Annotated in this window: 100 protein-coding genes, 1 tRNA gene and 1 pseudogene (2 of these 102 running past the window's edge); 50 read left to right on the forward strand and 52 right to left on the reverse strand. The window is 64.0% G+C overall.

The features are described 5' to 3' along the window. The 4 genes from ACPPVR_RS37920 to ACPPVR_RS37935 all read right to left on the reverse strand — a co-directional run. Positions 1-276: the start of a protein-L-isoaspartate O-methyltransferase family protein gene (locus ACPPVR_RS37920; RefSeq protein ID WP_426611589.1), read on the reverse strand. 609 nt of this gene lie to the left of the window's left edge; the window shows 276 of its 885 coding nt (coding positions 1-276); its start codon is at positions 274-276; its stop codon lies beyond the left edge, outside the window. Between the two features lie 82 nt (positions 277-358). Then, positions 359-1,504 (reverse strand): GNAT family N-acetyltransferase, encoded by a 1,146-nt coding sequence (locus ACPPVR_RS37925; protein ID WP_426611590.1) that lies wholly within the window; start codon positions 1,502-1,504, stop codon positions 359-361. A gap of 156 nt (positions 1,505-1,660) precedes the next feature. Continuing rightward, positions 1,661-3,013 carry an O-antigen ligase family protein gene (locus ACPPVR_RS37930; protein WP_426611591.1) on the reverse strand — a complete coding sequence of 451 codons (1,353 nt, stop codon included), beginning with the start codon at positions 3,011-3,013 and terminating at the stop codon, positions 1,661-1,663. 39 nt (positions 3,014-3,052) lie between these two features. Then, complete coding sequence (locus ACPPVR_RS37935; protein ID WP_426611592.1) at positions 3,053-4,120, reverse strand: glycosyltransferase; 1,068 nt, start codon at positions 4,118-4,120, stop codon at positions 3,053-3,055. Between the two features lie 253 nt (positions 4,121-4,373). Here ACPPVR_RS37935 and ACPPVR_RS37940 point away from each other — a divergent pair, with 253 nt between their 5' ends. Next, complete coding sequence (locus ACPPVR_RS37940) at positions 4,374-5,327, forward strand: glycosyltransferase (RefSeq protein ID WP_426616267.1); 954 nt, start codon at positions 4,374-4,376, stop codon at positions 5,325-5,327. Between the two features lie 18 nt (positions 5,328-5,345). On the opposite strand, the gene ACPPVR_RS37945 is transcribed toward ACPPVR_RS37940, so the two are convergent. Beyond that, a complete protein-coding gene (locus ACPPVR_RS37945; protein ID WP_426611593.1) occupies positions 5,346-6,374 on the reverse strand; it encodes a glycosyltransferase family 2 protein in 1,029 nt (342 codons plus the stop codon). A gap of 425 nt (positions 6,375-6,799) precedes the next feature. On the opposite strand from ACPPVR_RS37945, the gene ACPPVR_RS37950 reads away from it, so the two are divergent. The 5 genes from ACPPVR_RS37950 (at position 6,800) to ACPPVR_RS37970 (ending at position 12,572) form a co-directional block, all read left to right on the forward strand. Continuing rightward, entirely contained in the window at positions 6,800-7,591 is a 792-nt protein-coding gene (locus ACPPVR_RS37950; RefSeq protein WP_426611594.1) for a class I SAM-dependent methyltransferase, read from the forward strand. 312 nt (positions 7,592-7,903) lie between these two features. Next, on the forward strand, positions 7,904-10,198 hold the full coding sequence (locus ACPPVR_RS37955; RefSeq protein ID WP_426611595.1) for a GumC family protein: 2,295 nt from the start codon (positions 7,904-7,906) through the stop codon (positions 10,196-10,198). Further along, on the forward strand, positions 10,191-10,997 hold the full coding sequence (locus ACPPVR_RS37960; protein ID WP_426611596.1) for a WecB/TagA/CpsF family glycosyltransferase: 807 nt from the start codon (positions 10,191-10,193) through the stop codon (positions 10,995-10,997). Before ACPPVR_RS37955 ends, ACPPVR_RS37960 begins: the two co-directional genes overlap by 8 nt. Before the next feature lie 17 nt (positions 10,998-11,014). Next, positions 11,015-12,007, forward strand: coding sequence for a UDP-glucose 4-epimerase GalE (galE, locus tag ACPPVR_RS37965; protein WP_426611597.1), 993 nt, complete (start codon positions 11,015-11,017; stop codon positions 12,005-12,007). Between the two features lie 223 nt (positions 12,008-12,230). Continuing rightward, positions 12,231-12,572, forward strand: a complete 342-nt coding sequence (locus tag ACPPVR_RS37970) for a hypothetical protein (protein WP_426611598.1) — start codon at positions 12,231-12,233, stop codon at positions 12,570-12,572. Here ACPPVR_RS37970 and ACPPVR_RS37975 read toward each other — a convergent pair. Continuing rightward, on the reverse strand, positions 12,546-16,661 hold the full coding sequence (locus ACPPVR_RS37975) for a bifunctional diguanylate cyclase/phosphodiesterase (RefSeq protein WP_426611599.1): 4,116 nt from the start codon (positions 16,659-16,661) through the stop codon (positions 12,546-12,548). The two genes, ACPPVR_RS37970 and ACPPVR_RS37975, sit on opposite strands and share 27 nt — an antisense overlap. 305 nt (positions 16,662-16,966) lie before the next feature. Here ACPPVR_RS37975 and ACPPVR_RS37980 point away from each other — a divergent pair, with 305 nt between their 5' ends. From ACPPVR_RS37980 to ACPPVR_RS37990, 3 genes are read left to right on the forward strand one after another with little or no spacing between them, the layout of a single operon-like run. Beyond that, positions 16,967-18,019 (forward strand): Ldh family oxidoreductase, encoded by a 1,053-nt coding sequence (locus ACPPVR_RS37980; protein WP_426611600.1) that lies wholly within the window; start codon positions 16,967-16,969, stop codon positions 18,017-18,019. 21 nt (positions 18,020-18,040) lie between these two features. Beyond that, positions 18,041-19,408 (forward strand): LLM class flavin-dependent oxidoreductase, encoded by a 1,368-nt coding sequence (locus ACPPVR_RS37985; RefSeq protein ID WP_426611601.1) that lies wholly within the window; start codon positions 18,041-18,043, stop codon positions 19,406-19,408. Positions 19,409-19,423: 15 nt separating this feature from the next. Continuing rightward, the gene (locus tag ACPPVR_RS37990; protein WP_426611602.1) at positions 19,424-20,209 is read left to right on the forward strand and encodes a fumarylacetoacetate hydrolase family protein; all 786 of its coding nucleotides are present in this window, start codon (positions 19,424-19,426) and stop codon (positions 20,207-20,209) included. 44 nt (positions 20,210-20,253) lie between these two features. On the opposite strand, the gene ACPPVR_RS37995 is transcribed toward ACPPVR_RS37990, so the two are convergent. Further along, a complete protein-coding gene (locus tag ACPPVR_RS37995) occupies positions 20,254-20,709 on the reverse strand; it encodes an Lrp/AsnC family transcriptional regulator (RefSeq protein ID WP_426611603.1) in 456 nt (151 codons plus the stop codon). 152 nt (positions 20,710-20,861) lie between these two features. On the opposite strand from ACPPVR_RS37995, the gene ACPPVR_RS38000 reads away from it, so the two are divergent. Then, positions 20,862-24,323 (forward strand): indolepyruvate ferredoxin oxidoreductase family protein, encoded by a 3,462-nt coding sequence (locus ACPPVR_RS38000; protein ID WP_426611604.1) that lies wholly within the window; start codon positions 20,862-20,864, stop codon positions 24,321-24,323. A 73-nt stretch (positions 24,324-24,396) separates the two neighbouring features. Continuing rightward, the gene (iaaH, locus tag ACPPVR_RS38005; RefSeq protein ID WP_426611605.1) at positions 24,397-25,821 is read left to right on the forward strand and encodes an indoleacetamide hydrolase; all 1,425 of its coding nucleotides are present in this window, start codon (positions 24,397-24,399) and stop codon (positions 25,819-25,821) included. Here the strand turns inward: iaaH and ACPPVR_RS38010 are convergent. Further along, the gene (locus tag ACPPVR_RS38010) at positions 25,816-26,727 is read right to left on the reverse strand and encodes a LysR family transcriptional regulator (RefSeq protein WP_426611606.1); all 912 of its coding nucleotides are present in this window, start codon (positions 26,725-26,727) and stop codon (positions 25,816-25,818) included. The two genes, iaaH and ACPPVR_RS38010, sit on opposite strands and share 6 nt — an antisense overlap. A 138-nt stretch (positions 26,728-26,865) precedes the next feature. Between ACPPVR_RS38010 and ACPPVR_RS38015 the strand changes: the two genes are divergently transcribed. The 3 genes from ACPPVR_RS38015 to ACPPVR_RS38025 all read left to right on the forward strand — a co-directional run bounded on the left by ACPPVR_RS38015 (position 26,866) and on the right by ACPPVR_RS38025 (position 30,251). Next, a complete protein-coding gene (locus ACPPVR_RS38015) occupies positions 26,866-28,017 on the forward strand; it encodes an HlyD family secretion protein (protein ID WP_426611607.1) in 1,152 nt (383 codons plus the stop codon). Positions 28,018-28,135: 118 nt separating this feature from the next. After that, the gene (locus tag ACPPVR_RS38020; protein ID WP_426611608.1) at positions 28,136-29,749 is read left to right on the forward strand and encodes an MDR family MFS transporter; all 1,614 of its coding nucleotides are present in this window, start codon (positions 28,136-28,138) and stop codon (positions 29,747-29,749) included. Positions 29,750-29,789: 40 nt separating this feature from the next. After that, on the forward strand, positions 29,790-30,251 hold the full coding sequence (locus ACPPVR_RS38025; RefSeq protein WP_426611609.1) for a carboxymuconolactone decarboxylase family protein: 462 nt from the start codon (positions 29,790-29,792) through the stop codon (positions 30,249-30,251). 132 nt (positions 30,252-30,383) lie between these two features. Here the strand turns inward: ACPPVR_RS38025 and ACPPVR_RS38030 are convergent, their stop codons facing one another. The 6 genes from ACPPVR_RS38030 to ACPPVR_RS38055 form a co-directional block, all read right to left on the reverse strand. Next, the gene (locus tag ACPPVR_RS38030) at positions 30,384-31,244 is read right to left on the reverse strand and encodes a D-amino-acid transaminase (protein WP_426611610.1); all 861 of its coding nucleotides are present in this window, start codon (positions 31,242-31,244) and stop codon (positions 30,384-30,386) included. 124 nt (positions 31,245-31,368) lie between these two features. Next, on the reverse strand, positions 31,369-32,100 hold the full coding sequence (locus ACPPVR_RS38035) for an amino acid ABC transporter ATP-binding protein (protein ID WP_426611611.1): 732 nt from the start codon (positions 32,098-32,100) through the stop codon (positions 31,369-31,371). Between the two features lie 12 nt (positions 32,101-32,112). Continuing rightward, on the reverse strand, positions 32,113-32,805 hold the full coding sequence (locus ACPPVR_RS38040; RefSeq protein WP_426611612.1) for an amino acid ABC transporter permease: 693 nt from the start codon (positions 32,803-32,805) through the stop codon (positions 32,113-32,115). A 4-nt stretch (positions 32,806-32,809) separates the two neighbouring features. After that, positions 32,810-33,541, reverse strand: coding sequence for an amino acid ABC transporter permease (locus ACPPVR_RS38045; protein WP_426611613.1), 732 nt, complete (start codon positions 33,539-33,541; stop codon positions 32,810-32,812). 258 nt (positions 33,542-33,799) lie between these two features. Beyond that, positions 33,800-34,711: an amino acid ABC transporter substrate-binding protein gene (locus ACPPVR_RS38050; protein ID WP_426611614.1), complete on the reverse strand. Its 912-nt coding sequence runs from the start codon at positions 34,709-34,711 to the stop codon at positions 33,800-33,802. An 84-nt stretch (positions 34,712-34,795) separates the two neighbouring features. Next, positions 34,796-36,181 carry a M20 family metallopeptidase gene (locus ACPPVR_RS38055; RefSeq protein WP_426611615.1) on the reverse strand — a complete coding sequence of 462 codons (1,386 nt, stop codon included), beginning with the start codon at positions 36,179-36,181 and terminating at the stop codon, positions 34,796-34,798. A 253-nt stretch (positions 36,182-36,434) separates the two neighbouring features. On the opposite strand from ACPPVR_RS38055, the gene ACPPVR_RS38060 reads away from it, so the two are divergent. Next, entirely contained in the window at positions 36,435-37,808 is a 1,374-nt protein-coding gene (locus tag ACPPVR_RS38060) for an LLM class flavin-dependent oxidoreductase (protein WP_426611616.1), read from the forward strand. A gap of 128 nt (positions 37,809-37,936) precedes the next feature. On the opposite strand, the gene ACPPVR_RS38065 is transcribed toward ACPPVR_RS38060, so the two are convergent. Next, complete coding sequence (locus ACPPVR_RS38065; RefSeq protein ID WP_426611617.1) at positions 37,937-39,598, reverse strand: thiamine pyrophosphate-binding protein; 1,662 nt, start codon at positions 39,596-39,598, stop codon at positions 37,937-37,939. A 248-nt stretch (positions 39,599-39,846) separates the two neighbouring features. Between ACPPVR_RS38065 and ACPPVR_RS38070 the strand changes: the two genes are divergently transcribed. Further along, positions 39,847-40,182: a TfoX/Sxy family protein gene (locus ACPPVR_RS38070; protein ID WP_426616268.1), complete on the forward strand. Its 336-nt coding sequence runs from the start codon at positions 39,847-39,849 to the stop codon at positions 40,180-40,182. Here ACPPVR_RS38070 and ACPPVR_RS38075 read toward each other — a convergent pair. The 3 genes from ACPPVR_RS38075 to ACPPVR_RS38085 form a co-directional block, all read right to left on the reverse strand. Further along, positions 40,136-40,642 carry a GFA family protein gene (locus tag ACPPVR_RS38075; protein ID WP_426611618.1) on the reverse strand — a complete coding sequence of 169 codons (507 nt, stop codon included), beginning with the start codon at positions 40,640-40,642 and terminating at the stop codon, positions 40,136-40,138. The two genes, ACPPVR_RS38070 and ACPPVR_RS38075, sit on opposite strands and share 47 nt — an antisense overlap. 93 nt (positions 40,643-40,735) lie before the next feature. Then, positions 40,736-41,863 carry an alkene reductase gene (locus ACPPVR_RS38080; RefSeq protein WP_426611619.1) on the reverse strand — a complete coding sequence of 376 codons (1,128 nt, stop codon included), beginning with the start codon at positions 41,861-41,863 and terminating at the stop codon, positions 40,736-40,738. Positions 41,864-41,982: 119 nt separating this feature from the next. Then, positions 41,983-43,479 carry an aldehyde dehydrogenase family protein gene (locus ACPPVR_RS38085; protein WP_426611620.1) on the reverse strand — a complete coding sequence of 499 codons (1,497 nt, stop codon included), beginning with the start codon at positions 43,477-43,479 and terminating at the stop codon, positions 41,983-41,985. Positions 43,480-43,666: 187 nt separating this feature from the next. Between ACPPVR_RS38085 and ACPPVR_RS38090 the strand changes: the two genes are divergently transcribed. Then, the gene (locus tag ACPPVR_RS38090) at positions 43,667-44,512 is read left to right on the forward strand and encodes an SDR family NAD(P)-dependent oxidoreductase (RefSeq protein WP_426611621.1); all 846 of its coding nucleotides are present in this window, start codon (positions 43,667-43,669) and stop codon (positions 44,510-44,512) included. Positions 44,513-44,519: 7 nt separating this feature from the next. Here ACPPVR_RS38090 and ACPPVR_RS38095 read toward each other — a convergent pair whose 3' ends face one another. The 5 genes from ACPPVR_RS38095 to ACPPVR_RS38115 all read right to left on the reverse strand — a co-directional run bounded on the left by ACPPVR_RS38095 (position 44,520) and on the right by ACPPVR_RS38115 (position 49,196). Continuing rightward, positions 44,520-46,169 carry a S53 family peptidase gene (locus ACPPVR_RS38095; protein WP_426611622.1) on the reverse strand — a complete coding sequence of 550 codons (1,650 nt, stop codon included), beginning with the start codon at positions 46,167-46,169 and terminating at the stop codon, positions 44,520-44,522. A 126-nt stretch (positions 46,170-46,295) separates the two neighbouring features. Further along, on the reverse strand, positions 46,296-46,502 hold the full coding sequence (locus ACPPVR_RS38100) for a hypothetical protein (protein ID WP_426611623.1): 207 nt from the start codon (positions 46,500-46,502) through the stop codon (positions 46,296-46,298). Positions 46,503-46,575: 73 nt separating this feature from the next. Further along, positions 46,576-46,989 (reverse strand): Rieske (2Fe-2S) protein, encoded by a 414-nt coding sequence (locus ACPPVR_RS38105; protein ID WP_426611624.1) that lies wholly within the window; start codon positions 46,987-46,989, stop codon positions 46,576-46,578. A gap of 17 nt (positions 46,990-47,006) precedes the next feature. After that, positions 47,007-48,119 carry an amidohydrolase family protein gene (locus ACPPVR_RS38110; protein WP_426611625.1) on the reverse strand — a complete coding sequence of 371 codons (1,113 nt, stop codon included), beginning with the start codon at positions 48,117-48,119 and terminating at the stop codon, positions 47,007-47,009. 15 nt (positions 48,120-48,134) lie between these two features. Further along, positions 48,135-49,196, reverse strand: coding sequence for an amidohydrolase family protein (locus tag ACPPVR_RS38115; protein ID WP_426611626.1), 1,062 nt, complete (start codon positions 49,194-49,196; stop codon positions 48,135-48,137). 255 nt (positions 49,197-49,451) lie between these two features. Here ACPPVR_RS38115 and hydA point away from each other — a divergent pair, with 255 nt between their 5' ends. Then, entirely contained in the window at positions 49,452-50,906 is a 1,455-nt protein-coding gene (hydA, locus tag ACPPVR_RS38120; protein ID WP_426611627.1) for a dihydropyrimidinase, read from the forward strand. Between the two features lie 8 nt (positions 50,907-50,914). Here the strand turns inward: hydA and ACPPVR_RS38125 are convergent, their stop codons facing one another. Continuing rightward, entirely contained in the window at positions 50,915-51,664 is a 750-nt protein-coding gene (locus ACPPVR_RS38125; protein WP_426611628.1) for an SDR family NAD(P)-dependent oxidoreductase, read from the reverse strand. Positions 51,665-51,770: 106 nt separating this feature from the next. Next, on the reverse strand, positions 51,771-52,448 hold the full coding sequence (locus ACPPVR_RS38130; RefSeq protein WP_426611629.1) for a peroxiredoxin-like family protein: 678 nt from the start codon (positions 52,446-52,448) through the stop codon (positions 51,771-51,773). A 97-nt stretch (positions 52,449-52,545) separates the two neighbouring features. Here ACPPVR_RS38130 and ACPPVR_RS38135 point away from each other — a divergent pair, with 97 nt between their 5' ends. From ACPPVR_RS38135 to ACPPVR_RS38145, 3 genes and pseudogenes are all read left to right on the forward strand, one after another. Continuing rightward, the gene (locus ACPPVR_RS38135) at positions 52,546-53,451 is read left to right on the forward strand and encodes a LysR family transcriptional regulator (RefSeq protein WP_426611630.1); all 906 of its coding nucleotides are present in this window, start codon (positions 52,546-52,548) and stop codon (positions 53,449-53,451) included. A gap of 63 nt (positions 53,452-53,514) precedes the next feature. Further along, entirely contained in the window at positions 53,515-55,137 is a 1,623-nt protein-coding gene (locus tag ACPPVR_RS38140; protein WP_426611631.1) for an ABC transporter substrate-binding protein, read from the forward strand. 85 nt (positions 55,138-55,222) lie between these two features. Next, a pseudogene (locus ACPPVR_RS38145) lies at positions 55,223-55,536 on the forward strand (sensor histidine kinase); the annotation flags it as partial. Here ACPPVR_RS38145 and ACPPVR_RS38150 read toward each other — a convergent pair. After that, a complete protein-coding gene (locus ACPPVR_RS38150) occupies positions 55,533-55,679 on the reverse strand; it encodes a hypothetical protein (RefSeq protein ID WP_426611632.1) in 147 nt (48 codons plus the stop codon). The pseudogene ACPPVR_RS38145 and the gene ACPPVR_RS38150 sit on opposite strands and share 4 nt — an antisense overlap. 491 nt (positions 55,680-56,170) lie before the next feature. Between ACPPVR_RS38150 and ACPPVR_RS38155 the strand changes: the two genes are divergently transcribed. The 6 genes from ACPPVR_RS38155 to ACPPVR_RS38180 all read left to right on the forward strand — a co-directional run bounded on the left by ACPPVR_RS38155 (position 56,171) and on the right by ACPPVR_RS38180 (position 63,931). Then, positions 56,171-57,820, forward strand: a complete 1,650-nt coding sequence (locus ACPPVR_RS38155; protein ID WP_426611633.1) for a S53 family peptidase — start codon at positions 56,171-56,173, stop codon at positions 57,818-57,820. 220 nt (positions 57,821-58,040) lie between these two features. Continuing rightward, the gene (locus ACPPVR_RS38160; RefSeq protein ID WP_426611634.1) at positions 58,041-59,618 is read left to right on the forward strand and encodes a flavin monoamine oxidase family protein; all 1,578 of its coding nucleotides are present in this window, start codon (positions 58,041-58,043) and stop codon (positions 59,616-59,618) included. A gap of 54 nt (positions 59,619-59,672) precedes the next feature. Continuing rightward, positions 59,673-60,161, forward strand: a complete 489-nt coding sequence (locus ACPPVR_RS38165) for a hypothetical protein (RefSeq protein WP_426616269.1) — start codon at positions 59,673-59,675, stop codon at positions 60,159-60,161. 136 nt (positions 60,162-60,297) lie between these two features. After that, positions 60,298-61,227 (forward strand): alpha/beta hydrolase, encoded by a 930-nt coding sequence (locus tag ACPPVR_RS38170; protein ID WP_426616270.1) that lies wholly within the window; start codon positions 60,298-60,300, stop codon positions 61,225-61,227. A gap of 285 nt (positions 61,228-61,512) precedes the next feature. Further along, the gene (locus ACPPVR_RS38175) at positions 61,513-62,736 is read left to right on the forward strand and encodes an ABC transporter substrate-binding protein (RefSeq protein WP_426611635.1); all 1,224 of its coding nucleotides are present in this window, start codon (positions 61,513-61,515) and stop codon (positions 62,734-62,736) included. A gap of 103 nt (positions 62,737-62,839) precedes the next feature. Then, positions 62,840-63,931, forward strand: a complete 1,092-nt coding sequence (locus ACPPVR_RS38180) for an enolase C-terminal domain-like protein (RefSeq protein ID WP_426611636.1) — start codon at positions 62,840-62,842, stop codon at positions 63,929-63,931. A gap of 6 nt (positions 63,932-63,937) precedes the next feature. On the opposite strand, the gene ACPPVR_RS38185 is transcribed toward ACPPVR_RS38180, so the two are convergent. Next, the gene (locus ACPPVR_RS38185; protein ID WP_426611637.1) at positions 63,938-64,366 is read right to left on the reverse strand and encodes a tautomerase family protein; all 429 of its coding nucleotides are present in this window, start codon (positions 64,364-64,366) and stop codon (positions 63,938-63,940) included. Between the two features lie 78 nt (positions 64,367-64,444). Here ACPPVR_RS38185 and ACPPVR_RS38190 point away from each other — a divergent pair, with 78 nt between their 5' ends. Then, positions 64,445-65,020, forward strand: coding sequence for a TetR/AcrR family transcriptional regulator (locus ACPPVR_RS38190; protein ID WP_426611638.1), 576 nt, complete (start codon positions 64,445-64,447; stop codon positions 65,018-65,020). Here the strand turns inward: ACPPVR_RS38190 and ACPPVR_RS38195 are convergent. The 4 genes from ACPPVR_RS38195 to ACPPVR_RS38210 form a co-directional block, all read right to left on the reverse strand. After that, entirely contained in the window at positions 65,010-66,284 is a 1,275-nt protein-coding gene (locus ACPPVR_RS38195) for a lipase family protein (protein ID WP_426611639.1), read from the reverse strand. The genes ACPPVR_RS38190 and ACPPVR_RS38195 overlap by 11 nt on opposite strands. A gap of 178 nt (positions 66,285-66,462) precedes the next feature. After that, on the reverse strand, positions 66,463-66,708 hold the full coding sequence (locus ACPPVR_RS38200) for a hypothetical protein (protein ID WP_426611640.1): 246 nt from the start codon (positions 66,706-66,708) through the stop codon (positions 66,463-66,465). Then, positions 66,705-67,205: an L-2-amino-thiazoline-4-carboxylic acid hydrolase gene (locus ACPPVR_RS38205; protein ID WP_426611641.1), complete on the reverse strand. Its 501-nt coding sequence runs from the start codon at positions 67,203-67,205 to the stop codon at positions 66,705-66,707. The genes ACPPVR_RS38200 and ACPPVR_RS38205 overlap by 4 nt, the downstream gene beginning before the upstream one ends. A gap of 162 nt (positions 67,206-67,367) precedes the next feature. Beyond that, positions 67,368-67,925 (reverse strand): TetR/AcrR family transcriptional regulator, encoded by a 558-nt coding sequence (locus tag ACPPVR_RS38210; RefSeq protein ID WP_426611642.1) that lies wholly within the window; start codon positions 67,923-67,925, stop codon positions 67,368-67,370. A 117-nt stretch (positions 67,926-68,042) separates the two neighbouring features. On the opposite strand from ACPPVR_RS38210, the gene ACPPVR_RS38215 reads away from it, so the two are divergent. Then, positions 68,043-68,567 carry a DUF4440 domain-containing protein gene (locus ACPPVR_RS38215; protein WP_426611643.1) on the forward strand — a complete coding sequence of 175 codons (525 nt, stop codon included), beginning with the start codon at positions 68,043-68,045 and terminating at the stop codon, positions 68,565-68,567. A gap of 101 nt (positions 68,568-68,668) precedes the next feature. Here ACPPVR_RS38215 and ACPPVR_RS38220 read toward each other — a convergent pair. Further along, positions 68,669-68,743, reverse strand: a tRNA-Val gene (locus ACPPVR_RS38220). Between the two features lie 72 nt (positions 68,744-68,815). Continuing rightward, positions 68,816-69,175, reverse strand: coding sequence for a cell cycle two-component system response regulator CpdR (cpdR, locus tag ACPPVR_RS38225; protein WP_007597092.1), 360 nt, complete (start codon positions 69,173-69,175; stop codon positions 68,816-68,818). A gap of 372 nt (positions 69,176-69,547) precedes the next feature. Here cpdR and ACPPVR_RS38230 point away from each other — a divergent pair, with 372 nt between their 5' ends. The 4 genes from ACPPVR_RS38230 (at position 69,548) to ACPPVR_RS38245 (ending at position 73,753) form a co-directional block, all read left to right on the forward strand. Next, positions 69,548-70,438 carry an N-formylglutamate amidohydrolase gene (locus ACPPVR_RS38230; protein ID WP_426611644.1) on the forward strand — a complete coding sequence of 297 codons (891 nt, stop codon included), beginning with the start codon at positions 69,548-69,550 and terminating at the stop codon, positions 70,436-70,438. A gap of 551 nt (positions 70,439-70,989) precedes the next feature. Then, entirely contained in the window at positions 70,990-71,772 is a 783-nt protein-coding gene (hisN, locus tag ACPPVR_RS38235) for a histidinol-phosphatase (RefSeq protein WP_426611645.1), read from the forward strand. A gap of 75 nt (positions 71,773-71,847) precedes the next feature. Beyond that, entirely contained in the window at positions 71,848-72,813 is a 966-nt protein-coding gene (locus ACPPVR_RS38240) for a Bug family tripartite tricarboxylate transporter substrate binding protein (RefSeq protein WP_426611646.1), read from the forward strand. Between the two features lie 145 nt (positions 72,814-72,958). Continuing rightward, positions 72,959-73,753, forward strand: coding sequence for a dienelactone hydrolase family protein (locus ACPPVR_RS38245; RefSeq protein ID WP_426611647.1), 795 nt, complete (start codon positions 72,959-72,961; stop codon positions 73,751-73,753). Positions 73,754-73,829: 76 nt separating this feature from the next. Here ACPPVR_RS38245 and ACPPVR_RS38250 read toward each other — a convergent pair whose 3' ends face one another. Beyond that, a complete protein-coding gene (locus tag ACPPVR_RS38250) occupies positions 73,830-74,723 on the reverse strand; it encodes a LysR substrate-binding domain-containing protein (protein WP_426611648.1) in 894 nt (297 codons plus the stop codon). Between the two features lie 89 nt (positions 74,724-74,812). Here ACPPVR_RS38250 and ACPPVR_RS38255 point away from each other — a divergent pair, with 89 nt between their 5' ends. Then, entirely contained in the window at positions 74,813-75,565 is a 753-nt protein-coding gene (locus ACPPVR_RS38255; RefSeq protein WP_426611649.1) for a sulfite exporter TauE/SafE family protein, read from the forward strand. 45 nt (positions 75,566-75,610) lie between these two features. Here the strand turns inward: ACPPVR_RS38255 and ACPPVR_RS38260 are convergent, their stop codons facing one another. Further along, positions 75,611-76,747, reverse strand: coding sequence for a LuxR C-terminal-related transcriptional regulator (locus ACPPVR_RS38260; RefSeq protein ID WP_426611650.1), 1,137 nt, complete (start codon positions 76,745-76,747; stop codon positions 75,611-75,613). A gap of 293 nt (positions 76,748-77,040) precedes the next feature. On the opposite strand from ACPPVR_RS38260, the gene ACPPVR_RS38265 reads away from it, so the two are divergent. Further along, positions 77,041-77,283, forward strand: a complete 243-nt coding sequence (locus ACPPVR_RS38265; RefSeq protein WP_426611651.1) for a DUF1127 domain-containing protein — start codon at positions 77,041-77,043, stop codon at positions 77,281-77,283. A gap of 85 nt (positions 77,284-77,368) precedes the next feature. On the opposite strand, the gene ACPPVR_RS38270 is transcribed toward ACPPVR_RS38265, so the two are convergent. After that, on the reverse strand, positions 77,369-78,001 hold the full coding sequence (locus tag ACPPVR_RS38270) for a LysE family translocator (RefSeq protein WP_426611652.1): 633 nt from the start codon (positions 77,999-78,001) through the stop codon (positions 77,369-77,371). Between the two features lie 225 nt (positions 78,002-78,226). Between ACPPVR_RS38270 and ACPPVR_RS38275 the strand changes: the two genes are divergently transcribed. Together ACPPVR_RS38275 and ACPPVR_RS38280 are read left to right on the forward strand one after the other, a co-directional pair. Further along, positions 78,227-80,023, forward strand: coding sequence for an adenylate/guanylate cyclase domain-containing protein (locus tag ACPPVR_RS38275; RefSeq protein ID WP_426611653.1), 1,797 nt, complete (start codon positions 78,227-78,229; stop codon positions 80,021-80,023). Between the two features lie 185 nt (positions 80,024-80,208). Next, a complete protein-coding gene (locus tag ACPPVR_RS38280; protein WP_426611654.1) occupies positions 80,209-82,965 on the forward strand; it encodes a di-heme-cytochrome C peroxidase in 2,757 nt (918 codons plus the stop codon). Positions 82,966-83,109: 144 nt separating this feature from the next. Here the strand turns inward: ACPPVR_RS38280 and ACPPVR_RS38285 are convergent, their stop codons facing one another. Then, on the reverse strand, positions 83,110-84,057 hold the full coding sequence (locus ACPPVR_RS38285; protein WP_426611655.1) for an alpha/beta fold hydrolase: 948 nt from the start codon (positions 84,055-84,057) through the stop codon (positions 83,110-83,112). Positions 84,058-84,266: 209 nt separating this feature from the next. Between ACPPVR_RS38285 and ACPPVR_RS38290 the strand changes: the two genes are divergently transcribed. Further along, positions 84,267-84,728 (forward strand): Hsp20 family protein, encoded by a 462-nt coding sequence (locus tag ACPPVR_RS38290; RefSeq protein WP_426611656.1) that lies wholly within the window; start codon positions 84,267-84,269, stop codon positions 84,726-84,728. 224 nt (positions 84,729-84,952) lie between these two features. Then, complete coding sequence (locus tag ACPPVR_RS38295; protein ID WP_426611657.1) at positions 84,953-85,738, forward strand: alpha/beta fold hydrolase; 786 nt, start codon at positions 84,953-84,955, stop codon at positions 85,736-85,738. Positions 85,739-85,782: 44 nt separating this feature from the next. On the opposite strand, the gene ACPPVR_RS38300 is transcribed toward ACPPVR_RS38295, so the two are convergent. After that, positions 85,783-86,547, reverse strand: a complete 765-nt coding sequence (locus ACPPVR_RS38300) for a hypothetical protein (RefSeq protein WP_426611658.1) — start codon at positions 86,545-86,547, stop codon at positions 85,783-85,785. On the opposite strand from ACPPVR_RS38300, the gene ACPPVR_RS38305 reads away from it, so the two are divergent. The 3 genes from ACPPVR_RS38305 to ACPPVR_RS38315 all read left to right on the forward strand — a co-directional run bounded on the left by ACPPVR_RS38305 (position 86,546) and on the right by ACPPVR_RS38315 (position 93,376). Then, on the forward strand, positions 86,546-86,965 hold the full coding sequence (locus ACPPVR_RS38305; RefSeq protein ID WP_426611659.1) for a hypothetical protein: 420 nt from the start codon (positions 86,546-86,548) through the stop codon (positions 86,963-86,965). The two genes, ACPPVR_RS38300 and ACPPVR_RS38305, sit on opposite strands and share 2 nt — an antisense overlap. 81 nt (positions 86,966-87,046) lie before the next feature. Next, positions 87,047-91,780, forward strand: a complete 4,734-nt coding sequence (gene gltB, locus ACPPVR_RS38310) for a glutamate synthase large subunit (RefSeq protein WP_426611660.1) — start codon at positions 87,047-87,049, stop codon at positions 91,778-91,780. Between the two features lie 144 nt (positions 91,781-91,924). Then, positions 91,925-93,376, forward strand: coding sequence for a glutamate synthase subunit beta (locus tag ACPPVR_RS38315; RefSeq protein WP_426611661.1), 1,452 nt, complete (start codon positions 91,925-91,927; stop codon positions 93,374-93,376). A 138-nt stretch (positions 93,377-93,514) separates the two neighbouring features. Here the strand turns inward: ACPPVR_RS38315 and ACPPVR_RS38320 are convergent, their stop codons facing one another. Then, positions 93,515-95,257 (reverse strand): outer membrane beta-barrel protein, encoded by a 1,743-nt coding sequence (locus ACPPVR_RS38320; RefSeq protein ID WP_426611662.1) that lies wholly within the window; start codon positions 95,255-95,257, stop codon positions 93,515-93,517. Between the two features lie 191 nt (positions 95,258-95,448). Here ACPPVR_RS38320 and ACPPVR_RS38325 point away from each other — a divergent pair, with 191 nt between their 5' ends. Then, complete coding sequence (locus tag ACPPVR_RS38325) at positions 95,449-96,456, forward strand: KpsF/GutQ family sugar-phosphate isomerase (protein WP_426611663.1); 1,008 nt, start codon at positions 95,449-95,451, stop codon at positions 96,454-96,456. Between the two features lie 99 nt (positions 96,457-96,555). Here ACPPVR_RS38325 and ACPPVR_RS38330 read toward each other — a convergent pair whose 3' ends face one another. Then, positions 96,556-97,113 carry a carboxymuconolactone decarboxylase family protein gene (locus ACPPVR_RS38330; protein WP_426611664.1) on the reverse strand — a complete coding sequence of 186 codons (558 nt, stop codon included), beginning with the start codon at positions 97,111-97,113 and terminating at the stop codon, positions 96,556-96,558. A 72-nt stretch (positions 97,114-97,185) separates the two neighbouring features. Here ACPPVR_RS38330 and ACPPVR_RS38335 point away from each other — a divergent pair, with 72 nt between their 5' ends. Continuing rightward, positions 97,186-97,524, forward strand: coding sequence for a winged helix-turn-helix transcriptional regulator (locus ACPPVR_RS38335; RefSeq protein WP_426611665.1), 339 nt, complete (start codon positions 97,186-97,188; stop codon positions 97,522-97,524). A gap of 111 nt (positions 97,525-97,635) precedes the next feature. Here ACPPVR_RS38335 and ACPPVR_RS38340 read toward each other — a convergent pair whose 3' ends face one another. From ACPPVR_RS38340 to hemH, 4 genes are all read right to left on the reverse strand, one after another. Beyond that, positions 97,636-98,079: an NfeD family protein gene (locus ACPPVR_RS38340; protein WP_426611666.1), complete on the reverse strand. Its 444-nt coding sequence runs from the start codon at positions 98,077-98,079 to the stop codon at positions 97,636-97,638. 75 nt (positions 98,080-98,154) lie between these two features. Then, the gene (locus ACPPVR_RS38345) at positions 98,155-99,150 is read right to left on the reverse strand and encodes an SPFH domain-containing protein (RefSeq protein ID WP_426611667.1); all 996 of its coding nucleotides are present in this window, start codon (positions 99,148-99,150) and stop codon (positions 98,155-98,157) included. A 230-nt stretch (positions 99,151-99,380) separates the two neighbouring features. Continuing rightward, positions 99,381-100,346, reverse strand: coding sequence for an ABC transporter substrate-binding protein (locus ACPPVR_RS38350; protein WP_426611668.1), 966 nt, complete (start codon positions 100,344-100,346; stop codon positions 99,381-99,383). An 8-nt stretch (positions 100,347-100,354) separates the two neighbouring features. Continuing rightward, positions 100,355-101,392, reverse strand: coding sequence for a ferrochelatase (hemH, locus tag ACPPVR_RS38355; protein ID WP_426611669.1), 1,038 nt, complete (start codon positions 101,390-101,392; stop codon positions 100,355-100,357). Positions 101,393-101,472: 80 nt separating this feature from the next. Between hemH and ACPPVR_RS38360 the strand changes: the two genes are divergently transcribed. Next, a complete protein-coding gene (locus ACPPVR_RS38360) occupies positions 101,473-101,871 on the forward strand; it encodes an MAPEG family protein (protein WP_426611670.1) in 399 nt (132 codons plus the stop codon). 166 nt (positions 101,872-102,037) lie between these two features. Here ACPPVR_RS38360 and ACPPVR_RS38365 read toward each other — a convergent pair whose 3' ends face one another. The 3 genes from ACPPVR_RS38365 to ACPPVR_RS38375 are packed head-to-tail and all read right to left on the reverse strand — an operon-like array spanning position 102,038 to position 105,881. Further along, positions 102,038-103,165: a nickel/cobalt transporter gene (locus tag ACPPVR_RS38365; RefSeq protein WP_426611671.1), complete on the reverse strand. Its 1,128-nt coding sequence runs from the start codon at positions 103,163-103,165 to the stop codon at positions 102,038-102,040. Next, positions 103,162-103,794, reverse strand: a complete 633-nt coding sequence (locus ACPPVR_RS38370; protein WP_426611672.1) for a DUF1007 family protein — start codon at positions 103,792-103,794, stop codon at positions 103,162-103,164. The genes ACPPVR_RS38365 and ACPPVR_RS38370 overlap by 4 nt, the downstream gene beginning before the upstream one ends. 5 nt (positions 103,795-103,799) lie before the next feature. After that, positions 103,800-105,881, reverse strand: coding sequence for a M3 family metallopeptidase (locus tag ACPPVR_RS38375; protein WP_426611673.1), 2,082 nt, complete (start codon positions 105,879-105,881; stop codon positions 103,800-103,802). Between the two features lie 138 nt (positions 105,882-106,019). Here ACPPVR_RS38375 and ACPPVR_RS38380 point away from each other — a divergent pair, with 138 nt between their 5' ends. From ACPPVR_RS38380 to ACPPVR_RS38400, 5 genes are all read left to right on the forward strand, one after another. Next, a complete protein-coding gene (locus tag ACPPVR_RS38380) occupies positions 106,020-106,271 on the forward strand; it encodes a hypothetical protein (RefSeq protein WP_426611674.1) in 252 nt (83 codons plus the stop codon). 680 nt (positions 106,272-106,951) lie between these two features. Beyond that, a complete protein-coding gene (locus ACPPVR_RS38385) occupies positions 106,952-108,094 on the forward strand; it encodes a type III PLP-dependent enzyme (protein WP_426611675.1) in 1,143 nt (380 codons plus the stop codon). Positions 108,095-108,228: 134 nt separating this feature from the next. Next, the gene (locus tag ACPPVR_RS38390; protein WP_426611676.1) at positions 108,229-108,816 is read left to right on the forward strand and encodes a GNAT family N-acetyltransferase; all 588 of its coding nucleotides are present in this window, start codon (positions 108,229-108,231) and stop codon (positions 108,814-108,816) included. A 145-nt stretch (positions 108,817-108,961) separates the two neighbouring features. Beyond that, complete coding sequence (locus ACPPVR_RS38395; RefSeq protein WP_426611677.1) at positions 108,962-109,351, forward strand: RidA family protein; 390 nt, start codon at positions 108,962-108,964, stop codon at positions 109,349-109,351. 48 nt (positions 109,352-109,399) lie between these two features. Beyond that, positions 109,400-110,842 (forward strand): homospermidine synthase, encoded by a 1,443-nt coding sequence (locus ACPPVR_RS38400; protein WP_426611678.1) that lies wholly within the window; start codon positions 109,400-109,402, stop codon positions 110,840-110,842. 84 nt (positions 110,843-110,926) lie between these two features. Here the strand turns inward: ACPPVR_RS38400 and ACPPVR_RS38405 are convergent, their stop codons facing one another. The 5 genes from ACPPVR_RS38405 to ACPPVR_RS38425 form a co-directional block, all read right to left on the reverse strand. Continuing rightward, positions 110,927-111,667, reverse strand: coding sequence for an acetoacetate decarboxylase (locus ACPPVR_RS38405; protein ID WP_426611679.1), 741 nt, complete (start codon positions 111,665-111,667; stop codon positions 110,927-110,929). Positions 111,668-111,783: 116 nt separating this feature from the next. Continuing rightward, positions 111,784-112,116: a hypothetical protein gene (locus tag ACPPVR_RS38410; RefSeq protein ID WP_426616271.1), complete on the reverse strand. Its 333-nt coding sequence runs from the start codon at positions 112,114-112,116 to the stop codon at positions 111,784-111,786. Positions 112,117-112,211: 95 nt separating this feature from the next. Continuing rightward, positions 112,212-112,928, reverse strand: coding sequence for an MgtC/SapB family protein (locus ACPPVR_RS38415; RefSeq protein WP_426611680.1), 717 nt, complete (start codon positions 112,926-112,928; stop codon positions 112,212-112,214). Positions 112,929-112,955: 27 nt separating this feature from the next. After that, positions 112,956-113,975 carry a WD40 repeat domain-containing protein gene (locus ACPPVR_RS38420; RefSeq protein WP_426611681.1) on the reverse strand — a complete coding sequence of 340 codons (1,020 nt, stop codon included), beginning with the start codon at positions 113,973-113,975 and terminating at the stop codon, positions 112,956-112,958. After that, a protein-coding gene (locus ACPPVR_RS38425; protein ID WP_426611682.1) for a CobW family GTP-binding protein crosses the window boundary here: on the reverse strand, positions 113,975-114,082 show its end. It continues 936 nt past the right edge of the window; 108 of the gene's 1,044 nt are visible here — the last part of the coding sequence; the start codon falls outside the window, past its right edge; the stop codon is at positions 113,975-113,977. The genes ACPPVR_RS38420 and ACPPVR_RS38425 overlap by 1 nt, the downstream gene beginning before the upstream one ends.

The raw sequence follows: 114,082 nt of genomic DNA on the forward strand, positions 1-114,082 counted from the left end.
GCCGAGCCAATAAGCATGCGCGCCGGGCATGCCGATGTTGACGCCGCGCGAAGGGTCCAGCGCCAGAAGCGCATTTTGATAGAGGAAGGCCGGATCATCGTCGGGCGTCACGACATAGGGGTGGCCGCCGAACGAGATCGACCACGGCCCTGGTCCGGCGAAGGGCTCGCGCCTGACCGTGCGAAACGCCTGCTCGATACGGGGATCCGTGGTCCTGGCCGCGGCGCAGATCAACTGCGCATAGAACGCGCGAAATTTGTCCGAACGATCGTCCATGTCGCCTCCGGGCTGCCGAGGCAACGATAGCACAACGCTTGCGATATGCGAGTGACGGCTACAACCACGGGCGCAGCTCGCGTCAGCGTGCTGCTTTGCCCATCGCCCGCGACGCGAGGGCAGCGAGCTTTGGATGGCGGCGCAATCCCTGCGCAGCATGGTCGCGCAGCACATAGGGCAGCCCGCGCCAGGACAGCGCGACGCTGACATCGGTCAGCGGGACCGGCTCGGCCCCGAAACGGCGCTTGTAGTCGTGATTGCCGATGCTGAGATCGAAGCGGCGCACGCCCTGCGCATGCAGCGCCGCCAAGGTGCGCTCGGTCACGAGCAGCCCCGGCGAGCAGCCCGCCCAGCGCTTGCCGGCATGGCCTATGCGCAGCAGGAAATAGGTCGCGCCATAACGGACGCCGAGCGTGGTGGCGACGATGCCCTCGTCGCACACGAGCGCCGAGACGATGGCATAACCTTCCGCGACACCCTTCTCGGCCACGTCGCGATAGAAGCCGGCGTGGGCCTCGTCGTTGAGGACGAAGCGCGAGCCGAGCTTCTGCATGCGCTCCTGCTGCTGGACATCCATCACGTCGAGGAGCTCGTGCGCGCGAGCGACATCCGTGGCGATCTCGAACCGCGCGCCGGCATGGCGGCTGAACACGCGCCAGCAGCGCGGCATCTGCATGCGCTTGATCGACGCCTGGTAGTCCGCATAATCGTCGCCGGTCAGCACGAGGTTGCCGTTAAGCGAGCAGGATCCGAGACGGCCGAGCCCGACCAGCGGGTTCGGCTTGCCGCCGACATAGGCCGGCATCTTCTTCAGACGCAGCAGGTCGAATCGGTCCGGCAAGGCGCGCAAGCCATCGACCAGCGCCGCGCTGATCGCATGCGCACCGGTCGCATCGAACGTGGCGTCGCAGGCGAGGATCGGCGCGTTGTTGTCGGAGACCCCGAGATCGGCAAACTCGACGACGCGGATGCCGCGCCTGATGTGGCTGATCATCGGCACCATCGCGATGTCCTTGCCCGTCGCGGCATCGGAGATCACGGCAATCAGCGGCGCGACGCCGTGAAAGGCCTCGTACCAGGCACCAAGCCAGTAACCATGCTGGAACGCGGTGCGATGGCCTGCGTTCAGGCGCAATGCGGCCCGTCGCCAGTCACGCATGAAATCGACTGAGATTCCCGACGTGCTGGACACCCGACCATCTAGTTGCTCGAGGCTAAGAAACGCCATTCGCGGGGCATACAATTACTGAACGTTTCCAGATAGATTATGTTTTGTCGCAGACCACAAGTTACGTCACTGCTTATCGTTAAGCCGACACCGTCGGGGGCCGCGCGCAAGGGTCTCTCATGTCCCGATATGGAACGCGAAGGCTGCGACAAGCTGTCAGCGCTCGGGTTGCATTTGCGCGACGCATTGGAACCTGGCGAGGAAGTGCAGCCCCGCCACGGCCAGCGCGAACATGAACCAGATCGGGTTCTGCCGCTCGAGCAGGAAGGTTTCCGTCGTCCCGTAGTACAAGCCGAACAGCCATATGGTCAGGAATAGCTTGCCCAGCGCATTGCTGTGGCTGTGCGTCTGGATTGCCTGGAAATTGCGGAGTGGCGCAAGAACGAAGATCAAAATGACGAGCATCAGGCCCGGCAGGCCGATCGTGATGGCGAGGTCGAGGTAGCTGTTGTGGCTGTGCGCCGCGGTGACCGCCCATTCGGCGCCCTTGGCCGTCTGCCGCTCGGTGACGTCGTCCCAGAACGCCGCATAGCCGTGACCGATGATCGGCTTTTCCGCCACGGCCGAGAGCGCAAACTCCCAGATGTCGGAGCGGCCGGTGAAGGTGGGATCGACCGGCAGCAGCCGCGTGAGGGACGACAGTGCGGGACTTGCGACGCTGCCGACCGTCAGCAGGTTCATCACGATCAGCGGCACGAAGCAGATGATCCGCTTCAGCCACAGGCTCCGTGTGACGTAGACCAGCGAGGCCAGGGCATAAATGACGAGGCAAAGCACTGACGACGTCTTGCCGCCGGTAAAGATCAGGAAGATGCCGGCGAGCGCGGCGATCACGGGTCCCATCACGAAGGAGCCTACGGCACAGAGGTAAATGCCGAGATAGACCAGGATGGTCATGACGGGCGAGGCGACGTTCTTGTGCCCAAAGCTTCCGCGCCAGTCACCGGCGAGCTGCGGCTCGGTGATGTCGAGCGCGGTGTGGATCGAATATTGCGGGGCGAGGACAACGCCGAGATAGCACAGCACCAGCAGCACGAGCGCGGCAACGCCAAGGCACAAATTGAAGCTGCGCTGCGTCGGCGGCAGCAGCGGCAGCAGGACCGCAAGCGTGGTCGCGCTGACCGCGAGCACGAAGCGCTGGATCGAGACCTCGCGACTCTCGGACAGCACGACATTGATCAGCATCCAGCCGACGAGGCAGAGATGCAGCGGCGTCACCAGGCTTCTGAGCGAGCGCGCGTCGGTGGCGACGGTGAACAGCACCGCGACTGCGGCGAGCAATCCGAACGCAATATAGGTCGTCGCCAATCGTCCGCCGACCACGGTTGCGACATCAGGATTGCGCAGGTCCGGAAAGGGATCGAGCGTTATCAGGACCAGAAGGAGGGCTGCGACGGCGACGAGACAGCGCGCCACCTGTACGACATTCAGCCCGGCAAGCCCATCGCGCAGGGCGAGGCCGTACGATCGGGCCTCGACGTCAGTCGTGTCAGCGGCGCTGCGATCCATGCCTCTAGGCCGATAGGAGACGGTGGGGACGTCCCGGGTCTAACCCATCCCCGTTAACCATCCGTCAACCAGCATGCCGGAGCCGGCCGGCACCTTCTGCTGCCGTGCCACGCTGCGCGTGATCTCGTAATATTGTAGCGCGCGCTCTTCCAGCGTCAGATTGTCCAGAACGTAGCCGCGCGGATCGAATTTGCCCGCAGCGCATCCGGCCCAGAAATCCTCCCAGCGCGCCTCGAAGCCCGCATGGTCGACGAATTTGGTGCCGCAGCGGTCGTCCCAATAGGGCACCGAGGACACCGGCGCGAACTGGACGCGATGCGGATAATAATCGGGATCCCGCCAGGGACCGCCGGGATCCCAAGCGAACACCGGCACGCCGCAGGACAGCGCCTCCTGATAGGCAATGCCCTGGCTTTCGTTCTGGCACAGGAAGATCATCGCGCGCGAACGCGCCAGCGCGGCCTGATAGTCTTCCTCCTTGTAGCTGCCGTAGCGCAGCTCGATGAACGAGCGCCCCTCCTTGACGAGCCGCGCGCGGACCGGATCGACCAGCTCCGGCACGTAGCGCTCGCGATCCCAATGGACCTTGTCGTAGAGGAGGACGTCGACGGTCTTGTGTGACCGGCGCGCCGGCGCCCAGAGATCCGTATCGATGCCGGTCGGCCAGGCCTCGGTGTCGGGCCAGTACGGCCGGTACATGTCGGCGTACCACGGGCCCGGCACCACGACCTTCTTCACCGGAAGCCGCTTGAACAGGTCGGGATCGTCGAGCGGATGATTATGGGCGGCAACGCCCAGCAGGATCGGGTTCTTCCACGCGAACTTGTCGAGCAGGAAGGTGCGACCGATGATGCAGGCGACTTCTTCGGGATGCTGCGCGATGTAGCTGTAGTCGTTGACGCGATAGCGGATGCCGAGCCGGTCGAGCCCCGCGCAAAGGTTGAGGAACACGCGAAGCTGTCCGCTCATGCGTGGCTCGCCGAGCAGCATCTTGCGCGCCATACGCCGTAGATGCCGGTCGCCGGGGAACCAGCGATCGTCCTTGTCCTCGTAGAACAGATTGAGGACCATGGCGTCGGGATCGTAGTCGAACGTCTTTGCGGGCACCTGGTCCATCCGCGTCAATCAGGCCATAATCTCGCATGAGACCGGCCGTCGCCCCTCTTCAAACCTGCGACAGACTTAACGTCACGGACTTAACGCTAATCTACGAAACGAGACTTGCGCTGACCTTCGCAGCAACGATTTGACGGTTATGTGGGTATCATCCACGCCAGCCAGGACTACGACTGCGGCTTCGAGAAGCAGCCTGGTTAACAGATCATTAAAGACGAGCCATCGCTTGACCGTCGCCGACCCCATGCTTGAAGCACCGACCGCCGCGCTCGCGGCGACGGAGGCGCGCGCGACATCGCCAGCGGTTTCCGTCGTCATCCCCGCCAGGAATGCGGCGGCCTATATCGGTGAAACCATCGACAGCGCGCTGGCGCAGAATGGCGTCAGCGAAATCATCGTCGTGGACGATGGCTCGAGCGACGACACCGTTGCGATCGTCCACGCCATCCACGATCCGCGGCTACGCCTGATGATCAACGACGCCGGCGGCGTGTCGACCGCGCGAAACTTCGGCGCACGAAGTGCGCGTGGAGACTGGCTGATCTTCCTCGATGCCGACGACCGCCTGCGGCCGGGCGCAGTGACGACACTGCTGACCGCAGCCAAGGCTGCGCCCTGCGCGGCTCTGGTCTATGGCGACTACAACACGATCGACAGCGCGGGACGTCCGATCGGGCGCCGCGATCTCCTGAAGGGGCGCCGCAAACCATCCGGCGATGTGCTGGAGCGGCTTGCTCGCGGCAATTTCATCGTCAATGGCGGCATCATGCTGGTTCGCGCCGACGCGTTCCGGGCAGCCGGCGGCTTCGACGTCTCGCTCAAATATTGCGAGGACTGGCATTGCTGGTGCCGCCTCGCCGCGATCGGCGAGTTCGCGTTCGTGCCGGAACTCCTGCTCGACTATCGCCTGCACACGGCCAACACGATGAATGCGGCGGTACGAACGCCGCAGGATTTCTTCCCGGCGGTCGCGCGCGTGTTCAGCGATCCATTGATCCTGGCAAAGCTGCCCGCCGATACCGTGCTGCGGCTGCGGAAGGCGGCGGAAATCCATCTCGTGACCTATTCGGCCACGCAGGCGGTTCGCTTCGGCCGGTACCGCGACGCCCTCGCCTATCTCGGCATGGTCGGCCGGCGGTCGCTCAAAGCGATGCCGCGGTCCGCGATCAAGATCGCTCTGGCTTATTTTGGTATCTAGCCGCCCGACGCAAGCGCGTCAGGACACGATCTTCGAGGCTTCATAAGGCTTTGGCTCGAAGCCGAAAGCGGCGAGCGCAGAACCGATCGCGACCATCATGGGATGCATTGCCACGACGGCTTCCGACGATGTCAGCAAGCGAGCCGAGCGGACCAGCGACAGCGGTAACCGTCCGAGCATCTGCGCAAACACTCGCACCCGCGCCGCTGGGCTCTGCGCGGCCTTGGACTGCACGCGATAATTGATCGCACCGATGCGCAAGCCGCGTTTTGCGATCCAGCTGAAGCTGGTGCGGTTTTGCGGCACGGTCTCGGTGATGACGGCCTCCGCCGTCCAGTGGAATGTCATGCCCGCATCGCGACAGCGCACGAAGAAGTCGCAATCGCCGCCGCCGAGAAAATTGAAGCGCAGATCGAAGGCAGGCTTGCCCAGTCGCTCGAACGCCGTGCGCGTGATCAGGCAGTTACCGCAGCCATAGATCACCGGCACCGCGCCGGTGTAGTCGTAGGCCGGACAGAAGGCGGGGTGACGCGCAAGCCAGGGCTGGCTGTCGTCGTCGAACACCGGCAGCACCGGCCCGCCGACCACGTCGGCGCCCGTTGCCTCGCAGCTGCGAACCATCAGTTCGAGCCAGTCGGGCGACGCGATCTCGTCGTCGTCGATCATCAGGAAGCGGGTCGCGGCGGGAAACAGCGCCTGCGCCGTCTCGAACGCGGCATTGATCGCCTGGCAATTGCCCTGCCGCTTCTCGACCAGGCAGAGGCCCTGGAGCTTGCCGGCGGCCAGATACTCCGCAGCGACCGGCGCGCTCTGGCGCCCTGCCGCATCATTCTCGACCATCACCACCGCGAAGGAGCGCGGGGTACGCTGATTGACGAGTGAGTCCAGCGTCAGCCGCAGATGCTGCGGGCGGCGGAAACAGGGAATGCAGACGACGATGCCGACCGACAGGTCGATGACGCGCGAGCTCGCGGCGATCTCCCGGTTGGGATCGCGCACGGCATCAGAGATCCGGCTGGCGGACAGGTCTGTCGGGATCAACGTCATGGCGATCTAGATGCCTGAGATATGTTGAAAAAGGCCTTTCACCGAAAAAGGCCTTGCGCCGATTGCATGGATCGGCGCCGTGTCGCGACGGCCCAGCGCCGCGGGACAGATGCGTCCCGAAATGGGCGGCCGGCTTCGGCGGCAAAACCGCACCACGCCCCCGGTTTTCCGACGATGCAGACGTCCCATCATGCGCTTAACTGCTTTTGTGTGTTTTCCCGGCGAATTTCTTCACGTGTGATACTGCAATTTGCAGTCCAAAGCGCCGGCGGCGGTGGGATACGGACGATGCTGTAGTTAACGCATGGGCGCATTAACCCGACCGTAAGCACCGCGACCGGTGGCATCACACGGCATCAGATTTGCTCTTCGGACATGCGAGATTTTTCCTGTAAATTTGAGTCGAACAAGCGCGGTCAAAAAACATGAACAAGTCAGCCACCGTCGATTTCGCGACAGCCACCCAAACGCAAGCCCCGGCACAGACCCAGGCGGTGCTCGACCTGGTCGCCGGCGAAGCCCGCGACAGCCTGCTTGGCGTGCACGAGGTGCTTCGCCGCGAATTGCCGCAAGGCCCGCTTGCGATCTACGAGGCCGGCGGCGGCTCCTCCAGCTTCCTGCCCATGGACGTGCTCAGCCGCAGCCACGTCACCGTCGTCGACATCGACGAGGACCAGATCCGCAACAACACTTACGCGCAGGATGCGATCCTCGGCGACGTCCAGACCTATCGCTTCGGCCCGGACACCTTCGACGTCGTGATCTGCTACAACGTGATCGAGCACCTGCCCGACGTCGAGGCGGCGCTTCTGAACTTCCGCGACGCGCTCAAGCGCGGCGGGATGATCCTGATCGGCGCGCCCAATCCGCACTCGCTGTCCGGCGTCGTCACCAAATACTCGCCGCACTGGTTCCATGTCTGGTTCTACCGGAACATCCGCGGCATCAAGACCGCCGGCCTGCCCGGCGAGGCGCCGTTCGCGACCTTCTTCCATCCGCTGGTGACGCTGTCCAAGCTCGCGACGTTTGCAGACGACAACGGTCTCGAGATGATCTACCGCCGCGAGGTCGAGAGCCCGCGCTATCCCGAGATGCGCCAGCGCAAGCCGCTGTTCGCCGCTCTCGTCGATGCCGGCGCCGCGGTGATAAACGCCGTGCTTCCGCGCGGCACCGACGTCCGCCGCGGCGACTATCACGTCATCCTGCGGAAGCGCTAACGGCCATGCGCGCGCAGCCTTGGTCCGTGCAGGCTTGCCGCCAAGCTGCGAGGCCGGACGCGCGCGTGCCGGGCGGCATGCGCGGTAACGAAACGTTAATCCCTGAGGAACCGACGCATCGGAAGCGTCACAACGACGCGGCCAACCGCAGCGTGCACTTAAACGCTTTGTTTGCCATTTCGGTGAATAGTCCCTCAGTGAGTATGGTTAATTTTCCCTGTTGCGTTGATTGGGCGCCTATATCCCGGGTGCGTAGCGTAAAGCGAAGAGTAACCCCTCAGCCTACGGCCGTCGGAATGAAAGCTGGGGATCATGCTTGACTATAACCAGCCAATAGATCGGGCCAGAGATCCGACCAGGTCGGAGGCTCAGTCGCGGAGGTCCGAGGCCAGCTTCAACGTGCTGGAGTTCGTCAACCTGCTATGGCGGCGCAAGATTGCGATTGCCGCTGCGGCCCTGATCGGTGCGAGCCTTGCCGTCACCATCGGCAAGAGCCTGACGCCCCGCTACACCGCGACGGCCCAGCTCTATGTCGATCCGCGCGAGCTCCAACTCGTCGATCGCGAGCTCACCCCGCGCGCGCAAGACGTATCCGGCATGTCCATGGTGGTGGAGAGCCAGGCGCGCCTGATCACCTCCAACAGCGTGCTGCTGCGGGTGATCGAGCAGGCCAATCTCGACAAGGATCCCGAATTCGGTGGCGCCGGCGACGGCAGGAGCCTGATGACGTCGCTGCTGGGCCTGATCGGCCTTCAGCCCCGCGCGCCCTCTGCTGCGGACATCAAGGACGTGCAGCTCGCGGCGCTCGACGCGCTGAACCGGCACATCACGATCCGCAAGACCGAGAAGAGCTTCATCGTCGACATCGAGGTCTGGTCGACCGATCCGGCGAAAGCGGCGATGCTCGCCAACACGCTGACCAACGTCTACCTCACGGAGTCTCGCAACTCCCAAGCGCTGGCCGCGCGACGTGCCACCAGCGAATTGTCCGGCCGGCTGAAGGAGCTGCGCGAGCGGCTGCGCAACGCCGAGACCGCACTTGCCACCTACAAGGCCCAGAACAATTTCGTCGGCACCCAGGACGCGCTGATCAGCGACCAGCAGCTCTCGTCCAGCAACCAGCGGCTTTCCGCGGCCCGCGCTGCGACGATGGATGCGCAGGCGCGGCTCGACCAGATCGAGGCAAGCCGGCGTACGGCGGCGGATGCCGGTGCCAATGCCGAGGTTCTGCAATCACCGACGATTGCAAACCTGCGCGCGCAATATGCCGACGCCCGCAAGAAATATGCAGAGCAGACCGCCGAGCTTGGGCCGCGGCACCCGGCGCTGCGCCAGACCGAGAAGCAGGTCGAGGACATCAAGCGCGTCATCAGCGAGGAGGTCGACCGCTTCGCCCAGTCGGCCAAGAACGATTTGACGCGCGCCCGCGACTTTGAAGCCTCGCTCAACCGGGCGCTGGAGGCGCAGAAACGGCAAAGCGTCCAGCTCAGCCAAGCCGCCGTGCGCCTGCGCGAGCTCGAGCGCGAGGTCGATGCCAGCCGCGACGTCTACCAGTCGTTCTTCAAGCGTTCGCGCGAGACCGAGGAGCAGGAGACGCTCAACACCTCGGCGGCCCGCGTCATCGGCGAGGCCACGGTGCCGCAGCGGCGTTCGTTCCCGCCGGCGATGAGCCTGTTCGCCATGATCGGCTTCATCTTCGGTGGGCTTGCCGCCGCCTGCTGGTTTGTCGCAGCCGAGCATTTGTTCATTGGTGCGGCCGCTCCCGAGCCGAACCGTCGTGAGCGCACGCCTGCGCCGGAAGTTTCGAGGACTCAGCCGTTAGCCGCCGCACCTGCGCCGCCGCTTGCGCTGGTCGAAAAGCCGCTGATCGCCCGCCTCCAGGAGGCCGATGTCATCCGCACGCTCGGCGCCATTCTCGCCACCGGTGGTGGCGACGACCTCACCCGCGTCGGCTGGCCGACGCTGCGTCCCGGATTTCCGCTGACCACCCTGCTCAACGCCTTGCGCGATATGCGTTCGGCGGTGGCACGGCGCGCCGGCGGCAAGGCGATGCCGGTGATCGCCCTGGTCGGCGCCGGCGATACCGTCGGGCGCAGCGTGACCGCGCTGAATTTCGCGCTCGCGGCGGCGCGCGACGGCAGCCGCTTGCTGATGATCGACGCCGACCATCAGGCGCACACACTGTCGAACAAGGTCATCCGCCCCGGCAAGAACGCGCCGAGCAGGCTCGGCTGGCTCTCGATCGGCAACAACGCCGCGCTCGAGATCAAGACCGTCAACGGCATCTCAGTGCTTCCGGCCACCGAGAGCGATGCCGGCAAGGCTACGGACGCCATCCGCAAGGCAATCGCGCAAGCGCGCTCCGCCGGTGGCTATGATCTCGTCATCCTCGACGGCCCGGCGATGCCGTTCTCGGCCGCCGGCCGCAAACTGCTCGACAGTGCCGATGCGCTGGTGGCCGTGCTGCCGACCAGCCTCGACATCAACGACAGCATGGAAGACATCTTGACCGCGCTCGGCGGCACCGAGCGCAAGCTCGTCGGCGTCGTGCTCGATGAACTCACCCCCGCAGCCCAAACGCGCCAGCGAGGCAAACAATATGCTTGAGCGCCGCGTCAATCTGGAGGGGCGGGCCGCGACCGCCGAGGTGCCACGGATCACCGTCGGCGGCCTTCGCATGGCCGCGCTCGACCTGGAAGCAACCGCCGATTTTATGATCGAGGCGACCGATCCGCGCCATCGCATCGGCCGCCCGCTATACCTGACCTCAGCCAATGGCGAGGTGCTGGCGCGCTGCTCGACCGAGCCGCAGACCGAGCGGCTGTTTCGCGCCGCCGATTTGATCAATGCCGACGGCCAGCCGCTGGTGGCGGCCTCGAAACTGCAATCCTGGTTTCCGCTGCCGGAGCGCGTCGCGACCACGGACCTGTTCCACATCGTCGCGCGCAAGGCGGAAGCTGCCGGCCGCAGCTTCTACATGCTCGGTGCCAGCGAGGACGAGAACGCCACCGCGGTCAAGAAAGTCCAGAACCTGTATCCGAAGCTCAAGATCGTCGGATACAGCCATGGCTATCTCCGTGGCGACGCCCTGCGCGCCAAGGTCGAGGAGATCAACGCGCTTGCACCGGACTGCCTGTGGGTGGCGCTCGGCGTGCCCTCCGAGCAGGCCTTCGTCGAGGAATTCACCCCGCTCCTGACCAATGTCGGCGTCATCAAGACGTCTGGTGGCCTGTTCAACTTCTTGTCGGGCAGCAGGTCACGCGCGCCGCAATGGATGCAGAAGTTCGGGCTCGAATGGGCCTGGCGTACCTGGCTCGAGCCCCGCCGCCTGCTCTGGCGCTATTTGACCACCAACCCCCGCGCGATCTATCTTCTCTTCAGCCGTAACCGGCCCCTCAATCGCTGATCGGATATGAAGGCGACATGACCGACCGACCGACCGTTCTCGTCACAGGAGGCGCGGGCTATATTGGCTCGCATGCCTGCCGCGCCCTGGCTGCGGCCGGCTATCAGCCCGTCGTTTACGACAATCTCACGACGGGCCATCGCAGTTTCGTCGCTGGGGACCTTGTGACAGGCGATCTGCTCGACGGTGCGGCGCTGGCGCGCGCCTTCGCCGACCACAAGGTGACGGCGGTGATGCACTTCGCGGCAGCGAGCCTCGTCGGCGAGTCCATGACCGACCCGCAGAAATATTACATCAACAATGTGCAGGGCACGTTGTCGCTGTTGCAGGCGATGCGGAACGCGGGTTGCCACCACATCGTGTTTTCCTCGACCGGCGCCGTCTATGGCAACGCCGATTCCAAGGCGCTGCCGGAAGATTTTCCCTGCGCGCCGATCAACCCCTATGGCGCGTCGAAATGGATGATCGAGCGCATGCTCGCCGATTATCGTTCAGCCTACGGCTTCGGCGCGTTCTGCCTGCGCTATTTCAACGCCAGCGGCGCCGATCCGGCCGGCGGCATCGGCGAACTGCGTGACAACGAAACGCATCTCATTCCGCGCGCCATGATGGCGTTGCAGGGCCATGTCGACTTCGCCGTGTTCGGCGACGACTACGACACGCCCGACGGCACCGCGATCCGCGACTACATCCATGTCACCGACCTTGCCGCTGCGCACGTCGCTGCGCTGAAGCTGCTGGAGACGGGACATGCCGGCGGCAGCTTCAATCTCGGCACCGGCTCCGGCTTTTCGGTGCGCGAGATCCTGACCGCCATCAGGCAGGAGGCCGGGCGTGAGGTCCCGCACACCATCAAGCCGCGCCGCGCCGGCGATCCCACCTATCTCGTCGCCGACCCATCCGCCGCGAGAAAGGTGCTGAAATTCGTGCCGCGCCATTCCGACCTGCCGACGGTCATCCGCACCGCCTGGGCCTGGCACCAGAAGGCGCATCCGCTCAGGTCGCGTTAAGCGCTCATATTGCGCCTTGCCCGCCGGGGCCCCGAACGGCTAGAGTGTCGATCACAGACGGCGTCGGCAACTTTTTCGGCCGCCGCGTGTTGCTGTATAGCCGCCGACGGAGCGGCACGCGAGGCTCGGCCAATAGCGCGAGCCGTTCTTTATTCACAGCGAAGCAAGATCGACTCGGCGCATCGCCTGTTTTCAGGCGCGGCCCCAGAAAGCTCCGGAACGCATGCATCAGGCCGCAAGCCTGCAATTCGATCGCGTGATGGACGAGCTCGTCCTCTGGCACGCCGTGCCCGAGGACGAACGCTCACCAGCGCCAGCTTGGTGGTGGGGACCGGCGATGACGGTGCGCGAAGCACACGAGCCGATGCCACACGCATGGTGTTGTGAACTCGGCCTGGGCGACGGCTCGAGCTTTGCCGAAGGTGCGCAGGCCCTTTTCACGCTGTTCGCCGAGCAAACCTCGCTGCCTTGGCCGGACGACTTTCCACGCAAGGCGGAGATCAACGAAGACGACGGCCGCGAATTGCACCCGCAACCGTCAGACGACAGCGCGCTTCAGCCGTAGCGCCACGGCTTCGTTCACGGCCGGATCCGTCTCCGGCTGGAGCGGCGGTGCATCGGGCAGCACCATCGGCCGCAGCAGTTCGGCCATCTGCAGCGCCGGCACCGGCTTGGAGATCAGGAAGCCCTGCATCTCGTCGCAACCATGGGTGCGCAGGAATGCCTCCTGCTCGACGTTCTCGACGCCCTCGGCGACGACGGTCATACCGAGCGCCTTGCCCATGCTGATGATCGCCTGCGCGATCGCCTGATCTTCGGAATCCTGCGGCAGGTCGCGCACGAAGGAGCGGTCGATCTTGATGGTGTCGATCGGGAAATGCTTCATCAGCGACATCGACGAATAGCCGGTGCCGAAATCGTCGATGGCGAGACGAATGCCGCGGCTCTGGATCGCGTCGAGCACCTTCAGCGCGCGCCCGACATTGCGCATCATCATGCTCTCGGTGACTTCGAGCTGGAGCAGCACCGGCGACATGCCGCTTGCCGCCAGCGCCTCGTCGACGTCCTGCAACAGATGCTCGTCGACGAACTGCCGCGGCGACAGGTTGACCGCCATCGATACCGGCAGCAGACCGCGTCGCTGCCAGGCCATCGCCTGCGCGCAGGCCTCCCTCACCACCCAGCGACCGATCGGCACGATCAGGCCGGTTTCCTCTGCGAGCGGAATGAACTGCGCCGGCGAGATGCTGCCGAGCTCGGGATGGGTCCAGCGCAGGAGCGCTTCCACGCCGGTGATCTGGCCGGTCGCCATGTCCACCTTGGGCTGGTAGTTCAGAGTGAACTGGTCGCGCTCCAGCGCTCGGCGCAGCGCGCTCTCCAGCGACAGCCGCTCGATCGACTGCGTCTTCACTTCCTTGGAGAAGAAGCGATAGCCGTTCTTGCCGTCTTCCTTGGCGAGATACATCGCCATGTCGGCGTTCTTGGTCAGCGTTTGCGCGTCGGCGCCGTTAGCCGGATACATCGCAATACCGATCGAGGCCGTGGTGTGGCACTCGTGGCCGGCGAGCTCCATCGGCTTGCCGAGTACGGCCAGCAGTTCGGTCGAGATGCGCTGAACGTCATCGATCTCGCCGCACTGGTCGAGGATGACCACGAATTCGTCGCCGCCGAGGCGCGCGACAACGTCGCTCGCCCGTAGCGCATTGCGCAAGCGGTCGGCGACTTCGAGCAGCAGCAGATCGCCGGCTTCGTGGCCGAGCGAATCGTTGATGACCTTGAAGCGATCGAGGTCGATGAACAGCACCGCAAAGCGGTGGTCATGGCGCTGCGCCATGTCGATCGCCTCGCGCAACAGACTGTTGAAGGTCTCGCGGTTCGGCAGGTTGGTCAGGCTGTCGTGCGAGGCGAGATATTCGATCCGCTCGTCGGCTTTGTTTTTCTCGTCGGCGCGATCGAAATTCTCAATCGCGAACGAGACGTTGTCGGCGAGACGCTGCAACAGCTCGACGAACTCATCGGTAAAGGTATCCGGCTCGGTCGACATGTAGATCATCACGCCAACGGGCTTGTCATGCGTGATCAGTGGGAACGCCGCGCCGGAGCGCGCGCCTTCGCTCTGAAGGACCGAATGAAAGGCGCTCACGCGGCTGTCATTAACATAATCGTTGCTGATGCAGGGCTGCCGGGTGCGGAAGGCCGTGCCGCTCATGCCGCGGCCTTCGGGCCGATCAGCGTCGATCGAGAGACGCACATTCCTTGTGGTCTCGGCGGACGGCCCCGCCGCCGCGACGATCTCGAGCTGATCGCTACGTTCGCTGGCGAGCGCAATGGTTGTCGAGGTGAATTTGCCGCCAGTCGACGCGGCTTGGCACACGAGGTCGAACAATTCGGTGCGCGACTTGGCCCGTACGATCGCTTCATTGGTGGCGCTCAGCGCCGCGAACATGCGCGTCAGGCGCTCCTTCTGCGCCTCGGTGCGAGCCTTTTCCTCGGCTCGATCGAAATTGTCGAGCGCAAAGGACACGTTCTCGGCCAGGCGTCCCAGCAGTTGAATGAGATCGGGCGTGAACGTGCCTTCGTCCGGAGAGAGGAACAGAAGTACGCCGATCGCATCAGTGCCATTCCTCAGCAAGGGGAAGCAGCCACCGGACTTCGTGCCCTGGTCGCGCGCAATCTGATGCCAATGGGCGGTGCGAATGTCGGTCAGAATCTCGTTTGCGACGCAAGGCGCCCCGGTACGGAACGATGTGCCGGCGAGCCCTCGTCCTTGCGGCTCGTCCGCGGAGGTCGCAAATCGCCATTTCTCAACATGATGGCGGCATTCGCCTTTGGTGACGGCGATGTCGAGGTAACGTCCGCTCGATTCCACCATGGCAATGGTTGCGGATGTGAAGGTACCGCCGAGCACCGCCGCCTCGCAAACTGCCTCGAACAATTCGGCACGCGTCTTGACGCGCATGATCGCTTCGTTGGTCGCACTCAGCGCTTCGAGCATACCCCGGAAGCGATTGCGCTGCATTTCCGCTTTCGCCTTCTCGTCGGCGCGGTCGAAATTTTCAAGTCCGAAGGCCACGTTGGCCTGGAGCCGCTGGAGCAGCTCGACGAATTCGGGCGTGAACGTGTCGCGCTCGGCAGAGTTGAACAGGAATATGCCTTCGACCCGCTCGCCGTTGAACAGCGGCAGCGCCGCCGAAGATCCGATCCCGTTACGGCGGGCGTTGGCCTGCCAGGGCTTGATACGATCGTCGGACTGCACATCGTTGCTGATGCAAGGCTGGCGCGTACGGAAGGCGGTACCCGTGAGCCCGCGGCCTTCCGGCACCCGGTCGGAGCTCGAGAACTTGAAATTTCGCACCGTGTCCGCATTCGGTCCGTAGCAGGCGACGACGCGAAGCAGCTCGGCGTGGTGATCGACGAGCGCGATGTTGGCCGATGTGAATTTCGCACCCTTGGCCGTCGCCTCGCAGACCAGATCGAACAACTCGGCCCGCGAGTGCGCACGCAAGATCGCTTCGTTGGTCGCGCTGAGCGCGGCGTACATGCGCGCCAGACGCTCTTCCTCCACCGCGATCCGGGCCTTTTCGGTTTCGCGATCGAAATTGTCGATGGCGAAGCAAACGTTCTCGGCGATGCGCAGCATCAGCGCCACGATCTCTTCGTCTTTCGCCCAGGACTGGCTAAGGAAGGACAGGATGACCCCGATGCTCTCCCCATGCTTGATCAGGGGTGCGGCGATGCAAGCCGCAACGCCCGTATTGATATTTGCCTGCTCCCACGGTGTTCCCTTGGTGCGGCGCGCGAGATCGCGTTCGACATGGGGCTTCTGTGAACGAAAAACCTGGCCGGAAATGCCGCGGCCATAAGGATTTTCGGGATCGACGGAATAGTGCGTCCGGGCGACGATCTCCACGTTCTCGCCGGTGCCGGCAACAGGCTTCAGCCAGTGGGAGTCCTGTTCCTTGAGTAAAACGAAGGTCGCCAGCGACTTGCCGCCATGCACGGAGGCGTCGCACACCAGCTGATACAGCTCCTGTTCGGTCTTGGCGCGCAGAATGGCTTCATTGGTTGCGCTCAGCGCGCCGAACATACGGTTGAGCCGCCGCGTCGCCCGCTCGCCGGCCTGGCGCGCCGTTTCGCGCGCGAAATTGTCCAGGGCGTAGGAGATGTTCGCCGACATGCGTTCGAACAGCGACACCATCTGCGCGTCCAGCGAGCCGGCCTCACTGCGCGTCACGAACAGCACGCCGACGCTCTTGCCGTTGCAGAGCAGTGGCAGCGCGGCCGCCGCGCCGATATGCGCCTTGGCCGCGCCCTCGCGCCATGCCAGCGAACGCTGATCGCTCAAATAGTCATTGCTGATGCAGAGCTTCTGGCTGCGAAACGCCTCTCCGCCGACGCCCGTGCCTTCCGGCGTGCCTGCTTCCGTGGTGATCTCGATCGCGCTCAACCGCGCAACATCGTCGCCGCAACCCGCGGCAAAGCGCAGGCGCGAGCCGTTCGGCTCGACCAGGAACACGGCGACAGCCATGAAGTCCCCACTCGCAAACCCGGCGTCGCAGACCTTCTGGTACAGCTCGTCCGGCGATTTCGCGTAGAGGATCGCTTCGTTGATGGCGCTCAACGCCGCAAAGGTGCGCGCGAGGGTCGTCTGCACGATCTCAACTCCCGGGCATTTCTGCCTTTTTTTCCCGGATGCCGTTATGAACGGCGATCGCCTAAGTGGTCGTTATTGCGCGGTGGAAACCGCCGATCACAGTGAACGAGCTGCGAACGACAGACGAAAAACTGTCGGGAATCCCGCCGTGCGGGATGTTAGAGGCATGAACGTTCGACGAAAGGCGCGTTCTCTTTGCGAATATGCAGCCCTGTATTGGTTTACGGGAGATTGATATCACCGCGCGGCTTTGAGACGATGGCTCCCAACAACGCCCATCAAGGGCGATGACCTGAGGGAACGCCATGCCGATCGTCAAGGCCGACCGCCTCACGCGCGTCAGCGCCGCACTGCTCCGCGCCGCCGGAGCCTCCGAAGAAGAGGCCGATGCGGTTGCCGTCGGCTGCGTCAATGCCAATCTCGCCGGCCACGACTCCCACGGCGTGATCGCGGTTCCCACCTATATCGACCGTATCAAGGCCGGACACATCGTTCCCGGCGCCAAATGGACCATCGTCCAGGAATCGCCGACCACGACTGTGATCGACGGCCATTGGGGCTTCGGCTTCCATGTCAACGCCAAGGCGATGGCGCTGACGATCGAGAAGGCGAAGACGGCGAATGTCGCCGCCTGCACCGTGTTCCGGCAGAGCCATGTCGGCCGCCTCGCCGCCTATCCGCTGATGGCGATGCGCGAGGGCATGATCGGGATTGCGACGGCGGATTCCGGCCGCTCACCGAAACATGTGGCGCCGTTCGGCGGCAAGGAGGCACGGCTCGGCACCAATCCGCTCTCGATCGCGGTGCCGTCCGATCTCGAGGCGCCGTTCTATTTGGACATGGCGACCTCGGCGGTGGCAGCCGGCAAGATCCAGCTCGCGGTCGCCCGCGGCGAGGAGATCCCGACGGGATGGATCATCGATGCCGAGGGACGGCACACCACCGATCCCACCCAATACCGCAAGGGCGGCGCACTGCTGCCGCTCGGCGGCACCGAGGGCTACAAGGGCAGCGGCCTCGCCGCCATGGTCGAGGTGCTCTGCGGCCTGCTCACAGGGCTTGGCTTCGGCGTCGAGCCCACGGGGCGGCACAATGACGGCTGCTTCATGGCGGTGTTCAACGTCGCAGCGTTTCGACCGCTAAAGGACTTCAAGCGAGAGGTCACGGAATTTGCCGAATATTTGAAATCGACGCCGCTCTCCGAAGGCAGCAAGGGCGTCTATTATCCCGGAGAGATCGAGGGCTTGCGCGAGCGGCAGCGCCTGCGCGACGGCATCGAGATCGAGGATGCGACCTGGGACAAGCTGCGCGCGCTGGCGCGCGAATACAGGCTCGACACAGTCCTCGATCTAGGCTGACGGAATTTGGAGAACAGCAGCATGACGCGGCAAATGGCCCTGGTCGGCTTCCTTCAGGCCCAAAACTGCACCAATTTGCCGAGCTCCTGGCGACATCCGGACTCGCGTGAGGATTCGATGTCGGCGGATTATTATCAGGAGATCGCCAAGATCCTCGAAGCCGGCAAATTCCACATGGCCTTCTTCGACGATCGGCTGGCGATGCCGGATCGTTACGGCAACGACCACGCCCACACCGTCGAATACGGCATCCGCTGCGTGAAGATGGATCCGCTGATCGTGCTGACCACGATGGGCCTCGTCACCGACAAGCTTGGGCTGGGAGCGACTTGCTCGACCACCTATTACGAACCCTTCGACGTTGCGCGCCGCTTCGCGACGCTCGATTTGATGTCGGGCGGGCGCGCCGGCTGGAACGTTGTCACCTCGCTCAACGACGGCGAGGCGTTGAACATGGGCCGGGATTCACATCCCGAGCACGATTCCCGCTACGACCGCGCCGATGAATTCATGGAGGTCGTGCTCGGCCATTGGGACACCTGGGAGGACGGCGCGCTCATCATGGACAAGCAAAGCGGACGCTTTGCCGATCCGTCCAAGGTGAAACGGCTCGATCACAAGGGAGTGGCCTTCAAATCGCGCGGGCCGTTTACCGTGCCGCGCTCGGATCAGGGCCATCCCGTGATCATCCAGGCCGGCGCATCCGGCCGCGGCCAGCGCTTTGCGGGACGATGGGGCGAGGTGATCTTTACCGCCGCACGCAATCTTGCTGCGGCAAAGGACGGCTACGCGGCCGTACGCAACGAAGCCGCGAAGGCCGGCCGCGATCCCGACCAGATGCGCCTTTGCAACTTGATGACACCGGTCTGTGCAGCGACCAAGGCGGAAGCCGAAGACAAGATGGCGCTGATCAACAAGCTACCGCTTCAGATCGACGCGCTGTCGCTGCTCGCCGAAGCGCTCAACTACGACTTCGCGTCCAAGGATCTCGACGAGCCGCTGACAACGGACGAGTTGAAGAGCATGCAGGGTATTTTGGGCATCCGCGACGGCGTGCTGAAGAATTCAGGCAAGAGCAATCCGAGCGCACGCGATTTCGTCACCTTCTCCGGTCGCGGGCAGGTTCACGATGCCATCGTCGGCGGCCCCAAGGAGATCGCGGATACGCTGGAGGAGATGTTCGTCGAGCGCGGCTGCGACGGCTTTGTCATCGCGGCGACCTATGTGCCGGGCTCCTACGCCGACTTCGTGCAGCAGGTTGTGCCGGAATTGCAGCGCCGCGGCTTGTTCCAGAAGGATTATCGCGGCAAGACGCTGAGGGAAAATCTCGGGCTGAGACGGCCGGCGGCAGGCGCATGGAAGACACGGCCGCGTGACGCGGCAGAATAACAACGAGGACACACCATGCGCTGGCTGAAATTCACCGCCTCGGGCAAGACCTCCTGGGGCCTCGTCGAGGGCGAACAGGTGATCGCGGTCGATGGCGATCCTTTCGGTGAATGGCAACGCACCTCCCGTGCCTATCCGCTGGCACAGGTGAAGATCGAGCTGCCGCTGATCCCGCGTACCTTCTATTGCGTCGGCTTGAACTATCTGAAGCACCTGAAGGAAGCCGCCGACAAGCGCGGCGAGGTGCCGGCCGTCCCTGAAAGGCCCGAGATCGGCTATCGCGCCCAGAACGCGCTGATCGCGCATGACGAGGACGTCGTGATCCCGTCCTTTGCGACGGAGAAGATCCACTATGAGGGCGAGCTCGCCGTCGTCATCGGCAAGAAGGTGAAGGACCTGACCGAACAGAACGCCATGGATTGCGTGCTCGGCTACACCATCGGCAACGACGTCAGCGAACGCAGCTGGCAGAAGGCCGACCGCAGCCTGTGGCGCTCGAAGAACGCGGACACATTCAAGCCGATGGGCCCGTGGATCGAGACCGAGGCCGACCTTGCGAGGATGGAAACCGTCGTCAGGGTCAACGGCAAGGAAACCAACCGCTTCCACACCAACGACATGATCTTTGGCGTGGTGCCGTTCCTGGTCGAACTGACCAAGTATTTCACGCTATGGCCGGGCGACGTGATCTGGATGGGCACGGACGGCGCCTCGCCGGACATCACGCATGGCGACGTCGTGGAGATCGATATCACCGGCATCGGCACGCTGCGGAACAGGTTTGTGCGGGAGGGGCGGTAGTTCTTGATCCTCATCCTGAAGAGATGGGCCGGCGCGTGCTCCCCTCAAAACGGCAGCGCCACGCTGGTCTTGATTTCCTTCAGCACCACGTTGCTTCTCACATGCCGGATGCCGGGAATGCGGAACATGAACTCGTCCAAAAACCTGTTGTAAGCCGCCATGTCCTGCACGACGACGCGCAAATGATAGTCGGCATCACCCGTCGTCGCAAAGCACTCCAATACCTCGCGCCGCGTTGTCACCCGCGCCACAAACTCGTCGACGAATTTGGCGTCGTGCCGCTCCAGTGAGACGTGCAGGATGGCCGACATCGCAAAGCCCGCCTGCTCCCGCGCAATCAACGCCGCATAGCCGCGGATGACCCCGGTCTCCTCCAGCGCGCGCACCCGGCGCCAGCAGGCCGAGGTGGACATGCCGACCTCGTCCGCAAGCTGCTGGTTGGTGGCACGGCCGTCCTTCTGCAGATGAGCGAGAATCCGTGTGTCCTGGTCTTCAATCATGAACGCCTCTTAATTCGGGTAAATATACCAAAAATTCCACCTGGTTGCAAAATTCTACCGAAATGACACTCAGATCGGAATGAATAGGTAAGACCTACCAGCGCCCCGGGCTTACCCTTCGCCTATTCGGCAGAATGCCGCGCGAGGTCCGCATGGACGCCATTCCGTCACTCGACGCCTACGAGCTCTCCGATCGCTACGACCGCGAGGAGGGACGCGTCTTCCTCACCGGCACGCAGGCGATCGTCCGCATTGCGCTCGACCAGGCGCGGCGCGACCGCGCGCGCGGCCTCAACACCGCCGGCTTCATCTCCGGCTATCGCGGCTCGCCGCTGGGCGGCGTCGATCTCGAACTCTGGCGGATCAAGGAGCGCTTGAAGCGGGATCGCATCGAGTTCCTGCCGGCCGTCAACGAAGACCTTGCCGCGACCGCGGTTCTCGGCTCACAGCAGGTCGAGACCCAGGCCGACCGCGAGGTCGATGGCGTGTTCGGGCTCTGGTACGGCAAGGGCCCGGGCGTCGACCGTTCCGGCGACGCACTCAAGCACGGCAACGCCTATGGCTCCTCACCGCATGGCGGCGTGCTGGTGGTCGCCGGCGACGACCATGGCTGCGTCTCGTCCTCGATGCCGCACCAGTCCGACGTCGCCTTCATGAGCTGGTTCATGCCGACGCTGCATCCGGCCGATGTCGGCGAATATCTCGCATTCGGCGAATATGGCTACGCGCTCAGCCGCTTCACCGGCATGTGGGTCGGCTTCAAGGCGATCTCGGAGATCGTGGAATCGGGCGCATCCGTTACGTTGCGCCCGCCGCGCATTTTCCGCGCTCCTGAATTCACGCCGCCGTCGGGCGGGTTGCACTATCGCTGGCCCGACCTGCCTGGCCCGCAGATCGAGGAGCGGCTGGAGGCGAAGAAGCACGCGGTCTATGCCTTCGCAAAGGCCAATCCGATCGACCGCCACATCTACGACATTCCCAATGCCAGCTACGGCATCGTCACGACCGGCAAGGCGCATCTCGACTTGATGGAAGCGCTGCGGCTGATGGGCCTCGATGAAGCCGCCTGCCGCAGTATCGGCATCGACATCTACAAGGTCGGCATGGTCTGGCCGCTGGCGCTGCACGACGCCATGGACTTCGTGAAGGGCAAGCGCGAGATCCTCGTGGTCGAGGAGAAGCGCGGCATCATCGAGAGCCAGTTCAAGGAATACTTCTACGACTATCCGGGCAGCAAGCCCGAGCGCATGGTCGGCAAGCACGACGAAGCGGGCGCTCGGTTGATTTCCTGGACCGGCGAATTGTCGCCGCGTGCGCTGGCTGACGTGCTGGCGCGCCGGCTCGATCCGATGTTTCCGGGGCTCAATCTTGCCGCGCGAGCAGCGGCCCTGTTGCCGGAAGCCGAGCGGACCATCAACGTCGCGGGTGCGACGCGCACGCCCTATTTCTGTTCGGGATGCCCCCACAACACATCAACGAAAGTGCCGGTGGGTTCGAAGGCGCTGGCGGGCATCGGCTGCCATTTCATGGCGAGCTGGATGGACCGCGAGACCTCTTCGCTGATCCAGATGGGCGGCGAAGGCGTGAACTGGGTGGCCTCGTCACGCTTCACCGGCAACAAGCACATCTTCCAGAATCTCGGCGAAGGCACCTATTATCATTCCGGCTCGATGGCGATCCGGCAGGCGATCGCTGCCAAAGCCAACATCACCTACAAGATCCTGTTCAACGACGCTGTCGCGATGACCGGCGGTCAGCCTGTCGACGGCCCCCTCAGCGTGCACGCGATCGCGCACAGCGTCCGCGCCGAAGGCGTGGCGCGCATCGCGCTGGTCTCGGACGAACCTTCGCAATTCTCGCCGGCTGATCTCCCGAGCGGCGTTTCGATTCATGCGCGCGAGGAGATGGACGCCGTGCAGCGCGAGTTGCGCGACGTCTCCGGCGTCTCGGTCCTGATCTACCAGCAGACCTGCGCCACCGAGAAGCGGCGCCGGCGCAAGCGTGGCGAGATGGCTGACCCAAAGCGCTTTGCCTATATCAACGATCTCGTCTGCGAAGGCTGCGGCGATTGCTCGGTCGAATCCAACTGTCTCAGCGTCGAGCCGAAGGAGACGCCGTTCGGCCGCAAGCGCAAGATCAATCTGTCCGCCTGCAACAAGGACTTTTCCTGCCTCAACGGCTTTTGCCCGAGTTTTGTTACCGTCGAGGGCGCCACGCGCCGGAAGAAGACCGCGAGCGAGATCGATGCGGTTGGCCGCGCGGCTACGCTTCCTCTCCCCGCGCCCGCCATGCTCGATCGGCCCTACGATCTGCTGGTGACCGGTGTCGGTGGCGCCGGTGTGATCACGGTCGGCGCGTTGATCGGCATGGCTGCGCATCTCGAACGGCGTGGCGTCTCGGTGCTCGACTTCACCGGCTTTGCGCAGAAATTCGGGCCCGTGCTGAGCTATCTCCGCCTTGCCGCGTCCCCCGAGGCACTGCACCAGGTGCGCATCGACCAGGGCGCGGCCGATGCGCTGATCGGCTGTGATCTCGTCGTCAGCTCCTCGCCAAAGGCCTCCGGCACCTATCATCACGGCACGCGCGCCGCGATCAACACCGCGGAGATGCCGACCGGCGACGTCGTCCGTTTCCGCGACGCCGATCTTGCCTCGCTCGCCCGCCTGCGCGCGGTCCGGCAGGTCATCGGCAACGAGAATCTCGACACCATCAACGCGAACGCGCTCGCCGAACGGCTGCTCGGCGATTCCGTCTATGCCAATATCATCATGCTCGGCTTTGCCTGGCAGCGCGGGCTGGTTCCGGTCACGTTGCAATCGCTGTTGCGCGCCATCGAACTCAACGGCGTCGCGGTCGAACGCAACAAGCAGGCTTTTGCGTGGGGCCGGATCGCCGCCGCTGATCCGGACTTTCTGCCGAAAGCGGACGATGCGCCCAAGGCCGAAATGAAGGCCGAGACGCTCGAGCAGATGATTACCCGTCGTGCCGAATTCCTCACCGCCTATCAGGACACCACCTACGCGGCGCGCTATCGGTCGATCGTAGAGAGGGTTCGCAGCGCCGAATCCGCGCTTAACAGCGAGGCCTTGACCGATGCGGTCGCGCGCGCGCTGTTCAGGCTAATGGCCTACAAGGACGAATACGAGGTGGCGCGCCTGCACATGCAGAGCGGCTTCCTCGACGAGTTGAAACGCGAATTCGAGGACGGCTTCAGCGTCCAGTACCACCTCGCACCGCCTTTCCTGCCGTCCGAGCGCGACGCACGCGGCCGACCGCGCAAGCGCAATTTCGGCAAGTGGATCCAGATGCCGCTTGCCGTCCTGGCACGGTTCAAGGTGCTGCGCGGGACGCCGTTCGATCCGTTCGGCTACACGACCGAGCGGCGCGCCGAGCGAGAGCTGATCGGCTGGTATGAAGGCGTGATCGAGCAAGTGCTGGATCGATTCGACACGACGCATCTGCCCGATCTCGTCGCCATCGCGAAGGCGCCGATGGAGATCCGCGGCTACGGGCCGGTGAAGGACATCGCGATTGCGAAAGTGAAGCCCGAGGTCGAGCGGCTACTCTCGGATTTAGCGACATCGGTAACGCAAAAGATGCGCACCTACGGTTGACGCGACGCCGGCAAGGCTTCAGCCTCTCGGCCTGAGGGGCTCCCTGATGGCGCCCCTTCAATCGGGTGGCGTTATGGATTTAGATCAGTTGACCCTGAGCCAGGCTGCAGCGGATCTTCGCGCCGGAAAAGTCACGAGCGCGGCGCTCACCACGGAAGCGCTCGCCCGCGCCAAGTCCAACGCTGATCTCAACGCCTTCGTCACCCTCGATGAAGCCGGCGCTTTGAAGGCCGCGGCCGCATTCGATGCAAAGGGCGACAAAGACAAGCAGCTCGGCGGCGTTCCCATCGTGATCAAGGACAATATCGAAGTCGCGGGACTGCCCTGTAGTGCCGGCACGCCTGCGCTGAAGGACTACGTTCCGAAAGCCGATGCGCCGGTTGTTGCAAAGCTGCGCGCCGCAGGCGCGATCATCATCGGCAAGACCAGCATGCACGAACTCGCCTTCGGCATCTCCGGCTACAACACCGCATTCAAGACCGGCCCCGAATTCGGCGTGCGCAACGCCTATGACCGCGCCCTGATCGCCGGCGGCTCCTCCTCAGGAACGGGAGCCGCGATCGGCGCGCGGATCGTCGCGGGCGGGCTCGGCACCGACACCGGCGGATCGGTCCGGGTGCCCGCCGCACTGAACGGATGCTCCTCGCTACGTCCGACCCTCGGACGCTATCGGCAAGCGGGCATCGCGCCGATCTCGCACACCCGCGACACTGCGGGCCCGATGGCCGCGACCATGGCCGATGTCGCACTGCTGGATCGCGTCATCACGGGCGACGCCGTTGCGCCAGTCGATCTGAAGCAGGTGCGGATCGGCATCGCGAAGACGATGCTGACCAATCTCGATGCCGACACCGAGGTCGCTTTCCATGCCGCAGTTGCGCAGATGAAGGCTCAAGGCATCATTGTGGTCGAGATCGAGATGCAGCAGCTGGCCGAGCTCAACGGCCAGGTCAGCTTTCCCGTCGCGCTGTACGAGGCCTATGACGATCTGGTCGCGTATCTCAAGCCCACCGGCACTGGCCTCAGCATCGAGGTGCTGGCGAAGGACATCTCCAGTGCCGATGTGAAGGGCACCTATGATGGCTTGGTCATTCCGCGCAAATTGCCGGGCCCCGATAACTCGCTCTTCGACGCCAAGCCGATCTATGACGCCGCGATCAACACCGCGCGGCCGGCGCTTCAGGCGCTCTACAGCAACACGTTTGCCGGAAACAAGCTCGACGCCATCGCCTTCCCGACCACGCCGCGCGTCGCGATTGCTTCGACTCCGGATTCCAGCAGCCTCGAAAATTTCGGACTGTTCATCCAGAACACTGACCCCGGCAGCAATGCCGGTATTCCCGGCATCCAGATTCCGATTGCGCTCGGCGCCACCAGCAGATTGCCGATCGGCCTCGAACTGGACGGCCCGGCCGGAAGCGATCGCCGGCTGCTTGGGATCGGCATGGCGCTTGACGCCGTGTTCGGGCGGCTGCCGCCACCGCTCCGTCGATCATGAATACGGATTGATCAGCTTCTGCTGCTCGGCGCTGTGGGCCACGAGCATGTCGATGAAGGTTCTGACCTTCGCGGACAGATGATGACGATGCGGATAGATCGCGTTCATGGACATCTCGACCGGCCGATATTCCGGCAGCAGGCGCACTAGCCGGCCGGCTTCAAGGTCGTCCTGCACCAGGAACCCGGCCATCAGGCAGACCCCGGTACCCTCCAGCGCCATGTTCCGCAACGCTTCTCCGCTGTTGGTGACGAGCCTGCCGGAAATGCGCACTGATGCCGGTGCGCCCTTGCGATCGAGGAAGCGCCACTCATCGCCGAAGGGATAGCTCAGGTGGCGCCCGCAATTGTGCCCGGTGAGCTCGGCGAGTTGCTGCACCCGGCCGTGCCTTTCGAGATAGTCATGCGAGCAGCACAGCACGTGCCGCCAGGTGGCGAGGCGGCGGACGATCAGGCTCGAATCCGGTGGCGCAATCATGCGCAAAGCGATGTCGTATCCCTCCTCGATCAGATCGACATCGGCCTCGCCCATGCGCAGGTCGACCTTGACCTCAGGATATGTGGACAGGAATTTAGCCACGACAGAGGCGACCAGCGGCACCATGTGGGTGGCGGCGTGGATCCGTAGCGTGCCCCTCGGCGCCGACTGCAACTCGCCCGCGATGTCGTCGGCCTGTTCGAGGTCGGCGAGGATCTGCGTCGAGCGGTCGTAATAGGTCTGACCGATTTCGGTGAGGCTCACCTTTCGCGTCGTGCGGTTGAGCAGCCGGACGCCGAGCCGGTCCTCCAGCGCCTGGACATGATTGCTCACCATGGTCGTCGACATGTTGAGCCGGCGTGCGGCAGCGGAAAAACCGCCGTTGTCGACCACTTGGACGAAGGCCGTGAGGCTGGTGAAGCGATCCATGGGCGCCCCGGATTATGCAGTAATGGTGGACAATGATTTTACTTTTTGGCGGATTATCACAAGGGCCGGGACAGCGCATCTTCCGCGCGTCAACAGCGCGCCCCTTCGGACCGGGACGTCTGGAATCCGGAGGATGCCATGTCGAACGCCACTTATGTCACTGAAACAAATGCGAAAATCGGCCTCAAGCCATCCCGGCAGGCAATCAAGCGGGCGGCCGTTGCTTTGGCACTTGCCCTGGGCATCGCCGCCGCCAGCGACTTTGGCTATAATTATCTGACCACCGGCCGCTACCTGGAATCGACCGACGACGCCTACGTGAAGGCTGATTCCACGATCATCGCGCCGAAGGTTTCAGGCTACATCGCCCAGGTGCTGGTCGGCGACAACGAGAAGGTCAGGGCCGGCCAGATTCTGGCGAAGATCGACGACCGCGACTTCAAGGCGGCACTGAGCCAGGCCCGCGCTGATGTGGCAGCGGCCGAAGCCTCGGTGCGTAACCTCGATGCCCAGCTCGAGCTACAGCAGCCGATCATCGAGCAGAGCACGGCCGACGTGACGGCAGCAGACGCCAATCTGAAATTCGCCCAGGAAGAGCGCGCCCGCTACGACGACCTCATGAAGTCGGGCTCCGGCACGATCCAGCGCGCACAGCAGACCGATGCGGCGCTACGCGCCAGCGACGCACAATTGCAGCACGCCAAATCGGGCCTCGTGGCCGCACAGCGCAAGGTCGACGTGCTCACCACTCAGCGCGCCCAGGCCACAGCCCAGCTCGAACATGCCCGCGCGGTCGCGGATCAGGCCGAGCTGAACCTGTCCTATACCGAGATCACCGCGCCGGTCGACGGCACGGTCGGTGCCCGTAGCTTGCGCGTCGGACAGTTCGTGCAGGCCGGCACGCAATTGATGGCGGTGGTGCCGCTCGACGCGGTCTATGTGGTCGCGAATTTCAAGGAGACGCAGCTCACCAACGTGCGCGCCGGTCAGCCGGTCGAGCTGATCGTCGACAGCTTTCGCAAGCAGACGCTCCACGGCCATGTCGACAGCCTGTCGCCGGCGAGCGGGCTCGAATTCGCACTGCTGCCGCCGGACAACGCCACCGGCAATTTCACCAAGATCGTGCAGCGCGTCCCCGTCAAGATCGTCCTCGACGATTACAGCCTGACCGGCCTGCTGCGCCCCGGCATGTCGGCGGTGCCGACCGTCGACACCAAGGCCACCGTGCTCGCCGAGCGCGAGATCGCCAAGCGCGTCGCCGACAACGCGACGCGGCCGAACGGCGGCTGACGCCGAGAGGTTCCCGGCGGGATTATCAAGTCCTGCCGGATGATCCTTCCGAAACTCACACGATTATCGAAACCATCCGCCTAATGCATCCTGTCTCCGCAACCGAGACGAGGCTTCCATGACCACGCTCCAACCGGCCCTCAACGCCGCCGCTAGCATCCCCGCCCCGGCCGCGGCTCCCGCCGCTCCGACCGTTTCAGCCAAGACCTGGATCGCCGTGATCGGCGCCACGCTCGGCGCCTTCATGGCGGTGCTGAACATCCAGATCGTCAACGCCTCGCTCGCCGACATCCAGGGTGCAATCGGCGCCGGCATCGATGACGGCGGCTGGATCTCGACCTCGTATCTGATTGCCGAGATCGTGGTGATCCCGCTATCCGGCTGGCTCGCGCAGGTGTTCTCGATCCGGATTTATCTGCTCACCAACGCGATCCTGTTCCTGGTCCTGTCAGCGGCCTGCGCACTTGCGCAGGACCTGCCGCAGATGATCGTACTGCGCGCCGTGCAGGGCTTTACCGGCGGCGTGCTGATCCCGATGGCCTTCACGCTGATCATCACGCTGCTGCCGCGTGCAAAACAGCCGGTCGGCCTCGCGCTGTTCGCGCTGTCGGCGACGTTTGCGCCGGCGATCGGCCCGACCATCGGCGGCTATCTCACCGAGAATTTTGGCTGGCAGTACATCTTCTACGTCAACGTCGTGCCCGGCGCGATCATGGTCGGAATGCTCTGGTACGCGCTCGACGCCAAGCCGATGAAGCTGTCGCTGCTCGCGGAGGGTGACTGGGCCGGCATCATCACCATGGCGATCGGTCTCGCCGCGCTTCAGACCGTGCTGGAAGAAGGCAACAAGGACGACTGGTTCGGGTCGCCCTTCATCGTCAAGCTGTCCGTCATCGCGGCAGTCGCATTGGCCGCCTTCCTGATCATCGAGCTCACTGTGAAGAAGCCGCTACTGAACCTGCGCCTGCTGGTCCGCCGTAATTTCGGTTTCGGCATGCTCGCGAACTTCCTGCTCGGCGTCGCGTTGTACGGTTCGGTGTTCATCCTGCCGCAATATCTGTCGCGGATTCAGGGCTACAATTCCGAGCAGATCGGCATGGTGCTGGCATGGACAGGATTGCCGCAGCTCGTGCTGATCCCGCTGGTTCCGCGGCTGATGCAGCGCTTCGATGCACGGATCATCATCGGCACCGGTTTCGTCCTGTTCGCGGCCTCCAACTTCATGAACATCTATATGACGAACGACTATGGCTCGGACCAGTTGCTGTGGCCCAACATCGTCCGTGCGATCGGCCAAGCGCTAGTGCTGGCACCGCTGTCGGCGGTCGCAACCGCCGGCATCGAGCCGGAGAATGCGGGCTCGGCCTCCGGCCTGTTCAACATGATGCGCAATCTCGGCGGCGCCGTCGGCATCGCGCTGCTCCAGACCGTGCTGACCAAGCGCGAGCAGTATCACTCCAACGTGCTGACACAGTCCGTGTCGGTGTTCGAGCAGGCCACCCGCACGCGGCTGGAACAGCTCACGCAGTATTTCATCAACCACGGTGTCCTCGACCGTACTGATGCCGCGCATCGCGCCTATGTCGCGATCGGCCATGTCGTGCAGAAGCAGGCCTATATCCTCGCTTTCAGCGACACCTTCTATCTGCTCGGCATGGCGCTGATCGTCGCCTTGATCGCCGTCCTGTTCCTGAAGAAAGCCGGCCAAGCTTCGGCCGGCGGCGCCCACTGACCACGGCCCGAAGAATCAACCTAAGACTAGGAGAACGACCATGAAGCCTCGCATGAATTTCTATCAGGCCGCACCCGACACCATTAAAGCACTGACCGCGCTGGAGACGCATATCCAGTCGACGGGTCTCGAGAAATCGCTGATCGAACTCGTCAAGATCCGGGCCTCCGAGATCAACGGCTGCGCCTTCTGCATCAACATGCACACCGAGGACGCCCGCAAGCGCGGCGAGACCGAGCAGCGCATTTATCTGCTCAACGCCTGGCGCGAATCCCCGCTCTACACCGACCGCGAGCGCGCCGCGCTGGCCTGGACCGAGTCGGTGACGTTGATCTCCGAGACGCGCGCGCCCGATGATGTCTACGAAGCGGTCCGCGCGCAGTTCTCCCAGGAGGAGACGGTCAACCTGACCATGCTGATTGCGACCATCAATGCCTGGAACAGGCTCGCGATCGCGTTCCGCGCTGTGCATCCGGTGAAGGTGAAAGCGTCGGTGGCGTGAGGGGCGGTGTTTCGCTGTCATGCCTCCGCGAAAGCGGGCATCCAGTACGCCGCGGCATCTCGGTTCCATCACTGACGTCACGGAGTACCGGATCGCCCGGTCGAGCCGGGCGATGACGGCGGCGTGTGTGGTCTAAACCGCCGTCGCCTTGGCAAACTCCACGTAGATCTCGCGCAGCCGCGTCGCCATCGGGCCGGGCTTGCCGTCGCCGACCTTCTTGCCGTCGATGGCGACCACCGGCTGGACGAACAGCGAGGCCGAGGTGGCGAAAGCTTCCTTGGCGGCGAGCGCCTCGGCAACCGTGAAGGAGCGTTCCTCGACGCGGAGCTGGCGCTCTTCGGCGAGCGCGACCACGGCCTTGCGGGTGCAGCCCGGCAGGATCGCGTTGGAATTTTTCCGCGTCACGATGACGTCGTCCTTGGTCAGGATGAACGCGGACGACGAGCCGCCTTCGGTGACGTAGCCGTCTTCCAGCATCCAGGCCTCGCCGGCGCCGGCTTCCGCAGCAGCCTGCTTCGCCAGCACCTGCGCGAGCAGCGCCACGCTCTTGATGTCACGTCGCTCCCAACGGATGTCAGGCACCGTGATGACGTTGATGCCGGTCTTGGCCGAGGCCGCGCCGATGATGTCTTTCTCGGAGGTGAACATCACCAGGCTCGACTTGACGTCGCCCTTGGGGAAGGCGAAGTCGCGGCCCTTGTCGGCGCCGCGCGTGACCTGGAGATAGACCAGGCCGCTCTCGACCTTGTTGCGTGCGATCAGCTCCTTCTGGATCTCGGTGATGCGCTCGACCGTCTCCGGCAGTTTCAGCTTGATCTCGCCGACCGAACGCTCCAGCCGCGCCAGATGCGAGGCGTTGTCGACCAGCTTGCCGTCAAGCACGGCCGAGACCTCGTAGATGCCGTCGGCGAACAGGAAGCCGCGGTCGAGAACCGAGACCTTGGCATCCGAGAGCGGGACGAATGAGCCGTTGACGTAGGCGATCGAGTCCAATGCAGGTCTCCTGGCGGGAATAGGATTTGCCTGTCCGTATACGGGATTTAGTGAGCCCGATAAACCCCACTTCGCGTCATTCCGGGGCGCGACGCAGTCGCGAGCCCAGGGATGACGAGGGGAGTTAGTGCGACAAAATCTTCGACAAGAACTTCTGCGCGCGGTCGCTGCGGGGCTTGCCGAAGAAGTCGTCCTTCGGCGCATCCTCGACGATCTCGCCGCGGTCCATGAAGATCACGCGATTTGCGACCTTGCGGGCGAAGCCCATCTCATGGGTGACGACCATCATGGTCATGCCCTCATGGGCGAGGTCGACCATGACGTCGAGCACCTCGCTGACCATTTCCGGGTCAAGCGCCGAGGTCGGCTCGTCGAACAGCATGACAATCGGGTCCATGGCGAGCGCGCGCGCAATCGCCACACGCTGCTGCTGACCACCGGACAGCTGCGCGGGAAACTTCTGCGCCTGTTCCTTCAGGCCGACGCGATCCAGCAGCGCCATGCCCTTCGCCACGGCCTTGTCGGACGACCGTCCCAGCACCTTCTGCTGGGCGAGGCAGAGATTGTCGATGATCTTGAGATGCGGAAACAGCTCGAAGTGCTGGAACACCATGCCGACGCGCGAGCGCAGTTTCGGCAGATTGGTCTTGGGGTCGTTGACCTTGGTGCCGTCGACCGAGATATCGCCTTTCTGGAACGGCTCCAGCGCGTTTACGCATTTGATCAGCGTCGATTTTCCCGATCCCGAGGGACCGCAGACGACGACGACCTCGCCCTTGGTGACGCTGGTGGTGCAGTCGGTCAGCACCTGGAAAGTCGTGCTGTACCATTTGTCGACGTGGCTGATTTCAATCATGACCGGCTTGCTCTAGCGGATGATGGCGATGCGCGCCTGGAGACGGCGGACGCCAAAGGACGCGATACAGGAAATGGTGAAGTAGACGACGGCAGCGAACAGATACATTTCGACCAGGCGGCCGTCGCGCTGCGCGATCTTGCTGGCTGCGCCGAGGAAATCCGTGATCGAGAGCACGTAGACCAGCGAGGTGTCCTGGAACAGCACGATGGTTTGCGTGATCAGCACCGGCAGCATGTTGCGGAACGCCTGCGGCAGCACGACGTAGCGCATGGTCTGGGCGTAGGTCAGGCCGAGAGCGTTGGCCGCGGCCGGCTGACCGCGCGAGATCGACTGGATGCCGGCCCGCATGATCTCGGAGAAATATGCCGCCTCGAACATGATGAAGGTGATGAGCGAGGATGCGAACGCGCCGACGCTGATCGGGCGTGAGGCGCCGGTCAACCACTGCCCGATATAGGGCACCAGGAAGTAAAACCAGAAGATCACCAACACCAGCGGCAGCGAGCGCATGAAGTCGACATAGAGGCCGGCGATGCGCCCGAGGGTCTTGTAGCCGGACAGTCGCATCAGCGCGATCGCGGTACCGAAGATGAGGCCGCCGAGGGCCGCGAGCGCGGTCAGCGTCAGCGTGAACGTCATGCCCTCGGAGAACAGATAGGGTAGCGAGCGGCGGATGACGTCGAAATCGAGATTAGAGAACATTGCGCTATTTCCCCGTGATGTAGCCGGGGATCGCGACGTAGCGCTCGAGGAAGCGCATCGCGGTCACGACAACGGCGTTGACGAGGAGATAGAGCAGGGTCGCGGCAGTGAAGGCCTCGAACACCTGGAACGAGAATTCCTGCATCGAGCGCGCCTGTCCGGTCAGCTCGAGCAGGCCGATGGTGATGGCCACAGCTGTGTTCTTGATGGTGTTGAGAAACTCGGACGTCAGAGGCGGCAGGATGATACGAAACGCCATCGGCAGCAGCACATAGCGATAGCCCTGCACAGTTGTCAGGCCCAATGCGGTCGCCGCCATCTTCTGCCCGCGTGGCAGCGAGCCGATGCCGGCCTGCAATTGCACGGCGACGCGCGCCGACATGAAGAAGCCGATGCCGATCGCCGCCGTCCAGAACGGTGCGTTCGGCAGTTGCTTCAGCCAGGTGCCCGCCGACTTCGGCAGCAACTCCGGCAGCACAAAAAACCACAGGAACAGCTGCACCAGCAGCGGCATGTTGCGAAAGAACTCGACCCAGCAAAAGCCGAACCAAGAGGCGCCCCTGGACGGCAGCGTGCGCATGACGCCGACGAGCGAGCCGAAGATCAGAGCGATGATCCAGGCGAGCACACCCGTCTTGAGGGTCAGCACCAGTCCCGACAACAGCATGTCGAGATAGGTGCCGGTCCCCATCGGGTTCGGCTCGAAGAAAATTCCCCAGTTCCAGTGATAGTTCACGTGCCCCCCGCGCGAACGCGCCAATCACAGATGTCTTGAGATAGGTCTTGTTGAGATAGGTCTTGGGTGCCTATGCAAATGTCCGGCCACTCTCCTCCGGAATTCCCTCTCCCCGCTTGCGGGGAGAGGGTTAGGGTGAGGGGGACTCTCCGCGAGGGAGATGAAAGTCGGACTCGCGGAGAGTCCCCCTCACCCGGAATTCAAGCTCCGCTTGAATTCCGGCCTCTCCCCGCAAGCGGGGAGAGGCAAAGAGCATCCTTACTTATAGTCGTCCGGATTCGGCGAGTCCGAGGGCTTTGCGAACTCGTTCTTCAGTTCGGCCGAGATCGGGGTGTTGAGGTTGAGGCCCTTCGGCGGGATCTTGGCCGTGAACCACTTCTCGTAGATCTTCTGGCCCTCGCCGGAGGTGTAGAGCGCAGCGGTCGCCGCATCGACCACCTTCTTGAAGGGCGCGTCGTCCTTGCGCAGCATGATGCCGTATGGCTCGGGCTTGGAGAACGCATCCTTGGAGATGACGTAGTCATCCGGCGTCTTCGAGCCGGCAACCAGGCTCGCGAGCAGGATGTCGTCCATGACGAACGCCACCGCGCGGTCGGTCTCGACCATCAGGAAGGATTCGGCGTGGTCCTTAGCCGGAATGATGTTGGCGCCGAGGCTCTTCGCGACGTTAGCTTCCGTGAGCTGCTTGATGTTGGTGGTGCCGGCGGTGGAGACCACCGTCTTGCCCTTGAGATCGTCGATCGACTTGAGGCCGCTCGATTTCTTGAAGACATAGCGGCTGGCGGTCAGGAAGTGGGTATTGGTGAAAGCGACCTGCTTCTGGCGCTCGGCATTGTTAGTGGTCGAACCGCATTCGAGGTCGATCGTGCCGTTCGCCATCAGCGGGATGCGGGTCGCCGACGTCACCGGGTTGAGCTTGACCTCGAGCTTGTCGAGCTTGAGCTCCTTCTTCACGGCGTCGACGATCTTGTAGCAGATGTCCATCGCGAACCCGACGGGCTTCTGGTTGTCGTCGAGATAGGAGAACGGGATCGAGGAATCGCGGAAGCCGAGCGTGATCGCCCCGGTGTCCTTGATGTTCTTCAGCGTGCCAGTGAGCTCTTCGGCCCCAGCCTGGCTCACGGCGAAGGTCGCGACGAGCGCGAGGCCGATGTGACGGAAATGTTTCACTTTTTCTCCCCTTTCAGGATGATGCGGCCGGATGCAAGCACAAATCAGGCCGGAATAGAATGTGACTTTCGAATGGATCGCGTCTCAGGTTAATGGCCGCGGCAATTCGCCAAGATCCCAGAACAGGCCGGCCATCACCGTCAAGGCCTCTTCGGTCAATGGCAGCAGGATGTGCTCATTGGGCGCATGCTGGGAGCAGCCGGGATAGGAGTGCGGCACCCAGATCGTCGGCAGGCCCAACATCTCGGAAAACACGTCGTTGGGCAGCGAGCCGCCGAAGTTCGGCAAAACGGCCGGCGCCTTGCCGGTGGTCTCCTGCACCGAAGCCGCCGCCCATTTGATCCAGGGGCTGTCGAAATCGGTGCGCGAGGCGGCAAAGCTCTGTGCGGCCCGCACCTCGACCATCGGAAAACCCTTTGCGACCAGATGCGCCCGGACGGCGTCGATCAGGCCCTCGACCTTGGTGCCGACCACAAAACGCAGTTGCAGCACCGCATTGGCGTGGCCGGGAATGGCATTGGCCGGCTTCTCGATATTGCCTGATGACATCGCCAGGACTTCGAGCGTGTTCCAGGCATAGAGCCGTTCGGCCGCCGACAATCCGTCCTCACCCCAGTTGTCCGCGAGCGCCGGCTCGTCCTCGGTAGGCACCACCTGCACGTCGGCAAGATAGCTCTTGATCTGGTTGGTGAGCCGCGGCGGCTTCAGGGCGTCGAGCTGGAGGCGGCCGTGACCGTCGACCAGCGTTGAGATCGCATTGACCAGAATGGTCGCGGGATTGGCGAGCACGCCGCCCCAATTGCCGGAATGGTGGCCGCCATCGCGCAAATTCACATCGAGATGGATGCGGATGCCGCCACGGCAGCCGAGGAACAGCGTGGGACGGTCGGCCGACAGACGCGGCCCGTCGGAGGCCATGAACAAATCGGCCTTGAGCGCGTCGCGATTGAGATCGCAGACCTTGCCGAGATCGGGCGAGCCGATCTCCTCGCCCATCTCGACGATGAATTTGGCATTGAAGCCGAGCTTGCCGCCGCGGGCCTCACGTACCGCGCGAAGGGCGGCCATGTTGATGCTGTGCTGGCCCTTGTTGTCGGCAGTGCCGCGGCCGTAGAGGCGATTGCCTGATGCCGTCGCGCGCCAGGGATCGCGGCCGTCGCGCCATTCGCCTTCCATGCCGTCGACGACGTCGCCGTGGCCGTAGATCAGCACGGTCGGCGCAGATGCGCTCTCATGATGCTCGGCGAACAGGAACGGCGACTTGCCGCTCGGGGATTCGACCAGGCGGCTGGTAAAATCGAGCGCGGCGAATGCGGGCACCATCTCCTGTTCCAGATAGCCGCGCAGCTCGGCGCCGCGCGACGGATTCTGGCTTTCGGTCCGGTAGGCGACGCGACGGTCGAGCTCGGCGAGGAACACGCCGGATTTGAAATCGTCACGGGCGCGGGCGATGGCGTCGGCTCTGGTCATGGCTAGCTTTTTCAAGGTCTCGAGGCGGGCGAGCGTGGCGGGCTACACTGGCGCTCGAAAGTGGCGGGGACTTGGACAGTTCTTTAGATCGTTCTTGGGATTTCGTTCTTGCTCTCTTGAGATTAGCTTGCCAAGGGCTGGAGCCTGCCGATTTTGGCCTTGCCAAGGGCCGGTTATATGCAAGAACTTCGCCAAATTGGGGCGCACATCTATCATTCGAAGAGCGCTCAGTACAGGGCGCCGGGGGACCAGCATGGCCAAGCAGATCAGGCTCAACGCATTTGCGATGAATTGCGTCGCGCATCAATCACCGGGCCTGTGGACCCATCCGCGCGACCGCACCGCCGAATATAACCGCCTGCCCTACTGGATCGATCTCGCCAGGACGCTGGAACGCGGCCGCTTCGACGGTCTGTTCCTAGCCGACGTGCTTGGCGTCTACGACGTCTATGGCAACAGCCCTGACGCAGCCTTGCGCAATGCAGCACAGACGCCATCGAACGAGCCGCTGCTGCTGCTCTCCGCCATGGCCGCGGTGACCAAGAATCTGGGCTTCGGCGTCACCAGCAATTTGTCCTTCGAGCCGCCCTACCCGTTCGCACGGCGGATGTCGACGCTCGATCACCTCACCGAGGGGCGGATCGGCTGGAACGTCGTCACCGGGTATCTCGACAGCGCTGCGCGCGGCGCCGGCAAGGAGAAGCAGACCGGGCATGACGATCGCTACGACATCGCCGACGAATATATGGAGGTGGTCTACAAGCTCTGGGAAGGGAGCTGGGAGGACGGCGCGGTGGTCCGCGACCGCAAGCGCGGCATCTTCACCGATCCCACAAAAGTGCATCGCGTCAACCATGAGGGCGCGAACTACCGCATCAACAACACCATTCACCTGAGCGAGCCGTCGCCGCAGCGCACGCCCGTGCTATACCAGGCCGGCACCTCGCCGCGCGGCCGGCAGTTCGCGGCGAAGCATGCCGAATGCGTGTTCATGTCGGGACCATCGGCCAAGATCATTGCGCCGCGGGTCTCCGCGATCCGCCAGGAGGCCGCTGCAGTTGGACGCAACCCCGCCGAGATCCTCATGTTCAACATGATGACGATCATCCTCGGCAACACGGAAGCCGAAGCGGCGGCGAAATATGCCGATTATCGGTCACACATCAGTCCGGAAGGCGCCCTGGCGCTGATGTCGGGATGGACCGGCATCGACTTCTCCGGCTACGAGCTCGACCAGCAGGTCCGTCACGTCCAGAACGATGCCGGCCGCAGCGCGCTCGACAACGTTACCCGCGGCGACCCCGACCGCGTCTGGACCGTGCGCGACGTCATCGAGCATGTCGGCGTCGGCGGTGCGGGGCCGGTCGTGGTGGGCACGCCGGAGAGCGTCGCTGACAAGATCGAGGATTGGTTCGAGAAGACCGACGTCGACGGCCTCAACGTCGCGTTTGCGATCTCGCCCGGTGATTTCGAGGACATCGCCGACATGCTGGTGCCGGAACTCACGAAGCGCGGGCGCTACAAGCCGGAATACGCCAAGGGCACGCTGCGGGAGAAGTTGTTCGGCGCGGGTCGCGCAAGGCTCGATGCGCCGCATCCGGCGGCGGGGTATCGGGTGGGGAAGTAAGGGATAGAGTTCGCTCCCTCCTCGTTATTGCGAGCGAAGCGAAGCAGTCCAGAATCTTTCTGCTGCGGCAGTCTGGATTGCTTCGTCGCAAGTGCTCCTCGCAATGACGGCGGTGTAGGCGGCGCCCTCTACACCTTCCCGTCCACCATTACTTCGATCAGCTTCGTTCCTGGCCGGCTGAACGCCGACGACAGCGTCGCCTTCAGCTCGCGGGGATCGCTGACCTTGATCGCCTCGCAGCCCAGCGCCTTCGCGATCCCGGCGAAATCGACCGGCGGATCGACAAAATCCATGCCGACATAATTGTCGTCGCCATGAAACGCGAGCAGGCGCTGCTTGATGATGCGATAGCCGCCATTGTTGGCGATGACGACGTTGAGCGGCAGCTTGTGATGCGCGGCGGTCCACAGCGACTGGATCGAATACATCGCGCTGCCGTCGCCGGAGAAGCACACCACTGGCCGATCGGGATTGGCAATGCTGGCGCCGACGGAGGCCGGCAGGCCCCAGCCGATGCCGCCCGACGCGAGGCCATGATAGCCGAAGCGGTCGCGGTGCGCGCGGAGCGCCGTGATCTGGCGGCTGGAGGTGAGGCCTTCATCGACCAGGATCGCATGGTCGGGCATGGCCTCGACCATTTGCAGCACCAGCCAGTCCGGATCGATGGGGTTGCGATCCGCGGCTTTGCGGATCTGCTCGGCAAGCGCCACGCGCCGGGCGGTCCAGTTCTTCGGCGCGAGCTCGGCGAGACGTTGCTTCGCGCGGTGCGCCAATGCGGCACCGCCCATCTCCTTCAGCACCGGGATCAGCGCGCGTAGCGTCTCCTTCACATCCGCCTTCAGCGCGATCTCGGCGCCATAGTTCTTGGCGATCTCCCAATCGATCAGGCCGACCTGCACGATGCCGAGGCCATCCGGCAACGCGTCAACTTCGCTATAGACCGACATCCGCAGCGGATCGCCGCCAAGCGCGACCAGGAGATCGTACGGCGCGAGCGTATCGCGCGCGACCTTCTGCACTCGCGCCAGCGTGCCGACAAAGCTCGGGCTCTCCGAGAGAAAGTGCGAGCCGTAGGGCGTAGAGGACTGATAGGCGGCCGCGCCCAATAGCTCGGCAAGTTCGGCGGCTTCCTTCAGCGCGTCGCTCTTGACGACCTCGTCCATGGTGACGATCACCGGGCGCTCTGCCTTCAGCAGCCGCGTGGCAAATGCCTTCAACGCCTCGTCCGACGGCTTTGTGCGGGCATCGATGCGGGTGGAGCGGCCGAGATCGATGCCAGCCTCGCTGTTCAGGATATCGCCGGGCAGCGAGATGAACACCGGCCCGGTCGGCGGCGTCATCGCGACCTTGGCGGCGCGGCGCACGATGCGCGGCAGATCTTCGAGCCGCGTCACCTCGACCGCCCATTTCACCAGCGGCTCGGCCATCCGCACCAGCGGGCCGTATAGCACCGGCTCCATCAGGCCGTGGCCCTGCTCCTGCTGACCTGCGGTCAAAATCATCGGCGTGCCCGTAAACTGGGCGTTGTAGAGCGAGCCCATCGCGTTGCCGAGGCCGGGCGCAACATGGACGTTGCAGGCGACGAGTTTTCCAGAGGCGCGGCTGTAGCCATCGGCGATCGCGACCACCAGGCTCTCCTGCATCGCCATCACATAGGTGAGGTCGGGATGATCCTTCAGCGCATGCATGATCGGCAGCTCGGTGGTGCCGGGATTGCCGAACAGGTGCGTGATGCCCTCATCCTTGAGCAGCGCGAGAAAGGCGGAGCGGCCGGTGATCTTGTTCTTCATGTGTCCTCCAGGTCCCGCGGGCGTTGCCGCAAGGCGAGGCTCATGATGGCCGAAGTCGGAGCATGCGCGCAAGGAAGCGCCGTCATGGCAGACTTGCACCGGCGCGCGCAAGCTGGGAACATCCTCAGGCGTAAGCCTGCACGGGGGACGCGATCGCCTATGACGAGAACACCGCGGCGCGGGTGCGCAAATTACTGGCGGGTCAGCGATACGTCGCGGAAAAGAAGATGATGGGCGGCCTCTGCTTCATGGTGAACAACGCCATGTGCTGCTCCGTGAGCGGACGCGGTGGCATGCTGATCCGCGTCGGCCCAGATGCGCATGCACGCATGCTGCAAGAGCCGCACACGAGCCCGATGGAAATGCGTGGGCGCATCATGACCGGCTTTGTGCGCGTAGCGCCGGACGGCTATCAGATCGATACCGAGCTGAAAAAATGGGTCAAGCGCGGGCTCGACTTCGTGGCGGCGAATACCGCGGGACGCAAAGCGGCGCCGCGGAAGGCTGCTTCGGCGAAGACCAAGGTCGCCGCCAAGGCTAAAGCACCTCCTCACGGCCGAGCTCGAAAGGGTCTTCGCCGCTAGCGCGCTTCTTCTTTTTCGAGCGCTGCCAGACCACGCCCGGAAAGCCCTTCAGCGGCACCAGCGGCTCGCCGGTGTAGGCCCATTCCTGAAGCTCTTCGATGGCGATGTGATAGAGCGGCTGGCGGCCGGTGCGCTCGTTGAACAGCGCGCGGGGGATGTTGAGCATGTGCGGACCGCGCGGGCGCTCATAGGCGATCGGCGTGCCGCAATGGGCGCAGAAGCTGCGCGCGGTCTTAGTCGCCTTGTCCTCGTAACGGGTGAGCGCGGTTTTCCCCGCGGTGATGCGAAAGCGCTTCTTCCAGCTTCCGACATAGGTCGCGTAGGCCGCGCCGTGCGCACGGCGGCTGGCGGCCGAATGATCATGCCAGGCCCAGCGCGCCGGAATGTCGATCTCGAAGGTGACCTTGCCGCAGAGACATTGGCCGGTGGCGATACCTGCGGTAGCTGCGGCTTTGGCCATGGTGCCTCCCCATCGTCATTGCGAGCGCAGCGAATCAAGATCGTCATTCCGGGGGCGGCGAAGTCGCGAGCCCGGAATGACAGACGCGAACGCCTACGCCGTCGCCAGCTCGTCATACCCCGGATAATCCGTATACCCCTTCTCCTCGCCGCCATAGAATGTCGCGCGGTTATACGGCGTGATCGGATAGTCGCGCTCCAGGCGCCGCGGCAGATCCGGGTTGGAGATGAAGATGCGGCCGAAGGCGATGATGTCGGCATGTCCATCAGCGATCGCCGCATTCGCGGTCTCGCCGACAAAGCCGCCGGCGGTCATCAGCACACCGCTGTAGAGCGGACGGAATAGCACCATTGCTGACGGCACGTTCTGCCAGTTGACATCGGCGCGGCCGGCACCGCTGGAGCGCGGTTCGATGAAATGCAGGTACGCAAGACCGAGCTTGTCGAGCGCCTCCACCACGTGCGTATAGAGCGGCATCGGATCGGGCTCGCCGGAATCATTGGCGATGCCGTGCGGCGAGAGCCGCACCGCGACGCGGCCCGCGCCCCAGACCTCGATCGCGGCTTGCGTGACGTCCAGCAGCAGCCGCGCACGGTTCTCGATCGAACCGCCATATTGATCGGTGCGCTGGTTGCTGCGTGACTGCAAGAATTGCTCGAGCAGATAACCGTTGGCGCCGTGGATCTCGACACCATCGAAGCCGGCGGCGAGCGCGTTCTTCGCACCCTGCCGGAACGCCTCGACGATGCCCTTGACCTCCTCGGTCTCCAGCGCGCGCGGCGTCTCGTAGTCGCCGATCTTGCCGTCGGCGGTCATCGCCTTCATGCCTTCGGCCTTGATCGCAATCGCCGAGGCCGAAACCGGCAGCGCGCCGCCGTGGTACGAGGAATGCGAGACGCGGCCGACATGCCAGAGCTGGAGGAAGATGACGCCGCCCTTGGCATGCACGGCGTCGACCACCTTGCGCCAGCCGGCGATCTGCGCCTCCGAATAAATGCCGGGCGTAGCCGGGTTGCCGCGGCCGTGGGAGAGCACCGGCGAGGCCTCGGCGATGAGCAGGCCGCCCGGCGTCGCGCGCTGGCCGTAATATTCGGCGTTGAGGGGACGCGGCGCAAAGCTCTCGCGCTCGGCCCGCATCCGGGTGAGCGGCGCCATCGCGACGCGATGCGCGAGCCTGTACGGACCGACTTGCAACGGTTTGAACAACGCCTCGAATTTCATGCTGGCCCCAGATGGCTATGGAAGGATGCGGATCATATAGCGAGGGGCGGCCACCGGAAAAGGCGCCGCCCCCATAAAAGCAGATATTCCCTCTCGCGGAACGCGGGACAGAACAGGCCTTACGCCGTCTTGATCCAGACGGCCTTCACGTTGAGATACTCCTCGACATGCTGCTTGCCGGACTCGCGGCCGTAGCCGCTCATCTTGTAGCCTCCGAACGGAACGGCCGGGTCCATCGCCTGGTAGCAATTCACCCACACCGAGCCTGCGCGCAGGCTCTTGGCAACCGCATGCGCCTTGCTGACATCGCGCGTCCACAGGCCCGAACCGAGGCCGAACGTGGTGTTGTTGGCGCGCTTGACCAGTTCGTCCATGTCCTTGAACGCGATCGCGGAGATGACGGGACCAAAGATCTCCTCCTGCGCGATGCGCATGTTGTCCTGGACGCCCGCGAACACCGTCGGCGAGACGAAGAAGCCCTTCGACAGCGCGCCTTCGGTGACGCGGCCGCCGCCGGCGAGCGCCTTGGCGCCTTCTTTCTGGCCGATCTCGAGATAGCTGGTGACGCGCTCGAGCTGCTGCTCGGACACCAGCGGGCCGATCTGGGTGTTCGGATCCAGGCCGTTGCCGACCTGCAGCTTCTTGCCGAACTCAGCGACGCGGCCGACGAACTCTTCGTAGATCGACTGCTCGACGAACAGGCGCGTGCCGGCGCTGCAGATCTGGCCCGAATTTGCGAACACCGCCATCGCCGCACCCGGCACGGCCGCATCGAGGTCGGCGTCGGCAAACACGATGTCCGGCGACTTGCCGCCAAGCTCGAGCGAGACGCGCTTCAAATTGCCGGCGGAAGCGCGGATGATCGACTGGCCCGTGACATGCGAGCCGGTGAAAGCGACCTTGTCGACATCGTGATGCGAGGCGAGCGCGGCACCCGCGGTCTCGCCATAGCCGGGCACCACGTTGACGACGCCGGGCGGAATGCCCGCCTCCATCGCCAGCTCGACAATGCGCAGCGATGTCAGCGGCGCCTCCTCGGCCGGCTTGAGCACCACGGTGCAGCCCGTCGCGATCGCGGGCCCGATCTTCCAGAGCGTCGCGGTGAGCGGGCCGTTCCAGGGAATGATGGCGCCGACAACGCCGATCGGCTCCTTCAGCGTATAGGAGAAGATCTCGCCGGGCAGCGAGTTCTCGATGGTCTCACCGTGGATCGCGGTGGTCTGCCCAGCGTAATAACGCAGCATGCCGACGGCGCGCAGGCGATAGGCGCGAGTGCGGCTGAGGGGCGCGCCCATGTCGAGGGTGTCGAGCTGCGACAATTCGTCGAAATTCTTCTCGACGAGGTCGGCGAGCTTGAGCAGCAGGTTCTGCCGCTCGAACGGCTTCACTTTGCTCCAGGGCCCTTCGAAGGCGCGACGGGCAGCGGCGACCGCACGATCGATGTCTTCCTTGTCGCCTTCAGCGACGGTCGCGAGCAGTTCGCCGGTCGCGGGATTGTGGGTCTCGAAGCGCTTGCCTGAGGCAGCATCGACCCACTTCCCGTCGATCAGCATCTGCTTGTAGGACCCGTTGGCGAACGGATGGCGCGTGATCGGAATAGCATGCGACACAGCCATGGCTGCACTCCCTAGGTAGGATGATTGATTGGTTCGATCTCGGCGGGATCGTTAGGTGAAATAGAATACAGCGACGGCGGAAGGGCGTAAAGTCGGTGCGGAACGAAGACCTCCCATGCCGACTTGTGCAGGGTCGCGCTATCGCCATGTTATAGCGTGATCAAGCCCCCCCTCCCGGAGAAAAACCATGCCGCATCCTGTCATCGCCAAAGGCAATGTCGCCGTGATCACCGGCGGCGCATCCGGCATAGGGCTTGCCGCCGCCATAGCCTTTGCGCGCGCCGGGATGAAGGTGTGCATTGCCGATGTCGACCAGGGTCGGCTGGTGGAGGCCGCAACAAAATTGTCATCCGTCGCGGGTACCGCGAATGTGATGACGTCCGTGGTCGATGTCAGCCGCGCCGAAAGCTTGACGGAACTGGAACGCGCCGTGGGCGCGCATTTCGGCGGCACCGACGTTCTCATGAACAACGCCGGCATCCAGCCCGGCAGCACGCTGTTCGGCGAGCCCGACAATTGGCAGCGAATCATCGGCGTCAACATGTGGGGCATCATCAACGGCGCACGCATCTTCGCGCCCAACATGATCGCGCGCGGCAAGGCCGGCCTCATCATCAACACCGGCTCGAAGCAGGGCATCACCACGCCGCCCGGCGATCCCGCCTACAACGTCTCCAAGACGGGCGTGAAAGCTTTTACGGAAGCGCTCCAGCACGAACTGCGCAATACGAAGGGCTGCCACGTCACGGCGCATCTGCTCATTCCAGGCTTCGTCTTCACCGGGCTCACCGCGAAAGGCCGCACCGAAAAGCCGGCCGGCGCCTGGACAGCGGAGCAGACCGTGGACTTCATGATCGCGCGGCTGGAGGCCGGCGATTTCTACATCCTGTGCCCCGACAATGACGTGCCCCGCACGCTCGATGAGAAGCGCATGCTGTGGGCGGCCGGCGATATCGTCGAGAACCGGCCACCGCTGTCGCGCTGGCATCCGGACTATGCGGATGCGTTCAAAAAATTCGTCGATCGGAGCTAGCCGGCGTTCAGCTCAAGGCAAGCAGGAGCGCGCTTCCGATCGGCACGCCCCAGCCAGACACAGCGTCGAACCCACGCCTTGCTTCATATCCGACGCCCGGCTTTGGCCTGGATGCGTTGTGGCCGATGGTGATGTCGTAGCAGACAAGATCGCCCATCGGCCGGCCAAGCGGCGATTTTCGGTAGAGCAATGGAGCGAGAAAACGCTGCCGTTTCTCCGGCGGCAGCAGTGCATTGACGCGCGCGATCAGCGCGGCCAAGAGCGGCGCGGAGGCGCTGGTCCCACCGCCATAATCCGGCTTGCCGCGGAAGATCATCGCATAGCCGGGCGGCCCGGCAAGCGCTGCAATGTCCGGCACGATGCGCCCCCGCCGCCGAGAACCGTTCAGGGAATCGATATCGATGCCTCGCTGCCACACGGGGCGGCGAAATATCTCACTGACTCCGCCGCCGGTCGCTCCGCCTCCCGACTTCATGCGCCGCCCCGGCGTCTCCCACCATACCTGCTCCGTGACCTCGCCTGCGAGACGCGTGATCATCGTGCCACCGACCGCGAGAACGAACGGGCTGGAGCTCGGAAAATCCACGTGAGCGGCGCCGTCCGTTTCCTCGTCGCCGGCGCCATCGTCGCCGGACGCGCCGCAGATCGTGATGCCGAGCGCGGCAGCGGCCTGAAGCCGCACGTTGATCGCCGCACGTGCCGCCGGCGACCAATCGCTGGAATCTTCTGCAGAGCCCCAGCTCACCGACAGTGCGACCGGCCTGTCCTTGATGACGCGGTTCAGTAGATCGATCCAGCCCTTCTGATCGAAGTTTGCGAAATAGACGGACAGGTCGGCGGCGGGAGCCAAGCCCGCCACCACCTCGACGTCCATCATCACTTCGCCGGTGTCGTCCAGCGCGTCCTTGCGATCGTCTCTGGGCAATTGTTCGATCTGCTTGCGGTTGCGCACCGGCCAGTTGATCGAGACGATCTTGACCTTGGGCCTCTTGCGGCCGAATGTCTTGCAGTAGAGCGCGAGGTCGCCGGCAAAATAGCCGCCGCCGAACTCGGCGATCGCGATCTTCTGGCCCGCCGCCTGTCCGGGCGGGAATTGATACAGCGTTTCCAGGGCCGACGGACTGAGCGGTGTCAGACCGGCACCGATCCTCGCCCTGCTCCTCCACATGACGCGCCGCTGCCCGAATCCAATCAGAGCAGTCACGATCTTCTTCAGCGAAGCGGGGATCTTGTAGTCATCCTCTCGATCGCGAAATTGCCCCTGGTCCTCGCTCCAGTAGACGCCGAGTCGGGGTTGAAACGCCTTCTCCATCTGCGCGACGGTCCCGCTCACGCGCATGCTGCGCGTCTCGAGCGACACTTTCTCTATCTTCAGGCGAAACTTCCGCAGGACGCGGGACACCTTGTCGGCGTCGCCTTTCGACGCGCTATACCTTGCCCTGAACTCGGCTCGCGACAGCGCCCGACCTCCGAGCCTTTCGGCGTCCGGCAACTTTGGTCCACGCAATGTCAGCGTGATCTCGACGTGCTGGCGCGGATTCTCGTCGCGCAAACGCTTGGCCCCCGCGGTGGGTGGGCGAGTGCTGCCGGAGACGACGACGGCGCCAGTTGCCGCGCGGACGGCCGTACGCGTCCCTGCCTTTGCCCTTGCTGCCATATCCGAGCTCCCGCTCTCGACACGACCAAAGGTTGCACGCTATCGTCGAACGCTGAACACGTCAAATATCTGGAGACTTGCAAGCCTGCCGCGCCAAGCGAGGGCGACCGGGCATCCGAGCTCGGTCTACAACGTTTCTTGCTGGTGACCGCAATTCTTGCAGGCGAACTTGACGCGGGTCTGGCCCTTCGGGGCCTGCACCCGGTTCGGGGCGCCGCATTTGCCGCAGACCGCCTCGATGCGGGTTTCGCCCTGCTTCACGACGACGGTCTTCTTTTCCATCGATTCGCGGATCAGGCGCTCGGCCTCCTCACGCAGGGATTGTTTCGACAAAGCTCGTCTCCGCCTCTGGAAAGCGCGAGAGCCATATCGCACCTGCGTTCAAATCACAATCGGCAAAGCCTGCTCAGACCTCGACAATCACATAACTGTCTTCGACATGCACCGGAAAGGTCTCGGCAACATACGGGCCCTTTTGCAGTTCCTCGCCGCGCTCGACGGCAACCGGATAGGACCGGATCTTGACCCGTTTCGGGTCGAACCAGGACTGGCCGTTGCGCATGTCGAATTCCCAGCCATGCCAGGGGCAGCGCAACACTTCGCCGATGCGCGAACGCTCATAAATACCGGGCTCGGGCGAGGTCAACCGCGCCACGCAGGCGGCTTTCTCCAGTGGCGCGCCCTCATGCGGGCAGCGGTTCAGAAGCGCAAAGAACTCGTCGTTGACATGGAACACGACGATATCGCGCCCCGCGATATCGACGACCTTGTTGCCGCCGGGCGGGATCTCGGTGGTGCGGGCGACGATGTGACGGGCCATGCCCCTTTAGAACCTTCTCAGAACTTGTAGACCGCACGCGCATTGGTGCTGAAGATCTTTGTCCGCTCGACGTCAGTGAGCGGCGTCTTGAAGGCGAAGCGCGGATCGTCGAAATCCCAGTGTGGATAGTCCGACGAGAACAAGAGACGGTCGATGCCGACCCATTCGATCAGCGAGCGCAGGTGCCGCGCTTCATCCGGCTCGTCGATCGGTTGCGTCGTGAACCAGAAATGCTCGCGCACATATTCCGACGGTCTTCGCTTGAGATGCGGCACCTCGCTGCGGAAGCGCTCGAAGTGCTGGTCCATTCGCCACACCGCCGACGGGATCCAGCCGAAACCGCCCTCGATGAAGACGATCTTCAGTTTTGGAAAGCGCTCCAGCACGCCCTCGATCACAAGGCTCGCAAGCTGCGCCGCGATGGTGTGAGCGTTGGACTGATGCTCCTCGACATAATACGACGGCCAGCCGCCGCCGGTCGGCGCATGGCCGCCATAACCGCCCACATGAATGCCGAGCGGCAGATCGAGCGCCTGGGCGCGCTCGTAGATCGGCCAGTAGCGCCGACGGCCGAGCGGCTCGTTGGCGCGTGGTGAGACGTTGATCTGGATGTACTCGCCGATTTTGGCGCAGCGCTCGATCTCGGCGATCGCAAGATCAGTTCCGTCCTGCCCGACCAGAATCGAGGCCTTCAGGCGGGGATCGCGGTGCGACCAGAACGCCAACTGCCAGTCGTTGATGGCGCGCTGGATCGCGGCCCCGAATTCGAGGTTCTGCTGCGAAAAGATGAAGAGATCGAGCACCTGTAAGATGCCGAACTCGACATCGAGCGGATCGAGATGCTGCTTCTGCATGAAATCGAGATCGGAGCCGGGCGGCCCACCGGTCGGCGGCCACGCGTCGCGGCGCGCGATCAGCGGCGAAGAGCGCGGATAGGGCGTCGTGAAGAGATAGGGCGTGCGCAGATGGCTGCCATATTCCTTCAGATGCTGCTGCCAGCGTTTGGGCAGGAACTCGTTGAGATCGTCGAACGAATGCAGACTCGGATGCACGTCGCAATCGACGATTCGCAGCCGGCTCGCAGCAGGCTTCTCGTCGTCGCGCAGCGGGCGGTCGATGACGTCACTCATGCGATCCTCCAATGACTAGTTGATCGACAGCCGCGGAAACGTCTCCAGCGGATTGTCGACGCACATTTTCGAGATGATGCTCTTCGGCAGATGCGGCGGGATCGGATCGTCGCCGTCGAACTGCCAGTGTGGGTAGTCGGACGCGAACAGGAACATCTTATCCGAGCCGATCTGGTCGATGATCTCCTCGACGCTTTTGGCATCGCCCGGCGCATCGAACGGCTGCATGGTGACGCGAAAATTGTCGCGGATGATCGCGGCCGGCTCGCGCTCGACCCAGGGCACCTCGACGCGCACGCCGCGCCAGGTCTTGTTGGCGCGCCACATGAAGGCCGGCAGCCAGCTCACGCCGGATTCCATCAGCACGACCTTGAGGTCCGGATATTTGCCGAATACGCCCTCATAGATCAGGCTCAGGATCTGTGCCTGAAACGCCTGCGCTTCGACGAAGTAATATTCGTAGCGATGCGACGGCCAACCGGCCGAGCTTGGCGCCTGCCGATATTGCGTGCCGGCGTGAATCGCGAGTGGCAGCTGGTATTTTTCCGCGAGCTGATAGACCGGCCAGAAATGCCGCCGTCCGAGCAGGGTCTCGCCTTGCGCCAGCACGAGGATGGAGACGAAGCGGTTGTCACCGGCGCGGCGCTCGATCTCCTCGAGCGCGAGATCGGGCGCCTGCATCGGCACCACGATGGAGGCGCGCAGGCGCGGATCGCGCGAAAGCCACTCAGTGGCGATCCAATCGTTGATGGCTTTGCAGAAATCGGCCGCCATGTAAGCGTCGAACACGGCTTGCGCGCCGTAGAGCACGTTGAGGATGGCGTGGCTCGCGCCGAGCTGATCGAACGCGCCCTTCTGCACCATCGCGAGGTCGGAGCCCGGCTTGGCGCCGCTCTTCGGCCGCCAGTCGGCGCGGCCCGCAAGCGGCATGCTCGGCGGATAGCTGGTGAGATCGAGGCCGTCGATGGCGCGGCTCACTACCTGCTCTTTCCAGTGATCGCTCAGATAGGGCAACAGCGTCGTGCGCGTGCCACCAACTGCCGGGTGGATGTCGCAGTCGATCCGCGTCACCGCCATGGATGCTTCCTCGCGCCGTCTTATTGGCGGCGTTCTCTGCGCCGCTCGGACAGAGTGCTCCGGCAAGGCATGATGCGCAAGGCCGCGCGGCAGCAGCAAGGGACATGCCTCGGCTGCGTCTTCGCACCTGCAACACATGTCCCGTCGCAAAGCTAAGCGCCCAGCAGCGCCCCAGCCCGTGACTAAAATTTCGTCTGTTGCATCCCGACCGCCACGCTTAGCTTTCAGGCAGCCCCTCTCTCATCCGGAGTTCCCATGTCCCTCATCATTCGCGGCGGCACTGTCGTCAATCATGATCATTCGCGCCGCGCGGACGTGCTGATCGAGGACGACACCATCGTCGCGGTGGGCGCATCGCTCGCGGCGCCGACAGGTGCCGAGATCATCGATGCCGGCGGTGCGTACGTCATCCCGGGCGGAATCGACCCGCACACCCATCTCGAAATGCCTTTCATGGGCACCGTCACCGCCGACGATTTCGAATCGGGAACGAAGGCAGCGCTGACCGGCGGCACCACGATGGTGGTGGATTTCTGCCTGCCCGATCCCGGCCAGTCGATGCTCGCGGCCTATCAGGAGTGGCGGCACAAATCCGAGAAGGCGGCAACCGACTACGGCTTCCACATGGCGGTGACATCGTGGTCGAGACAGATCCATGACGAGATGGAGACTGTGGTCAAAACCTACGGCATCAACACCTTCAAGCATTTCATGGCTTACAAGGGCGCCCTGATGGTGAACGATGACGAACTCTACAACTCGTTCGCGCGCTGCGCCCATCTCGGCGCCATGCCTGTCGTCCATGCGGAGAACGGGGACGTCGTTGCCCTGATGCAGGAGGCGCTAATCGCGCGCGGCGTCACCGGCCCCGAAGGCCACGCCTATTCACGACCGCCTGAAGTCGAGGGCGAAGCCACCAACCGCGCCATCATGATCGCGGACATGACGGGCACGCCGGTTTACATCGTGCACACGAGCTGCCGCGAGGCGCATGAGGCGATCGCACGGGCACGGGCAGCTGGAAAACGCGTCTATGGCGAGCCGCTGATCCAGCATCTGCTGCTCGATGAGCGTGAATATCAGAACAAGGACTGGAATCATTCCGCGCAGCGCGTGATGTCGCCGCCGTTCCGCGACAAGTCGCATCAGGACAGTCTGTGGGCCGGCCTACAATCCGGCTCGCTCCAGGTGGTCGCGACCGACCACTGCGCTTTCACGACCGAGCAGAAGCGGTTCGGGCTCGGCGACTTCAGGAAGATTCCGAACGGTACCGGCGGCCTGGAAGATCGCCTGGCGCTGCTGTGGACCGCGGGCGTCGCCACGGGACGGCTGACGAAGGAAGAGTTCGTCGCGGTAACCTCGGCGAACATCGCCCGCATCCTCAACATCTATCCGCGCAAGGGCGCGGTCGCCGTGGGCTCGGATGCCGATGTCGTGGTGTGGGATCCGAAGGCGACCAAGACCATCAGCGCGAAACGGCAGATGAGCCGGATCGACTACAACGTATTCGAGGGCTTTTCCTGCACCGGCGGGCCGGCCGCGACGCTGTCGCGCGGCCGCATCGTGTGGAAGGATGGCGATCTGCGCGCCGAGGCAGGCGACGGCCGCTATGTCGAGCGCCCGGCGTTCTCACCGGTACATGTGGCCAATTCGACCTGGAAAGAGCTGACCGCCCCGCGCGCGATCGCACGCGGAGCGGTGACGCCGTAGCAATTGCGTCAGACCTGCGTGATGCCGCCATCGGCCGCGAGATCGATGCCGGTGCTGTAGCTGCTGTCATCCGAAGCCAGGAACAGAATGGCGGCGGCCATTTCCTCCGGGCGACCAATCCGGCCGAGCGGTGTGATCGAGGCAAAGAACGCGCGTGCGCCATCAGCCTCTTCGCGCGTCTTGAACTGTCCGTCGATGATCGGCGTGTCGATGGCGCCCGGTGACAGCGTATTCACGCGGATACCGCGATCCTTCAGCTCCATCGCCCAGGTCCGCGAGAACGAGCGCAGCGCGGCCTTGGTGGCGGCATAAGTGCCGTGTTCCGGCAAGCCCTTCAGGTGCAGGCCGGACGACACCAGCACGATCGAGCCGCCCCTGCGCATCAGCGGCAGCGCCTTCTGCACCGTGAAATAGGCACCACGCGCGTTGACACCGAAGGTCTTGTCGAAATGCGCCGGAGTGACATCCACGGTGAGCTTACGCTCGACGAACGCCGCACTGGCGACGAGGATGTCGAGCGCACCTTTCTCATCCTTAATTCGGGCATAGAGCCGGTCGAGATCGTCGAGATTGGCGACGTCGGCCTGGATCGCGGAGACATTACGCCCGATCTCGGCCTTGGCCTTGTCGAGCTCGCTCTGGCGCCGTCCGATGATGAAGACATAAGCACCTTCGGCGACGAACGTCTTGGCGGCCGCCAGGCCGATACCACTGGAGCCGCCAGTGATGACGGCAATTTTTCCTTCGAGCTTTGACATGTCACAGTCCTTCGGTTTGGGCGTGCGGGAGCGCTCAGCGCTCGCGCGCCTTTGAATGGGAATTTGAGGGAGAGAGACCGGCGCGCGAGCCGCGCGTCGTTCTTGATCAGGCCGCCTTGCCAGCCCGCAACCGGTCGAGCACCGGCAGCAGTTCAGACGGATCGGGGCGATGCGTGTAGTCCGGGTTCACCTCCGCATAGGCGATGACGCCGTCGCGGCCGATGACGTAACGGGCGGGCATCGGCAACACCCAGGCCGGATCGTCGTTGAACGTCGGCAAGTCGCTCTTGAAAGACTTGTAGAGCGAGACGAGATCGGCAGGCAGCGCAAAGCGGATGCCGAAAGCGTCGGCGATTTCGCTCCTGACGTCGCTCAGGATCGGGAACGATAGCTTGTTCTCGCGCTCGGACTTGCGGCTGTTCGGTGCGGTCTGAGGCGAGATCGCAACGAGGCTCGCACCGCGCGCTGCGATCTCCCGCAGCGTCTCCTGGAGCGCCTGGAGCTCGAGGTTACAGTACGGGCACCAGACACCGCGATAGAACGACACGACCAGTGGCCCCTTCGCGAGCAGGTCGCGCGAGGACACCGGCTTGTCGTCGGGGTCCTTCAGAGTGAATTCCGGCGCGGCGTCGCCGGCCCTCTTGGCGCGCTGGGCCTGGCCGCTCGCGATCAGCTCGGCGGTGGCACGATGCATGGTGTCCAGCGCCTCCTTGGTCGGCTTGATTGGGAAACGGCCGCCTTCGAAGTCGGCTTTGAAGGCATTGAGTTTGTCTTGCAGGGCCATGGGAAACTCCATCCGTTGCTGTTGGCCCGCTCTATCTGGATCATTTGGAAAATAAGGGGTATACGCCTCATACGAAGAACATATATTCGGAATTCAAATGGGCGATCGTCTGCAGGAATTGACCGTTTTCGTCCGCGCAGCGGAGAGCGGCAGCTTTTCTCAGGCTGCGCGCGAGCTCGGACTGTCGCAGCCCTCGATATCGCGCATCATCGGCGAATTGGAGACGCGGCTCGGCGTCAAGCTGCTGCTGCGCACGACGCGCCGCATCACCGCGACCGATGCGGGCGCGCTATTCTTGACCCGCGCGCGCGAGGTTCTCGCTGACATCGAAGATGCCGAGGATGCCGCGCGCGGCATCGACTCACTGCGCGGAACCATCCGCATCACGATGCCCGTGATGTACGGCGCCCGGAATATCATTCCACGCCTGCCAGAATTCCTGGCGGCGCACCCCTTGCTAAGCGTCGAGTTGTCGGTGGTCGACGAGCGGCAGAACCTTGTTGCCGAGGGTACCGACGTCGCCATTCGGCTCGGCCCGCTCAATGACTCCGGTTTTGGCGCACGAAGTCTAGGAACGGTGCCGCGCCTCGTGGTGGCATCGCCGTCCTATCTTGCCGCACACGGTACGCCGAAAACGCCGGCCGATCTTGCCTCGCATGACTGCATCTTCGGTCCCGGTCAGTCAGGTCGCATCAGCTGGTCGTTCACCCGGAATGGAACAGAGACCTCTGTCGATGTCCGCGGCCGCATCAGTACCGATTCCGGACCAGGGGTATTTGCCTGTGTACTGGCGGGACTTGGTATCGCGATCACATCGCCGATCATGGCAGGGCCGGAGATCGCGGCCGGCACGCTGATACCCCTGTTGAAGAGCTACAAGCTTCCACCCATCGACGTGCATGCCGTCTTTCCCGGTGGCCGACGTCCCTCGACCAAGGTGCGTGCGTTGGTCGACTATCTCTCGACGGATCTGGCAAGGTCCGCACGGGATGCGACGCCGTGAAGCGCAGCTGATGGCATGCGCCTTGCCTCTTTGTGACGCAGATATCTCGCGAAAGAGGCACCGATGAGCAAATCATATTCCGACATCAGCCGCCGCAATGTGGTGCTCGGTGGTCTCGGTATCGCCGGAATGACCGCCGTCAGCCCGCGCTTCGCTTGGGCGCAGGGGCGCGCGGAAACGCTGCTGGTGGTGCAGGAGCTCGGTCCGAACTCGCTGGACATGCAAGGCGTCGGCTCGAACCAGACCGTGAATGGCCTGTCCTGGAACTGCTACGACCGGCTGCTGACCTACGCCTCCAGGACCTTGCCCGATGGCACGGCGTCGTATGACCGCGCAACGCTCGCGCCTGAGCTCGTGGAAAGCTGGGAGGTCGCCGCCGACGGCATGTCCTGCACCTTCAAGCTGCGGCAGAATGCAAAATTCCACGATGGTACGCCGGTCACGGCCAGGGACGTCAAATGGTCGTTCGACCGCGCCGTGAAGGTCGGCGGCTTTCCGACCTTTCAGATGTCGGCGGGTTCGCTTGAGAAGCCCGAGCAGTTCGTCGTCGTCGACGACCATACCTTCCGCATCGACTATGTCCGCAAGGACAAGATGCTGCTGTTCGACGTCGCGGTGGTCGTTCCCTTCATCATCAACTCCGAGCTCGCGAAGAAGAATGCGACGCCAGAAGACCCTTGGGCGCTGGCTTGGCTCAGGAACAACGAGGCCGGCGGCGGCGCCTACAAGATCGAAAGCTGGAAGCCCGGCAGCGAGACCGTGCTGACGCGGTTCGACGACTGGACAAGCGGGCCGCTGCCGAAAGTCCGGCGCGTGATCGCGCGCGACGTTCCGTCCGCCGGCACGCGCCGTGCGATGCTGGAACGGGGCGATGCGGATCTTTCCAGCGGCTTCGCGCCGCGCGATTTCGAGCAGATCATCAAGGAGGGCAAAGTCAAGGTGTCAGGCGTGCCGATTCCCAACGCGCTCTGGTACGTCGCGCTGAACACCGCAAAGCCGCCGTTCGACAATGCCAAGCTGCGCCAGGCCATCGCCTGGGCGATGCCTTACGAGCAGATCCAGAGCAGCGCCTTCTTCGGGCGCGCGGTGCCGATGTATGGCGGCGCGGCGGAGGTTTCAAAGCCGGTGTGGCCGCAACCGTCTCCCTATGTCACCGATCTCGACAAGGCCAAAGCCTTGATGAAGGACGCAGGGTTCGAGTCCGGCCTGTTGACGACCCTATCTCTCGACACAGGCACCGCCACCGTCGGCGAGCCCACGGCCATCCTGATTCAGGAAAGTCTCGCCAAGATCGGCATCAAGGCGTCGATCGCGAAAATCCCCGGCGCGAATTGGCGCACGACGCTGAACAAGAAGGAGTTGCCGCTCGCGCTCAACCGCTTCAGCGGCTGGCTCGACTATCCCGAGTATTATTTCTACTGGAACTTTCACGGCAACAACTCGATCTTCAACATCTCCTCGTATCAGAACAAGGCGATGGACGCACTGATCGACAAGGCGCGGTTCACCACGGACGCAGCAGAATACGACGACGCTGTGAAGGATTTCATCGCGCTCTGCATGCGCGACGTTCCCGTCATTCCACTCAACCAGCCGATTCACGACGTCGCCATGCAGAAGGGCGTCAGCGGCTATGAATTCTGGTTTCACCGCGAGCCGGACTACCGCCAGTTCGCGAAGGGCTAGTTCTTTTCGACCATGCGGAGAGCGCCCGAAGCTGCTCGCGCCTGCTCGATCGGAAAGCCCCTTTCAAGCCTGGCCGCGCTCGCCCGCCGGCGAGAAGGCGCTGATCGTGCTGTCGCATCTCGCCGACAACGTGGTGCGGCACAAGGCGACGACGATCAGGCTGGAGGCGGCCGACGAACGTACGACCGTGCTGCTGACGGTGCGCAATGACGGCGAGCCGATCTCGGCGCCGAACCGCGACAGGATATTTGACGCATTCTTCACAACCGCCGTGACCAGGCCGGCACCGGGATGGGGCTCGCAATCGCGCGCGCGGTGATGGCGAGCCATGGCGGCTGGATCAAGCTGAAGCCGACCGACGAGGGCGCAGCCTTCGAGCTTCAATTTCCTGTTGCCTAGATCGCAAACACCCAGGCGGCGACGATGGTGCCGAGGGTGATCAGGCCGGCGATGGTCCAGCCTGCGGCATATTCCAGTTCAGGGTGACCATTCGCCCGCATGATCTCGACCGGATCGGCGGTATGCTTCCACTGCTCTGACATGACAGCCTCGCACGTTTCTCCCCGCGTTATAGGTAAGTCGCATCAGCCGCCATTAGGTTCCATCACGGAAGTGCGAGGGGCACAAAAAGCGCGAAAACAACCCCATGCACAGTAGACGGGACTTGTCCGCCATGGGGCAGGTGACGCGCGACAAATGTTTGACACGGCGCAGCAAAACAGCGGCGCCGCGCAATCGCGGCGCGGCTTGCGCCGACAACGTCAGATCACTTGGCGCATCGATGCGCGAGGCTGCGATAGCATGACGCGATTGTGAGACGCGCGCTGCGCGATCGGCTTTGCCGCATCATCCTCCCGCCGTTAGGATGTTTCGCGTACTCTTACTATTTTAGGTTAGACGCATTTTTTGCCGACTGATTTTGCCGGCGCGCGACGATCCATTTTTGAACACCTGAAAGCTTTCGAGCGAACAGAACCTGCGTTCGCAATTCCTGCTTTCCAGCGCGCCACCCACCGTACAAGGAGGAAATATTATGTCCCCTAGTGCCACACCCCATATGGTCGAACTGCCCAACTCTGTCCATCAACTGCCGACAGGCTCGAAGGCGTTGCATCGAACCAACGGCCAGCGCTGGATCGAACTCACGCTCGGCGTGAAGCGATCCGCCCAGCTGCCGGACTTGTCCGATCTCGACGACAAGCTGCCGAAGATGCGCAAATACATGACGCGCGACCAGCTCGCGAGCAAATACGGCTCCGATGCGAAAGCCGTCAAATCGATCGAGGATTTCGCCAAGGCGCACAATCTCGTCGTCACCCGCAACGAGCCTGGCGCCGCGCGGCTCGGAATCGCCGGCACCGTCGACGATGTCAGCGACGCCTTCGGCGTCACGCTGTTCGACTACGCCCATCCGAGTCTCGGCGACTTCCACGCCCGCACCGGCCCGGTGCACGTCCCGGCCGAGGTCGGCGATGCCATTACCGGCGTCTTCGGCCTGAACAACCACCGTGTGATGCGGCGCTCGCGCCATTCAGCACAAAGCGCGAAGCCGGATTTCGCGAGTGCGGTACGGCACTGGTTTGTTCCGACCGAACTCGCCGGCATCTACAAATTCCCCCAAGCCGATGCGAGCAAGCAATGCATCGGCCTGCTCGAATTCGGCGGCGGCGTGGAGACCCCGGATGTCGCGGCCTATTTCGCCAAGATCGGCGTTCCCGCGCCGGCCGTTGCGGTCGTCGCGGTCGACGGCGTCTCGACCGATCCGGCCGGAGATCCGGAATCGACCGGTGAGGTGATGCTGGATGTCGACGTCGCCGGCGCGCTCGGAGGCGGCGCCAAGATCGCCACCTATTTCTCGACCTTCGACGAGAAGGGCCTGGTCGATTGCCTCGCCAAGGTCGTCAGCGACTCCGTCAACGATCCCTCCGTCGTCTCGATCAGTTGGGGCTGGGACGAGAACCAGGCCTTCAACAACGCCGGCGTGATCTGGTCGCCTGCGGCGATCGATCACTGCAACCACAGCTTCCTTGCGGCGGCACATCTTGGCATCACCTTCTGCGTGTCCACCGGCGACGACGGCTCGGAAGCCCAGATGCAGGACGGCCGCGCGCATGTGAATTTCCCCGCAACCAGTCCCTACGTGCTGGCGGTGGGCGGAACCACCCTGCATGCGCGCGCGAACTCCAAGAAGCAGGTGCAGATTACCGAAACCGTCTGGAACGACGGACCGGGGAGCGGCACGGGCGGCGGCGTCAGCGACATCACGCCGATTCCGAGCTGGCAGCAAGGCATCGTGCCGAACTCGATCAATCCCGGGCACTTTGCCGGACGCGCGATTCCCGACGTTGCTGCCAATGCCGATCCGGCAACGGGCTATCTGACGATGTCGGGCGGCAAGCTCGGTATCGTCGGCGGCACAAGCGCCTCCGCACCGCTCTGGGCAAGCCTGATCGCCCGGATCAACGCCGCCCTCGGCGCACGGTCCGGCAATTTCAACGCCCTGCTCTATTCCAAGTTCGGGCCGGCCGGCGTGCTGCGCGACATCACCGTGGGTAACAATGACACCGACGGTCTGCTCGGCGGACAATACAAGGCGGGTCCGGGATGGGACGCCTGCACCGGCTGGGGCGTGCCGGACGGTGGCAAGCTTCTCGTCGCGCTTCAGGGCGGCCCGTCGAGTTAGCCGATCCGGTTTCGCGCAGGCGGGTGATTGCCTGCCTGCGCTGGACGTAAATGCCCGGCCGCGTCCCTCCGACGTGGCCGGTCCCACCTTGGCCACACCCGGCAGCCAGCGACCTCTGCGCGCTCGACTCTCCCTAAAGTTGTGATCTATTCTTGGGTGCCCACAGACCGGCCGATTTGCGGCCGGTGAGACCCCCTGCGATTTCTCGAAAGGCATTTCGATGCGTTCGCTTTTTGCGCGACTGCACCGGCGGTACGGGCCCAGGATCTCGGGTGCGGAGCGTCAGCGCCGGGTCAAGGACAAGGTCGACAGCCAACCCACCCTGCCCTCGCTTAGCCCGGCGGCCGCGCGCACCGCGTTGGCGCAACCGCGTCCGAAAGTGGCCGTCATCGGCGGCGGCTTCGGTGGCCTGATGGCGGCTTCCGAGCTCGTCGGGCATTGCGACGTCACACTGTTCGAGGCCCGCGACCGCTTCGGCGGCCGGGTCTGGAGCAAGAAGAAGGCGAGCGGGATCGTCGAGGCCGGCGGCGAACTGATCGGCTACAATCATCCGCTCTGGCTCAAGCTCGCCAGGCGCTTCGAGCTCGGCCTGTCCGTCATCACCTCGGACACGAATTTCGACGCGCTCGATCTCGACATGCCGCTGTTTCTCGACGGCCACAAGCTGTCCGAGCGCGAAATGAAGCACATCTATCAAGAGATGGACCACGCCTTCGGCAAGATCAGCCGCCACGCGCGAAAGGTCGATCCCCACAAGCCCTGGCGCGCCAAGGACGCAAAGGAGCTCGACCGCAGGCCGATCTCGAAATGGATCGCCGCCCTCAACTGCTCGAAGCTGACCAAGCTCGCCATTGAGGAGCAATTTTCGAACGACGCCGGCCAGCCGACCGACAAGCAGAGCTTCCTCGCCAATCTCGCCGTCATCGCGGGCGGGCGACTGAAAGACCAGGACGATGCCTTCTTCACCCAGACCGAGACATTGCGCTGCTCCGAAGGCAATCAGGAGCTCGCGATTCGCCTCGCGCGCGAGGTCAGGGACAAGGGCGGCCACACCGTGCTGTCGACGCCAGTGCGCGCCATCCGCATCGAGGATGAAGGCGTCACCCTCGAGTTCGGCAAGACCCGCCGCCGCTTCGCCGCTGACTATGTCGTCCTCGCGATACCTCCGAGCCTGTGGCCGGCTTCGCCCGGCGCGAAGATCGCGATCACGCCCAAGCTGCCGCGCGACTACTACATCACGATGGGAACCGCGGTGAAATATCTCAGCCCGCTGAAGACGCGCTTCTGGATCGGCGAGGGTCTCGCACCGAGCTCAACGTCGAGCCGGTTCGGCGTCACCTGGGAAGGGACGGACAACCAGATCGGGCCACCCAACCGTCCGGTCGAACTCAGCCTGTTTGCCGGCAGCGGCGCCGCGAAGAAGGCACTCAAACACTACAAGCGCAGGGACCAGAGAGCGGTCGACGCCTTCTATGCGAAGCGGATCGGCGACGTCTACGATGGCTATGTCGAGCATCTGGCCGGTGAGCCGGAGTTCATGGCCTGGCCGCGCGACGAATGGACCGCCGCAGGCTATTCGTGTCCCGCCCCCGGCGAGGTCTGCCGCGCCGGGCCGCTGCTGGAGAAGGGATTCAAGGACCGCCTGTTCTTCGCCGGTGAGCACACCTGCTTTGCCTATTTCGGCTACATGGAGGGCGCGCTGCAGTCCGGTCAGGCGGCGGCCGACGCAATCATCCGGGCCATCGGCCAAACGCTTGGCGGCAAGGCTGCCAAAGCCGGCGGTTCTGTCGTAGGTTGACACCGTTTGCGGGATCGAAGCCCTGATCGCCCAGGAGACATGAAAATGAAGTTCATGGTGACGGCTTGCACCGCCGCTGCACTCGTCGTAGCCGCCGCCTCCGATGTCGCCGGCGCCTCCGGCGGCACGCCCGCAAAGGTCTCCGGCTCGGTTGCGCTGGCGCTCGCGGGCGTGATCGCGCCGCTGTCGCCGGAACTGTCGGGCGCCGAGAAGAAGGCGGTGGCGATGCTGTTCGCCGCCAACAGCGACATCCCCCACAAGAAGCCGATCGTGGTGACCGCGGATAAAATCGTCTGCCGCACCGGCAATGTCGACATCACCGTGCGCAATTGCGAGGTGACCTTCGGCAAGAAGGTGAAGACCGTGAACGGGCCGACGGCGAACGAGATCTTCGCGACCCTGGCGCTGGCCGGCATTCCGCCCGATGGCGCGGCGGGATCCAATTTCGAGAGCCTGACCAAGCTGAGCTGCACGATCGACCCCAACGCCATCCGCCAGAAGGACGGCAGCGGGGCGGATTGCACGTTCCAGCCGGGAAATTGAGCCGAGCCTGAAGGATCAACCAAAGGTGCCGTGAAATCGCCGCAAGATAAACCAACAAGACGAACTAATAAGGCGAATTGAAAAGACAGGCCAAACCAGCGCACCATATGAGGCGCGCATGGGCGGCACCAGGATGATGAAGAATTATCTCGCTTTTTTGCTTGTTCTGACCGTGACAACGGCCTCCGCGCACGGCCCGTTGCCGGCGCGGCTGGCAGTGCCGTCCAATCTCGTGCCCGTCGGCCTCACCGATTCCGACACGACCGCGGGCGGCACCGCGCGGCTGTGCGAACAGGTCACCTTCTCGCGCGGCCTGCGCTATGGCGACGGCGAGGCCAATGTGCTCGATGTCGCCACCAGCTCGACCAAGGCGGATACGCCGCGGCCGGTGCTGCTGTTCGTGGCGGGCGACACCTTCACCGGCGACCGTGCGGCACCGGACCTGTCCCGCGAGATCCAGGACCAGGCGATGTGCTTTGCCGCGCGCAACGACATGATCGGGGTGCGCGTGAACTATCGGCTGGCGCCTGCGGCGACCTGGCCGAAGGGCGCGACCGACGTCGCGGCGGCGCTGTCCTGGATCCACGGCAATATCGACCTGTTCAACGGCGATGCCCGCGAGATCGTCGCGGTCGGCTACGGCGCCGGCGCCTTCCATGTCGCAACCCTGCTGGCGCATCCCGAGCTGCAGACCGACCGCGCCGATGTCGCGGCCGTGGTGCTGGTGTCCGGCATCTATCGCGCCGGCAAGGACGCCAGCGACAGCGAAAAGGCCTATCTCGGCCTGGATGCCCGCGAATATGACAAGAGGTCGGTCTTCCCCGGCATCCTCAATGTCGAAGAGCCGATCCTGCTGGCCTGGGCCGCCGACGATCCCGCGAACCTCATCGCACAAGGCGAGACCCTGAAGAAGACACTCTGCGGCGCCGGCCACTGCCCGCGCTCGACACTCCTGCGCAGCCGCGACGGCATCGCCGCCGCCTTCGGCCTCGACGGCTCCGGCAACAGCCTCGCCGAACCGACGCTGCTGCTGGTGCGGCAGCTGGAGGCGCGGGGGCTGCCGTAGCGGGTTGTTGAACACGTCGAAACTTTTACCGCGTCATGGCCGGGCTTGTCCCGGCCATCCACGCCCTTCCCGCGGCACCAAGAACGTGGATGCCCGGGACAAGCCAGGGCATGACGACCTCGTGACAGCGCGTCAGCACGCCTGCCGCTTTCGTTCGGGGCTCACAGCTGGCTGCTCCGAACCGAGCGATCAGGCCACAGGTTTGACAAACGCTTGAGCTAGATCAATCAGCCTTGGTGCAGATCGAGCCGACTTCTCCCAGAGGCCAATATCGGGGTATCGAGCATGCGCGTCACCGGCAGGCTTGTGTTCGCTGTGATCGTCGCCTTCGCCTCGCTCGGAGCGATGTCGGAGCAACGCCCGGATCAAGCCGCAGGCGTGCAGGAAATCCGCATCGGCAATATCGTGCCCTATTCGGGGCCGCTCTCGGAATTCGGCGCGATCGGCAAGGCGGAAGCCGCCTATTTCGACATGATCAACGATCGCGGCGGCATCAACGGCCGCAAGGTCCGCTTCATCACGCGCGACGACAATTCCGATCCCACGGCCGCGCTCGATCTGACCCGCGATCTCGTCGAGAAGGACGACGTGCACCTGATGTTCGGGTCGTTCGGAACACCCGGCAATCTCGCCACACGCTGGTACCTGAACGAAAGGAAGGTCCCGCAGCTTTTCGTCGCCTCCGGCGACGAGGAGCTGAGCCAGGCCAAGGCATTTCCCTGGACCATGGGCTGGCAGCCGCCGTTCCGGTCGGAGGGACGCATCTACGCCAATTACATCCAGGCCTATTATCCGCATCGCAAGATCGTGGTGCTGTGGCAGAACGACCAGTTCGGGCGCATGCTCTTCAAGGGCATTGAGCAAGGTCTTGGCGACCTGAACCGTCTTGTCCTCGTCGATATCGCCTTCGACATCGACGACGAGCATCTCGAAGGGCACGTCTCGATCCTCAAGCGCGCCGGCGCCGAGATCTTCGTCTTTCTCGGCGTGCCGTCGACGGCGGCCAAGGTGATCAAGCTGGCCGCGTCACTCAGATGGCATCCGGTCTTCATCGTCAACGACGCCTCCGCCTCGATCGCCAATGCGATGGCGCCCGCAGGATTGGAGAATTCGGCCGGCGTGATCTCGGCGGCCTTTCTGAAGGATCCCAGCGATCCCGCATGGAAGGACGATCCCGCCATGAAGGACTGGTTCGCCTTCATGGACAAATACCATCAGGTCGAAAGCACGAACAACAGTGCTGCGCTCTATGGCTACGCCGCGGCCGAGGCGCTGACGCAGGTGCTGAAGCAATGCGGCGACGACCTGTCGCGCGAGAACATCATGCGTCAGGCCGCTTCGCTCAGGGACTATCACCCCACCGTCGCGCTGCCCAGCATCAGGATGAACACCTCGCCGGACAATTATCTGCCGATCAAGCAGATGCGGCTGGTCCAGTTTGACGGCCGCTCCTGGCAACCCTTCGGCGCGGTGATCGAAACCGCATTCACGGAAGGCGCCGCGCGATGAGCGGCGCAACGCCAAGCTATGGTGGTTGCAGCAAACGCCTTTTCGTTTCATGACGAATGCTTAAGATCGGCGCCGACCTGCATCAGCTCCGCCGGGAGACCCTATGACCGAGACCATCCGCATCAAACGCTTTGTCGCGCGCCCCGTGATCGTGCCGATGAACCTGCCGCTCAAAACCTCCACCGGCACGGTCGCCAAGGCGCCGCTGGTGCTGATCGATTGCGAGACCGACCAGGGCGCCGTGGGGCATGCCTATCTGTTCTCGATCACGCCTTCGGCCCTGAAACCGCTGACGGCGATGGTCACGGAAATGTCCGAGCTGCTTGCCGGCGACGAGCTGCTACCGTTCGAGATCGAGCGCAAGCTGGCCCAGCGCTTCACGCTGCTCGGGCTCGCCGGCCTGCAGAGGCTGGCGCAATCCGGCATCGACATGGCGGCGTGGGACGCATTGGCGCGCGGCAGAGGCCTGCCGCTCGCGCGCCTGCTCGGCGGCGCGCCAAAGCCGGTGCGCGCCTATAACTCGAAGGGGCTCGGCATCATGCCGGCGGCCGCCGCGGTCGACGAGGCGCACAAGCTGCTGGCCGAGGGCTTTCAGGCCGCAAAGATTCGCGTCGGCCGGCCCGATGCGCGCGAGGATCTGGCCGTGGTGCGCGCGGTGAGGAAAGCCGTTGGCGACGAGGTGACGCTGATGTGCGACTACAATCAGGCGCTGACGGTCACAGAGGCCATCCGCCGCGGCGAGATGCTCGACGACGAAGGCCTGACCTGGATCGAGGAGCCGATCCGCCACGACGACTATGCCGGCTGCGCCCGCATCGCGGATGCACTGCGCACGCCGGTCCAGATCGGCGAGAATTTTGACAGCGCCTTTTCGATGCATTCCGCGCTATCGGCGGAAGCCTGCGACTACGTGATGCCCGACGTGCAGCGCATCGGCGGCGTCACCGGCTGGCTGCGCGCTGCGTCACTGGCGCAGGCCGCCGGCATCGAGATGTCGACGCACCTGTTCTCGGAGGTCAGCGCGCATCTGCTCTGCGTGACGCCGACCGCGCATTGGCTGGAATATGTCGACTGGGCCGATGCGGTGCTGGCGACGCGGTTGAAGATCAAGGATGGTTTTGCGTTACCGGGCGAAGAGCCCGGCAACGGGATTGCGTGGGATGAAGCGGCGGTGAAGCGATATGCGGTGAGCTGATCGCGCTCACTGTCTAAGTTTTGCGATCTCGGCCCGTGCGGCCCCGACGATCTCGTCGTTGGTGTGAGCATGGCCCCACAGGCCCCAGCCGCCGGGCGCGGCTTCGGTCAGCAGCACCCAGGTCCGGTTCGTGAGCGTGGGATCGCCGGCCGCCTTGGCGACGAGGTCGGTGAGCTGCCGCACCACCGCGAGCTGCTTGTCGCGGTCGAGCGCGCCGGCATTGGTCAGGACCTGCACCCGCACATAATTGCCATCGCCGTCGACATTGGCCGCGGCGCCGCTGGGGAGTTCGTGCACAAAGGCGGCGGTGTTCTTGCGGAACATCGGGATATCGGGCACCTGCTCGACCGACTTCACGGTCGCGGCGGCGTCGATGGCGAGCTGATGCGGGTCGCCGAAGGTGCCTGCGGCCGCGTAGATATCGATCATCGGCACGGGATTTTTCTCCTGCGCTAAATTATGATGATCGTCATAGTCACTATGATGGTCATCATAGTCAAGAGGATTTCGTCATTGGCAGGTGAGATCAGGCAGACGATGATCGAGCGCACCGGTGTGCTGCTCGCCAAAAAAGGGCTTCAAGGCACCTCGTTCACCGAAGTGCTGGAGGCCTCCGGCGCGCCGCGCGGCTCGCTCTATCATCACTTTCCCGGCGGCAAGGAAGAGCTGGTAATGGCCGCGGTCGCCTGGGTCAGCGAACGCGCGCTCGACCGGGTGAACCAGTCGCGCGGCCGGCCGGCGCCGGAGGTCGCGGAGGCCTTCATCGCGATGTGGCGCGACATCCTCAAGGCATCGGATTTCGGCGCGGGCTGCGCCGTGCTCGCGGTTACTGTGGGTGCCGATACGCCGAACCTGCTCGACAGCGCGGCGCAGGTGTTTCGGCGCTGGCGCGCAACGCTTGGAGAGCTGCTTGCGCTTGGCGGCGTACCGTCCGCGCGCGCCCCCGCGCTCGCCGCGATGTTGATCTCGGCCTGCGAAGGCGCTGTCGTGCTCGCCCGTGCCGAGCAGGCGATGGAGCCGTTCGATCTCGTCGCCGCCGAGCAGCGCGCGCTGGTGAAGGCAGCGACTGCCCGGAGAGCTAGTCGTTGAAGGCGATCCCCTGGGTGGCCTCGCCTGGAGCACCGGGCTCCGAAATCTCCGCGCAATTGCTCGGCGGCTTCTGTCCGGCGAGCATGCCGCGGAAAAACGCGAGCGCATCGGGGAAGGCCGCATTCAGGCCGCCGTTATGCGTGGCGCCGGGATAGGTCTTCCATACCAATTCGTTGCCGGCCGCGCACAGCGCCGCGACTTCGGCATATTGCCGCGTCGGCACCAGCGTGGAATCGGCAAGGCCCGTGCCGAGCAGCAACGGCACCTTGAGCCGCACGGCCTTCATGTCCGTGATCGCAGTCAGCCGCGCCAGCACATTGGCGATCGGCTCGACATAGACGTTGTCGACAGTGATGCCGTCTTGCCGCGCGATATCGCGCATCTCGGTGGTGCAGCTCTCGCGCGCCGCCGTCAGGACCGGCTTGCCCTTGTCGGCGACGAGATCGTCGGCGGACGGCGCGCCGTCGGGCAGCGAACCGCCGAGCAGCATGAGCGACGTATAGATCGGCGAGCCGATCGCGGTGGTATGCGGCGGCTTGTAAGGACCGTCCGGGAAGGTCGAGACGAGGCCCGTTGCCACGGTGGCGACGAGCGGGACGTCCGGCGCGTAGCTCTCAGCGATCACGGTCGCACCCAGCGCGGCACCCGAGCCCTGCGACTGGCCGGTGACGAAGACTTTGGACGCGAGCCTGTCCCGATAGGCGGAGAGCGCAGCGCGCACGCCGTCGAGCACCGAGCGGCCTTCCGCCTGCCAGATCAGATAGGGATGCGGGCCCGGTCCGCCGAGTCCCTGATAGTCGGTGGCGACAACCGCAAAGCCGCTCTCCAGCCAGCGCTGGATGTAGGTGGCATCGCGCGGCTTATGACCGGTCCAGGACGGCGCACATGAATCGGAGACACCGAGCGTGCCATGCGCCCAGGCAACCAGGGGCCAGCCTCCGGCCGGCGGTTCGCCCTTGGGCAGATAGAGCGTGCCACTGACCGGGACGATGCCTGCGTGCCAGCGCAGATCGCTCGACGTGTAGAGGATGCGTTCGGCGAGGGCCGCACTCGTGATTTCGGGCTGCGCGAGCATTGGCTCCTTGCGCAACATCACGCCGGCACTCTCGGGCAAGGTTTCGGACCAGCGATAGAACGGCGACAGGTTTTGGTCGCCCACCTTCGGCCCGACCGGCAGCAACGAGTCCGCGCGTGCCTGCGGGATTGCGAGAGCCGAGACGATGGCGAGCGCCATCAACGATTTTGCGATCGGGGTCGTGAACATAGGCGTCTCCGGTCCCTTGGCGCGCGCGCCGCATTTTTTAGGGCGGGTCGATGACCCGGCAATTTATCTTCCATGTCGATTATGGAGACGATCGCGTGCAGGTCCACGTCTTTTCAGACATGGGCCAATGCCGATCACGCGGAACGCTCCGCAATGACGGAGCATGGGCGACTGCGCGCTACCACGCCTCCGCGCCGGGGATTTTCTTGCGCACCGCCATGCGCTGGATCCAGATGCAGCGACGGACGGATCTATTGGAGCGGCCGACAGCGGATATCCCTTCGCCGGCCTGAAGCAGCGGCGCCACGGTCTCGCGCAACGTACGGCAGCGCTGCAACTCGGCCTGCCAGTCGATGATCGCTGCGTCCGCGCTTGATGCGATCAGGGCCGATACCGCCACGACAAGACAGATCGTCCGCATCATTCTCTTTCCCTTCCCTGTGGTTCGCCCCTATCGCGCCGATAGCGGAAGTCGCAATGATCGGCGCCTTGCATGATGGTCTGCATGCGCCTGAGCTTGATGTCGGGACCAAACCCTTCCGCGGTCGCAAAGTCGGCAGCGCAGATCAGGAGAAAGCCGAGCTCCGGCTCGCCCAGCGCCTTGTAGAACTCGGCATAGGCGCATTGCTTCACGTCGAAGGCGAACGCATCCTCTGTCTGCTCGATCACATCGTAGGCGAGCGCGTCGTCGCGGGCGTAGGTCTTGAAGGCGGAGGCGACGGCCCGGCCGAGATTGGCCTCGTTCTCGGCATTGTTCTTGGCTTGCCAGAATTCCGCGCCGAAGCGGCGATAGAGATCGCCGAGCGTCTTGCGCACCAGCGCATTCGCGCGCGCCTCGCCCAGTTCGGCCTGGAGAGCCTTGATCAGCGGCACCAGGACCTGCGCCTGGATTTTTGCCTGCTCGATGACGGATATGCTCATGGGAAGCCTTCTCGTCTTCGGATGCTTCGATATCGGCCGGATCGTTCCTTACTGCGACTCATTCGCCTGTGACGTGAGACACACTGAGCCCCGCTGAGATTGCATCATAATCGCGATGTAACCAAGACGGACGGGACGCACGATCCCGTATCTATTTTCCGGTCACTTCGTTCCCAGCGGCAGGGATGCGCGCGTTTCCGACAGGATTTCTCGCGACAGAGTCTCGTCGTCGACGATACGGGCAAGCACCATCGCGCCGACCATCGACGCCCAGGCAGCGATCGCTGCGCGACGTTTCGCATGAGGCGTATCGCCATCGGCATCTGCCGTCAGATAATCGATCCTGTAGCGAGTGGCCTGTGTCATCCTGTGCCGCAGATCGGCTGAGCCCCGCGCTGCTTCCGTTCCGAGACTTGAGAACAGGCAAGCTGTCGCGCGGTTGTTGCGATGCCGGACGCTGAGATAGCCGTCGGCGTAGTCCGCCGCCGACCGGCGCGGGTCCGGGCTGTTGGCGGCCGACGGCAACACGTGTCCGACGGCTTCCGCAATCAGGGCCTCCTTGGACGGGAAGTGCCCATAAAAGGCTCCGTGCGTCAGACCGGCTTCGCTCATCACGTCGGCAACCGTAACGTCGTCGAAGCCGTGTTGCCGGAACAGGCGCGCGGCCGCGACCATGATCCGCGTGCGATGCTCCGCCACTTGCTCTTTACTCACTTTCATTTGTGCACCCGTGATAAGCCGTCATTTTACATGATGTCTATCATGAATATAATCATGATGATGATAATGTTTGAGAAGTGCACCAGGCAGATCCGGTGCCGAAACAACGAGGTGAGCATGATCTATCCGATGAAATCGGCGGGTTTGGCCAAACCAGGGTCACCGGCACGACGCCGCGCTCTTGCGGCAACTGCAATGCTGCTCACTCTGGTGGCGACGATCGGCGCGGGCGGACGGGCGCAGGCCGCCGCGAATGACGCCGAGGCTCGTACCATCTTCGAAAAATTCATTGCCGCGCAGAATGCGCACAACGCCGACGCGGTGAAGGCCATGCTGCTGGATTCACCCAGCACGGTGCTGTTTGCGAGAGGCATCGATACGCGAGGTCGCGATGCCGTCGCCGCCCGGTTCAAGGAATATTATGAAGGTACCTGGCAACTCGAACCCGACATGTCGAAATTCCGGGTCGCTGTGTTCTCGAGCAACATCATGCAGATTCTTGTGCCCATCGTCTTCACGCGAGGGCTGCCGGGCAAGCCACCCCAGCAAAACACTTTTTTGATCAGCCAGACCTATGTTCAGGACGCGAACGGCTGGCACATCGCGTCCATCTTTCCGGTCGCGAACACGGAGCTGAAATAACGAATGGCGACCGCGTGCCACTGAGAATCGTAGCTGCTGCTGCGAGATGAAACCGTGAAGCCTCTAGCGCGGCATCCTTCACTCGCTTCGCGAGCGAAGGATGGTGGGCACGACAGGGATCGAACCTGTGACCCCTACCATGTCAAGGTAGTGCTCTCCCGCTGAGCTACGTGCCCTAGAGGTCATTTCATCGGTGGGGTCCCTATAACGGCTCAGGGGACCCGGCGCAAGGACGGATGGGGGCCGATTTAGGCCGCCAGCATCTTGTTCACTTCGCTCACCAATTCGCGCAGGTGAACGGGTTTCGACAGCACCTTGGCGTTCTTGGGGGCGTCCGAATCCGAGTTCAGGGCCACCGCGGCAAAGCCTGTGATGAACATGATTTTGATGTCGGGATCGAGTTCCGAGGCCCGGCGGGCGAGCTCGATTCCGTCCATCTCCGGCATCACGATGTCGGTGAGCAGCATCTCGAACGGCTCTTCGCGCAACCGCTGATAGGCGGCCATGCCGTTGTCATGGGACGAGACCTGAAAACCGGCGTTTTCCAGCGCCTTGACCAGGAAACGGCGCATGTCGTTGTCGTCTTCGGCGAGCAGGATCTTTGGCATGGCTGGACGTCGAATCCCCAAGACAATTACAAGGCATCAGCAGAGGTCACTAAGCCCGACAGAGGGTAAATTTCGGGTGAAAATCTTTACCCTGGCCCGACCGGCATGGCCCCTTGTGAACCTGAACGGGCCGCGAATCAATCGAGTCGCGCCGGTCAATCCCCGCCTCGATGCCCGCACGGTTAAGACATGTTCCAGCGCCGATCACGCTTTTTCGCTTGGCAGAATGGTTGCGATTCCGGACAATGACGACACATAAGAGCCGCTCGATCGGCCGAATCACTGCGATCCGGGGCCTTGCTGGATCGTGCGGCGCCAGATCTTGGGGCGTAAAGGGACGAAGCCTGAGAATAAGGGACGAAGCCTGAGCAGATGACCCGGTTTGACGGCGACAAGTCGCCAGCGTTCGAGATCGTGGAGCCCGCCGAATGGCGCGCACCGATCATCTTCAACTCGCCCCATTCCGGCTCGACCTATCCGGACGATTTCCTGGGCGCCTCGCGGATCGACCTGCCGACGCTGCGGCGCTCGGAAGATTCTTTCATGGACGAGTTGATCGGACATTTGAGCGAGCGCGGCTTTCCGACCGTGCGGGTCAACTTTCCCCGCTCCTATGTCGACGTCAATCGCGAGCCCTATGAGCTCGATCCCCGCATGTTCACCGGGCGGCTGCCGAGCTTTGCCAACACCCGCTCGATGCGGGTCGCGGGCGGGCTCGGGACCATTCCGCGCGTGGTCGGCGACGGCCAGGAGATCTATCGCGACCGCATCCTGGTCGACGACGCGCTGGCGCGCATCGAGACGCTGTACAAGCCCTATCATCGCGCGCTGCGCCGGCTGATCAACAAGGTGCATCAGATGTTCGGCACCGTGGTGCTGGTCGACTGCCACTCTATGCCGTCGGTCGGGGTCTCCCGCGACGAGCCGCGCCGGCCCGACATCGTGATCGGCGACCGCTACGGCACGAGCTGTACGCCGCTGTTGCCCGACCGGGTCGAGGAGACCATGAGCGGGCTCGGCTATTCGATCGGCCGCAACAAGCCCTATGCCGGCGGCTTCATCACCGAGCATTACGGCAACCCGGCGAGCGGCCTGCACGCGGTGCAGCTCGAGCTCAACCGCGCGATCTACATGGACGAGCGGCGGCGCGAGCGCGGCCCGCGCTTTGGCCAGGTCGCGTCGGATTTCGGCGTGCTTGCCGACGTGTTGGCAACGACGATCCCGTTCGGCGATCTCGGCCCGTTCCAGGCGGCGGCGGAATAAGCGCGCCGTCACCGCGATCATGTCGCGGATCAAGGATCAACACAGCAGCAGCAAGGGTAAGTGCATTGCGCGCGGAATCTTCGCTTCGCGTTTTCGCGCGCTCGAAGTGAAGACAAAGGGCCAAAGAAAAAAGGGCCGCTTCTGATGAAGAAGCGGCCCAAGTCTAGGGAGGAAACGCCCAAGGAGGGCAGCGGTAACGCAAAGCGCTACCGCACCGCAACAATATGCGGCCGCGACGCACAAAGTGCAAGGGCTTTTGAGCCCTTTCCCATGCAAAACACACATGGCTCTGTTGCTTCCAGAGAAACCCAGATTCAGTTTCTTTGATAAGGAAATTCAATGGGTTGATAGTTGTTTGCATACGAACAAGGCATGCTCGGAACTAAGTATTCAACTCAATGATCGATTTTTGGCCAGCGTATGGCTTGTCCGAGACAATGAGCACGGCATCCAAAATACCAGGGTGCAAGATCAAGACAGCGCTGCCTGTCTCCTGCGATTTGAGCTAGGCAGAAGCGAGCTTCACCCGACTTTCGTTTTGAGGATGCGCCGTGACGGTGATCGACTTCTCAGCCTTCATCGGATGGCTCGCCACCGCCGCCGGCGAAACCATCCTGCCGTTCTTCCGCACGTCGCTGTCGATCGACGACAAGAGCAAGACCAAGGATTTCGATCCGGTCACGGAAGCCGACCGCGCCGCGGAAGCAGTGATGCGGCGGCTGATCAAGGCCAATTTCCCCCAGCACGGCATCGTCGGCGAGGAATTCGGCAACGAGCGTGAGGATTCCGATTATGTCTGGGTGCTCGACCCCATCGACGGCACGAAATCCTTCATCGGCGGGTTTCCGATCTGGGGCACGCTGATCGCGCTGCTGCACAAGGGCGCGCCGGTGTACGGCATGATGCACCAGCCCTTCATCGGCGAGCGCTTTTCCGGCGACAACGGCTCGGCCAATTATAAAGGCCCCTCCGGCGAGCGCCGGCTCCAGGTCCGCCGCTGCGCCTCGCTGTCGGAGGCGACAACCTACACCACCAGTCCCTTGCTGATGAACGAGCGCGACCGCGCCATCTTCGGCCGGATCGAGAAGAGCGCGCGGTTGTCGCGCTACGGCGGTGATTGCTACTCCTATTGCATGCTGGCGGCGGGCCACGTCGATCTCGTGGTCGAAACCGAGCTGAAGCCCTACGACATCGCAGCCCTGATCCCGATCGTGACCGGGGCCGGCGGCGTCGTCACCACCTGGGAAGGCAAGCCGGCCCAGGGCGGCGGCCGCATCATCGCCGCCGGTGACTCGCGCGTTCACGAAGAAGCACTGAAACTGCTCAACGGTTAGGCGACCCATCGTTTGCGCATGATCCATTCGGAAAACCGCTGCACACTTTTCCGGATCATGCTTCAGGGGGCTTGTATGAAAAACTGGCGTAAGCTCTTCCTCGCAAGCCTGCTGCTGTTTCCCACCCTCGCCTCCGCCCAGAATTTTCCAGCCAAGCCGATCAAGCTGATCGTGCCGTTCCCGGCCGGCGGACCTAACGATATCATTGCGCGCGTGATCGGCCAGCGCATGTCGGAACTCGCCGGCCAGCCGGTTCTGATCGACAATCGCGGCGGCCAGGGCGGCGTGCTCGGCACTGATGCGGTCGCCAAGAGCGCGCCCGACGGCTACACCATCGCCATCTCCTCTGCCGGCGCGCTCGCGATCAGCCCGAGCATGGAGAGGGTCGCCTATGACACGCTCGCTGACCTCACGCCGGTGACGCTGGTTGCGACCGTGCCGGAAATGCTGGTGGTGGCCACCGACGTGCCGGCGAAAGACATCGGTGAGTTGATTGCGCTCGCCAAGGCGCAGCCCGGCAAGCTGAACTTCGCCTCCTCCGGCCCCGGCAGCCTCCCGCATCTCGCCGGCGAATTGTTCAAGCTGACGGCCAAGATCGACATCGTTCACGTGCCCTATCGTGGCGCGGCACCCGCGGTGAACGATCTGCTGGGCCAGCAGGTGCAGATGACCTTCCTCGATCTCCCCGTGCTGCTGCCGCAGGTCAAGGCGGGTGCGCTGCGGCCAATCGCAGTCGGCTCGCCCGAGCGCGCACCGACCGCGCCCGACGTGCCGACCACCGCAGAGGCCGGTTTTCCCGATCTGCGCATCGAGAACTGGTACGGCATAGTGGCACCAAAGGGCACGCCGACGGAGATTGTCGCGGCGCTGCATGATCTGGCGACGAAGGCGATGGCGGATCCGGCGGTGAAGGAAAAGCTCGCCGCGCAAGGCGCAACGCTGATCGGCGACAGTCCGGAACACTTCCGGCAGTACATTGCGGACGAGACGGCGAAGTGGGCCAAGGTGATCAAGGACGCCGGCGTCGAAACCGCGAAGTAGCAGCCGACTCGTTCCTCAAGGTGTTGCAGCAAACGCCCGACCGGCCACGGATCACGGCCCTGTGTCGTACACCACCGCGCTCGCAGTCTGGCGCGGCAATGCCTGGCATGCCAATGTAAATGCGCCAAACCGTCGGGAGGTCAGCATGCGGACGATGATACTGGGAGCACTTTGCGCCATCGCAATGGTCACGAGCGCAAACGCCGCGATCAAGGAGGAGCCGGTCACCTATACGGACGGCGAGACCACGATGAAGGGCTTTGTCGTGTACGACGACGCCAGCCAGGCCAAGCGCCCCGGAATCGTGATGGTGCATGAATGGTGGGGCATCACCAATCACATCCATAACGAGGCAAAGAAGCTCGCGGAGCAGGGCTACACGGCCTTCATTGCCGACATGTATGGCGACGCCAAGACCGCCGACAACCCGAAGGACGCCGGCGCGCTCTCGGGTTCGGTGATGAAGAACCCCGCGGCCATGGAGTCGCGCTTCAAGGCCGCACGGGACCAGCTTGTCAAACAGGCTTCGGTCAATCCCCAGCAGATCGGCGCCGTCGGTTACTGCTTCGGCGGCGCGGTGGTCTTGAACATGGCGCGTGCCGGCGCCGATCTCGCCGCCGTTGCGGGCTATCACGCATCGCTTGGTCTCAATACGCCTGCGCCAGCGCCGGGAACCGTCAAGGCGAAAATCCTGATCCTGAACGGCGCGGACGACCCCTTCGTGAAGCGCGAGCAATATGATGCGCTCAAGAAGGATTTCGACGCCGCCAAGGTCGATTATCGGATCATCGAATATCCGGGCGCCGTGCACGCCTTCACGAATCCCGAAGCGACCGAGCTCGGCAAGAAGTTCAACCTGCCCATCAGATACGACGCCAAGGTGGATCAGGAAGCCAAGGCCGAGGCGACCAAGTTCTTCGCCGCCGACCTCAAAAAGTAGACAGAAAAGGCCACCTTTGGGTGGCCTCTTCAAGCTTGGGCGAGCTGCGGCGTCCCCAGACCTTCAACATCGTGTCTCACCGCTGAACTTCGGCGCGCAAATAGTCCACCAATTGCTTGGCGGGGCGCGGCAACGATTTGAAGCTGCGAGCGCAGATCGTCAACCTTCGATTGGCCCAGCCGTCGCGGATCCGGATCGCCACGATCGGCATCGATCGCGCGCAGCGTCTTGCCGCGGTTTCCGGAACGACGGCAACCCCGACGTCGGCGGCGACCATCTGGCAGATCGCGTCGAAATCGCGCAGGCGAGCGCGAACGCGAAGGCGGGCGCCGAGCTTCGCCGCATGCCGGGAGATGTGAACCTGCAGCGCAGTCGACGCCGTGAGCCCGACGAAATCGCGCTCGGTCACCTCCTGGAAGTCGATCTGGCGGCGATGGCCGATGTCGCTTCGGCGCGCGGCCACCAGCATGAGCCGGTCCTCACTGAACAGAAATCGCTCGACGCTGTCGGGCAGCGCGTGCTCCGCCGCAAAGCCGATATCCGCAGCGCCGCTGGCGATCGCGGTGGCAATGTCGGCGCTCTCGCGCTCCTCGACGTCGACATTGATATCGGGATGCTCGCGCAGGAACGCCGCGAGCGCCCGCGGCAGGTGCTCCGACAGCCCCGATGTGTTGGCAAGCAGCAGCACGCTCGCCCGCACGCCGCTGGCATAGGCGGCGAGATCGCCCTGCAAGGCCTCGACGTTATGGATGACGATGCGGGCATGATCGAGCAGGCTTTCACCGGCCGCCGTCAGCTCGATGCCGCGGCGCCCGCGCTTGAGCAGGGCGACGCCGAGCGCATCCTCCAGTCCCTTGATCCGGGCGCTGGCTGAGGCCAAGGCCAGATGCGACTTTTCGGCGCCGCGGGTGATGCTGCGCTGATCGGCCACGGCGATGAAAAGCTGGAGATCGACGAGGTCGAAACGCATTCGGGCTGCCCTATGCCTTCGCCTGGAGCGAAGGCTGTCTCCGTAACCTCCAGATTGTGCCGGCGCGCGGCTTCGGTCAATGTGGAGAGATGATCGACCCGCTTCTCATTCTCATCGCCGCCGTCTTCCTGGCCGCCGGATTCGTCAAAGGCGTCGTCGGGCTCGGCCTGCCGACCGTCTCCATGGGCCTGCTCGCGGTGAACATGGCCCCCAGCCGCGCAATCGCCATCGTGATCGTGCCCGCCATCGTCACCAACATCTGGCAGACCTTTGTCGGCCCCCATTTGCGCGACATCCTGAAGCGGCTGTGGCCGCTGATGATCGGCACCGTGATCGGATGCTGGCTCAATGCCGGCGCGCTGACCGGTCCCTATGCGCGCTACGGCACGGTCGTGCTCGGCGTGCTGCTGGTGATCTACGCGATCCTCGGGCTGAGCAAGGTCCAGTTCCGCGTCGCGCCGCAAAACGAGAAATGGGTCGGCGGCGTGGTCGGCGTGATCACCGGCATGATCTCGGCCTCGACCGGCGTGCAGGTGATCCCCTCGATGCCGTTCATGCAGGCGATCGGCATGGAGAGGGACGAGCTGGTGCAGGCGCTCGGCGTGTTCTTCACGACAGCGACGCTGGCGCTGGCCTTCAACCTCACCGCGGGCGGCCTGCTGACCCCTGCCAATGCCGTACCCGGGGTGATCGCCATGGCCGGCGCCTTTGCCGGCATGTTCGTCGGCCAGTCGGTGCGGGCGCGACTGCCGGCGGAGGCGTTCCGCCGCTGGTTCCTGATTGCAATGGTCGTGCTCGGCTTCTATCTGGCCGGCAGCGCGCTGCTGAAAGAATTCGGCTAGTGCGTGAACGTGCGACGTCGTCGCTTCATTCGGAAGCCGCAAGACTCAATGGAGACTGCCCTGCCCACTTTGCTCACTAGCGGCGCGGACTTGGGGGACAGCACTTGAGGCGAACCGTATCAAGTCCCCCTGGCGCTTGGTGTTGGTCTTCTCGAAAAGCTGCTTGAGGTGCCAGCGGACGGTGTTGATCGATATCTGAAATCGCGCCGAGATGTCTGCCAGGCTGAGGCCTTCCAGCAAAGCCGACAGGACGCGGCCCTCGGCCCCGGTCAGGCCAAAGGCCGACACCAGTGTGGTCACCATACCCTCATCAAACGAGGGCTGATGATGCACGAAGATCGCGGCGCTGGCAGATAGCTGTCCCCCATAGTTTGCACGGAGGCCGCTCGTCAAAGGCAGCAGGGTCGCGACCGCGAAGTGCCCCTCTTCAGTCTCCAGTGAGAGCGATTTTACATCCAGATCAGGCATCCGCGAGGCGCGACGCAACTCCTCCCGGTTGCGAGGATCGTTCGCGGTGAGCACACCATGCACCGAACTTAGGCTGCTGTTGCCCGACAGGAATTCCTGAGCTGCCGCGTTGGCGTGAATGATGCGCTGTTTTGGGTCAACAAGAATGACAGCGACGGCAAGGCGGTCCAACACTTCGGCGAGCGAATTGCATTCCAGCGTTTTCCGTTCGAGCAAATCCGAGATCGTCAGAACGCGGCGCAGATGCGGACAAAGCCCTCGGAACCGTTCGACGTCGTCAACACCGTATCCGTCTTTCCCGCTGACATTACAGGATACGATGCGGTTTCTGTCTTCGATGACCTTTGCGGCGAGTACATCCCCCACATTATAAGGCAGATGGAACTCCTTATAATATCTCGATTGCTTGAACTCCTCGACGTCCAGAACATCCTCGGTCCGAACCGGCTCGTCCACGCCGAACATCCTCATCGCGTTCACCCGTGGATTGATTGCGCGATATTTCGAAACGTAGATCTCGTGCACGTCTGGCTCGAAACCGAACTCCACAAAAAAGTGAGGCTTCTCGGCAGCGCGGCTGCGGGCGCCGATCGCTGCGGTCCGGCTATCCATGTAGCCGGCCAGCAGCGGCAAAACGTGCGGCCACAGGTCGGGAACGATGGCGCAATCGTACATTGCCGCCAACAGCTGCGAGAGATCACGGGCCTCGGTCATGCGATGCCTCACTTCCCAGGGTGCGCGGTGGCCAGATCTTACAACTCATTCGTGCCCGGCAACATCCGATCCTCATGGCGCTGATAGCAGCATTGCCGAGAGAGCAGATCGCCGTACCGCCTTCATTGGAGCAAATCATTTTGCGCCGCCCCATCCATTTGGATGGGGACACAGGAATGCATCAGAGAGCAGGGTCCGAAGGCCTCAACCTGGCACGTCCGAGCCGCGGTCGAGCGCACGCTCTCAGGCCCTGAGCTTGTCTGGGTGGAAGAGCATAGCCTGGAGATACCGCAATGAGCACGACTTACACGCCGACGCGCTCAGCCCACACCACCGAATCGACTGGCCGGTTCTCCAGCGCGCTCAAGGAATTCTGGAACGCTTATCAAGAATGGCGCCAACAGGAGCGGCTTCGTCTCGAATTTTCCAACCTCAGTGATCGGGAGCTCAAGGATATCGGGATTGCACGTGGCGAGATCGACTATGCCGCCTCGCACCGAGATAGCGACCCGCGCGGCATCCGATCGGATGGATAATATCGAATCTCGCCGCGGCCGGCATTCGGCGCAACCAGCCGCCGCTTGGCGCAGAAGCGGCGCCGGCGCTTCGATGAACACAAACCTACCGCGTCTCCAGCATGGCGACGCGGATGCCGAGATAGATGAAGAGGCTACCCAGGGCACGGTTGATCCACGCGATCACGCCCTCGGACTGGCGCAGGCGGTTGGCGGCCCTTGCCGCGAACGCCGCCAGCACCAGACACCACAGCGTTCCCGTGCAGATGAAGATCAGGCCGAGCGTCAGGAAGGCGAGCGGTTTGTGGGCTGCATCGGCTGCGACGAATTGCGGCAGGAAGGCCAGGAAGAACAGCGCGACCTTGGGATTGAGCGCGTTGGTGAGAACGCCCTGGAGGAAGACCCGCCGCAGCGAGTTCCGCACCGGCTCGTCGGTTGCCGCCGCCAGCGCCGGGCGCGACCACAGCATCTGAAGTCCCGTCAAAACGAGATAGGCCGCGCCGACCAGCTTCAGGATCGAGAACGCGGTCGACGAGGCCATCAGCAGGGCCGAAAGGCCGATCGCAGCGCCCGCGACATGGAAAAAACAGCCGCAACTGATGCCAAGCGCGGCAGCGGCACCACCCCGCCAGCCCATCTGCAGGCTGCGGCCGATCACATAGACCGAGTCCGGCCCCGGCGTGATGTTGAGCAGTATGCCCGACAGGATGAACAGCCAGATTTCGTGAATACCCAGCATATCAAAGGCCCCCGCCGCCCGGCCGGGCGGTCTCAAGGATTCGGCTTAATCGGTTCGCACCCCGCCGTCCACCGCCGGAATTGCGTAGGATTTGCATAGAATTTGCAATGCGGTTCATACTTTCGCTCGGCCTCATCTGCTCTATAAAGGCCGGGTTCTTGAAATGCGGGATTCGCGGGCGCCGCCACGCCGTGGCTGGTCCCCCTCCTTTGGAGCTCCGAGGATATGGAAAGACGTCTGGCTGCCATCGTCTGCGCCGATGTCGCCGGGTATTCGCGCATGATGGGCAGTGACGAGGCCGGCACGCATGCCGTCTTCAAGGCCCATCGCAGCGCGATCCACCCCATCATCCTCAATCATGGCGGCCGCGTCGTGAAGAACACCGGCGACGGCTTCCTGCTGGAGTTCCCCTCCATCGTCGGCGCCGCCGAGGCCGCGATCGCGATGCAGGTGCTGATGGCGGAACGCAATCACCATCTGCCCGCCGACCGCGCCATGCAATTCCGTCTCGGCATCCATATGGGCGACGTCATCGCCGACGAGGACGAGGTGTTCGGCGACGACGTCAACATTGCCGTCCGCCTCGAATCCGTGGCCAGCCCCGGCGGGTTCGCGATCTCGGCCAAGGCCTACGGGGAGGCGAGCAGGCATCTCACCGTGCCGCTGAACGATGCCGGCAATCACCGCTTCAAGAACATCAAGGATCCGGTCGGGGTCTGGACCTGGACGCCCGAGGGTGCGCCGGCACTTGCGCCCGAGCTGAAGGAAGGATCCGCGCTCTCCCAGCAGTACCGCACCGCGATCGTCGGCGTGCTGCCCTTCGCCAATCTCAGCGACGCCCGGGACGAATATTTCTCCGACGGTCTGACCGAGGATCTGATCCACGCGCTGTCGCTGCAATCCTTCTACCGCGTGCTGAGCCGCAACTCGACCTTCACCTTCAAGGGCAAGAACGCGAGCACCCGCCTGATCGCGCGCGAGATCGACGCCACCTATTTGATCCAGGGTTCGGTGCGGCGCGCCGGAGCCAAGATCCGCGTCACCGCCGAGCTGGTCGCGCCGGAGACCGGCGAGCAGCTCTGGACCGGGCGCTACGACCGCGACATCGGCGATCTCTTCGCGATGCAGGACGAGATCACGACCAATTTGTCCGCCGCCATCGCCACCGAGATCGTCCGGGCCGAGGCCTCCGCGCCGGCGCGTCCGACCACCGACATCACCGCCTGGGACCGCTTCCTGAAAGGTCTGTCGCATTACTACCGGCAGACCAAGGAGGATCTGGACACGGCGGTCGCCCTGTTCCGGGAGGCGATCGCGCTCGATCCAAAACTGTCGATCGCGCACGCCTATCTCGCCACGATCCAGATCCAGAGCATCCAGTTCGGCTGGGTCAAGGGCACCCGCGAGATGTGGTCGGAGGCGATGGGCCTCGCCGAGACCAGCGTCCGGCTCGACCCGCGCTCGTCCTTTGCGTTCTCGATCCTGTCCTGGGCGCATGCGCTGGAAGGTCATGACGAGGCCGCGATGGACGCCGCCAAGCGCGCGGTCGCCCTCAACCCCTACGACATGGGCGCGCGCGGTGTGCTCGGCATCTGCCATTTCGTGATCGGCGAGCACCGCCAGGCGATCGAGCTGTTCTCGATCGCGGCCCAACGCGACAACAGCGACCCGCGCTATCAATGGGCGGCGCTGAACGCCTTCAGCCACTATCTCGTCGGCCAATATGACGCGACCCTGTCGTGGGCCCGCGAGCAGCTCTACGTCAACCCGAACCACTTGCAGGCCCTGGCGATCCGCGCCGCCGCACTGGCGCAGCTGGGACGGACCGGCGAGGCGATCGAGGCGACCTCCGTGCTGATGGGCAACTACCCGACCCTGAATGTCGACCGGCACTTGCGGAATTTTCACTGGAAGCGGCCCGAGGACCTTGCGCATTACCGCGAGGGGCTCTTGAAGGCGGGCGTGCCGCTCGGCAAGCTCACCTTGGTCCAGAGCGACGTCAAACGCGCAGCCGAATCCTGAGGCCAAACCGCTTCTGCGCCGCGATATCACGCCCGACTTTATTGACACCACAGTGAATTCAGCCACACTTCGTCACACGCAGAAGTAGTATTGTGCTTCGGCGTCCGCTGTCTTTTTGTTAGGAATTTCCGCGCTTGATCGGCGCGGCCGCTTTTCACGATTCGCTTCTTTCAGGATTTTGACCGATGGATGCCTCCCGCAAGAAGCCCTTCGATCCCTCAATCCAGGTCTCGCCGGACAATCCCTGCCCGTTCCTCCGCGGCCTCGTCGGCGAGGGGTTCGTCGACGGCGGCACCGTCCCGCTCAACACGCTGTCACAGACCATCGCGAATGCGAGCGGCGAAAAGGGGCCGAAGAAAGTTTTTGCCCGCATCCAGGTCCGCGGCGTCGCGCTGATCGCGAACGGGATCGGTCACATCTTCAAGAGCATCTGGTCCGGCGCGCAGCTCAATGCGCTGCGCGGCGGTCCGCTGGACAAGCTCGGCGCCGGATCGCGCATCCTCGGGGTCGACGGCAACGTCAATGAGGACGAGATCGCGCGGCTTGCGAGCTTCGGCCGGACCTACACCGATCCGGCCGGCGGCGGCACCGAGCCGGGCCTCAACGCCTCCGAAATCGACATCTTCATGCGCGACAACCTCAAGCGCGCCGGCGACGCTGCGCGCTGGTACTACCCGCTGCTGATGAAGTTCGAATGGCCGGTCCTGTTGAAGATCATGGGCAAGGGCGAGGGCAAGGACCGCTACCTCGGCATCGCCGACGTGCGGACGCTGTTGAACGAGCGCCAATTCCCTGCCCGCATCGATCAGCGGATCGTATCGCAGCCGATTCTGTCGACCTGCACGCTCAGGTTTCGCTGGGCGCTCGGGATCGTCGCGGCCCTCTTCGCCGCCGCTCTTCTGGCCGTCGTTGCGGTCGCGGAATTCCCCAACCAGGTCCGCGCAGTCCTGCCACAGAAGCTCGCGCAGGCGCTGCCGCCGCCTTTGCCCAAACTCCCGGAGACGACGGCAGCCTATTGGCTCGAGCAAAACTGGTCACTGAAGGACCGACACTGGTTCCACCACACCAGCCAGGGCACCGCGACCTTCCCGGTGCCCTATGACTGGTTCATGGCGCTGGAGCAGCCGCGGCTTCATCTGGTCTCTCGGCCGGGCATGATGAAGGACAGCGCCTATCTCGAGCGCTTCGGCTTCATCCCCAGCCCGCAATCGATCCAGACCGACGTGACGACGCTGCGCCGCTTCGGCTACGCCAATGTCTACGAGACGACGCAGGTGCCGGACTGGTCGACCAAATGGACCCCGGCCGAGAATGTCGACGGCCTGCCGGTCGGCTTCGCGCGGATGACCGGCGTCACCGATCCCGCGACGGGCCATCGCGAAGAGGACAAGATCGGCCTGACCTGCGCGGCCTGCCACACCGGCCAGATCCATTACCAAGGCATCGACGTGCGCTTCGACGGCGGCCCGGCGATGACCGATTTGAAAAAGCTCGAGCTCTCGACCGGCCTGTCCATCGCCTACACGCTCTATATGCCGTTCCGCTTCCAGCGCTTCGCCGATCGCGTGCTCGGCGCTGAGGCCAGCAAGGCGGACCGCGATGCGCTCGAGCAGAAGCTGGGCGTGATCGGCAAATTCCTGCTCGACTGGCAAAACAAGTACGACGACACGATCAAGCACAAGCAGACCTGGGACAAGAAGGTGCAGACGGACACCGAGGAAGGGTTCGGCCGCCTCGACGCCCTCAACCGGATCGGCAACCAGGTCTTCTCGCAGGATTTCGCCTTGAGCGGGGTCAAGGGATTCGAAAAGAACCTGCATGCCCAGGACGCGCCGGTCAGCTACCCCGCGATCTGGACCGTGCCGTGGTTCAAATTCGCCCAATACGACGCCTCGATCGAGCAGCCGCTGATCCGCAACGCCGGTGAAGGGCTCGGCGTGACGGCGCTGCTCAACCTGTCCGACGCCTATCCGGAAGACAGGCTGTGGCGTTCCTCGGTCCATATCAACACACTTGGCTGGATCGAGGACATGCTCAGGGGCCCCGATCCGTTCAAGGCGGCCGACTCCGCCGCCGCGAAGAAGTTCGGCGGCCTGCTGGCGCCGAAATGGCCGTCGCAGATCCTCGGTGACGCATGGAAGCTCGACCAGACCAAGGTCGACAATGGGCGCAAGATCTACGCGGAGATGTGCTCCGGATGCCACCTGCCGGCCGTCGACACCCCAGCCTTCTGGTCGTCGGGGCATTGGGAGCCAAGCGGCGACAGCAAGGTCCTGAACGCGGTGACGATCCCCACCGACGAGATCAAGACCGACCCCGAACAGTCCCGTGTGCTCAGCGACAGGATCGTCGACGTGCCCGGCTTCCTGAAGGTGAATACGGCCGACCTCCAGAAATGGTGGCAATGCGACATCCCGACCGCGAGTTCGCCGACCGAGATGGTGTACGCGCTGGGGCTGATGACGGTCGTCGACCTCGTCGCCCGCAAATGGATGGATGACGCCAAGACCCCGGACGCAGAGCGGGCGCAAATATGGAATCTGGCGCGTAAGAACTGCCTCAACCCGGCGCCCGGACCGCGCTATCGCGCGCGCCCGCTGAACGGCATCTGGGCCACCGCGCCCTATCTGCACAATGGCTCGGTGCCTTCGCTGTACTGGCTGCTGAAACCGCAGAACGAGCGACCGACAAAGTTCTGCATGGGCCGCCGCGACTACGATCCGAAAGACGTCGGTTTTGCGGTCACATCGGGAGAGCGGTGCAAGACGGGCGAAACGGAATTTACCGCAGGGTCGCAGAAGGATCCGGTCCAGGGCAACAGCGTGCTCGGCCATTCCTTCGAACGCAAGGAAGGCGAACCGAAACGCCCCAGCGTGATCGGCCGCATGTTCAAGGACGATGCGGAGCGCTACGATTTGATCGAGTATCTGAAGACGCTGTAGCGAGAACTATCGTCGTCATGGCCGGGCTTGTCCCGGCCATCTACGTTCTCCGCTGGTGCAACAAAGTCGTGGATGCCCGGGACAAGCCCGGGCATGACGGCGATTGTGGAACGAACAGTGGCTCCCGAAGCGTCCGGGTCTTCCTCACTTGAACAGCGGCGTGCCCGGCACGAAGGCGTCGAAGGCGGCCCAGAATTGGGAGCGGTAGCGATCCTGCTCCTGGAGGATTTCGTGCTTGGCGCCTGCGATCACGAGATGGGAGCCGGCCGGTAAGTGATAGGCGAATTCCTCGATCGCCGCGGTCGAAACCACGGTGTCGTTGGACGCCGCCAGCATCAGGATCGGCTGGCGGATTTCGGACGGGTAGCTCATGCCCTTGAAGGTTTTCATCGCCCTGAAGGCCGTATCGGCCCAGGCGACCGTCGGTGACGCCAGCCCGAGCGTCGGATCCTCCTCCAGGATCGCCGCATTGCGCGCGTAGCGCACGGGGTCGCTGGTGAGGGGATTGTTGATGAAGGGATCGAGCCCGGTGAGGCGATCGTTGCCGCCGGGAACGTAGCTGCCGCCCTGCCCCGTCAGCCGCATCGTCTTGAGCAGCGCCCGCACCGGAAACGAGGTGGCGCGGCCCGGCAGGTCGATCATCGGCGCCGACAGCACCATGCGGTCGAACCAGCGTTTGCCTGCATGCGCCACCCGAAGCATCACCGCACCGCCCATGGAATGGGCGAGCGCGAAGAACGGCGGCGGGCAGTCCGGCAGCACCACCTGCTGCACGAAGGTCTCGACGTCGATCTCGAAATCGGAGAAGTCGCGCACATAGCCTTTGCGCGGATCGCGCAGGCGGCGCGAGGAATGGCCCTGCCCGCGCCAGTCGATCATCGCCACCGCAAAGCCGCGGTCGCGCAGGTCGCGCACCGTCTCGAAATATTTCTCGATCTGCTCGCTGCGTCCGGTGAAGACGCAGACGGTGCCCTTGCGGTTCGCCGGCGGCGCCCAGCGCGCGAAGCGCAGCTCCGCGCCGTCGGGCGTCTTGATGGTGCCGCTGACGACGTCTTCGGGGACGGGATTGGATGGAATCGAGATCAGCGTCATTGGGCCGGAAATGCTGACAATCAAGGGCTGGGAGCGCCGAAAAGGCGCAGATTGCCGCCCTCTTGAACGCAGTTTCCCAAAACCCATATCACCATGGTGCAGGCCGCTACCAGTGTTTCGGAACCGGAACATCAGGCTGCACACAGACGAATGCCCGGCCCGATTGGCGGGCGGGTTGCCACCACAGTCGCTCAATGGAGGACTTGACCATGCGTACCTACGATCTGACTCCCTTTTACCGTTCCACCGTCGGCTTCGACCGTCTCTTCAATTTGCTCGACCAGACGAGCTCGGACGGCAGCCCCGGTTATCCCCCCTATAATATCGAGCGTACCGGCGAAAACGACTACCGCATCACCGTTGCGGTCTCCGGCTTCGCCAAGGATGAGCTCTCCATCGTCGCGAAGGAAAACACGCTGACGATCAAGGGCGAGAAAGTCGCCAACGAGAACAGCAAGTCCGAAGTGCTCTATCGCGGTATCGCCGCGCGGGCCTTCGAGCGCGCCTTCCAGCTTGCCGATTTCGTGCAGGTGAAGAATGCCTCGCTCGAGAACGGCCTGCTTCACGTCGACCTCGTGCGCGAGATTCCCGAGGCCAAGAAGCCGCGCCAGATCGCGATCAACGCCGGCGCGCAAGGCGCGCAGGTGATCGAGAACTCGGCCGCCGCTTAAAACACGCACGCCACTTCCAGGTTGCGAAAACGCCCCGGTGCCCCGGGGCGTTTTTTTTGCTCGATGTCGTCCCGGCCTAATGCGCAATTGCGCACTACGCTGGGACGACACCGTTTGTTTGGATGCTTTTTCGCACCGCATCACAGAGCTGTGAGCCGATGTAACGCCACCGCCCCGCGCTCCGTCCTTGGGATATCGACCCAAAAACAAGACGGAGAACGATCATGACTTTCTGGCGCAGCCTTTTCGTCGCTGCGAGCCTGCTGGCGGCCCCCATCAGCCTCGCTCACGCCCAGACCCCGCAGACCGTGAAGGCGAAGAACGTCGTGCTGGTGCATGGCGCCTGGGCTGACGGCTCGAGCTGGTCGGAGGTGATCCCGATCCTCCAGGCCGCCGGCCTCAACGTCACCGCCGTGCAGAATCCGCTCGGCTCGCTCGCCGAGTCGGTCGAGGCGACCAAGCGCGTGCTGGCCGAGCAGGATGGTCCGACCGTGCTGGTCGCGCATTCCTGGGGCGGCACCGTGATCAGCCAGGTCGGCACCGATCCGAAGGTCACCGGCCTCGTCTATATCGCCGCGCGCGCCCCCGATGCGAACGAAGACTTCGTGACGTTGTCGAAGCAGTTTCCGGCGGGACCTGCCCGTGCCGGCATCGTCGAGCGCGACGGTTTTACAAAGCTCTCGGAAGACGCCTTTCTGAAGTATTTCGCCAACGGCGTCACGCCGGAGCGGGCGAAGGAGCTCTACGCCGTGCAATGGCCGACGGCAGCGTCGATCTTCGCCGGCCGCACCACTGAGGCCGCCTGGCACACGAAGCCGAGCTGGTACGCGGTGTCGAAGAACGACGGCACGATCAACCCGGACTTCGAGCGCTTCCTCGCCAAGCGCATGAACGCGACCACGATCGAGCTTGATGCCGGCCACCTCTCGCTGGTGTCGCATCCGAAGGAGGTGGCGAAGCTGATCCTGGAAGCGGCGGGGCTGGGCATAGCTGAGGCACAGTCGCGGTGACGAAAAGCGCCCGAGTTCTTCGGGCGCTTTTGGTTTGCTCAGGCCTAATCCAACCCCTGCGCCGCCGGCATATCCTGCGTCGGCAAAATCGTCGCCGCGGGCTTGGCCTGCCCAACCGTCGGAGCGGCAGCAGGCGGCGCTGCATCGGCGGGCTTGGACTGTACGGCCGCTGCCTGCTGTGAGGGCTGAGCCGGTTGGGCCTGCGGTTCCGACGTCGGCTTGGCCACCGCCACCGGCGTCTCGCCACGCGGCGGGGCGGCCTTGGGCAACGGGACGGTGCGGCTGGCGACATGCGGGATTGGGGCCGGCGGCCGCGGCGGGCCGCCGCGGATCGCGGTCGGCGGCGGCAGCGCGCTTTGCGGGCCGTAAGGCGCAACGGCGCGCTCCTGATAGGCCGGGGCCATGCCATAGGCGTCAGCGGCCGGCATGAAGCGGATGATCCGGCCGTCGCGGGCGTCGATTATCAGGCGCCCGTCATCGCCGCGGTGGTCGATCACCGCAATGGTATAGACCGCGCCGCGCAGACGGGGGATGCCGAGCGGCGAGAAGCCGTTGTCGCGCAGCACGGCATAGACCTCGGTTGCCGGCAGCAGCGACGGCGCGGGGCCGCGCTCATCGCCATAGCCATAACCATAGCCATAACGCGGCGGCGGGGCCGGCGGAACTTCCGGCGGCCCGTACGGACCGTCGATATCGGAAACCCCGACATAGCCCCCTCGCGCCGCTCCGTTCGCCCCGACCTGCGCCGCAGCGGCATTTGCCACCAGCGCCAGCGCGGCTGCGGCCACACATCCTGTGAAAAACTTCATGATCGACACGCTCCTGTCAGGCCCCCAACGTCTCGCGCTCTTTCGCTTCTTGCGGCGTGGCGCTCGGTTCGAAGGGCTGAGGCGAAGCTTCATTGGGGATTCCGGCGGGGCTTGGGCGGATCAGGGCGCGTTTGCTTCAAAAGCTGGGCCGCGCGCCATGCGGAAAGCGATGATTGACACTCCGGGAATCGGGACTTGCACGCGCTTGTGTGATAGACAAAAATTTGGCAAGGTGATGGTTAGGACAGGAAGACTGTCTCATTTTGCTTGCGGTTCCGGCATAGGGATTGCAACGAAAGTCGGTGCTTTCGAGCGCCAGGAGACAACAGGCAAAGCCGTTCTCGGGGACGAAGAACGCCTTGGCCTGAATTCTTGGCCTGAATTTAAGAAAATGCGGCTCGCAGCGGACGAGCGGTGACCCAGAAGCGGGTGCCGCGGAACGCCCAAGGTGCGCCGAAGATAGCGGTGAGGCAGCTTGCCGCACGGAGAGGACGAGGACATGAACGGGTCGCAATTCGAGCGCGCAAACATCGTGGCAGAAGAGCTGTCGGCGACGATCGCCTCGAAAACGACCGATCCGATTCAGGAACACAATTCGCGTCCGCCGGCCGTCGGCCTCTACGATCCGAGCCTGGAAAAGGATTCCTGCGGCGTCGGCTTCATCGCCAACATCAAGGGCAAGAAGTCGCACGAGATCGTCTCGGACGCGCTCAGCATTCTCTGCAACCTTGAGCATCGCGGCGCTGTCGGCGCCGACCCGCGCGCCGGTGACGGCGCCGGCATTCTGGTGCAGATCCCGCATGCCTTCTTCAGCCGCAAGGCCAAGGAGCTCGGCTTCACGTTGCCTCAGCCTGGCGAATACGCGATCGGCGCGCTGTTCATGCCGCGCGACACCGCCTGGCGTAACGTCATCAAGAGCATCATCGCCGACCAGATCAAGGAAGAAGGCCTGACGCTGCTCGGCTGGCGCGACGTACCGACCGACAATTCCTCGCTCGGCGTCACCGTGAAGCCGACCGAGCCCGCCTGCATGCAGGTGTTCATCGGCCGCAACGGCACCGCCAAGACCGAGGACGATTTCGAGCGCCGGCTCTACATCCTGCGCAAGTCGATCTCGCAGGCGATCTATCAGCGCCGCGACCGCGGCCTCGCCGGCTATTATCCCTGCTCGATGTCCTGCCGCACCGTGATCTACAAGGGGATGTTCCTCGCCGACCAGCTCGGCAAGTACTATCCCGATTTGCACGAGAAGGATTTCGAGAGCGCGCTCGCGCTGGTGCATCAGCGCTTCTCGACCAACACCTTCCCGGCGTGGTCGCTGGCGCATCCCTACCGGATGATCGCGCACAACGGCGAGATCAACACGCTGCGCGGCAACACCAACTGGATGGCGGCGCGCCAGGCCTCCGTGAGCTCCGAGCTCTACGGCAAGGACATCAACCGGCTCTGGCCGATCTCCTATGAAGGCCAGTCGGACACCGCCTGCTTCGACAATGCGCTCGAATTCCTTGTGCAGGGCGGATATTCCCTCCCCCATGCCGTCATGATGATGATTCCGGAAGCGTGGGCCGGCAATCCGCTGATGGATGAGAAGCGTCGCGCCTTCTACGAATATCATGCCGCGCTGATGGAGCCGTGGGACGGCCCCGCCGCGATCGCCTTCACCGATGGCCGCCAGATCGGCGCCACGCTCGACCGCAACGGCTTGCGGCCGGCCCGCTATCTCGTCACCAAGGACGACCGCATCGTGATGGCGTCCGAGATGGGCGTGCTGACGATCCCCGAAGACCAGATCATCACCAAGTGGCGGCTCCAGCCCGGCAAGATGCTGCTGGTCGACCTCGAGCAGGGGCGCCTCATCCCCGACGACGAGATCAAGGCCGAACTCGCCCGAAGCCATCCCTACAAGGAATGGCTGGAGCGGACCCAGATCGTGCTGGAAGAGCTGCCGAAGGTGCCGACCACCGGCGTGCGCTCCAATCTGTCGCTGCTCGATCGCCAGCAGGCGTTCGGCTACAGCCAGGAAGACATCGCTATCCTGATGACCCCGATGGCTTCGATCGGCGAGGAAGCGGCGGGATCGATGGGCAACGACACGCCGATCTCCGCGCTGTCGGACAAGGCCAAGCCGCTCTTCACCTACTTCAAGCAGAACTTTGCGCAGGTCACCAACCCGCCGATCGATCCGATCCGCGAGGAGCTGGTGATGAGCCTGGTCTCGATCATCGGACCGCGGCCGAACCTGTTCGACTTGCAAGGCCTCGCCACCACCAAGCGCCTCGAAGCGCGTCAGCCGATCCTGACCGACGCGGACCTCGAAAAGATCCGCTCGATCTCGGAAGTGGCCGAATCCCACTTCAAGTCGCGCACGCTGGACACCACCTTCCACGCCGGCCTCGGTGCGGCCGGCATGGATCAGGTGCTCGACGAACTCTGCGCCCGAGCCGAGAACGCGGTGCGCGAAGGCGTCAACATCATCATCCTGTCCGACCGCATGGTCGGCAGCGATCGCGTGCCGATCCCGTCGCTGCTCGCCTGCGCCGCCGTGCATCATCATCTGATCCGCACCGGTTTGCGCACCTCGGTCGGCCTCGTCGTCGAATCCGGCGAGCCGCGCGAAGTGCACCACTTCGCCTGCCTGGCCGGCTACGGCGCCGAGGCGATCAATCCGTACCTGGCGTTCGAAACCATCATCGCGATGAAGGACCGCCTGCCCGGCTCGCTCGACGACTACGAAATCGTCAAGCGCTATATCAAGTCGATCGGCAAGGGGCTGCTGAAGGTGATGTCCAAGATGGGCATCTCCACCTACCAGTCCTATTGCGGTGCGCAGATCTTTGACGCGGTCGGCCTCAAGGCCGACTTCGTCGGAAAGTTCTTCGCCGGCACGCATACCCGCGTCGAGGGCGTGGGTCTGCCCGAGATTGCGGAAGAGGCCGTGCGCCGCCATGCCGACGCGTTCGGCGATGCGCTGGTCTACAAGACCTCGCTCGACGTCGGCGGCGAATATGCCTATCGCAGCCGCGGTGAGGACCACGCCTGGACCGCGGAGTCGGTGGGGCTGCTTCAGCACGCCGCGCGCGGCAATTCACTGGAGCGCTATCGCGCCTTCGCAAAGATCCTCAACGAGCAGTCGGAGCGTCTGCTGACGCTGCGCGGCCTGTTCCGGGTCAAGACCGCCGAGGAAGACAAGCGCAAGCCGGTGCCACTCGACCAGGTCGAGCCGGCCAAGGACATCGTCAAGCGTTTCGCCACCGGCGCGATGAGCTTCGGCTCAATCTCGCGCGAGGCACACACCACGCTTGCGATCGCCATGAACCGGATCGGCGGCAAGTCGAACACCGGCGAAGGCGGCGAGGAATCCGACCGCTTCAAGCCGCTGCCGAACGGCGACAGCATGCGCTCGGCGATCAAGCAGGTCGCCTCGGGCCGCTTCGGCGTCACCACGGAGTATCTCGTCAACTCCGACATGATGCAGATCAAGATGGCGCAGGGCGCCAAGCCCGGCGAAGGCGGCCAGTTGCCCGGCCACAAGGTCGACGCGACCATCGCCAAGGTCCGGCACTCGACACCGGGCGTCGGCCTGATCTCGCCACCGCCGCATCACGACATCTACTCGATCGAGGATCTGGCGCAGCTCATCTACGACCTCAAAAACGTCAACCCGACCGGTGACGTCTCGGTCAAGCTCGTCTCCGAGATCGGCGTCGGCACGGTCGCAGCAGGCGTCGCCAAGGCGCGCGCTGACCATGTTACGATTGCGGGCTTCGAGGGCGGCACCGGCGCTTCGCCGTTGACCTCGATCAAGCATGCCGGCAGCCCCTGGGAAATCGGTCTCGCCGAAACCCACCAGACGCTGGTGCGCGAGCGGCTGCGCAGCCGCATCGTGGTCCAGGTCGACGGCGGTTTCCGCACCGGACGTGACGTTGTGATCGGCGCGCTGCTGGGTGCCGACGAGTTCGGCTTTGCTACCGCGCCGCTGATCGCGGCCGGCTGCATCATGATGCGCAAGTGCCATCTCAACACCTGCCCGGTCGGAGTCGCGACCCAGGACCCGGTCCTGCGCAAGCGTTTCACCGGCCAGCCCGAGCACGTGATCAACTACTTCTTCTTCGTCGCCGAGGAAGTCCGCGAGATCATGGCTTCGCTCGGCTTCCGCACCTTCAACGAGATGATTGGCCAGGTTCAGTTGCTCGACCAGACCAAGCTGGTCGCGCACTGGAAGGCCAAGGGCCTCGACTTCTCAAAGCTGTTCGTCAAGCAGAAGGAAGAGAAGGGCCAGAAGATCTACCACTCCGAGCGCCAGAACCATCATCTGGAGGCCGTGCTCGACCGTAAGCTGATCGAGCAGGCGCAGCCCGCGCTCGACCGCGGCGCGCCGGTGAAGATCGAGGCCGGGATCAACAGCACCAACCGTTCCGCCGGCGCGATGCTGTCCGGTACGGTCGCCAAGATCTACGGCAATGCCGGCCTGCCGAATGACACCATCCAGGTCAGCCTCAAGGGCACCGCCGGACAGGCCTTCGGCGCGTGGCTCGCGCATGGCGTCACCTTCGAACTCGAGGGCGAAGCCAACGACTATGTCGGCAAGGGCCTCTCGGGCGGCAAGATCATCGTCAAGCCGCCCAGAAACAGCGCCATCGTGCCGGAAGAGAGCATCATCGTCGGCAACACCGTGATGTACGGCGCGACCGACGGCGAGTGCTATTTCCGCGGTGTCGCCGGCGAACGCTTCGCCGTGCGCAACTCCGGCGCGGTTGCTGTCGTCGAAGGCGCGGGCGATCATTGCTGCGAATACATGACCGGCGGCATCGTCGTCGTGCTCGGCAAGACCGGACGCAACTTCGCGGCCGGCATGTCCGGCGGCATTGCATACGTGCTCGACGAGACTGGCGACTTCGACAAGCTCTGCAACATGGCGATGGTCGAGCTCGAACCGGTGCTGTCGGAAGAGCTGATCAATGCCGGCACCTACAACCACACCGGTGACCTCGAGGCGCATGGCCGGGTCGACGTGTTCAAGAACCTGCTCGATTCCGACGTCGAGCGGCTGCACGTCCTGATCTCGCGCCACGCCAAAGCGACCGGCTCCAAGCGCGCAGCCGACATCCTTGCCGATTGGAAGGACTGGCTGCCCAAATTCCGCAAGGTGATGCCGGTCGAGTACCGGCGCGCGCTGCGCGAAATGGCGGCCAACGCGGACGCCGAGCCGAAAATCGCGATCGGGGCGTAGGAATATCAGCGCCCGTCATTGCGAGCGTAGCGAAGCAATCCAGACTTTCTCTTCGTATTCACTGGATTGCTTCGTCGCTTCGCTCCTCGCAATGACGGTGGGGAAGCAACAGAACGAATTTAAGCGGCAGGGACTTCGGGTTTAATGGGCAAGATCACGGGTTTTCTCGAAATCGAACGGCACGACCGCAAGTACACCCCGGTCGCCGAGCGCGTGAAGCATTACAACGAGTTCGTCGTTCCCCTCTCCGAGAAGGAAACACGCGACCAGGCCGCGCGCTGCATGAATTGCGGCATTCCCTATTGCCACGGCACCGGCTCGGTCGCGCCGGGCACGCCCGGCTGCCCGGTCAACAACCAGATTCCCGATTTCAACGACCTCGTCTATCAGGGCAATTGGGAAGAGGCGTCGCGCAATCTGCACTCGACCAACAATTTCCCGGAGTTCACGGGGCGCATTTGTCCGGCGCCGTGCGAGGCGTCCTGCACGCTCAACATCGACGACAACCCCGTCACCATCAAGACCATCGAATGCGCGATCGTCGACCGTGCCTGGGATAATGGCTGGCTGAAGCCTGAGGTCGCCCCCGTCAAGACCGGCAAGAAGGTCGCGGTGATCGGCTCGGGTCCGGCCGGCATGGCCTGCGCGCAGCAGCTCGCGCGCGCTGGCCACGACGTGCATTTGTTCGAGAAGTTCGCCAAGGCCGGAGGTCTGCTGCGTTATGGCATTCCCGACTTCAAGATGGAGAAGGGCGTCATCGACCGCCGCATCACACAGATGGAAGGCGAAGGCGTCACCTTCCACTACAACAGCCATGTCGGCGCTGACGGCAATGTCGACCCGCGCGAGATGTTGAACGAATACGACGCGGTCGCGCTGACCGGCGGCGCGGAAGCCCCGCGCGACCTGCCGATCCCCGGCCGCGACCTCGACGGCATCCACTACGCGATGGATTTCCTGCCGCAGCAGAACCGCCGCGTCTCCAGCGAGCCGCTGGGCGGCGTCACCGAGATTCTCGCGGGCGGCAAGCATGTCGTCGTCATCGGCGGCGGCGACACCGGCTCTGACTGCATCGGCACCTCGCTGCGCCAGGGCGCGCTCTCCGTGACCCAGCTCGAGATCATGCCCGCCCCGCCCGAGCACGAGAACAAGGGCCTGACCTGGCCGAACTGGCCGCTCAAGATGCGCACGTCCTCCAGCCAGGCCGAAGGCGCGGTCCGCGAATACGCGGTGCTGACCCAGAAGTTTTCGGGCGAGAACGGCAAGGTCAAGAAGCTGCACTGCGTCCGCGTCGACGACAAGTTCAAGCCCATTGCCGGCACCGAGTTCGAGCTCGACGCCGAGCTCATCCTGCTCGCGATGGGCTTCGTCCATCCCGTGCACGAGGGCCTGCTCAAGCTGCTGTCGGTCGACCTCGACCCGCGCGGCAACGTCAAGGCCAACATGCTCGACTACCAGACCTCACGCCCGAACGTGTTCTCGGCAGGCGACATGCGCCGCGGCCAGTCGCTGGTGGTGTGGGCCATCCGCGAGGGCCGGCTGTGCGCCCGGTCGATCGATACGTTCCTGATGGGGAAGACGGATCTGCCGCGGTAGCCGCTCGGCTCGCTGCCAGATTTACAAACGGTGTCATCGCCCGCGAAAGCGGGCGATCCAGTATTCCAAAGACGTCAAACGTATACGGATGGGCAGCGGCGTACTGGATGCCCCGCCTTCGCGGGGCAATGACAGCAATCAATTCTGCAACCTCACCCCCAGCATCACCACCGTCCCCTGCGAGCTCGAACCCGCCTGGTTCGAATCCAGGATGTCGTGGCGCAGCGAGCCCTTGATCCAGACATTGCGGTTGAGCTTGTAGATCAGGTCGCCTTCGATCGAGTAGGTCTTGTCGTTGCGATTCTGGTCCTGATAGTCGTAGGTGCCGTAGGTGAATTTGCCGACCGCCGTGAGCCAGCGGCGGAAGTCGTGATCGACTTCGGCCCCATAGGTATGCACCAGCACGCCGGAGGAGCCGGGGATCGTGGTCTCGGCGATCTGCGTGTCGGTGGCGAATTTCACCGTCGTCAGGCCGCTCGCGTTCCAGATCAGCGAGCCCGAGGTGAGGAAGCCCGCGAGTTGGCTCAGGCGCGGGTCGACATAGTTGCGCGCGGCATAGCCGACCGAGATTTCGCCGGTGAGGATGCGCGTGAACTCGAAGGACGAGCCGACCTTGGCATAGCCGCCGGATGAATCGCGGAAGTAGCCGTTGCGGTCGGCGGCCTGGTCGTGGACGCGGCTGTCGCCCTCGATCTCGACGAACGGCTTGAGGCCCGGCTTCAGCTCGTAGGAGAAGCGCCCCACGCCGCCATACTGGTTGAAGTCGCGGTCGTCATTGCTGAAGGTCGAGCCGTCGGTGAGCTTGGAGTCCGTGTAGGCGGTGCGATCGATGGTGGCGCCGGCCGCGACCTGGAAGCGATTAAAAGTCTGGTCGAAGCCGAAGGTGCCGCCATAGGTGGCGTAGATCGGATATTTCAGCAGACCCGCCTGCACGTTTGGGCTGCCGGGATTGTCGGTGGCGAGCCGCAGCCGGAATTGCGAGGTCAGCTTGAGATCGCGGTCGACGTCGAAGCGGCCGTCGACATGGCCGGTGAAATCGGGGCGGTTGATCTCGACCGGCGAGGGCGAGGCGAAGCCGTCGATCGTCGCCGGCATGTTGTTGGTGTAGCCCGAGAACGAGCCGCGTAAGTCAGCGACCAGCGCGTGGCGCTCCCAGTCCGAGGCCACGAGGAGATCGGGCGCGACCACGACCACGGGCGAGCCGACGGGCTTTTGAAGACGAGCCGGATTGGTGTCGTAGCCGGTGGAGAGCTCGAGACCACCCTTGATCAGGAAGCTGCCGGCGTAGTCGCCGACCGCGCCGAACGCATCGTCGTCGGCCCTGAGGCGGCGGCGCAGGGGCTGGCCGGGCACAGTGCCCGCCATCGCCGGCGGCACCGGTGTCTTGTGCGCGGTCTCGGACGGCGGCGGCGCGATGCGCGGCGGGCCGAGGCTGGGGTCCGGCGTCGCTAACGGCACCGGCGAGCCGGGGCCGACGGCACGCTTCGGCTTCGGCTGTCCGGGATAAAGCTTTGGCTGCTGACGCTTGCGGTTCAGCGAGTCGTAGCCCGAGCTGCTGGCGCCGTTCGCTGCGGGCAAGCCGTAGGTCGGTACCTGACCGATGCGCGACGGCGCTGGCGTCTCGGCGCTCTTGCGCGGATCGGCGTTGGGATCCGGCGGCATCGGGATCGTATCCGACGGCGCCTGCGGCGCGCCCGCCGTGCGGCGCGTCGGCAGCGTGTCAGGCGAGATGAAGCCGCCGCGGTTGGGATTGAACAGGTCGGGCGTCAGGCTCTGGGCGGCCGCGGGCGCAGTTTCCAGCGCAGTCAGCAGCAGGCATGGCAAAGCGGCGCGAAAGGCGTACGCGCGACTGTTCCGGCCCCTACCTGGAGGCGACCCCACGATGGAATAACTCCAACGAAATCAGATACTTCCGAGATAGGCTCCCGCGAACAGGCAGGAGCCATCGTTAATGGAGTTAAAACATTTATGGTTAATGACCCGTTGCGGGTTGGGGCGGTCACGTCGCCTCAATGGCCGGGGCGTGCTAAGCAGGCACCAACGGGCACTCGCCCACCTCCCTGGATCAGAGCATGCCGAGTTCGAAACCGCTGATGACCCAATCATCCGGCCCCACCCCTACAAGCGTCGAATCCGCGCTCCGCACGCTGGAGACGGAGAGCGGCGGCATCAACGCGCTCGCAGCCGCTCTGCGCGGCCCGCTGGGCGAGGCGTTTGCCAAGGCGGTCGACCTGATCCGCCAGGCCGAGGGCCGCGTCATCGTCACGGGGCTCGGCAAGTCCGGCCACATGGCGCGCAAGATCGCGGCGACGCTGGCCTCGACCGGCACGCCCGCCTTCTTCGTCCACACCGCCGAAGCTGCCCATGGCGACCTCGGCATGATCACGACCGATGACGTCATCATGGCGCTGTCCTGGTCCGGCGAGCAGCCGGAGATGAAAACCCTCGTGAATTATTCGGCGCGCTTTGCCATCCCGATGATCGCGGTGACGTCGAACGCGGCGTCCTCGCTGGGTCAGGCCGCCGACATCGTCATCGAGCTGCCGAAGGCGCGCGAGGCCTGTCCGCACAATCTGGCACCGACCACCTCGACCCTGATGCAGGCCGCGATCGGCGACGCCATTGCGATCGCGCTGCTCGAAGGCCGCGGCTTCACCGCGCTGGAATTCGCGCACTTCCACCCCGGCGGCAAGCTGGGGGCGATGCTGAAATTCGTCCGCGACTACATGCGTACCGGCGCCGAGATTCCGGTCAAGCCGCTCGGCACCAAGATGTCGGACGCGGTGATGGAGATGTCGGCCAAGGGGCTTGGCTGCGTCTGCATCGTCAACGACGCCGGCGAGGCCGTCGGCATCATCACTGACGGCGACCTGCGCCGCCACATGCGACCTGATCTTTTGACGGTGTCGGTCGATGACATCATGACGAAGCAACCCAAGACCGTGCCGCCCTCGATGCTCGCCAGCGAGATGATCGAGGTGCTCAACACCCGCAAGATCACGACGCTGGTCGTGACCGAGGCGGACAAGGTCGTGGGTATCGTGCATCTGCACGATCTGCTGCGAGCGGGCGTGGCGTAGCGCACACTGCCTCCTCGTCATTGCCAGCGCAGCGAAGCAATCCAGGCTGCCTCCGCGGAAAGATTCTGGATTGCTTCGCTACGCTCGCAATGACAGCGGTTAGAGCTGGGCCGGAAACCGCGCCGCCTTCTCTTCCAGCGGCAGCCGAATTCCGTTCGCGAGATACGACACCGTGCGGTAGAAGCCGCACAGCAACATGATCTCCAAAATCTGCGCCTCGTCGTAATGCGCCGACAGCGCGGAAAACTCCGCGTCGGTGAACGTGGCGCGGTGATGCAGCGCATCGACGGCTGCGATCAGCGCCTGCTCGGCCACTGACCAGCAGGCTGATGACGCATCGCCCAGAACGGTCGCGCGAACTTCCTCTTCAGTGAGCTTCGCCGGCCCGGCAAAGATCGCGACATGCACGCCCCACTCATATTCGCAGCGGTTCAGCGCGGTCGTCCGATCGATGACGATCTCTCGTTCCCGCAACGACAGCGGCCCCGGATCGAGCAGACCGCCGGCGCGGAATTTGTCCCAGGCGCGGGTGTGCCCCGCCATCACCCGGAACAGCACCAGCGGCGGTGCGCCGCGCATGATGCGGTCGAACTGCGCCTGGATCTCCGGGGGATAAGGCGGCGCGAGCGGCGCGATGCGCGGCGTCGGCTGGGACATGGGTCGCCTCCGTTGCTACATTTATCGTAGCAATACGCTACATTATTTGTAGCACATCGCAAGAGGGCACCGATGGCGAAACAGGCTGGCTCCAAAACACGCAGCGTCCGCGGCTCGCGCACCGGACGGCCGATCATAGCCCTGCTCGACCTGCTCGGCCAACGGTGGACCCTGCGCATATTGTGGGAGTTACACGACGCGCCCCTCACCTCCCGCGCATTGCGCACGGCCTGCGACGAAGCCTCGCCGACCGTGCTGCAAGCACGGCTGTCGGAGTTGCGCGAGGCGGGGTTCGTGGAGCTGGGCGAGGCCGGAGGTTATGGGCTGACGGCGCTCGGGCGTGAGCTCTGCGAGACGTTCATGCCTCTGCACAGGTTCGCGGAGAGGTGGCGCAGCAAGAGCGGTGCCTAAGTCTGGCGATACCGCCGCAACCGATTCGTCATTGCGAGCGAAGCGAAGCAATCCAGATTGTACCCGCGGAAAGATTCTGGATTGCTTCGCTTCGCTCGCAATGACGGTGGACTAGGCCGCTGCGACCGTCAGATTCGCGCCGTCGACCTGCACCACCTTCACCTTTGTCCCGGCCGGCGTATCCGGGCCCGCGACGCGCCACACCGTGTCGCCGATGCGCACCGTGCCGTTACCGTCGATGATCGGTTTCTCCAACGTGAACTCGCGGCCCAGCAGCGCCTCGGTGCGCTTGTTGAGGAACGGGCTCGTGCTTGCGTCCGTCCGGCCGCGCGCCAGCCGGCGCCACACCGGTACGGCGGCGGCTGCGAAGACCGCGAACATGACAAGCTGGATCTGCCAGGACGCGACAACAGCGAACGAGATCAGGCCGACCAGCAACGCTGCGAGCCCCAGCCAGAACAGGAACACCCCCGGCGCCATCACCTCCAGCGCCATGAGGATGAAGCCGAAGATCAGCCAGTTCCAGGTGCCGAGCGATACGAACATGTCGGTCATGACACGACCTCTTTATAAGAGCGCATGACCTTATCGGAAAACCGGTGCCCACTTTTCCGGGTCATGCGCAGAGCCCTACTGCGGCGGCACCGTCGGCGGAGCGGAGCCCGATGTGGGCACCGAACCACGGCGGGCGGCGGCGGTCGCAGACGCAGCACTTTCGCCGAACGTCGCCTTGGCGATCTCGCCGATGCCGGCGAGCGAACCCAGCAAGCTCATCGCCTCCATCGGCAGCATGATGACCTTCTGGTTCGGTGCATCAGCGAACTGCCCGAACGCCTTAATATATTTGTCGGCGATAAAGTAGTTCAACGCCGCTACGTCGCCCTTGGAGATGGCCTCGCTGACCATCTGGGTTGCCTTGGCCTCGGCTTCCGCGGAACGCTCGCGGGCCTCGGCATCGCGGAACGCGGCCTCCTTGCGGCCCTCGGCCTGGAGGATCTGGCCCTGCTTGGCGCCCTCGGCGCGCAGGATTTCCGACTGGCGCTGGCCTTCGGCCTGGAGAATGTCGGCGCGCTTGACACGCTCGGCCTTCATCTGCCGGCCCATCGCCTCGACGAGGTCGGCGGGCGGTACGATGTCCTTGATCTCGATCCGGTTGACCTTGAGACCCCAGGGCGAGACTGCGGCATCGACGACGCGCAGCAGGCGCTCGTTGATCTCGTCGCGATGCGACAGCACCTGGTCGAGGTCCATGGAGCCCATCACCGAACGGATATTGGTCATGGTCAACACGATGATCGCCTGGGTGAGATTGGCGACCTCGTAGCTCGCCTTGGCGGCGTCGAAAACCTGGAAGAAGGCGACGCCGTCGACCGTCACGGTGGCGTTGTCCTTGGTAATCACCTCCTGCTCGGGAATGTTGATCACCTGCTCCATCATGTTCATCTTGCGCCCGACCCGATCGAAATAGGGGACGATCAGGTTCAGCCCCGGCGCCAGCGTGCGGGTGTATTTGCCGAACCGCTCGATGGTCCAGTCAAACCCCTGCGGCACCGTCTTCACGCCGGCGAAGAGCGTGATGATGACAAGCAAAACCAGAACAATTGCGAAAATATCGAAACCGCTCATATTTCCTCCAAGGCGGGAAAAGCCCCTTCCCGCGCTGTGATTGGTCGGGATCACAACCCTACCGGTTCAGCGGTCGCGAGTAACGTCGGTATCCACGCAATACTGCACAAGACGCACGGAGAGGGAATGGTCACGATTATGTATTTGCAAGGCGCTCTTGAAAGCGCGCGGGCGCAGACCTAGCGGCAAACGTTAACGAATCGGACAATGCCGGCCGTCATGGGACAGCCCTATTCGATGACGTCGTTCGCGGTTGCGAGCAGGCTTGGGGGAATGGTGACGCCGAGCGCTTTTGCCGTCTTCAGGTTGATGGCGAGCTCGAACTTGGTGGGATTCTGGACCGGAAGGTCGGCGGCCTGCGCGCCCTTGAGGATGCGATCGATATAGGAGGCGGCGCGGCGCAGCTGCTCGGCGCTGTCGGTGCTGTAGGACATCAGCCCGCCCTCGTCGACGAAGGTGCGGCTCCAGAACACCGCCGGCAGGTGCGCCTCATGGATGGCCGCGAGCAGACCCGCACGGTTGGCCATGGTGAAGAAGTCCGGCAGGACCAGGAGGCCGCCGTCCTTGCGCGAGGCCAGCGCGGCGATCGACGGCGCGTCGTGCACCGGTGCAGGCTCGACCGTCACGTGAAGCGTTCGCGCGGCATCCTCGATCGTGCGCAGCATCAGGGGCGCGAACGGCGCGGTGGCGGGATTGTAGACGACGAGGACGCGGGCGACGTGCGGCGTGATCTGCATCAGCATCTCCAGCCATTTGCCGGCGAGCGGGCCATCATAATCGGTGAAGCCGGTGATGTTGCCGCCGGGATGCGCGAGGTTTTTGACAAAACCCTGGCTGACGGGATCGGTCACCACCGCGAACACGATCGGAATCGTCGCGGTACGCTGGCGCAGTTCTTCCACCGACGGCGTGCCGATCGCGAGCAGGATGTCGGGCTTGAGCGCGATCAGCTCGTCGGCAAGCCGGGCGATGGGCGCTCGGTCGCCGGCGCCGCTGCGCCAGTCGATCTTGAGATTACCTTGCTCTTTCCAGCCATGGGCGACGAGCGCCTCGGCCAGGCGGGTCTGCCCTATCACCTCATCGGCGGTGACCGAGAGCACGCCGAGCAGGCGCGGCGCGTTCGGCTGCTGCGCCAGGGCCGAGGGCGGCAGCGCCGTGATCGTCCCGAGAAGCGCCAGGAGTTCGCGGCGATTCATGGGGCGCATCAGATCCAGCCCTGAAGCTCGCGCAGCACCAGGGTGCGGATCACGTCCATACCGGGATCGCTGTCATTGAGGCAGGGGATCGCCGAAAACTGCTCGCCGCCATTGTGCTTGAATATCTCGGCATTCTCCTGCGCGATCTCCTCCAGCGTCTCCAGGCAGTCGGCGGAAAAGCCGGGTGTCACCACCGCGATGCGGCGCACGCCTTCTTTTGCAAGGCGCTCCATCGTCTTGTCGGTGTAGGGCTGGAGCCACTCGTCATTGCCGAAGCGCGACTGGAAGGTCAGCAGCAGTTTTGTCTCGTCCATCCCGAGCCTGCGGCGCAGCGCCTCGGTGGTGGCGACGCAGTGGCCCTGATAGGGATCGCCCTTCTCGACATAGGACTTCGGCATGCCGTGGAAGGAGGCGACGATCAGCTCCGGCTTGAACGGCAGCGTGGCGAGATGCGCCTCGATCGAGGTGGCGAGCGCCTCGATATAGGCCTCGTCCTCATAGTAGGGCGGCGTCACCCGCAGCGTCGGCTGCGCGCGCAGGCATGAGAGCACACGGAAAACCTCGTCGCAGACGGTCGCCGAGGTCGGCGCCGAATATTGCGGGTAAAGCGGCACGGCGAGGATGCGGTCGCATCCCTTCGCGATCAGGGCATCGATGCCCGACTTGATCGAGGGATTGCCGTAGCGCATCGCCCAATCCACCACGACATGCGCGCGGTCCAACAGCGCGGCTGCGAGCTTGTCGCTCTGTGAGCGCGTGATGGTTTTCAGCGGCGACTCGTTCCGCTCGTTGTTCCAGATCTTCCGGTAATCGAGCGCCTTGGTGCGGGGACGGCTGCGCAGGATGATGCCGTTCAGCACCAGCTGCCAGATCAGGCCCTGGTCCTCGATGACGCGGGGGTCCGACAGGAATTCCTTCAAATAGACCCGCACGCCCGGGGCGTCGGCGGTGTCGGGCGTCCCGAGATTGACCAGCAGCACGCCGACGCGCGGCTGGCCGGATTGGCCGGCCGTTTTCGCGGTCTCGATGGGGACGATGGTCGTCATGATCCGTTGCGTCGCGCGTTGCTCTGAACTTGTCAAGATTGGGCCGGTTTCGCTAGGGTCGGCATGGAGGGGGAGGAACCATGACGCTGGCGGAATGGTGCGTATTCGGGGCGCTGCTGCTCTATCTCTTAACGATTGCCTCGATCAAATGGATCAGGTTTCGCGGCTTCGACAATTCGCGGCCGCGTGATCCCGCCTTCTATGAGGACGCCATCGCGCAGCGCGCGCTCGGCGCGCACCACAACGGCATCGAGACCTTCCCGTTCTTCGCCTTCGCGGTGCTGCTCGCCGAATTCAGGGATTCGCCACAGCGGTTGATCGACGAGCTCGCCGTGCTATTCCTGATCGTGCGGATCGCCTATGTGCTGACCTATCTCGGCAACCGCCCGACGCTGCGCTCCATCCTCTGGAGCATCGGCTTTGCGATCAACCTCGGGATTTTCTTCATGCCGCTGTTGAAGCGGTTTCTGCCGGTGTGAGGTTCTTTTTTCTTTCTCCCCTTGTGGGAGAAGGTGGCGCGAAGCGCCGGATGAGGGGTTCTATCCCCTACTCATCTGCAAGAGGTTCACGGGGAGAGAACCCCTCACCCGTCTCACCGCTACGCGGTGAGCCACCCTCTCCCACAAGGGGAGAGAGGAAAAGAGCTTAAAAACACGTCGTCCGCTCAGCCGCGATGTAGCCGAGCAGCAGGCCTGCGCCGAACAGCAGTACCAGGCCGGCGGCGCCGAATTCGATGCCGCGCATGAAGAGGGCTCCGCCGCCATCGCGGCCCGCGCTCAGGCGGCCGGCGATGTCCTTGGCGGAAACAGCAATCACGGCGATGGCCGCAACCGTGATCGCTGTGCCCAGTCCCATCAAGAACGTAGCAGCGATGCCGGCCCAGAACAGGCCCTGCGCGAGCGCGAACACCAGCACCAGGATCGCACCCGAACAGGGGCGGATGCCGACGGTCAGGATCGCAGCAAAACCGCGCCGCCAGCCGCCGGGGCCGGCGAGCTCGCTCGGCGCGGGGCCGTGGGAATGGCCGCAATGCTCGTCATGGACGTGGTCGTGCGCGTGATGGGCGTGGGCATGTCCATGGTCGTGCTGATGGTGATCATGGCCGTGATCGTGGTCATGATGATCATGCGCATCATGATGATGGTGGCCGTGATCATGATGGTCATGCGGCACGCCAACGATCGCCGGCACCGGCTGGGCCACCCGGAGCGCGCGGATGAAGGCGCCACCCTTGACCCAGACCAGCCGCAGGCCGAACAGTGCGATCAGGCCATAGCTTGCGATCTCGATCGCGCCTTCCGCCCTGCACATTGTTTTTGCGGTCGCATTCAGCACCCAGGCCGAAATGCCGACGATCAGGATCGCGACCAGCGACTGCATCAAGGCGGAGGCAAACGACAGCGCGATACCGCGCCGCGCGGTCTCGCGGTTGGCGACGAGATAGGAGGCGATCACGGCCTTGCCGTGGCCGGGACCGGCGGCATGGAAGATGCCGTAAGCAAAGGAGATGAAGAGCAGCGTCCACACCGCCGAGCCGTCGGTCTTCGCGGCGCGGATGGTCGCCGACATCTGGCGATAGAACTCAGACTGTTTGGCCAGCAACCAGCCGATCAGGCCGCTGGCCTCGGGCTCGGCGGCCTGTGCGGGTCGCGGCGCGCCGAACGGGTTTTGCGCGAGGAGATCGTGGAGCGCGGCATCGGCCACGCCCAACACGACAACAACGGCAGCGCAGGCGAGGAGCCCGCGCGCGAGCAGAGAGAGTTGCGGCTTCAAGGGCAATCCACCGTGATCTTGTTGGCGAACATCATGCCGAAATTGGCGTTCGGGCCATCCATGAAGGTCTGCTCGTTCAGCTTCTGCGCGGTCGCGGTGCCGTCGCTGGGACGATCGAGCTTCATCTGGCAACCGGCGGGCGCACCGACCAGCTTGACCGGATTGTCCTTGGCCATCTGGAAGTCGATGAAGAAGGAGCGGTCGAACACTTCCAGCATCAGTTGCTTCGGCTTGAGCGGGGTCTTCAGCGGCAAGGTGAAGTGCAGGGTCAGCACCGTATCCTTGTAGTCGAGATAATAGTCGACCGGCTCGTTAAAGCGTTCCTTCTTGCCGTCGGCTCGCGCAAAGGTGAAGTAGGCATATTCCTTCAGCGACTCGACATTGGTCTGCGCAAGTGGCCCCAGCTCCTCGCGCGTGTAGGCGCCCTTCTTCTTGGCCTCGAGCCCCTGCACCGCATAGGCCGAGAACATGTCGTCGAAGGTCCAGGCGTGGCGCACGGCAGTGATGCTGCCGTCCTCTGCATAGATCAGCTCGCTGGTCGCGGTGATCCAGACATGCGGATGCGCGCTCGCAGCACCCGCTGCGAACGTCAGCGCCGCGGCGACCAGCAGACCGAACAGGGCGCGCATGCCCTTCAGGCCGCTTTCGCGGCGTCGAGCAGGCCGCGGCGGCGGAGCAGCGCGTCGGGCTCCGGTGGCCGGCCGCGGAAGGCTTCGTAAGCGGCTTCGGGATCGACCGACCCGCCACTCGAGTAGATGTCGTCGTGCAGGCGCTTGGCCACCGCCGGATCGAAGATGTTGCCAGCCTCCTCAAAGGCGCCGAAGGCGTCGGCGTCCATCACCTCGGACCACATGTAGCTGTAGTAACCGGACGCATAATGGTCGCCGGAGAAGATGTGGCCGAATTGCGTGGGCCGGTGGCGCAGCGCGATCTCCTCCGGCATGCCGATCTTCTCCAGCTCCTTCTTCTCGAATGCGCGCACATCCTGCGCGGCGGCGGCCGGCTGGGTGTGGAATTCGAGATCGATCAGCGCCGAGGAGACAAACTCGACTGTGGCAAAGCCCTGGTTGAACTTTCGCGCGGCAAGGAACCGTTGCAGCAAGTCATCCGGCAGCGGCTCGCCGGTCTGGTAATGGCGGGCAAACTGCTGGAGCACTTCGGGCCTTTCCTGCCAGTGCTCGTAGAGCTGGGACGGCAGCTCGACGAAGTCGGTGAACACGGAGGTGCCCGACAGCGACGGGTACGTCACGTTGGAGAGCATGCCGTGCAGACCGTGGCCGAACTCGTGGAACAAAGTGCGGGCATCGTCGGGCGACAGCAGCGAGGGCTCGCCGCCGGCGCCCTTGGAGAAGTTGCAGACATTGATGATCAGCGGCGCGATCTCGCCGTCGAGCTTCTGCTGGTCGCGCAGCGAGGTCATCCAGGCGCCGGAGCGCTTCGACGGCCGGGCATAGTAGTCGCCGTAGAACAGCGCCTTGTGCTTGCCGTCCCGCCCCTTGACCTCCCAGACCCGGACGTCCGGGTGCCAGGCCGGAACATCCTTGCGCTCCTCGAAGGTGATGCCGAACAGCCGCGTGGCGCAGTCGAAGGCCGCCGTGATCATGTGATCGAGCGTCAAATATGGCTTGATCGCGGCATCGTCGAAATTGGCGCGCTGGAGGCGCAGCTTTTCGGCGTAGAAGCGCCAGTCCCAGGGCGCGAGCTTGAAATTGGCGCCTTCAGTCGTGATCAACGTCTGCATCTCGTCGCGGTCGGAAAGCGCTCGCGCCCGCGCCGGCTTCCAGACCCGCTCCAGCAGGCCGCGCACCGCATCCGGCGTCTTGGCCATGGAATCCTCGAGCCGGTAGGCGGCGAAGGTCGGATAGCCCAGCAGGTTCGCGCTCTCCTCGCGCAGCTTCAGGATCTCGACGATGGTCGTGTTGTTGTCGTTGCCATTGCCGTTGTCGCCGCGCGCCGTGAAGGCCTTGTAGACCTTCTCGCGCAGGTCACGCCTCGCCGAGCTCTTCAGGAACGGCTCCGTCGAGGAGCGCGACAGCGTCACGATGGCCTTGCCGGCCATACCGCGATCTTCTGCCGCAGCCTGGGCGGCCGCGACGAAGCTCTCCGGCAGGCCCTGGCGGTCGGCCTCCCCTAACTCCATGAACCAGTCCTGCTCGTCGCCGAGCAGATGATGGCTGAAGCCGGTACCGAGCTGGGCCAGCTTCTCGTTGATCTCGGCCATGCGCGTCTTGGCCTGTTCGGAGAGGCCGGCGCCAGAGCGGTGGAAGCGGGTGTAGGTGCGCTCCAGCAGGCGGAGCTGCTCGGGGTCGAGACCGAGATTGGCGCGGTTCTCGTGCAGCTGGGCGATGCGGCCAAACAGCACGGCGTTCATCGTGATCGGATTCCAGTGCCGCGCCATTCGCAAGGAGACCTCCTTGTCGATCTCCAGAATGGCCGGGTTGGAATGCGCCGAGACCAGGTCGTAGAAGACCGAAGCGACCTTGCTCAGCAGCTTGCCGGAGCGCTCCAGCGCCGTGACGGTGTTGGCGAAGTCGGGTGCGGCAGGATCATTGGTAATCGCCCCGATTTCGGCGGAATGGTCCGCGAAGGCCTGCTCGAAGGCCGGGAGGAAGTGCTCGGGCGTGATCTCGTCGAAGGGCGGGGTCGCAAACGGCGTCACCCAGGCCTTCAGCAGCGGGTTGATCTCGGAGTCCGTAGTTTGGCGGGGTTCTGACATAGCACGTCCCGATTTTTTGAGCCGATTTGTTGGGGCCAGCTATAGCACGCGATGGGGCTTTTTTGGGCCATTTGGCCTTGCTCCCGCCCGCCTTTTCGGGGAGATTGCGGCCCTCGAAGCCACGGACCCCCAAAGCCCATGAACGCGCCCTCCTCGTCCTCCCGCCGGATCGTCTGGCCGAGCGTCGTCACCGTCATCAGCGCCGCCATCCTGATCGGCGCGGAGGTGTTCGGCGCGGCGTTTGCCGGCGGCTGGGCGCTCGCGATCCTGTTCGGGCTCGGCGACCAGGGCGCGCACATCCTCCAGGCCGTGCTGTTCGCACTCGGCGTGCTGGTGATGACCGCCTTCATCCGCGCGGCTCAGCGCGTCGAGCCGTTCACGAAGCGCTGAGACGCACACGCGCAGGCGAGTGACGCGCGCGCTGGGAAGAAAAACTTAACGCCTGTTCATCTTCCGCGTCGCTCGCGCAACACTGCGCAAGCAGATGTTAGGCAATTCTGTTCTCAGCCTAAAAAAAATCTTGCGAAGCAGAGTCAAAACCCTTATGTGCGTCTTGCCCAATTTCGCACGTGCCTGTGGTCGTGTGTCAGTCGGTAGGTATCCGGACAAGAGGCCGGACAGCCGCCAAGGGGTGAAGAAGCCGAGGGGCTCTTCGGAAGTGCGGAAGTCAAAAGACTGAAGAAGTCTGAAGACCGAAGCAAACCCGGAGCGTCCAGCATCTCTCTCAAAGAGATGCCTTGTCGAAGGTGACTTTACTCTTTGCAACCGTGACTGGCAGCCGGAGGCGAACCGGCGCACCCCGCTCTCAACGGGGGACGCGACTTAAAGCAACGACGGATCGGGCTTTTTTGGTCTCTACCGGCAGTCCAAAGCCGGCGCGGGCTACTGAAAAGGCTTGTCCTTCATTGCCAGGTGTGCGGGCGGGAAATTCCCAACCAATCCACGGCAGCACAGTCTGATCTGAGTCTTTTGGCTTCGTTGCGCCTCCATCGCGCGATGTGGCCGGAGCGCTCATATCCGACATCATTTTTTGAACGGATCCCCGTCGCTGGGCCGTTTGGGAGAGTGCTATGACCGAACGTATTCAGGAATTCCTGCGCAACCGCCGCAGCGAGGGCCAGGACACCGAGCCTTGCCTCGTGGTCGACCTCGAAGTCGTGCGCGACAATTACCAGACCTTTGCCAAGGCGCTGCCCGACAGCCGGGTGTTCTATGCCGTCAAGGCGAACCCGGCGCCGGAAGTGCTGGCGCTGCTGGCGTCCATGGGCTCCTGCTTCGACACCGCCACGGTTGCCGAGATCGAGATGGCGCTGGCCGCCGGTGCGACGCCCGACCGCATCTCCTTCGGCAACACGATCAAGAAGGAGCGCGACATCGCGCGCGCCTTCGCGCTCGGCATTCGGCTGTTCGCGGTCGACTGCACCGCCGAGGTCGAGAAGATCGCCCGCGCTGCTCCCGGCGCGAAGGTGTTCTGCCGTATCCTCTATGACTGCGCCGGCGCCGAGTGGCCGCTGTCGCGCAAGTTCGGCTGCGACCCGGAGATGGCCGTCGAGGTACTCGATGTTGCCAAGCGCCTGGGCCTGGAGCCGTGCGGCATCTCGTTCCATGTCGGCTCGCAGCAGCGCAAGGTGAAGGCGTGGGACCGTGCGCTGGCGATGGCCTCGCAGGTGTTCCGCGACTGCGCCGAGCGCGGCATCAACCTGACCATGGTCAACATGGGCGGCGGCTTCCCGACCAAATATTTGAAGGACGTGCCGCCGGTGGTGACCTACGGCCGATCGATCTTCCGCGCGCTGCGCAAGCACTTCGGCAACCAGATTCCGGAGACCATCATCGAGCCGGGTCGCGGCATGGTGGGCAACGCCGGCATCATCGAATCCGAGGTCGTGCTCATCTCCAAGAAGAGCGACGAGGACGAGGTGCGCTGGGTCTATCTCGACATCGGCAAGTTCGGCGGTCTCGCCGAGACCATGGACGAGTCGATCCGCTACGCCATCCGCACCCCGCATGACGGGGCGGACATGACGCCGTGCGTGCTCGCGGGCCCGACCTGCGACAGCGCCGACGTGCTGTACGAGAAGAACCCATATCCGCTTCCGGTGACACTCGAGATCGGCGACAAGCTGCTGATCGAAGGCACCGGGGCCTATACGTCGACCTACTCGGCGGTGGCGTTCAACGGCATCCCGCCGCTGAAGACCTACCACATCTAAGCGGCCTCTCTTTTTCCGAGGCCTGACCAACCCGGGAGCCGGCTTGCCGGCTCCTTCCCTGACATTTCGATTTCTGACGACGCCTTGGACCGGCGTGCTTCTCGCACGTCGGTTCAAGCGGGGACTGACGCGCCATGACTGCTTTTCGGAAGACACAAGTCGCCCTCACCTCGAAAGCCGCTCCGTTCGCGATCCGTGCGGAACGTGCTGCCGACGTCGCGACGCGTGAAGCGCTGCTGGATGCGAGCTTTGGCGAGAACCGCCATGACCGCACCTGCCAGCGCCTGCGCGACGGACGTGCACCCGCTGCCGGCCTTGCGCTGGCCGCTGTGCACGAGGGGACACTCGTGGGAACCGTGCGGCTGTGGCACGTCAGCGCCGGAGGCAGGCCCGCTTTGGTCCTCGGACCGCTGGCGGTGGACCCTGCCTGCCGCGAGCTCGGGATCGGCGCCGCGCTGATGCAACAAGCGCTGGCCGCCGCCCGGGCGCGCGGGCATGCCGCCGTGATCCTGCTCGGAGATGCGCCTTACTATGCCCGTTTCGGCTTCTCTGCTGAGAAGACCGGCGCACTGATGCTGCCGGGCCCATTCGAGCGCGACCGCCTGCTGGCAGTCGAATTCCAGGCCGGTGCGCTGGATGGCGCCGAGGGGATGATCGTCCCGACCGGTGCGGCTCTGCCCAAACGGAGGGTAGTTCGCGCCCTCCAAGCGCACGCGGCCTAAGGGATTGCCATGATGGCGACGACCGAAGCCGCATTGAGCGGCAACGCCCGGCCGCGCCTGCGCTAACTCTATCCTTTGGGGTTGCGCAGGCCCCGGAAACGCCCTTTAACCCGCGAAACAGCCCCTTCAGCCGAGGCCCACGACCATGTCCCGTCGCCTGATTTCCACCGGCTCTCCCTTCGAGAAGACCGCCGGTTACAGCCGCGCCGTGATCGACGGCGAGTTTGCCTTCGTCGCGGGAACCACCGGCTATGACTACACCACGATGACCATGCCGGCCGATGTCACGAGCCAGTCACGCAACTGCTTCAAGACCATCGAAGCTGCCCTGAAGGAGGGTGGTTTCGAGATGGCCGACATCGTCCGCGTGACCTACTATCTCACCGACGCCAAGGACGCAGACGCCCATTTCGCGGTCTGCGGCGAAGTCCTCGGTGAGATCCGCCCGGCGGCCACGCTTCTCGTCGTCTCGGCGCTCTACAAGCCCGAGATGAAGGTCGAGATCGAAGCGACCGCCAAGCGCCGCAGCGCCTGATCCACCCCTCACCCCTTGCCCGCCAGCACGTTCCGGAGAAACCATCCCATGAGCCCCGCCTCGCAGATCTACGCGAAGATCACCGGTCCCATCGTCATGGTCGGCTTCGGCTCCATCGGCAAAGGCACGTTGCCGATGATCGAGCGGCATCTCGACTACGACAAGTCGCGCGTCACCGTGATCGATCCCAAGGATGAGGGCCGCAAGGCGCATTGCGAGAAGCACAATGTACGCTTCATCCAGCAGGGCGTGACCAAGGACAATTACCGCGAATTGCTGACCCCGCTGCTCACCGAAGGCGGCGGCCAGGGCTTTTGCGTCAACCTCTCGGTCGACACCGGCTCCACCGACATTATGGAGCTCTGCAACGAGCTCGGCGCTCTCTATATCGACACCGTCAACGAGCCCTGGCTCGGCTTCTATTTCGATTCGTCAAAGGGTCCGGAAGCGCGCTCCAACTACGCCCTTCGCGAAGTGACGCTGGCCGCCAAGAAGGCGCGCCCTGCCGGCTCGACCACGGCCGTCTCCTGCTGCGGCGCCAATCCCGGCATGGTCTCGTTTTTCGTCAAGCAGGCGCTGCTCAATGTCGCCGCTGATCTGAAACTCAATGCGCCCAAGCCGAAGACCAAGGCCGAATGGGCGGATCTGATGCGGCAGGCCGGCATCAAGGGCATCCACATTGCCGAACGCGACACCCAGCGCTCCAAGTCGCCGAAAGAGCCGGACGTCTTCGTCAACACCTGGTCGGTGGAAGGTTTTCTGTCGGAAGGCGTGCAGCCGTCCGAACTCGGTTGGGGCACCCATGAAAAATGGATGCCCGAGAATGCGCACACCCACGAAGCCGGCTGCGGCGCCGCCATCTATCTGATGCAGCCCGGCGCCAACACGCGCGTGCGCACCTGGTGCCCGACCCGCGGCGCGCAGTATGGCTTCCTCGTCACCCACAACGAGTCGATCTCGATCGCCGACTACTTCACGGTGCATGACGCATCGGGCAAGGCGGTCTATCGGCCGACCTGCCATTATGCCTATCATCCGGCTGACGATGCCGTGCTGTCGCTGCATGAAATGTTCGGCCGCGCCGCGAAGATGCAGGAAAAGCACCACATCCTCGATGAGAACGAAATCGTCGATGGCATCGACGAACTCGGCGTGCTGCTGTTCGGCCATGACAACAATGCCTACTGGTTCGGCTCGCAGCTCTCCATCGAAGAGACCCGCAAACTCGCGCCCTATCAGAACGCGACCGGCCTGCAAGTGACCTCCGCCGTGCTCGGCGGCATGGTGTGGGCGCTGGAAAACCCGAACGAAGGCATCGTCGAAGCCGACGAGATGGATTTCGATCGTCTGCTGGAAATCCAGCTGCCCTATCTCGGCCCGGTGAAGGGTTTCTACACCGACTGGACACCGCTGACGGATCGTCCGGGACTGTTCCCGGAAGATATCGACACCAGCGATCCCTGGCAGTTCCGGAATGTTCTGGTGCGATGATCGCGCACCACGCCTGATTGATCGAGATGCCCGGCCTCGCACCGGGCATCTTCGTTTCGCGGTCTACCTCGCCTTGTTACTTCGTTACTTCGTCATGTAATCGAACGCCACGCTGCCGAGCCCGAGCGTCAGGTCCGCCTTGAAGTGCAGCGCCGAGACCACCTCGCGCACTGGCAGGCGGGCGACGTCGCAGAGCGCGTGGGGAAACAGGCCGAGTGCGGCAGGGCCGGTCCATGCTTCCTTCAGCACGACGTCATCGAGATGAAAACGAACCAGTTCGCAGATCCGCGCGCTGCCGTCGACATGCGGGATGATCTTCAGGATGAAGTTCGGCGCCTTCATCGAGTTCAGCACGACGTCATGATCGACCTTGCGGTGCTTGTAGCCCATGGTCGCGGAGGCGCACAGCACCGAGCCGTAATGCAGTGAGCCGACCAGCACGTCGGTTTCGACCTCGATCTTCGGTCTTGCCAGCTTTTTCGGAAATCCCCAGAGCTCGCGGCCGCCGGCAATCGGGGCCTCGTCGTCCAGATACATCGCGTGGGTGTAGGCGCCCTCCTCGCCCTTGAAGCGGACCGGGATCACCTGCCCGGTTTCGGTGTAGTCGCCGAATCCGGTCGAGTCGGGCATGCGGATGAATTCGTATTTCACCACCGGCTCCACCACCTCAAGCGGCTCGGGCACAACGGCGGCAAGGGCTTCGGGATCGGTCCTGTAGGTGATGATGAAGTATTCGCGGTCGAAGAAGCGATATGGCCCCGGCGGGAATGACGGATTGGTAAGCGGCATCGAATAAGCGGTGCGGCGGACGTCTTCGATCTTCATGGAAGGCCCCATCTGTCGTTGGTGCGACGGATTATGGAGCGGGCCGCACGCCAAGGCGAGATCGTAGAATTGGCATCCGCCGTCAAATACGCGTCACAATACGCCAGCCTTCGGGACTACTTCTCCTTGATCGGCGGCGCAATCTTCTCAGCGGGCGCAGCCGGCAGTGCCGGCTTGGTCGCCGCGCCCTGGGTCTGCGAGTCGGGGCGCGCGGGCTCGGGGGCCGGCGTGGTCGGCCGGTCGCCGCCAGGCTTGGCTTCCGCCGGCGCCCTGTCCTGATCATTGGACGGCGTGCCCTGGAGCGGCTGCGTCGCCTGCGCCAGCTCCATCCGGCTTTCGGCGCGGATTTGTGCGAGTGACATCACTGACACCGCCATACCTGCCGCGAACAGCGAGCCGGCGATGGTTAAATCGAGCTTCAGTCTGCGCTTGTCATCTTGGCCGGGCATACCGATCACCGCCTTTGTCTGCGGGATCAACGAAGTTCTCCGACTGCGGTTCCGTGCCCGGCAGGGAGGGAACCGCGCGCGCCAAAAAGCCGCGCTCACTCCGTCGTGCTGACTTCCCACGTCGCGTGGCGCACACCGGGCAAGTGCTGGAGATCGGTCGCCACCGCGTTCAGCTCGTTCGGATCGACCGCACTCGCGACCAGCTTTGCCACGATCTCCAGGACGTCCTCGCCGATCTCAACCACGTCGACATCAGCCACCGGATATTTCGCGGCCTCGAGCTTGTCGATGAGCCGGTCGCGCATGTCGGGCAGCACATCGGTTGCGACCGCGAGCTTGAAGTAGTAGGTCGCCTCCGAGGTCTTCTCGTTCAGCGGGATGCGGTTGATGGCGTTGACCAGCGGGCGCAGCATGGTGTTGCCGGCGATGACGAACACGGTCAGCGCCGCCGCCTGCGCGACCATGTCGGCCCCGGCACAGGAGCCGACGGCGGCAGAGGCCCACAGCGTCGCCGCGGTGTTGAGCCCGCGCACGTCCATGCCCTGCTTCATGATAACGCCTGCCCCGAGGAAGCCGATGCCGGAGACGACATAGGCGATCACCCGCACGGCGCCGTCCGCGCCGTCCAGATGCATGGCGAGATCGACGAAGGCGGCGGCGCCGACCGCGACCAGCACATTGGTGCGCAGGCCCGCGGTGCGCTGGCGGTACTGCCGCTCGGCGCCGATCAGCGTGCCCAGCACGAAGGCCGTAAACAGGCTGACCAGCGTGTCGGCGAAATCGGCGAGCTGGAAGGTCGTCAAAAACCGCATGGTCCCACGCTACGGTTTGAACGCGACTCAGAGGTCGAGAAGTCCTGCCTCGCCCGTTTCATCGGCAAAAGCAAGCGTCGTCCCCTTGGCGTTCCAGGCGAGCGCGGCCACGGGCGGTGTGCCGTTGCGGCGGACAAGTATCTCGGCGCCGTCCTCCAGCCGCACCATCAGCACGGTGCCGTCGCTATAGCCGGCGGCGAAGATGTCGTTCCTGGGATGGCAGGCGACCACGGACACGCGGGCCTGGAGCGGCGCGAGCATTGCGGGCTCCTTGCCCATCGGGCCATCCTTGCTGGCGAACGGCCACAGGATCACGGTGTCGGCGCCCGAGGTCGCCAGCGCCTTGCCGCCCGCACTCCAGGACATCGAGCGGACGCGGCCGGGATAACCGGTCATGCGCATGTGCCGGTTGTCGGCGAGCCGCCAGCCATGCAGCGCCGCCTCGTGCATTGTGGTGACCAGGAATTTGTTGTCCGGGCTGAAGGTGACGCCGAGATGCGAACCGGCCCAGGGGAGGAATTCGGCCGATCCTTCCATGTTCGGAAACCACAGCGTGGCGCCGTTGTAATGCGCGATCGCGAGCCGCAATCCCTTCGGCGCAAACGCAAGACCGCCGACGGTCGACGGCACCTCGAGCGACTTCTCCTCGCTCTTGCCGCTCTTGACCGTGGCCGTCTTGCCGGCCGACCAGGCGTAAGCACCGTCAGCATGCAGCGCGACCGCATCGATCCAGCGCCGCTTCGGGTCGGTGGCGAGCAGCGTCACCTCGCCCTTGGCGTCGAGCGAGACGACCTTACCGTCGTCGCCGCCCATGATGATGCGCTTGCCGTCGGAGGCAGTCGAGAGAATGCCGCCGCTGTGCACGGCGACCGTCGTGATCTCTCCCTTGGCATCGACGAATGCGACATTCTCCTCGGCACCGACGAAGGCGGCGCGGGGGCCAAGGAAATGAACCGAAGTCACGCCCATGCCGAGCGCCACCGGCTTGACGCGGTCGGTGACGGAAACGATCGAGGCGGAGTCGGGGGCCGGGGTAAACTCTTTCATCACGAGACGATGCAGCTCTCGAAGCCCGTGCGAATGAGCTCTTCGGGCAATTCGCGGCCGATGAAGACGAGGCGGCTTTGGCGCGGCTCGCCGTCCTTCCATTTCCT

This window comes from Bradyrhizobium sp. McL0616 (assembly GCF_049993385.1).
Classification (GTDB): domain Bacteria; phylum Pseudomonadota; class Alphaproteobacteria; order Rhizobiales; family Xanthobacteraceae; genus Bradyrhizobium.

Bases quoted from the DNA above. Each gene is read 5' to 3' on its own strand.
- ACPPVR_RS37925 (WP_426611590.1), bottom strand. From the start codon at position 1,504: ATGGCGTTTCTTAGCCTCGAGCAACTAGATGGTCGGGTGTCCAGCACG.
- ACPPVR_RS37930 (WP_426611591.1), bottom strand. From the start codon at position 3,013: ATGGATCGCAGCGCCGCTGACACGACTGACGTCGAGGCCCGATCGTAC.
- ACPPVR_RS37940 (WP_426616267.1), top strand. From the start codon at position 4,374: ATGCTTGAAGCACCGACCGCCGCGCTCGCGGCGACGGAGGCGCGCGCG.
- ACPPVR_RS37945 (WP_426611593.1), bottom strand. From the start codon at position 6,374: ATGACGTTGATCCCGACAGACCTGTCCGCCAGCCGGATCTCTGATGCC.
- ACPPVR_RS37950 (WP_426611594.1), top strand. From the start codon at position 6,800: ATGAACAAGTCAGCCACCGTCGATTTCGCGACAGCCACCCAAACGCAA.
- ACPPVR_RS37955 (WP_426611595.1), top strand. From the start codon at position 7,904: ATGCTTGACTATAACCAGCCAATAGATCGGGCCAGAGATCCGACCAGG.
- ACPPVR_RS37960 (WP_426611596.1), top strand. From the start codon at position 10,191: ATGCTTGAGCGCCGCGTCAATCTGGAGGGGCGGGCCGCGACCGCCGAG.
- galE (WP_426611597.1), top strand. From the start codon at position 11,015: ATGACCGACCGACCGACCGTTCTCGTCACAGGAGGCGCGGGCTATATT.
- ACPPVR_RS37970 (WP_426611598.1), top strand. From the start codon at position 12,231: ATGCATCAGGCCGCAAGCCTGCAATTCGATCGCGTGATGGACGAGCTC.
- ACPPVR_RS37980 (WP_426611600.1), top strand. From the start codon at position 16,967: ATGCCGATCGTCAAGGCCGACCGCCTCACGCGCGTCAGCGCCGCACTG.
- ACPPVR_RS37985 (WP_426611601.1), top strand. From the start codon at position 18,041: ATGACGCGGCAAATGGCCCTGGTCGGCTTCCTTCAGGCCCAAAACTGC.
- ACPPVR_RS37990 (WP_426611602.1), top strand. From the start codon at position 19,424: ATGCGCTGGCTGAAATTCACCGCCTCGGGCAAGACCTCCTGGGGCCTC.
- ACPPVR_RS37995 (WP_426611603.1), bottom strand. From the start codon at position 20,709: ATGATTGAAGACCAGGACACACGGATTCTCGCTCATCTGCAGAAGGAC.
- ACPPVR_RS38000 (WP_426611604.1), top strand. From the start codon at position 20,862: ATGGACGCCATTCCGTCACTCGACGCCTACGAGCTCTCCGATCGCTAC.
- iaaH (WP_426611605.1), top strand. From the start codon at position 24,397: ATGGATTTAGATCAGTTGACCCTGAGCCAGGCTGCAGCGGATCTTCGC.
- ACPPVR_RS38010 (WP_426611606.1), bottom strand. From the start codon at position 26,727: ATGGATCGCTTCACCAGCCTCACGGCCTTCGTCCAAGTGGTCGACAAC.
- ACPPVR_RS38015 (WP_426611607.1), top strand. From the start codon at position 26,866: ATGTCGAACGCCACTTATGTCACTGAAACAAATGCGAAAATCGGCCTC.
- ACPPVR_RS38020 (WP_426611608.1), top strand. From the start codon at position 28,136: ATGACCACGCTCCAACCGGCCCTCAACGCCGCCGCTAGCATCCCCGCC.
- ACPPVR_RS38025 (WP_426611609.1), top strand. From the start codon at position 29,790: ATGAAGCCTCGCATGAATTTCTATCAGGCCGCACCCGACACCATTAAA.
- ACPPVR_RS38035 (WP_426611611.1), bottom strand. From the start codon at position 32,100: ATGATTGAAATCAGCCACGTCGACAAATGGTACAGCACGACTTTCCAG.
- ACPPVR_RS38040 (WP_426611612.1), bottom strand. From the start codon at position 32,805: ATGTTCTCTAATCTCGATTTCGACGTCATCCGCCGCTCGCTACCCTAT.
- ACPPVR_RS38055 (WP_426611615.1), bottom strand. From the start codon at position 36,181: ATGACCAGAGCCGACGCCATCGCCCGCGCCCGTGACGATTTCAAATCC.
- ACPPVR_RS38060 (WP_426611616.1), top strand. From the start codon at position 36,435: ATGGCCAAGCAGATCAGGCTCAACGCATTTGCGATGAATTGCGTCGCG.
- ACPPVR_RS38065 (WP_426611617.1), bottom strand. From the start codon at position 39,598: ATGAAGAACAAGATCACCGGCCGCTCCGCCTTTCTCGCGCTGCTCAAG.
- ACPPVR_RS38070 (WP_426616268.1), top strand. From the start codon at position 39,847: ATGGTGAACAACGCCATGTGCTGCTCCGTGAGCGGACGCGGTGGCATG.
- ACPPVR_RS38075 (WP_426611618.1), bottom strand. From the start codon at position 40,642: ATGGCCAAAGCCGCAGCTACCGCAGGTATCGCCACCGGCCAATGTCTC.
- ACPPVR_RS38080 (WP_426611619.1), bottom strand. From the start codon at position 41,863: ATGAAATTCGAGGCGTTGTTCAAACCGTTGCAAGTCGGTCCGTACAGG.
- ACPPVR_RS38085 (WP_426611620.1), bottom strand. From the start codon at position 43,479: ATGGCTGTGTCGCATGCTATTCCGATCACGCGCCATCCGTTCGCCAAC.
- ACPPVR_RS38090 (WP_426611621.1), top strand. From the start codon at position 43,667: ATGCCGCATCCTGTCATCGCCAAAGGCAATGTCGCCGTGATCACCGGC.
- ACPPVR_RS38095 (WP_426611622.1), bottom strand. From the start codon at position 46,169: ATGGCAGCAAGGGCAAAGGCAGGGACGCGTACGGCCGTCCGCGCGGCA.
- ACPPVR_RS38105 (WP_426611624.1), bottom strand. From the start codon at position 46,989: ATGGCCCGTCACATCGTCGCCCGCACCACCGAGATCCCGCCCGGCGGC.
- ACPPVR_RS38110 (WP_426611625.1), bottom strand. From the start codon at position 48,119: ATGAGTGACGTCATCGACCGCCCGCTGCGCGACGACGAGAAGCCTGCT.
- ACPPVR_RS38115 (WP_426611626.1), bottom strand. From the start codon at position 49,196: ATGGCGGTGACGCGGATCGACTGCGACATCCACCCGGCAGTTGGTGGC.
- hydA (WP_426611627.1), top strand. From the start codon at position 49,452: ATGTCCCTCATCATTCGCGGCGGCACTGTCGTCAATCATGATCATTCG.
- ACPPVR_RS38125 (WP_426611628.1), bottom strand. From the start codon at position 51,664: ATGTCAAAGCTCGAAGGAAAAATTGCCGTCATCACTGGCGGCTCCAGT.
- ACPPVR_RS38130 (WP_426611629.1), bottom strand. From the start codon at position 52,448: ATGGCCCTGCAAGACAAACTCAATGCCTTCAAAGCCGACTTCGAAGGC.
- ACPPVR_RS38135 (WP_426611630.1), top strand. From the start codon at position 52,546: ATGGGCGATCGTCTGCAGGAATTGACCGTTTTCGTCCGCGCAGCGGAG.
- ACPPVR_RS38140 (WP_426611631.1), top strand. From the start codon at position 53,515: ATGAGCAAATCATATTCCGACATCAGCCGCCGCAATGTGGTGCTCGGT.
- ACPPVR_RS38150 (WP_426611632.1), bottom strand. From the start codon at position 55,679: ATGTCAGAGCAGTGGAAGCATACCGCCGATCCGGTCGAGATCATGCGG.
- ACPPVR_RS38155 (WP_426611633.1), top strand. From the start codon at position 56,171: ATGTCCCCTAGTGCCACACCCCATATGGTCGAACTGCCCAACTCTGTC.
- ACPPVR_RS38160 (WP_426611634.1), top strand. From the start codon at position 58,041: ATGCGTTCGCTTTTTGCGCGACTGCACCGGCGGTACGGGCCCAGGATC.
- ACPPVR_RS38165 (WP_426616269.1), top strand. From the start codon at position 59,673: ATGGTGACGGCTTGCACCGCCGCTGCACTCGTCGTAGCCGCCGCCTCC.
- ACPPVR_RS38170 (WP_426616270.1), top strand. From the start codon at position 60,298: ATGAAGAATTATCTCGCTTTTTTGCTTGTTCTGACCGTGACAACGGCC.
- ACPPVR_RS38175 (WP_426611635.1), top strand. From the start codon at position 61,513: ATGCGCGTCACCGGCAGGCTTGTGTTCGCTGTGATCGTCGCCTTCGCC.
- ACPPVR_RS38180 (WP_426611636.1), top strand. From the start codon at position 62,840: ATGACCGAGACCATCCGCATCAAACGCTTTGTCGCGCGCCCCGTGATC.
- ACPPVR_RS38195 (WP_426611639.1), bottom strand. From the start codon at position 66,284: ATGTTCACGACCCCGATCGCAAAATCGTTGATGGCGCTCGCCATCGTC.
- ACPPVR_RS38200 (WP_426611640.1), bottom strand. From the start codon at position 66,708: ATGATGCGGACGATCTGTCTTGTCGTGGCGGTATCGGCCCTGATCGCA.
- ACPPVR_RS38205 (WP_426611641.1), bottom strand. From the start codon at position 67,205: ATGAGCATATCCGTCATCGAGCAGGCAAAAATCCAGGCGCAGGTCCTG.
- ACPPVR_RS38210 (WP_426611642.1), bottom strand. From the start codon at position 67,925: ATGAAAGTGAGTAAAGAGCAAGTGGCGGAGCATCGCACGCGGATCATG.
- ACPPVR_RS38215 (WP_426611643.1), top strand. From the start codon at position 68,043: ATGATCTATCCGATGAAATCGGCGGGTTTGGCCAAACCAGGGTCACCG.
- cpdR (WP_007597092.1), bottom strand. From the start codon at position 69,175: ATGCCAAAGATCCTGCTCGCCGAAGACGACAACGACATGCGCCGTTTC.
- ACPPVR_RS38230 (WP_426611644.1), top strand. From the start codon at position 69,548: ATGACCCGGTTTGACGGCGACAAGTCGCCAGCGTTCGAGATCGTGGAG.
- ACPPVR_RS38240 (WP_426611646.1), top strand. From the start codon at position 71,848: ATGAAAAACTGGCGTAAGCTCTTCCTCGCAAGCCTGCTGCTGTTTCCC.
- ACPPVR_RS38245 (WP_426611647.1), top strand. From the start codon at position 72,959: ATGCGGACGATGATACTGGGAGCACTTTGCGCCATCGCAATGGTCACG.
- ACPPVR_RS38250 (WP_426611648.1), bottom strand. From the start codon at position 74,723: ATGCGTTTCGACCTCGTCGATCTCCAGCTTTTCATCGCCGTGGCCGAT.
- ACPPVR_RS38255 (WP_426611649.1), top strand. From the start codon at position 74,813: ATGATCGACCCGCTTCTCATTCTCATCGCCGCCGTCTTCCTGGCCGCC.
- ACPPVR_RS38260 (WP_426611650.1), bottom strand. From the start codon at position 76,747: ATGACCGAGGCCCGTGATCTCTCGCAGCTGTTGGCGGCAATGTACGAT.
- ACPPVR_RS38265 (WP_426611651.1), top strand. From the start codon at position 77,041: ATGAGCACGACTTACACGCCGACGCGCTCAGCCCACACCACCGAATCG.
- ACPPVR_RS38270 (WP_426611652.1), bottom strand. From the start codon at position 78,001: ATGCTGGGTATTCACGAAATCTGGCTGTTCATCCTGTCGGGCATACTG.
- ACPPVR_RS38275 (WP_426611653.1), top strand. From the start codon at position 78,227: ATGGAAAGACGTCTGGCTGCCATCGTCTGCGCCGATGTCGCCGGGTAT.
- ACPPVR_RS38280 (WP_426611654.1), top strand. From the start codon at position 80,209: ATGGATGCCTCCCGCAAGAAGCCCTTCGATCCCTCAATCCAGGTCTCG.
- ACPPVR_RS38285 (WP_426611655.1), bottom strand. From the start codon at position 84,057: ATGACGCTGATCTCGATTCCATCCAATCCCGTCCCCGAAGACGTCGTC.
- ACPPVR_RS38290 (WP_426611656.1), top strand. From the start codon at position 84,267: ATGCGTACCTACGATCTGACTCCCTTTTACCGTTCCACCGTCGGCTTC.
- ACPPVR_RS38295 (WP_426611657.1), top strand. From the start codon at position 84,953: ATGACTTTCTGGCGCAGCCTTTTCGTCGCTGCGAGCCTGCTGGCGGCC.
- ACPPVR_RS38305 (WP_426611659.1), top strand. From the start codon at position 86,546: ATGATCGACACGCTCCTGTCAGGCCCCCAACGTCTCGCGCTCTTTCGC.
- ACPPVR_RS38300 (WP_426611658.1), bottom strand. From the start codon at position 86,547: ATGAAGTTTTTCACAGGATGTGTGGCCGCAGCCGCGCTGGCGCTGGTG.
- gltB (WP_426611660.1), top strand. From the start codon at position 87,047: ATGAACGGGTCGCAATTCGAGCGCGCAAACATCGTGGCAGAAGAGCTG.
- ACPPVR_RS38315 (WP_426611661.1), top strand. From the start codon at position 91,925: ATGGGCAAGATCACGGGTTTTCTCGAAATCGAACGGCACGACCGCAAG.
- ACPPVR_RS38325 (WP_426611663.1), top strand. From the start codon at position 95,449: ATGCCGAGTTCGAAACCGCTGATGACCCAATCATCCGGCCCCACCCCT.
- ACPPVR_RS38330 (WP_426611664.1), bottom strand. From the start codon at position 97,113: ATGTCCCAGCCGACGCCGCGCATCGCGCCGCTCGCGCCGCCTTATCCC.
- ACPPVR_RS38335 (WP_426611665.1), top strand. From the start codon at position 97,186: ATGGCGAAACAGGCTGGCTCCAAAACACGCAGCGTCCGCGGCTCGCGC.
- ACPPVR_RS38340 (WP_426611666.1), bottom strand. From the start codon at position 98,079: ATGACCGACATGTTCGTATCGCTCGGCACCTGGAACTGGCTGATCTTC.
- ACPPVR_RS38345 (WP_426611667.1), bottom strand. From the start codon at position 99,150: ATGAGCGGTTTCGATATTTTCGCAATTGTTCTGGTTTTGCTTGTCATC.
- ACPPVR_RS38350 (WP_426611668.1), bottom strand. From the start codon at position 100,346: ATGAATCGCCGCGAACTCCTGGCGCTTCTCGGGACGATCACGGCGCTG.
- hemH (WP_426611669.1), bottom strand. From the start codon at position 101,392: ATGACGACCATCGTCCCCATCGAGACCGCGAAAACGGCCGGCCAATCC.
- ACPPVR_RS38360 (WP_426611670.1), top strand. From the start codon at position 101,473: ATGACGCTGGCGGAATGGTGCGTATTCGGGGCGCTGCTGCTCTATCTC.
- ACPPVR_RS38370 (WP_426611672.1), bottom strand. From the start codon at position 103,794: ATGCGCGCCCTGTTCGGTCTGCTGGTCGCCGCGGCGCTGACGTTCGCA.
- ACPPVR_RS38375 (WP_426611673.1), bottom strand. From the start codon at position 105,881: ATGTCAGAACCCCGCCAAACTACGGACTCCGAGATCAACCCGCTGCTG.
- ACPPVR_RS38380 (WP_426611674.1), top strand. From the start codon at position 106,020: ATGAACGCGCCCTCCTCGTCCTCCCGCCGGATCGTCTGGCCGAGCGTC.
- ACPPVR_RS38385 (WP_426611675.1), top strand. From the start codon at position 106,952: ATGACCGAACGTATTCAGGAATTCCTGCGCAACCGCCGCAGCGAGGGC.
- ACPPVR_RS38390 (WP_426611676.1), top strand. From the start codon at position 108,229: ATGACTGCTTTTCGGAAGACACAAGTCGCCCTCACCTCGAAAGCCGCT.
- ACPPVR_RS38395 (WP_426611677.1), top strand. From the start codon at position 108,962: ATGTCCCGTCGCCTGATTTCCACCGGCTCTCCCTTCGAGAAGACCGCC.
- ACPPVR_RS38400 (WP_426611678.1), top strand. From the start codon at position 109,400: ATGAGCCCCGCCTCGCAGATCTACGCGAAGATCACCGGTCCCATCGTC.
- ACPPVR_RS38405 (WP_426611679.1), bottom strand. From the start codon at position 111,667: ATGAAGATCGAAGACGTCCGCCGCACCGCTTATTCGATGCCGCTTACC.
- ACPPVR_RS38410 (WP_426616271.1), bottom strand. From the start codon at position 112,116: ATGCCCGGCCAAGATGACAAGCGCAGACTGAAGCTCGATTTAACCATC.
- ACPPVR_RS38415 (WP_426611680.1), bottom strand. From the start codon at position 112,928: ATGCGGTTTTTGACGACCTTCCAGCTCGCCGATTTCGCCGACACGCTG.
- ACPPVR_RS38420 (WP_426611681.1), bottom strand. From the start codon at position 113,975: ATGAAAGAGTTTACCCCGGCCCCCGACTCCGCCTCGATCGTTTCCGTC.